Source organism: Xanthomonas sp. CFBP 8445, assembly GCF_025666235.1.
Taxonomy (GTDB): domain Bacteria; phylum Pseudomonadota; class Gammaproteobacteria; order Xanthomonadales; family Xanthomonadaceae; genus Xanthomonas_A; species Xanthomonas_A indica.
The window spans coordinates 3111824-3227166 of record NZ_CP102594.1 but is presented as its reverse complement, the minus strand read 5'-3'; the positions used below and the strand labels follow the sequence as shown (position 1 = coordinate 3227166).

Annotated in this window: 87 protein-coding genes and 3 tRNA genes (2 of these 90 running past the window's edge); 72 read left to right on the top strand and 18 right to left on the bottom strand. The window is 69.5% G+C overall.

The features are described 5' to 3' along the window. From NUG21_RS13720 to NUG21_RS13710, 3 genes are all read left to right on the top strand, one after another. Window positions 1-431 carry the 3' portion of a motility hub landmark protein FimV gene (locus tag NUG21_RS13720; RefSeq protein ID WP_263393087.1) on the top strand. Its footprint begins 1570 nt before the window's first position, so only the last 431 of its 2001 coding nucleotides appear in the window; its start codon lies beyond the left edge, outside the window; its stop codon occupies window positions 429-431. A 235-nt stretch (window positions 432-666) separates the two neighbouring features. Beyond that, window positions 667-1440, top strand: coding sequence for a tRNA pseudouridine(38-40) synthase TruA (truA, locus tag NUG21_RS13715; protein ID WP_242081286.1), 774 nt, complete (start codon window positions 667-669; stop codon window positions 1438-1440). Continuing rightward, window positions 1437-2099: a phosphoribosylanthranilate isomerase gene (locus tag NUG21_RS13710; RefSeq protein ID WP_019798168.1), complete on the top strand. Its 663-nt coding sequence runs from the start codon at window positions 1437-1439 to the stop codon at window positions 2097-2099. The genes truA and NUG21_RS13710 overlap by 4 nt, the downstream gene beginning before the upstream one ends. 66 nt (window positions 2100-2165) lie before the next feature. Here the strand turns inward: NUG21_RS13710 and NUG21_RS13705 are convergent, their stop codons facing one another. Continuing rightward, the gene (locus NUG21_RS13705) at window positions 2166-3059 is read right to left on the bottom strand and encodes a LysR family transcriptional regulator (RefSeq protein ID WP_263391153.1); all 894 of its coding nucleotides are present in this window, start codon (window positions 3057-3059) and stop codon (window positions 2166-2168) included. Window positions 3060-3158: 99 nt separating this feature from the next. Between NUG21_RS13705 and trpB the strand changes: the two genes are divergently transcribed. From trpB to NUG21_RS13660, 9 genes are all read left to right on the top strand, one after another. Next, on the top strand, window positions 3159-4376 hold the full coding sequence (gene trpB, locus NUG21_RS13700; protein WP_263391152.1) for a tryptophan synthase subunit beta: 1218 nt from the start codon (window positions 3159-3161) through the stop codon (window positions 4374-4376). A 146-nt stretch (window positions 4377-4522) separates the two neighbouring features. Then, the gene (gene trpA, locus NUG21_RS13695) at window positions 4523-5326 is read left to right on the top strand and encodes a tryptophan synthase subunit alpha (protein WP_263391151.1); all 804 of its coding nucleotides are present in this window, start codon (window positions 4523-4525) and stop codon (window positions 5324-5326) included. A gap of 335 nt (window positions 5327-5661) precedes the next feature. Next, window positions 5662-6552, top strand: a complete 891-nt coding sequence (gene accD / locus NUG21_RS13690; RefSeq protein ID WP_019797754.1) for an acetyl-CoA carboxylase, carboxyltransferase subunit beta — start codon at window positions 5662-5664, stop codon at window positions 6550-6552. Window positions 6553-6676: 124 nt separating this feature from the next. Continuing rightward, window positions 6677-8020 (top strand): phosphoglucosamine mutase, encoded by a 1344-nt coding sequence (gene glmM, locus NUG21_RS13685; protein ID WP_263391150.1) that lies wholly within the window; start codon window positions 6677-6679, stop codon window positions 8018-8020. A 117-nt stretch (window positions 8021-8137) separates the two neighbouring features. Then, on the top strand, window positions 8138-9076 hold the full coding sequence (locus tag NUG21_RS13680) for an isopenicillin N synthase family dioxygenase (RefSeq protein ID WP_242081282.1): 939 nt from the start codon (window positions 8138-8140) through the stop codon (window positions 9074-9076). A gap of 222 nt (window positions 9077-9298) precedes the next feature. Next, complete coding sequence (locus tag NUG21_RS13675) at window positions 9299-9934, top strand: methylamine utilization protein (RefSeq protein ID WP_263393086.1); 636 nt, start codon at window positions 9299-9301, stop codon at window positions 9932-9934. After that, window positions 9931-12303, top strand: a complete 2373-nt coding sequence (locus NUG21_RS13670) for a putative bifunctional diguanylate cyclase/phosphodiesterase (protein WP_263391149.1) — start codon at window positions 9931-9933, stop codon at window positions 12301-12303. The genes NUG21_RS13675 and NUG21_RS13670 overlap by 4 nt, the downstream gene beginning before the upstream one ends. Next, window positions 12300-13169, top strand: a complete 870-nt coding sequence (locus tag NUG21_RS13665) for a DUF3034 family protein (protein WP_263391148.1) — start codon at window positions 12300-12302, stop codon at window positions 13167-13169. Before NUG21_RS13670 ends, NUG21_RS13665 begins: the two co-directional genes overlap by 4 nt. 1 nt (window position 13170) lies before the next feature. Then, a complete protein-coding gene (locus NUG21_RS13660) occupies window positions 13171-13614 on the top strand; it encodes a group I truncated hemoglobin (protein ID WP_242081279.1) in 444 nt (147 codons plus the stop codon). Between the two features lie 109 nt (window positions 13615-13723). Here NUG21_RS13660 and NUG21_RS13655 read toward each other — a convergent pair whose 3' ends face one another. Continuing rightward, the gene (locus tag NUG21_RS13655) at window positions 13724-14524 is read right to left on the bottom strand and encodes an SDR family NAD(P)-dependent oxidoreductase (protein ID WP_263391147.1); all 801 of its coding nucleotides are present in this window, start codon (window positions 14522-14524) and stop codon (window positions 13724-13726) included. Between the two features lie 118 nt (window positions 14525-14642). Between NUG21_RS13655 and tpiA the strand changes: the two genes are divergently transcribed. The 25 genes from tpiA (at window position 14643) to pnp (ending at window position 40794) form a co-directional block, all read left to right on the top strand. After that, entirely contained in the window at window positions 14643-15404 is a 762-nt protein-coding gene (tpiA, locus tag NUG21_RS13650; protein WP_263391146.1) for a triose-phosphate isomerase, read from the top strand. 62 nt (window positions 15405-15466) lie between these two features. Beyond that, window positions 15467-15892: a preprotein translocase subunit SecG gene (gene secG / locus NUG21_RS13645; RefSeq protein ID WP_160947100.1), complete on the top strand. Its 426-nt coding sequence runs from the start codon at window positions 15467-15469 to the stop codon at window positions 15890-15892. 51 nt (window positions 15893-15943) lie between these two features. Further along, window positions 15944-16028 (top strand) — tRNA-Leu (locus tag NUG21_RS13640). Window positions 16029-16135: 107 nt separating this feature from the next. Further along, a complete protein-coding gene (locus NUG21_RS13635) occupies window positions 16136-16492 on the top strand; it encodes an NADH-quinone oxidoreductase subunit A (RefSeq protein ID WP_010343005.1) in 357 nt (118 codons plus the stop codon). After that, window positions 16483-17037, top strand: coding sequence for a NuoB/complex I 20 kDa subunit family protein (locus NUG21_RS13630; protein WP_010343006.1), 555 nt, complete (start codon window positions 16483-16485; stop codon window positions 17035-17037). Before NUG21_RS13635 ends, NUG21_RS13630 begins: the two co-directional genes overlap by 10 nt. 33 nt (window positions 17038-17070) lie before the next feature. Further along, entirely contained in the window at window positions 17071-17820 is a 750-nt protein-coding gene (locus tag NUG21_RS13625) for an NADH-quinone oxidoreductase subunit C (RefSeq protein ID WP_160947098.1), read from the top strand. Beyond that, on the top strand, window positions 17817-19124 hold the full coding sequence (locus NUG21_RS13620; RefSeq protein WP_160947097.1) for an NADH-quinone oxidoreductase subunit D: 1308 nt from the start codon (window positions 17817-17819) through the stop codon (window positions 19122-19124). The genes NUG21_RS13625 and NUG21_RS13620 overlap by 4 nt, the downstream gene beginning before the upstream one ends. Further along, window positions 19121-19648, top strand: coding sequence for an NADH-quinone oxidoreductase subunit NuoE (nuoE, locus tag NUG21_RS13615; protein WP_010343009.1), 528 nt, complete (start codon window positions 19121-19123; stop codon window positions 19646-19648). The genes NUG21_RS13620 and nuoE overlap by 4 nt, the downstream gene beginning before the upstream one ends. Before the next feature lie 5 nt (window positions 19649-19653). Next, the gene (gene nuoF / locus NUG21_RS13610; RefSeq protein WP_019797068.1) at window positions 19654-20997 is read left to right on the top strand and encodes an NADH-quinone oxidoreductase subunit NuoF; all 1344 of its coding nucleotides are present in this window, start codon (window positions 19654-19656) and stop codon (window positions 20995-20997) included. Next, window positions 20994-23243 (top strand): NADH-quinone oxidoreductase subunit NuoG, encoded by a 2250-nt coding sequence (gene nuoG, locus NUG21_RS13605; RefSeq protein WP_263391145.1) that lies wholly within the window; start codon window positions 20994-20996, stop codon window positions 23241-23243. The genes nuoF and nuoG overlap by 4 nt, the downstream gene beginning before the upstream one ends. Next, the gene (nuoH, locus tag NUG21_RS13600) at window positions 23240-24331 is read left to right on the top strand and encodes an NADH-quinone oxidoreductase subunit NuoH (RefSeq protein WP_160947095.1); all 1092 of its coding nucleotides are present in this window, start codon (window positions 23240-23242) and stop codon (window positions 24329-24331) included. Before nuoG ends, nuoH begins: the two co-directional genes overlap by 4 nt. Before the next feature lie 3 nt (window positions 24332-24334). Then, window positions 24335-24823, top strand: coding sequence for an NADH-quinone oxidoreductase subunit NuoI (nuoI, locus tag NUG21_RS13595; RefSeq protein ID WP_012915532.1), 489 nt, complete (start codon window positions 24335-24337; stop codon window positions 24821-24823). Window positions 24824-24832: 9 nt separating this feature from the next. After that, a complete protein-coding gene (locus tag NUG21_RS13590) occupies window positions 24833-25480 on the top strand; it encodes an NADH-quinone oxidoreductase subunit J (RefSeq protein ID WP_019796545.1) in 648 nt (215 codons plus the stop codon). Beyond that, a complete protein-coding gene (gene nuoK, locus NUG21_RS13585) occupies window positions 25477-25782 on the top strand; it encodes an NADH-quinone oxidoreductase subunit NuoK (protein WP_017908131.1) in 306 nt (101 codons plus the stop codon). Before NUG21_RS13590 ends, nuoK begins: the two co-directional genes overlap by 4 nt. A 7-nt stretch (window positions 25783-25789) precedes the next feature. Then, a complete protein-coding gene (nuoL, locus tag NUG21_RS13580) occupies window positions 25790-27961 on the top strand; it encodes an NADH-quinone oxidoreductase subunit L (RefSeq protein ID WP_019796543.1) in 2172 nt (723 codons plus the stop codon). A gap of 20 nt (window positions 27962-27981) precedes the next feature. Then, the gene (locus NUG21_RS13575; protein ID WP_263391144.1) at window positions 27982-29484 is read left to right on the top strand and encodes an NADH-quinone oxidoreductase subunit M; all 1503 of its coding nucleotides are present in this window, start codon (window positions 27982-27984) and stop codon (window positions 29482-29484) included. 36 nt (window positions 29485-29520) lie between these two features. Beyond that, window positions 29521-30996 carry an NADH-quinone oxidoreductase subunit NuoN gene (nuoN, locus tag NUG21_RS13570; RefSeq protein ID WP_184502609.1) on the top strand — a complete coding sequence of 492 codons (1476 nt, stop codon included), beginning with the start codon at window positions 29521-29523 and terminating at the stop codon, window positions 30994-30996. A 206-nt stretch (window positions 30997-31202) separates the two neighbouring features. Next, window positions 31203-31279: transfer RNA gene (locus tag NUG21_RS13565), tRNA-Met, on the top strand. Window positions 31280-31486: 207 nt separating this feature from the next. Further along, entirely contained in the window at window positions 31487-32092 is a 606-nt protein-coding gene (gene rimP, locus NUG21_RS13560; protein ID WP_019796233.1) for a ribosome maturation factor RimP, read from the top strand. Continuing rightward, the gene (gene nusA, locus NUG21_RS13555; RefSeq protein WP_160947091.1) at window positions 32089-33600 is read left to right on the top strand and encodes a transcription termination factor NusA; all 1512 of its coding nucleotides are present in this window, start codon (window positions 32089-32091) and stop codon (window positions 33598-33600) included. The genes rimP and nusA overlap by 4 nt, the downstream gene beginning before the upstream one ends. Before the next feature lie 95 nt (window positions 33601-33695). After that, the gene (infB, locus tag NUG21_RS13550; protein ID WP_160947090.1) at window positions 33696-36404 is read left to right on the top strand and encodes a translation initiation factor IF-2; all 2709 of its coding nucleotides are present in this window, start codon (window positions 33696-33698) and stop codon (window positions 36402-36404) included. Window positions 36405-36516: 112 nt separating this feature from the next. Next, the gene (rbfA, locus tag NUG21_RS13545; RefSeq protein WP_019796602.1) at window positions 36517-36930 is read left to right on the top strand and encodes a 30S ribosome-binding factor RbfA; all 414 of its coding nucleotides are present in this window, start codon (window positions 36517-36519) and stop codon (window positions 36928-36930) included. 200 nt (window positions 36931-37130) lie between these two features. Continuing rightward, window positions 37131-38057 carry a tRNA pseudouridine(55) synthase TruB gene (truB, locus tag NUG21_RS13540; RefSeq protein ID WP_263391143.1) on the top strand — a complete coding sequence of 309 codons (927 nt, stop codon included), beginning with the start codon at window positions 37131-37133 and terminating at the stop codon, window positions 38055-38057. Between the two features lie 203 nt (window positions 38058-38260). After that, window positions 38261-38521 (top strand): 30S ribosomal protein S15, encoded by a 261-nt coding sequence (rpsO, locus tag NUG21_RS13535; RefSeq protein WP_019797620.1) that lies wholly within the window; start codon window positions 38261-38263, stop codon window positions 38519-38521. 164 nt (window positions 38522-38685) lie between these two features. Beyond that, on the top strand, window positions 38686-40794 hold the full coding sequence (pnp, locus tag NUG21_RS13530) for a polyribonucleotide nucleotidyltransferase (protein WP_242081273.1): 2109 nt from the start codon (window positions 38686-38688) through the stop codon (window positions 40792-40794). A 363-nt stretch (window positions 40795-41157) separates the two neighbouring features. Here the strand turns inward: pnp and NUG21_RS13525 are convergent, their stop codons facing one another. Then, window positions 41158-42501, bottom strand: a complete 1344-nt coding sequence (locus tag NUG21_RS13525; protein WP_263391142.1) for a sensor domain-containing phosphodiesterase — start codon at window positions 42499-42501, stop codon at window positions 41158-41160. Between the two features lie 102 nt (window positions 42502-42603). After that, complete coding sequence (locus NUG21_RS13520) at window positions 42604-42930, bottom strand: DUF3175 domain-containing protein (protein WP_019797593.1); 327 nt, start codon at window positions 42928-42930, stop codon at window positions 42604-42606. 536 nt (window positions 42931-43466) lie between these two features. On the opposite strand from NUG21_RS13520, the gene NUG21_RS13515 reads away from it, so the two are divergent. From NUG21_RS13515 to NUG21_RS13495, 5 genes are all read left to right on the top strand, one after another. Then, window positions 43467-47810, top strand: a complete 4344-nt coding sequence (locus tag NUG21_RS13515) for a DEAD/DEAH box helicase (protein WP_263391141.1) — start codon at window positions 43467-43469, stop codon at window positions 47808-47810. A gap of 432 nt (window positions 47811-48242) precedes the next feature. Beyond that, window positions 48243-49907: a methyl-accepting chemotaxis protein gene (locus NUG21_RS13510; protein ID WP_160947085.1), complete on the top strand. Its 1665-nt coding sequence runs from the start codon at window positions 48243-48245 to the stop codon at window positions 49905-49907. Window positions 49908-49990: 83 nt separating this feature from the next. Next, a complete protein-coding gene (locus tag NUG21_RS13505) occupies window positions 49991-51673 on the top strand; it encodes a methyl-accepting chemotaxis protein (RefSeq protein WP_263391140.1) in 1683 nt (560 codons plus the stop codon). An 11-nt stretch (window positions 51674-51684) separates the two neighbouring features. Continuing rightward, a complete protein-coding gene (locus NUG21_RS13500; protein ID WP_242081269.1) occupies window positions 51685-52206 on the top strand; it encodes a chemotaxis protein CheW in 522 nt (173 codons plus the stop codon). Between the two features lie 84 nt (window positions 52207-52290). After that, the gene (locus NUG21_RS13495) at window positions 52291-52473 is read left to right on the top strand and encodes a hypothetical protein (protein WP_160947082.1); all 183 of its coding nucleotides are present in this window, start codon (window positions 52291-52293) and stop codon (window positions 52471-52473) included. Between the two features lie 225 nt (window positions 52474-52698). Here the strand turns inward: NUG21_RS13495 and NUG21_RS13490 are convergent. Continuing rightward, a tRNA-Ala gene (locus tag NUG21_RS13490) sits at window positions 52699-52774 on the bottom strand. Between the two features lie 234 nt (window positions 52775-53008). Between NUG21_RS13490 and NUG21_RS13485 the strand changes: the two genes are divergently transcribed. Further along, window positions 53009-53416, top strand: a complete 408-nt coding sequence (locus tag NUG21_RS13485; RefSeq protein WP_019796325.1) for an H-NS histone family protein — start codon at window positions 53009-53011, stop codon at window positions 53414-53416. 103 nt (window positions 53417-53519) lie between these two features. Here NUG21_RS13485 and rnd read toward each other — a convergent pair whose 3' ends face one another. Next, window positions 53520-54605 carry a ribonuclease D gene (gene rnd / locus NUG21_RS13480; RefSeq protein ID WP_160947081.1) on the bottom strand — a complete coding sequence of 362 codons (1086 nt, stop codon included), beginning with the start codon at window positions 54603-54605 and terminating at the stop codon, window positions 53520-53522. 152 nt (window positions 54606-54757) lie between these two features. Here rnd and NUG21_RS13475 point away from each other — a divergent pair, with 152 nt between their 5' ends. From NUG21_RS13475 to NUG21_RS13465, 3 genes are all read left to right on the top strand, one after another. After that, on the top strand, window positions 54758-56611 hold the full coding sequence (locus NUG21_RS13475; RefSeq protein WP_263393085.1) for a formylglycine-generating enzyme family protein: 1854 nt from the start codon (window positions 54758-54760) through the stop codon (window positions 56609-56611). Between the two features lie 56 nt (window positions 56612-56667). Continuing rightward, on the top strand, window positions 56668-57579 hold the full coding sequence (locus tag NUG21_RS13470; RefSeq protein WP_242156735.1) for a M48 family metallopeptidase: 912 nt from the start codon (window positions 56668-56670) through the stop codon (window positions 57577-57579). Between the two features lie 114 nt (window positions 57580-57693). Then, window positions 57694-58152 carry a DUF6491 family protein gene (locus NUG21_RS13465; RefSeq protein WP_263391139.1) on the top strand — a complete coding sequence of 153 codons (459 nt, stop codon included), beginning with the start codon at window positions 57694-57696 and terminating at the stop codon, window positions 58150-58152. A gap of 300 nt (window positions 58153-58452) precedes the next feature. Here the strand turns inward: NUG21_RS13465 and NUG21_RS13460 are convergent, their stop codons facing one another. From NUG21_RS13460 to NUG21_RS13445, 4 genes are all read right to left on the bottom strand, one after another. Continuing rightward, window positions 58453-58731: an oxidative damage protection protein gene (locus NUG21_RS13460; RefSeq protein WP_160947078.1), complete on the bottom strand. Its 279-nt coding sequence runs from the start codon at window positions 58729-58731 to the stop codon at window positions 58453-58455. 41 nt (window positions 58732-58772) lie between these two features. Continuing rightward, window positions 58773-59834, bottom strand: coding sequence for an A/G-specific adenine glycosylase (gene mutY / locus NUG21_RS13455; RefSeq protein WP_263391138.1), 1062 nt, complete (start codon window positions 59832-59834; stop codon window positions 58773-58775). A 212-nt stretch (window positions 59835-60046) separates the two neighbouring features. Then, window positions 60047-61417 carry a signal recognition particle-docking protein FtsY gene (gene ftsY / locus NUG21_RS13450; RefSeq protein WP_263391137.1) on the bottom strand — a complete coding sequence of 457 codons (1371 nt, stop codon included), beginning with the start codon at window positions 61415-61417 and terminating at the stop codon, window positions 60047-60049. A 446-nt stretch (window positions 61418-61863) separates the two neighbouring features. Next, a complete protein-coding gene (locus tag NUG21_RS13445; RefSeq protein ID WP_029562152.1) occupies window positions 61864-62571 on the bottom strand; it encodes an AraC family transcriptional regulator in 708 nt (235 codons plus the stop codon). Window positions 62572-62743: 172 nt separating this feature from the next. Here NUG21_RS13445 and NUG21_RS13440 point away from each other — a divergent pair, with 172 nt between their 5' ends. The 19 genes from NUG21_RS13440 (at window position 62744) to NUG21_RS13350 (ending at window position 99039) form a co-directional block, all read left to right on the top strand. Continuing rightward, entirely contained in the window at window positions 62744-63685 is a 942-nt protein-coding gene (locus NUG21_RS13440) for a 4-hydroxyproline epimerase (protein WP_263391136.1), read from the top strand. Next, a complete protein-coding gene (locus NUG21_RS13435; RefSeq protein WP_263391135.1) occupies window positions 63682-64782 on the top strand; it encodes an NAD(P)/FAD-dependent oxidoreductase in 1101 nt (366 codons plus the stop codon). Before NUG21_RS13440 ends, NUG21_RS13435 begins: the two co-directional genes overlap by 4 nt. Beyond that, window positions 64779-65027, top strand: a complete 249-nt coding sequence (locus NUG21_RS13430; RefSeq protein ID WP_010343411.1) for a (2Fe-2S)-binding protein — start codon at window positions 64779-64781, stop codon at window positions 65025-65027. Before NUG21_RS13435 ends, NUG21_RS13430 begins: the two co-directional genes overlap by 4 nt. Then, complete coding sequence (locus tag NUG21_RS13425) at window positions 65020-66390, top strand: NAD(P)/FAD-dependent oxidoreductase (protein WP_242081262.1); 1371 nt, start codon at window positions 65020-65022, stop codon at window positions 66388-66390. The genes NUG21_RS13430 and NUG21_RS13425 overlap by 8 nt, the downstream gene beginning before the upstream one ends. After that, on the top strand, window positions 66387-67292 hold the full coding sequence (locus tag NUG21_RS13420; RefSeq protein ID WP_242081261.1) for a dihydrodipicolinate synthase family protein: 906 nt from the start codon (window positions 66387-66389) through the stop codon (window positions 67290-67292). Before NUG21_RS13425 ends, NUG21_RS13420 begins: the two co-directional genes overlap by 4 nt. Window position 67293: 1 nt before the next feature. Next, entirely contained in the window at window positions 67294-68886 is a 1593-nt protein-coding gene (locus NUG21_RS13415; RefSeq protein ID WP_263391134.1) for an aldehyde dehydrogenase family protein, read from the top strand. Then, window positions 68883-70091 carry a M24 family metallopeptidase gene (locus tag NUG21_RS13410; protein WP_263391133.1) on the top strand — a complete coding sequence of 403 codons (1209 nt, stop codon included), beginning with the start codon at window positions 68883-68885 and terminating at the stop codon, window positions 70089-70091. Before NUG21_RS13415 ends, NUG21_RS13410 begins: the two co-directional genes overlap by 4 nt. A gap of 82 nt (window positions 70092-70173) precedes the next feature. Then, on the top strand, window positions 70174-72006 hold the full coding sequence (locus NUG21_RS13405) for a DUF885 domain-containing protein (RefSeq protein WP_263391132.1): 1833 nt from the start codon (window positions 70174-70176) through the stop codon (window positions 72004-72006). Then, on the top strand, window positions 72003-73841 hold the full coding sequence (locus NUG21_RS13400) for a DUF885 domain-containing protein (protein ID WP_263391131.1): 1839 nt from the start codon (window positions 72003-72005) through the stop codon (window positions 73839-73841). The genes NUG21_RS13405 and NUG21_RS13400 overlap by 4 nt, the downstream gene beginning before the upstream one ends. Before the next feature lie 384 nt (window positions 73842-74225). Next, entirely contained in the window at window positions 74226-75797 is a 1572-nt protein-coding gene (locus tag NUG21_RS13395) for an APC family permease (RefSeq protein WP_263391130.1), read from the top strand. Between the two features lie 144 nt (window positions 75798-75941). Then, on the top strand, window positions 75942-78254 hold the full coding sequence (locus tag NUG21_RS13390) for a S9 family peptidase (RefSeq protein WP_263391129.1): 2313 nt from the start codon (window positions 75942-75944) through the stop codon (window positions 78252-78254). Between the two features lie 458 nt (window positions 78255-78712). After that, entirely contained in the window at window positions 78713-79021 is a 309-nt protein-coding gene (locus tag NUG21_RS13385; protein ID WP_263391128.1) for a flagellar basal body protein, read from the top strand. A 150-nt stretch (window positions 79022-79171) separates the two neighbouring features. Next, window positions 79172-81538, top strand: a complete 2367-nt coding sequence (locus tag NUG21_RS13380) for a Tat pathway signal protein (protein ID WP_263391127.1) — start codon at window positions 79172-79174, stop codon at window positions 81536-81538. A gap of 332 nt (window positions 81539-81870) precedes the next feature. Continuing rightward, on the top strand, window positions 81871-84699 hold the full coding sequence (locus NUG21_RS13375) for a TonB-dependent receptor (RefSeq protein WP_263391126.1): 2829 nt from the start codon (window positions 81871-81873) through the stop codon (window positions 84697-84699). Window positions 84700-84860: 161 nt separating this feature from the next. Next, window positions 84861-89042 carry an Ig-like domain-containing protein gene (locus NUG21_RS13370; RefSeq protein WP_263393084.1) on the top strand — a complete coding sequence of 1394 codons (4182 nt, stop codon included), beginning with the start codon at window positions 84861-84863 and terminating at the stop codon, window positions 89040-89042. Then, window positions 89039-90634 carry a family 43 glycosylhydrolase gene (locus NUG21_RS13365; RefSeq protein WP_263391125.1) on the top strand — a complete coding sequence of 532 codons (1596 nt, stop codon included), beginning with the start codon at window positions 89039-89041 and terminating at the stop codon, window positions 90632-90634. The genes NUG21_RS13370 and NUG21_RS13365 overlap by 4 nt, the downstream gene beginning before the upstream one ends. Window positions 90635-91058: 424 nt before the next feature. Next, a complete protein-coding gene (locus NUG21_RS13360) occupies window positions 91059-92861 on the top strand; it encodes an Svx/AvrXca family virulence/avirulence protein (RefSeq protein WP_263393083.1) in 1803 nt (600 codons plus the stop codon). A gap of 382 nt (window positions 92862-93243) precedes the next feature. Continuing rightward, entirely contained in the window at window positions 93244-95658 is a 2415-nt protein-coding gene (locus tag NUG21_RS13355) for a glycoside hydrolase family 127 protein (protein WP_263391124.1), read from the top strand. Between the two features lie 504 nt (window positions 95659-96162). Continuing rightward, on the top strand, window positions 96163-99039 hold the full coding sequence (locus tag NUG21_RS13350) for a TonB-dependent receptor domain-containing protein (protein ID WP_263391123.1): 2877 nt from the start codon (window positions 96163-96165) through the stop codon (window positions 99037-99039). A gap of 277 nt (window positions 99040-99316) precedes the next feature. On the opposite strand, the gene NUG21_RS13345 is transcribed toward NUG21_RS13350, so the two are convergent. Both NUG21_RS13345 and htpG read right to left on the bottom strand, forming a co-directional pair. Then, window positions 99317-100468, bottom strand: coding sequence for an Ldh family oxidoreductase (locus NUG21_RS13345; protein WP_317852467.1), 1152 nt, complete (start codon window positions 100466-100468; stop codon window positions 99317-99319). A 22-nt stretch (window positions 100469-100490) separates the two neighbouring features. Continuing rightward, window positions 100491-102395 (bottom strand): molecular chaperone HtpG, encoded by a 1905-nt coding sequence (gene htpG, locus NUG21_RS13340; protein ID WP_263391122.1) that lies wholly within the window; start codon window positions 102393-102395, stop codon window positions 100491-100493. A gap of 220 nt (window positions 102396-102615) precedes the next feature. On the opposite strand from htpG, the gene rsmD reads away from it, so the two are divergent. From rsmD to NUG21_RS13305, 7 genes are all read left to right on the top strand, one after another. Continuing rightward, a complete protein-coding gene (rsmD, locus tag NUG21_RS13335; RefSeq protein ID WP_263391121.1) occupies window positions 102616-103221 on the top strand; it encodes a 16S rRNA (guanine(966)-N(2))-methyltransferase RsmD in 606 nt (201 codons plus the stop codon). Beyond that, window positions 103218-103724, top strand: a complete 507-nt coding sequence (gene coaD, locus NUG21_RS13330) for a pantetheine-phosphate adenylyltransferase (protein WP_263391120.1) — start codon at window positions 103218-103220, stop codon at window positions 103722-103724. The genes rsmD and coaD overlap by 4 nt, the downstream gene beginning before the upstream one ends. 40 nt (window positions 103725-103764) lie before the next feature. After that, a complete protein-coding gene (locus NUG21_RS13325; protein WP_160947056.1) occupies window positions 103765-104259 on the top strand; it encodes a hypothetical protein in 495 nt (164 codons plus the stop codon). A 290-nt stretch (window positions 104260-104549) separates the two neighbouring features. Further along, the gene (locus tag NUG21_RS13320) at window positions 104550-104834 is read left to right on the top strand and encodes a YfhL family 4Fe-4S dicluster ferredoxin (RefSeq protein WP_017908325.1); all 285 of its coding nucleotides are present in this window, start codon (window positions 104550-104552) and stop codon (window positions 104832-104834) included. Then, entirely contained in the window at window positions 104831-106588 is a 1758-nt protein-coding gene (gene ggt / locus NUG21_RS13315; protein WP_263391119.1) for a gamma-glutamyltransferase, read from the top strand. Before NUG21_RS13320 ends, ggt begins: the two co-directional genes overlap by 4 nt. A 45-nt stretch (window positions 106589-106633) precedes the next feature. After that, window positions 106634-107527 (top strand): MBL fold metallo-hydrolase, encoded by an 894-nt coding sequence (locus NUG21_RS13310; protein WP_263391118.1) that lies wholly within the window; start codon window positions 106634-106636, stop codon window positions 107525-107527. 84 nt (window positions 107528-107611) lie between these two features. Continuing rightward, the gene (locus NUG21_RS13305) at window positions 107612-109342 is read left to right on the top strand and encodes a glycoside hydrolase family 9 protein (protein ID WP_263391117.1); all 1731 of its coding nucleotides are present in this window, start codon (window positions 107612-107614) and stop codon (window positions 109340-109342) included. A gap of 43 nt (window positions 109343-109385) precedes the next feature. On the opposite strand, the gene upp is transcribed toward NUG21_RS13305, so the two are convergent. The 6 genes from upp to sufD form a co-directional block, all read right to left on the bottom strand. Next, the gene (gene upp, locus NUG21_RS13300) at window positions 109386-110018 is read right to left on the bottom strand and encodes a uracil phosphoribosyltransferase (protein WP_263391116.1); all 633 of its coding nucleotides are present in this window, start codon (window positions 110016-110018) and stop codon (window positions 109386-109388) included. Between the two features lie 123 nt (window positions 110019-110141). Then, window positions 110142-112322: a methyl-accepting chemotaxis protein gene (locus NUG21_RS13295; RefSeq protein WP_263391115.1), complete on the bottom strand. Its 2181-nt coding sequence runs from the start codon at window positions 112320-112322 to the stop codon at window positions 110142-110144. Window positions 112323-112603: 281 nt separating this feature from the next. Further along, window positions 112604-112936: a non-heme iron oxygenase ferredoxin subunit gene (locus tag NUG21_RS13290; RefSeq protein ID WP_017915885.1), complete on the bottom strand. Its 333-nt coding sequence runs from the start codon at window positions 112934-112936 to the stop codon at window positions 112604-112606. Continuing rightward, window positions 112933-113469: a GNAT family N-acetyltransferase gene (locus NUG21_RS13285; RefSeq protein ID WP_263391114.1), complete on the bottom strand. Its 537-nt coding sequence runs from the start codon at window positions 113467-113469 to the stop codon at window positions 112933-112935. Before NUG21_RS13285 ends, NUG21_RS13290 begins: the two co-directional genes overlap by 4 nt. Window positions 113470-113615: 146 nt before the next feature. Beyond that, window positions 113616-114866 (bottom strand): cysteine desulfurase, encoded by a 1251-nt coding sequence (locus NUG21_RS13280; RefSeq protein WP_263391113.1) that lies wholly within the window; start codon window positions 114864-114866, stop codon window positions 113616-113618. Further along, on the bottom strand, window positions 114863-115343 hold the 3' end of the coding sequence (gene sufD / locus NUG21_RS13275) for a Fe-S cluster assembly protein SufD (RefSeq protein WP_160947048.1). 782 nt of this gene lie beyond the right edge of the window; 481 of the gene's 1263 nt are visible here — the last part of the coding sequence; its start codon lies beyond the right edge, outside the window; its stop codon occupies window positions 114863-114865. Before sufD ends, NUG21_RS13280 begins: the two co-directional genes overlap by 4 nt.

The following is a 115343-nucleotide window of genomic DNA, read 5'->3' as shown; positions in this document are numbered from 1 at the left end:
GCGATGCGTCGGCCGATGCGCCGCTGTCCGCGGGCAACGACGACCTGCATTCCGTCGACCCGGCCGACACCCATCCGGAGGCCGCCCCGGCCGTCGAGTCCGCGGCCGAGAGGTCCTGGCGGCAACCGCCGTCGCTGTCCGCGTTGCCGAGCAGCGACCTTCCTGTCGACAGCGACGCCGGCGCCGGCCGGCAGGAGCCGACCTGGCACCAGCCTGTCGCACCGGAGCCTGCCGCACCGGCACCGGCACCGGCACCGGCCGAAGCGCCGTCGCCGTATCCGCCGGTGGGCCGCGAGCGGCTGGAACTGGCGGTGGCGTACATGGACCTGGGCGACAACGAGACCGCTCGTACCTTGCTGACCGAGGTCGCGGCCAGCGGCGACCCGGCCGCGCGCGCCGAGGCGCTGCAATTGTTGGGACGGCTGGACTGATGCGGGCAGGCGGCGCGCGGCGCGCTCGCCGCGGCCGTCCGGCCTGGAGCGGGACGGCGGCGCGGCACCCTGCCCGTCGGCGGTGGGCGAGCACGGGCGTGCGCGCGTGCACGCATCCCGTCTTGTCGGGGCACAGCCGCCACGGCTGCGTAGTGACAGGCGTACTGTGCTGTTCCAGGCGCGAGGCGGCCACGCAGCGGGCCGACGCCCGTGTCCGACTGCAGTGGAGGTCGCCATGCGTTACGCGCTAGGCGTGGAGTACGACGGCAGCGAGTTCCAGGGCTGGCAGCAGCTCGGCGAGAGCGGTGGCCCCAGCGTGCAGGCCACGCTGCAGGCGGCGCTGTCGTCGGTGGCCGACGCGCCGGTGGGCGTGGTCTGCGCCGGCCGCACCGATGCCGGCGTCCACGGCGAATGCCAGGTGGTGCATTTCGATTGCGATGCGCCGCGCCCGGCGCGCGGCTGGATGCTGGGCGCCACCGCGCGGCTGCCGCCCTCGGTGTGCGTGCGCTGGTGCGTACCGGTGGCCGACGACTTCCATGCGCGCTTCTCGGCGCGCGCGCGCCGCTACCGCTACCGCCTGCTCAACCGCCAGGTGCGCCCGGCGCTGTACCGGCAGACCCTGAGCTGGGAGCGGCGCCCGCTGCAGGCCGAGGCCATGCACGCGGCGGCGCAGGCACTGCTGGGCGAGCAGGACTTCAGCGCCTTCCGCAGCGTGCAGTGCCAGGCGCTGCACGCGCGCCGCGAGCTGCAGTCGATCACCGTGAGCCGCAGCGGCGACCTGGTCGAGATCCAGGTCCAGGCCAATGCATTCCTTCATCACATGGTGCGCAATATCGTTGGTTCCCTTGTCATGGTGGGAACGGGCGAAAAGCCGGTGTCCTGGATTGGCGAACTGCTCGCGGGACGCGACCGCCGCGTCGCCGGCCCGACGGCACCGCCGCAGGGCCTGGTGTTCGTCGGTCCCCTCTATCCCGCCCACTGGACGCTTCCGGACGAGGTCACGCTATGAATCGCACGTTGTATCGCACCCGCATCAAGTTCTGCGGCATGACCCGCGCCGGCGACATCCGCCTGGCAGGCGAGTTGGGCGTGGACGCGATCGGGTTCGTGTTCGCCCATGGCAGCCCGCGGCGAGTGGCGCCGGCCGAGGCGCGGGCGATGCGCCAGGCCGCCGCGCCCATGGTCGACGTGGTGGCGCTGTTCCGCGACAACCCCAAGGACGAGGTGCGCGAGGTCCTGCGCACCGTGCGTCCGACCCTGCTGCAGTTCCACGGCGACGAGGACGACGGCTTTTGCCGCAGCTTCAACCTGCCGTACCTGAAGGCGGTGCCGATGGGCGGCGGCGAGGTCAACGCGCGCACCCTGCAACTGCAGTACCCCAACGCCGCCGGCTTCCTGTTCGATAGCCACGCCCCGGGCGAAAGCGGCGGCTCGGGCAAGACCTTCGACTGGTCGCGGCTGCCCACCGGCCTGCACCGGCCGTTCCTGCTCGCCGGCGGCATCAATGGCGACAACGTGTTCGACGCGATCATCGCCACGCTGCCGTGGGGCGTGGACGTGTCCAGCGGCATCGAGAGCCAGCCCGGCATCAAGGACGGCCACAAGATGCGCAAGTTCGTCGAGGAAGTGCGCCGCGCCGACTGCCACGAGTTGAATACGAACTGCTGAGCGCGGCAGCGCGTCGCGGCGGAAGGGCAGGCAGCCGGTCGCGGCGTCGCCTGCGGTCCGTCGAGCTCAGCGCTGCAGCTCCTGCGTTAGCCACTGGGCCAGTGCGTCGACCCGCGGGTCCTGCACCTCGCGGCGCGTGCACAGCGCCCACTGCCCGCCGGTGGCGACGAAGCCCCACGGCGCCAGCAGGCGGCCATTGGCCAGGTCGTCGGCGACCAGCGGCTGTGGCGCGATCGCCACGCCGATTCCGGCCAGCGCCGCCTCCAGCAGGTAGTACAGGTGTTCGAAGCCGGTGCCGTAGCGCAACTGCGCCGGTGCCAGTCCCTGTGCCTCGGCCCAGGCCGGCCACGCCTGCGGGCGCGACACCGTATGCAGCAGCGGCAGGTCCTGCAGCGCCGCCGGCGCGGCCGCGGCCAGTGCCGGCGCCTGCGGCAGGGCAGGGCTGAGCACCGGGCCGATCCGCTCCGGCGCCAGCACGCGGACCTGCCAGTCCGCCGGCCACGGCGCCTGGCCCAGCAGCAGGGCGGCATCCAGGCCGTCCAAGTCGGCGGCGAAGTCGCCCTCGTGCGCGGACAGGTGCAGGGTCAGCGCCGGCAGGTCGTGCTGCAGCGCCTGCAGCCGCGGGATCATCCAGCGGGCCAGGATGCTGCCGGGGCAGCCCAGCACCAGTGCGGCCGGGCGCGCGGGACGGCGCAGCTCCGCCACCGCTTCGTGCAACTGCGCGAAGGCGATGCCGGCGGCCTCGCACAGGCGCGTGCCGGCGGCGGTCGGGCGGATGCCGCGGCCGTCGCGCTGCAGCAGCGGCAGCCCCAGTTCCTGTTCCAGCAGCCGCACCTGGCGGCTGACCGCGCCGTGGGTGACGTGCAGTTCCGCCGCCGCGGCGCCGACGCTGCGCAGCCGCGCGGCGGCCTCGAACGCGCGCAGGGCGTTGAGCGAGGGCAGGCGGCGCGGGCTTGTCATGTGAGTTTTCCTGACGATTTGCGTCAGACTTTATCGGTTTTTGTGCGCCGACGTGTGCGCTAAAGTGCAGGCCTGTCCTGTTGCCCTCCGGTTTGCGCCATGTCCTCTGTCCCCGTCAGCGACTTCCATGCCTATCCCGACGCCGCCGGCCATTTCGGCCGCTACGGCGGCCGTTTCGTCGCCGAGACCCTGATCGGCCCGCTGCAGGAACTGGCCGCCGCCTACGACGCCGCGCGCCAGGATCCGGCCTTCATCGCCGCCTACGACAAGGACCTGACCCACTACGTCGGCCGGCCCAGCCCGATCTACCACGCCGAGCGGCTCAGCCGCGAAGTCGGCGGCGCGCAGATCCTGCTCAAGCGCGAGGACCTGAACCACACCGGCGCGCACAAGATCAACAACACCATCGGCCAGGCGCTGCTGGCCAGCCGCATGGGCAAGACCCGCATCATCGCCGAGACCGGCGCGGGCCAGCACGGCGTGGCCAGCGCCACCGTGGCCGCGCGGCTGGGCCTGGAGTGCGTGGTGTACATGGGCGCCACCGACATCGAGCGGCAGAAGATCAACGTCTACCGGATGAAGCTGCTCGGCGCCACGGTGGTGCCGGTGCACTCCGGCTCGGCCACGCTCAAGGACGCGCTCAACGAGGCGATGCGCGACTGGGTGACCAACGTGCAGGACACCTTCTACATCATCGGCACCGTCGCCGGCCCCGATCCGTATCCGCGCATGGTGCGCGACTTCAACGCCATCGTCGGCCGCGAGGCGCGCGCGCAGATGCTGGCCGACTACGGTCGCCTGCCAGATGCGATCAGCGCCTGCGTCGGCGGCGGCAGCAACGCCATCGGCCTGTTCCATGCCTTCCTCAACGACGCCTCGGTGAAGATCTACGGCGCCGAGGCCGCCGGCGACGGCATCGGCAGCGGCCGCCACGCCGCCTCGATCGCGGCCGGCCGTCCCGGCGTGCTGCACGGCAACCGCACCTATGTGATCTGCGACGACGACGGGCAGATCATCGAAACCCATTCGGTGTCCGCCGGCCTGGACTACCCGGGCGTGGGGCCGGAGCACGCGTTCCTGGCCGACAGCGGCCGCGCCGTCTACCAGGGCATCACCGACGACGAGGCGCTGGCCGCGTTCCACCTGTTGGCGCATACCGAGGGCATCCTCGCCGCGCTGGAGTCCAGCCACGCCGTGGCGCAGTCGATCAAGCTGGCGCGCGAACTGCACAAGGACGCGCTGGTGCTGTGCAACCTGTCCGGCCGCGGCGACAAGGACGTGCACACCATCGCCGCGCGCGAGGGGCTGACGCTGTAACGGCTTTTTCCTTCTCCTTCGGGAGAAGGTGGCGCGAAGCGCCGGATGCGGGTACGGGCGCAGCTCCGTAAACCAAATGCCGCACCGCTTCGCCTCTTACTTTCACCCAACCCTCTCCCGGCGGGAGAGTGGTGTATAGGTCCCACATGAACCGCCTCGCCGACACCTTTGCCCGACTCGATTCCCAACGCCGCAAGGCCCTGATTCCCTTCCTCACCGCTGGCGATCCGTCGCTGGAGGCGACCGTGCCGGCGATGCATGCGCTGGTCGAGGCCGGCGCCGACGTGATCGAACTGGGCGTGCCGTTCTCCGATCCGATGGCCGATGGCCCGACCATCCAGCGCAGTTCCGAGCGCGCGCTGGCGCGTGGCGCCGGCCTGCGTTACGTGCTGGAGACGGTCAGTGCGTTCCGTCGCGACGACGCCAACACCCCGGTGGTGCTGATGGGCTACCTCAACCCGGTGGAGATCCACGGCACGGCGCGCTTCGCCGAAGAAGCGGTGGCGGCCGGCGTGGATGGCGTGCTGCTGGTCGACCTGCCGCCGGAGGAATCGGCCGAGACCCTGGCGATCTTCGCCGACGCCGGCCTAGACCTGATCGTGCTGGCTTCGCCGACCACCAGCGATGCGCGCATCGCCCTGTTGTGCGATGCGGCGCGCGGCTACCTGTACTACGTCAGCTTCGCCGGCGTGACCGGTGCCGACCGGCTGGATACCCGCGCCGCCGGCGATCGCCTGCGCCAGCTGCGCGCGCGCTGCCCGGTGCCGGTGGTGGCCGGTTTCGGCATCAAGGATGCCGCCAGCGCCAAGGCCATGGCTGTCGATGCCGACGGCGTGGTGGTCGGCAGCGCGCTGGTCGCGGCGCTGGCCGAGGCCGCCAGCGCGCAGGCCGCGCGCGAGGCGGCCCTGGCGTTCCTGGTGCCGCTGCGGCAGGCGCTGGACGCCGGCTGAGCCACGCCTGGTTCTAGCCGAACGCCCGCCATGCGCGGGCGTTCGCGTTTGCGGCGATGCCGCATTCGCGGCGCGCGGGTGCGTGCGGCCCACGCCTCGCCGGTCGATGGCGCGCGCAGGCCGTTGGGATGGAACATGGTTGGCTGCCCGGGAGGGCGGAGGCGGCGCCGCAGGTCTCGCAATGGGCGAGCCCCGACAGCTGCCCTGGCAGCGGCCGCGCCGGTGCCGGCCGGCCTGGCCGCTCCATGCGCCACCGTCTGCAGGCCAGCGGGGGACCGAGTTAGACTGTCGCCCCTCTGCGGCTCTCGCGGCCGCCCAATGGATCGTCACATCGCATGAGTTGGCTCAGCAAATTGATGCCTTCGGGCATTCGCACCGACAGCACGCCCAGCAAGAAGCGCAGCGTCCCCGAAGGCTTGTGGGAGAAGTGCCCCAACTGCAGCGCCGTGCTGTACCGGCCGGAGCTGGAAGAGAACCTGGAGGTGTGCCCGAAGTGCGGCCACCACATGGCGATCCGCGCGCGCGCACGCCTGGCCGCGCTGTTCGACGCCGACACCGCGCCGACCGAGATCGGCGCACGTCTGGGCCCGACCGACGCGCTGAAGTTCAAGGACCAGAAGAAATACGGGGAGCGCATCAAGGCTTCGCAGAAGAGCACCGGCGAATACGACGCGCTGGTGGCGATGCAGGGCCTGCTCAAGGGCCAGCCGCTGGTCGCGGCCTCGTTCGATTTCGCCTTCATGGGCGGCTCGATGGGCTCGGTGGTCGGTGAGCGTTTCGCCCTGGCCGCCGAGACCGCGCTGAAGATCGGCGCGCCGTTCGTGTGCTTCTCCGCCAGCGGCGGCGCGCGCATGCAGGAAGGCCTGTTCTCGCTGATGCAGATGGCCAAGACCTCGGCCGCGCTCGGCCGCCTGCGCGAGGCCGGCCTGCCGTACGTATCGGTGCTGACCCATCCCACCACCGGCGGCGTCTCGGCCAGCTTCGCCATGCTCGGCGACATCAACATCGCCGAGCCGTACGCGTTGATCGGCTTCGCCGGCCCGCGCGTGATCGAGCAGACCGTGCGCGAGACCCTGCCGGAAGGCTTCCAGCGTTCGGAGTTCCTGCTCGAGCACGGCGCCATCGACCAGATCTGCGACCGCCGCGAACTGCGCGACCGCCTGTCCGAGCTGTTGGCGATGATGATGCGCCAGCCGGCCCCGGCGAAGAGCGAGGCGCTGGCGTGACCAGCGCCGAGATTCGGGATTCGGGATTCGGGAGTCGTGGCGCCGCGCGTGCCCGGTTCGCCGAGCTTGCTTGGATGCCGTGCGTTGAACGAATCCCGAATCCCGAATCCCGAATCCCGTTCCGATGAGCCAACGCAAATACTTCGGCACCGACGGCATCCGTGGCCGGGTCGGGCAGGGGGCGATTTCCGCCGATTTCGTGATGCGCCTGGGCAACGCGCTGGGCCGCGTGCTGGTCGCCGGCGGCACCGCGCGGCCCACCGTGGTGATCGGCAAGGACACGCGCATCTCCGGCTACATGTTCGAGTCGGCGCTGGAGGCCGGGCTGGTCGCGGCCGGCGCCAACGTGCAGTTGCTCGGGCCGATGCCGACCCCGGCGGTGGCGTTCCTGACCCGCACCCTCGGTGCCGACGCCGGCATCGTCATCAGCGCCTCGCACAACCCGCACTACGACAACGGCATCAAGTTCTTTTCCGCCCACGGCGAGAAGCTCGACGACGCCACCGAGCAGGCGATCGAGGCCGCGCTGGACGCGCCGTTCGCCACGGTCGAATCCGAGCGCCTGGGCAAGGCGATGCGCGCGCGCGAGGCGATCGGCCGCTACATCGAGTTCTGCAAGGCCAGCGTGCCGCGCGGCTTCGACCTGCGCGGACTGAAGCTGGTGCTGGACTGCGCGCACGGCGCGACCTACCACATCGCACCACTGCTGTTCCGCGAGCTGGGCGCGGAGGTGATCGCGATCGGTGCGGCGCCGGACGGGCTCAACATCAATGCCGGCGTCGGCTCGATGCACATCGACAACCTCGCCGCCAACGTGCGCGAGCATGGCGCGCACCTGGGCATCGCCTTCGACGGCGACGGCGACCGCGTGCTGATGGCCGACGACCAGGGCAACCCGGTCGACGGCGACGGCCTGCTGTACGTGCTGGCCTGCGGTTGGCAGGCCAGCGGCCGCCTGCACGGGCCGGTGGTCGGCACGCTGATGACCAACTATGGCCTGGAGCGGGCGCTGGCCGCGCTGCAGGTGCCGTTCCTGCGCGCCAAGGTCGGCGACCGCTACGTGCACCAAGCGCTGGTCGAACACGGCGGCGTGCTCGGCGGCGAGGCCTCCGGGCACATGCTGTGCCTGGATCGCGCCACCACCGGCGACGCCATCGTCAGTGCGTTGCAGGTGCTGGAAGTGCTCAAGCGCTCGCGGCAGACCCTGCGCCAGGCGCTGGCCGGGCTGCAGACGGTGCCGCAGCAGACGGTCAACGTGCGCCTGCAACCGGGCGTGCGCCCGCTCGAGGCCGACACCGTCAAGGCGGCGCTAGCCGCGGCGCAGGCGGCGGTGCAGGGGCGCGGGCGCGCCTTCCTGCGCGCCTCCGGCACCGAGCCGGTGGTGCGGGTCACGGTCGAGGCCGACGATGCCGCGCTGATGCGGCAGACCCTGGACGCGCTGGCCGAGGCGGTCCGTGACGCGGCGTGAGTCGATCGCCATTGCCCTCTTCGTGATCGTCGCCAAGGCGATCACGTTCTACCTGCTGTACCGCCTGCTGCGCTGAGCGCGGCGTTTGTTCCCTCTTACGAGACGATGGTTCCTGCCATGACTGCGCGCATTCCCACCCTCGACATCACCCGTTTCGACACCGACCGCGAGGCGTTCGTCGCCGAGCTGGGCGCGGCCTACCGCGAGTGGGGCTTCGCCGGCATCCGCAACCACGGCATCGCCCAGGCGCAGATCGACGCCGCCTACGACGTGTTCAAGGCGTTCTTCGCCCTGCCCGAGGAGACCAAGCGCAAGTACCACCTGCCGGGCAGCGGCGGCGCGCGCGGCTATACCGCCTTCGGCGTGGAGACCGCCAAGGACTCCAAGCACTTCGACCTGAAGGAGTTCTGGCACATCGGTCGCGAGATCGCCGACGACTCCCCGTACCGCGCCGTGATGCCGCCGAACCTGTGGCCGAGCGAAGTGCCCGGCTTCCGCGCCCACGGCTACGGCCTGTATCAGGCGCTGGACCAGCTCGGCGCGCGCGTGCTGTCGGCGCTGGCCCTGCACATCGGCCTGCCCGAGCACTACTTCGTCGACAAGACCGATTCGGGCAACTCGATCCTGCGCCCCATCCACTACCCGCCGATCACCGCCGACGACATCCCCAACGTGCGCGCCGGTGCCCACGAGGACATCAACCTGATCACCTTGCTGGTCGGCGCCAGCGCCGCCGGCCTGGAAGTGAAGTCCAAGCAGGGCGAGTGGGTGCCGTTCACCTCCGACGCCGACACCATCGTGGTCAACATCGGCGACATGCTGCAGCGCCTGACCAACCACGTGTATCCCTCGACCACCCACCGCGTGGTCAACCCGCCGGGCGAGCAGGCGCGCCAGCCGCGCTACTCGGTACCGTTCTTCCTGCATCCGAACCCGGATTTCGTGATCGACGTACTGCCGTCCTGCGTCAGCGCCGACAACCCCAGCCGCTATCCCGAGCCGATCACCGCGCAGGGCTATCTGGAAGAGCGCTTGCGCGAGATCAAGCTGAAGTAAGCCGCGCCCGCAACGCTGCGTGCCGCCGCCGGGACGCCCGGCGGCAGGGTCGGCCTCAAGCCGGGTCCGTTCACGGCCGATATCGCTTGCAGGTCGCCCTCGACGCGCCGTCCGGGAGGTCCGGGCGCTGCCAGCCGGGCCCGTAGCGAGGGTGCGATGACAAGGCGGACGGAATCGTTCTGGCGGCAGGGCCGCCGCCGCTGGCTTGCAGTGGTGCTGGCCATGGCGGCGCTGCCGGCCGCGGCCACGCCGGTCACGGTGCTGGTGGCCGACGCCGACGGTCCGCTGGCCGATGCCGTGGTCAGCCTGCAGGCGACCGCGCCGGCGCGCCCGGCCGCGCCGGCCTCGGCGACGGCGACGATGGACCAGGTCAACTCGCAGTTCGTGCCTGCGGTGCTGGCGGTGCAGACCGGCAGTTGGGTGCGCTTTCCCAACAGCGACCAGATCCGCCACCAGGTCTATTCCTTCTCGCCGGCCAAGCGCTTCGAACTGCCGCTGTACCAGGGCAGTACCGCCAAGCCGGTGCGCTTCGAGCAGGCGGGTCTGGTCACGGTGGGCTGCAACATCCACGACTGGATGGTCGGCTACGTGGTGGTGCTGGACACCCCGTACTTCGCGGTGACCGGCGCCGACGCGCAGGTGCGGCTGGAGGTGCCGCCCGGCGCCTACGAACTGCGGGTCTGGCATCCGCGCCTGAGCGGCGCCGGCTACGCGCAGCCGCTGCAGGTGGCGCGCGCGCCGCTGCGCCAGGCGGTGCAGTTGGCCACGCACGGACCGGCGCCGGTTGTCCCGGAAGATCCGCGCATTCGCGCGCTGCAGGACAAGTTTCGCCGCAGCCAGACGGCGCCGACGCGATGAAGCCGTGGCGGTTGCACACCCGCATCGCCGCGCTGCTGGTGCTGGTGGTGCTGGCGGCCCAGGCGCTGACGTTCCTGGCCGTGCACGTGGCGACCCAGCGCAGCGTCGCCGCGCAACTGGACGACGAACTACGCACGGGCGAGCGCGTGTGGCAGCGCATCGACCAACGCCGCGACGAGCAGCTGCTGCAGGCCGCCTCGGTGCTCGCCGACGATTTCGGCTTCCGCGCCGCGGTGACCAGCGGCGACGTGCCGACCATGCAATCGGCGCTGCGCAACCACGCCGCGCGCGTGCGCGCGCCCAGCGCCCTGCTGCTGTCGGCCGATGGCCAGTTCCTGGCAGGGCTGTCGGCGCTGCCGCAGGCGCAGCAACTGCGGGCGGTGCAGCCGCTGCTGCGGCAGGCGCAGCGCAACGGCAGCGCGGTCGGCATCGTGCTGCTGGACCGGCGCCTGATGCGCCTGGCGCTGGTGCAGGTGCTGGCGCCGCAACGGGTCGGCTGGGTCGCGATCGGCGGGGAATCCGGCGACGAGCTCGGCCAGGACTTCATCGGGACCACCGGGCTGGACGCGACCTTCTTCACCACCCAGGGCGCGCCGCAGGTGCTGGCCTCGACCCTGGATCCGCTGCGCGCCGCGCAGTTCCAGCAGCAATTGCGGCGCACGCCGCTGGCGCCGGCGGCCGCGCAGCCGCTGCAGCTGGGGCAGGCGCGCTACCTGTTGCGGGTGCGGCCGGCGTCCGACGACGGCCGGGTCATGGTCGCGCTGCAGGCCTCGCTGGACCGCGCCGACGCGCCGTACCGCCTGCTGAAGCTGCGCATCCTGATCCTGGCCGGCGTGGCCACGCTGGCCGCGCTGGTGGTGGCGATCTTCCTGGCGCGCGGGGTCAGCCGTCCGGTCGCGCAACTGGTCGCGGCGACGCGGCGCATCCAGCACGGCGACTACCAGGCGCTGCTGCCGCTGCACGCCGGCGCCGAACTCACCGAACTGGCCAGCAGCTTCGGCGCCATGCAGCGCCGCATCGCCCGCCGCGAGCAGGACATCCTGCATCAGGCACGGCACGATGCGCTGACCGGGCTGCCCAATCGCACGGCGCTGCTGCAGCATCTGCAGGCCGTGGTCGAGGCCTGCCAGGCCGATGCCAGCACCGCCGCGGTGCTGGTGCTGGACCTGGAGCGCTTCAAGGAACTCAACGACAGCTTCGGCCACGATTTCGCCGATCAGGTGCTGGTCCATACCGGGCGCCGGCTGGAACAGGCGGTGCGCGCGCCGGACCGGGTCGGACGGCTCGGCAGCGACGAGTTCATGGTGGTGCTGGCGCACACCGATGCCGCCGCGGTGGAGGCCTATGCCGCCGAACTGCTGGCGCAACTGCGGCACCCGTTGAGCCTGCCGCAGGCGCGGATCCTGGCTGACGCCAGCATCGGCATCGCGCTGATTCCCGCGCATGGCGCCGATGCCGACACCCTGCTGCGCCGCGCCGATATCGCCCGCCAGCAGGCGCGGCAACACGGCGGCGGCGCATCCGTGTACCGCGACGGTCAGGACGAGCAGCACCTGCGCCGCCTGCGCCTGACCGGCGACCTGCGCCAGGCGATCGCGCGCGGCGAGATGTCGCTGCGCTTCCAGCCGAAGATCTGCCTGGCGCGCGGCGCGGTCGAACACGTGGAGGTGTTGCTGCGTTGGCAGCATCCGCTGCTCGGCCCGATCGGGCCGGACGAGTTCATTGCGCTGGCCGAGCACTCCGGCGCGATCCAGCAGCTCACCCAGTTCGTGCTCGACGAGGCGATGCGCCTGCAGGCGCAGTGGCGCGGCCAGGGCCTGGATCTGGGCCTGGCGGTGAACCTGTCGGCATTGGACCTCAACGATCCGGGCCTGCCGGCGTTCGTCAGCGGCTGCCTGGCGCGGCACGGCCTGGCCGCGCCGCGGCTGACCCTGGAACTGACCGAAAGCGCGCTGATGCGCGACGTCGAGCACGCCCTGCACATGCTGCAGCAGCTGCGCCGCTGCGGCGTGCGCCTGTCCATCGACGACTTCGGCACCGGCTATTCGTCGCTGGCGCAGCTCAAGCGCATGCCGGTGCACGAACTGAAGATCGACAAGAGCTTCGTGTTGCAATTGGCTGCGGGCAGCGACGACGCGGTGATCGTGCGCAGTACCATCGACCTGGGCCACCACATGGGCTTGCAGGTGGTCGCCGAGGGCGTCGAGCACGCCGCCGCGGAGGCCTTGCTGCGCAGCTACGGCTGCGACATGGCGCAGGGCTATCTGTACGCGCCGCCGCTGGATGCGCCGGCGCTGCTGGCCTGGTGTGCGCGGCGCGCGGAGGACGGTGCGACCACGCCGGCCCCGATCGAGGAGACGTCCCGATGACCCGACCCCGATCTCCACGACGCGCGCTGTTGGCGGTCGCGGCCTTGCTGCCGGGGCTGGCGTGGGCCGGGCAGGGGCGGCTGCTGGCCACCGGCGGCGCCTCCAGCGTGGAAGGCAGCGGCGGTGGCGGCGTCGTGCCGTGGGCAGCCTTGTCCGGCTACGGCACGCGCGATCAGGACGGCGCGGTGCTGTTCGCCACGCACGTGGACAGCGGCGATTACCGGCTGGACGTGCAGGGGGCGGCGCTGACCCTGGGCAACCGCCTGGAGCTGTCGCTGGCGCGGCAGCGCCTGGACCTGGGCACGTTGCAGCGGCGCCTGGCGCTGCCCTGGCATGCGCTCGGCCAGGACGTGGTCGGCGCCAAGCTGCGGCTGGGCGGCGACCTGGTCTACGGCGCCGCGCCGCAGGTGGCGCTGGGGGTGCAGTACAAGCGGCTGCGCGACGGCAGCTTGCCGTTGGCGGTCGGCGCGCGTGCCGACCATGGCACCGACGTCTATCTCAGCGCCGCCAAGCTGTGGCTGGACGCGGCCGGCGGCTACCAGTTGCTGGTCAACGGCACCCTGCGCGCCACCCGCGCCAACCAGGCCGGACTGCTCGGGTTCGGCGGCGATCGCGGCAATGCCTACCGGCTGGTGGCCGAGGCCAGCGTCGCGGTGGTGCTCGACCCATCGTGGGTGCTGGGCCTGGAATACCGGCAGAAACCGGACAACCTCGGGTTCGCCCGCGAGGACGCCTGGGCGGATGCGTTCGTGGCATGGTTCCCGAACAAGCGCGTGTCCGTGGTCGGCGCCTGGGCCGACCTCGGGGACGTGGCCACCCTGCGCGACCAGCGTGGGCCCTATCTCTCCCTGCAGGTGGCGTTCTGACATGGCCAGGCCGATGCGCGTCCTGATCCCGATCCTGCTGGCGGCGGCCGCGCTGCTGGCCGGCTGCGCCAGCGCTCCGCGGCCGCCGCGCACGCTGTACGCCGACCTGGGCGGCCAGCCCGGCATCGAGGCGCTGGTGGAGACGCTGCTGTCGCGCATCGCCGACGACCCGCGCATCGTCCAGCACTTCGCCCGGGTCAACATCGTGATGCTGGACCAGCGCCTGGTGCAGAAGTTCTGCCACCTCAGCGACGGGCCGTGCGCCGATACCGCCAAGCCGATGAAGCAGGCGCACCAGCATCTGCCGATCCACGAGGCGGACTTCAACGCGCTGGTCGAGGACCTGGTGTGGGCGATGGACCAGCGCGGCATCCCGCGCCGCGTGCAGAACCGGTTGCTGGCCAGGCTGGCGCCACTGCACGGCGATATCGTCAACCAGCCCTAGGGCGTGTCACCCATTCCCGAGAAGATGCCGCGTCGGGTCTGGCAGGCGCGCTGCCGGCGCTGCGCGGCGCGATACCCGGACCGCGCTCGCCGGGCCGGCAGGTCGCGGGCTATTCCACCGACCTGATCCGATGCGAGCCGCGTCCCATCAGGCGCAGCAGCAGGGCATTGGGCAACAGCGCGGTCAGGCCGAGCAGGGCGCGGTAGACCGCACCCGGCACCACCCGCACCTTGCCGCGTTCGGCGCCGTCGATGCCGGCGCGGGCCGCGGCCGCGGTCTGCAGCCAGATCCAGCGCGGCAGGGCGTTCATCTGTTCGCGGGTGCCGGTGACGTCGTGGAACTCGGACCAGGTGAAGCCGGGGCACAGCGCGCACACGCCGACCCCGTGGTCGGCGTTCTCCAGGGCCAGCGATTCGCTGAAGCGCAGCATGAAGCTCTTTGCCGCCGCGTACAGGGTGTGGCCGTCGGCGCCGGGCACCAGGGCAGCGAACGAGGCCACGTTGAGGATGCGGCCGTGGCCGCTGGCGCGCAGCGATGGCAACAGCCGCCAGGTCAGTTCGCACACCGCGCCGACCATCACCTGCAGGAACGCCGCGTGCACCGCCCAGTCCTGGGCGATGTAGCGACCGGGCACGCCGTAGCCGGCATTGTTGACCAGGATCCGCACCGCCAGCCCGCGCCGTTCCAGTTCCGCCACCAGCGCGGCCGGCGCCGCCGGGTCGGCCAGGTCGGCGACCAGCACCTCCACCGGCACCTGCGGCCGCAGCTCGGCGGCCAGCGCCTGCAGCTGTGCCTCGCGGCGCGCGGTCAGGATCAGCGGGACGCCGCGGCGGGCGTATTCGCGGGCGATCTCGCGGCCGATGCCGCTGGAGGCGCCGGTGATCAGGGCGTAGCCGGGAAGCTGGGTCATGGCAGTCTCTGCGCGTGGAGCGGGCGGCGGGGAAGGGACGGGCGGCGGGGCGCGGCGATACCTGCCCTTGGCGGCGCATCGGCTATCCTCTCGGCACTTTTTCGCCGGAGATGCGCCGATGCGACGCAAGATCGTAGCCGGAAACTGGAAATTGCATGGCACCCGCCACTTCGCCGCCGAGCTGGTGCGGGAGATCGTCGCCGGGTTGCACGAGGCCGGTCACGACGTGGAGGTGGTGATCCTCCCGCCGCTGCCGTATCTGGGCGACCTGATCGAAAATTTTGAGGACCGGATGCTGCGCTTCGGCGCGCAGGACGTCAGCAGCAACGAGAAGGGCGCCTATACCGGCGAGGTGTCGGCGGCGATGCTGGTCGACGTGGGCGCCGACTACGGCCTGGTCGGGCATTCGGAGCGCCGCCAGTACCACCAGGAGAGCAGCGAGCTGGTCGCGCGCAAGTTCGCCGCCGCCATGCATGCCGGGCTGGTCCCGATCCTGTGCGTGGGCGAGGCCCTGGAACAGCGCGAGGCCGGGCGCACCGAGGCGGTCATCGCCGCGCAGCTGGCGCCGGTGCTGGACCTGGTCGGCGCCGAGGGCTTCGCCCGGGCGGTGGTGGCCTACGAGCCGGTCTGGGCGATCGGCACCGGCCGCACCGCCAGCCCGGCGCAGGCGCAGGCCGTGCATGCGTTCATCCGTGGCGAAGTGGCGGCGCGCGATGCTAGAATCGCGGATTCGTTGCCGATCCTGTATGGCGGCAGCGTCAAGCCCGACAACGCCGCCGAGCTGTTCGCGCAGCCGGATGTCGATGGCGGGCTGGTGGGCGGCGCCTCGCTGGTCGCCGCGGAATTCCTGGCCATCGTGCGAGCGGCGGCCGCCTGTTGAGCGAATGGCTGCCGATGGCGGCCGTTGGTCCCCCAAGTCGTACTGTCCGGACGGATTTCGAAATGCTGATGGTCATCCTCAATGTGGTCTACGTGCTGGTGGCGATCGCGATGATCGCGCTGATCCTGATGCAGCGCGGCGCCGGTGCGGCGGCGGGTTCCGGGTTCGGCGCCGGCGCGTCCGGCACCGTGTTCGGATCGCGTGGCGCGTCCAACTTCCTGTCCAAGTCGACCAAGTGGCTGGCCGTGGTGTTCTTCGCCATCAGCCTGTTCATGGCCTGGTACGCCGGCCACAGCGCGCGTCCGGCCGACGCCAATCTGGGCGTGATGTCGCAGTCCGCCACCCCGGCCCCGGCCGCGCCGGCCGGTGAGCTGCAGGTCCCGCAGGCGCCGTCGGCGGCCCCTGCGGCGCCCGCCGCCGCCCCGGCCGCCCAGCAGGCGCCGGAAAAAGCACAAGAAAAGTCGCCTGCCCCGTCGCAGAAAGACTGAAGACGGTTACAATATGCTGCGCGGCGGGATTGCCGCGCAGGTTTTACGCAAGCCCAGGTGGCGGAATTGGTAGACGCACTACCTTGAGGTGGTAGCGACTTAGGTCGTAGGGGTTCGAGTCCCCTCTTGGGCACCATTGTTTGGCTACGGTTTCTGCGCAGGGGCATCACGCTCTTGTCCGGAGAATCGTCTATCCCATGCCTGCGCGGCACGCGCGCGGGCACAGGCAAGAGAGAATCGCGAGTGCTGGCCGAATATTTGCCGACCCTGCTGTTTCTGATCGTGGCCACCGGTATCGGCGTCGCGCTGATGCTGGTGGGGCGGTTCCTCGGTCCCCGGCGTCCTGACCTGAAGAAGCTCTCGCCTTACGAGTGCGGCTTCGAGGCCTTCGAGGACGCGCGCATGAAGTTCGACGTGCGCTACTACCTGATCGCCATCCAGTTCATCGTCTTCGATCTGGAAATCATCTTCATCGTGCCGTGGACGCAGGTGTTCATGGACCTGGGCGCTCGCTCCCTGGTCACCATGGGCCTGTTCGTCGGCATGTTGTTCCTCGGTTTTGTCTACGTGTGGAAGAAGGGAGCGCTGGAATGGGAGTGATTCAGACCCTGGATCGCCTGATGACCAACCCGATCCCGGAAGGGCGGGTGGACGACATCCTGCGTCCCGAAGGCGAGAACCCGCTGCTGGAGAAGGGTTACGTCACCACCAGCGTCGATGCGCTGCTGAACTGGGCGCGCACCGGCTCGATGTGGCCGATGACCTTCGGCCTGGCCTGCTGCGCGGTCGAGATGATGCACGCCGGCGCCGCGCGCCTGGACCTGGACCGCTACGGCGTGGTGTTCCGCCCGTCGCCGCGCCAGTCCGACGTGATGATCGTCGCCGGCACCCTGGTCAACAAGATGGCCCCGGCGCTGCGCAAGGTCTACGACCAGATGCCGGACCCGAAGTGGGTCATCTCGATGGGCAGCTGCGCCAACGGCGGCGGCTACTACCATTACTCGTATTCGGTGGTGCGCGGTTGCGACCGCATCGTGCCGGTGGATGTCTACGTCCCCGGCTGCCCGCCGACCGCCGAGGCCCTGGTCTACGGCATCCTGCAGTTGCAGAAGAAGATCTGGCGAACCCAGACCATCGCGCGCTGATTCCTCTTTCCTCAGAGAGCACGCCAAGCCCCCATGGCAGAGCAAGCATCTTCCTTTAGCGACCGACTCGGCGCCCGTTTCCCCGGCAGCCAGGTCTTCGTGGCCCTTCCGCGCGGTGAAGTCACCCTGGAAGTGCCGGCCGACGCCTGGCACGCCACCTGTCTGGCGCTGCGCGACGAGTTCGGCTTCGAACAACTGACCGACCTGTGCGGCGTGGACTATCTGGGCCACGGCAGCGACGAGTGGGATACCTCGGACGTGTCCTCGCACGGCTTCAGCCGTGGCGTCGAAGGCAAGGCCATGGGCCGCTTCGCCTGGGGCGAGTTCCCCAGCGCCGAGACCGCCGCCGGCGTGCAGCCGATGCCGGTCCCGCAGCAGCGCTACGCGGTGCTGGCGCAGCTGATCTCCTACCGCCACAACCAGCGCCTGCGCGTGCGTTGCTACGCGCCGAACGAAGACCTGCCGGTGGTGGCCTCGGTCACCGACATCTGGCCGGGCGCGAACTGGTTCGAGCGCGAGGCGTTCGACCTGTTCGGCGTGGTGTTCTCCGGGCACCCGGACCTGCGCCGCATCCTCACCGACTACGGCTTCGTCGGCCATCCGTTCCGCAAGGATTTCCCGCTGATCGGCAACGTCGAAGTGCGCTACGACGAAGAGAAGAAGCGCGTGATCTACGAGCCGGTGACGTCGGTGGAGCCGCGCGTGGGCGTGCCGCGCGTGATCCGCCACGATGCGCGCTACCAGACCGCGGCGGGCGAAGCACAGAAGGAGTCCGCCAAGTGAGCGAGTACCACCAGGCGCACGACGGGTTCGCCAGCAATCCTGCCGAAGCCAAGCAGGAGATCCGCAACTACACGATGAACTTCGGCCCGCAGCATCCGGCCGCGCACGGCGTGTTGCGCCTGATCCTGGAGATGGACGGCGAGACCGTGGTTCGTGCCGATCCGCACATCGGCCTGCTGCACCGCGGCACCGAAAAGCTGGCCGAGTCCAAGCCGTTCAACCAGTCGGTGCCGTACATGGACCGGCTGGACTACGTGTCGATGATGTGCAACGAGCACGCCTACGTGCGCGCGATCGAGACCCTGATGGGGATCGAGGCGCCGGAGCGCGCGCAGTACATCCGCACCATGTTCGACGAGATCACCCGCATCCTGAACCACCTGATGTGGGTCGGTTCCAATGCGCTCGACCTGGGTGCGATGGCGGTGATGCTGTACGCGTTCCGCGAACGCGAAGAGCTGATGGACGTCTACGAGGCAGTGTCGGGTGCGCGCATGCACGCCGCCTACTACCGTCCAGGCGGCGTGTACCGCGATCTGCCGGATCACATGCCCAAGTACAAGGAGTCGCGCTGGCACAAGGGCGGCGCGCTCAAGCGGCTCAATTCCGCGCGCGAAGGTTCGTTGCTCGACTTCATCGAGTACTTCACCGACGTGTTCCCGGGGCGGGTCGATGAATACGAAACCCTGCTGACCGACAACCGCATCTGGAAGCAGCGCACTGTCGGCATCGGCGTGGTCACCCCGGAGCAGGCCTACGCCTGGGGCATGACCGGCCCCATGCTGCGCGGCTCGGGCATCGCCTGGGACCTGCGCAAGAAGCAGCCGTACGCCAAGTACGACAGCGTCGATTTCGACATCCCGCTCGGCACCAACGGCGACTGCTACGACCGTTACCTGGTGCGCGTGGCCGAGATGCGCGAGTCCAACCGCATCATCAAGCAGTGCGTGAAGTGGCTGAAGGCCAACCCGGGCCCGGTCATGGTCACCAATTTCAAGGTCGCTCCGCCCAGCCGCGAAGGCATGAAGGACGACATGGAAGCGCTGATCCATCACTTCAAGCTGTTCAGCGAAGGCTATTGCGTGCCGGCCGGCGAGACCTATTGCGCGGTCGAGGCGCCGAAGGGCGAGTTCGGCTGCTACCTGATGTCCGACGGCGCCAACAAGCCGTTCCGCGTGCACCTGCGCGCGCCGGGCTTCGCCCATCTGTCGTCGATGGACGCGATCGTGCGCGGCCACATGCTGGCCGACGTGGTGGCGATGATTGGTACCTATGATCTGGTGTTTGGTGAGGTCGACCGATGAAGGCGACAGGTAATTTCGAAGCGGCGCGCGACGTCGATCCGATGGTGGTGCTGAGTGACAAGACGCGCGCGCACATCGATCACTGGCTGAGCAAGTTCCCGCCGGACCGCAAGCGTTCGGCGGTGCTGCAGGGCCTGCACGCGGCGCAGGAACAGAACCAGGGCTGGCTGACCGACGAACTGATCGCCGGCGTGGCCAAGTACCTGGAGTTGCCGCCGGTGTGGGCCTACGAGGTCGCCAGCTTCTACTCGATGTTCGAGACCGAGAAGGTCGGCCGCAACAACGTCGCGTTCTGCACCAACATCAGCTGCTGGCTCAATGGCGCCGAAGACCTGGTCGCGCACGCCGAGAAGAAGCTCGGCTGCAAGCTGGGCCAGTCCACCGCCGACGGCCGCGTCTACCTCAAGCGCGAGGAAGAGTGCCTGGCCGGTTGCGCCGGCGCACCGATGATGGTCATCAACGGCCACTACCATGAGCACCTGACCAAGGACAAGGTCGACGAATTGCTGGACGGGTTGGAGTAACGGCAATGGCACAGCATCCCCACGCCCCCACCGGTCCGGTCGGCCCTGCGCCGCAGCCGCACCAGGTGGTGTACACCACGCTGCACTACGACACCCCGTGGTCCTACGAGAGCTACCTGAAGACCGGTGGCTACGCCGCGCTGCGCAAGATCCTCGAAGAGAAGATCCCGCCGGAGCAGGTGATCGAGATGGTCAAGCAGTCGAACCTGCGCGGCCGTGGCGGCGCCGGCTTCCCGACCGGCCTGAAGTGGTCGTTCATGCCCAAGGGCGCGCCGCAGAAGTACATCCTGTGCAACTCGGACGAGTCCGAGCCCGGCACCTGCAAGGACCGCGACATCCTGCGCTACAACCCGCACTCGGTGGTGGAGGGCATGGCCATCGCCTGCTACGCCACCGGCTCCACCGTGGGCTACAACTACCTGCGCGGCGAGTTCCACCACGAGCCGTTCGAACATTTCGAGCAGGCCCTGGCCGACGCGTACGCCAATGGCTGGCTGGGCAAGGACATCCTCGGCAGCGGCATCGACATCGACATCTACGGCGCGCTGGGCGCCGGCGCCTACATCTGCGGCGAAGAGACCGCGCTGATGGAGTCGCTGGAAGGCAAGAAGGGGCAGCCGCGCTACAAGCCGCCGTTCCCGGCCAATTTCGGCCTGTACGGCAAGCCGTCGACGATCAACAACACCGAGACCTACGCCTCGGTGCCGGCGATCATCCGCAACGGCCCGGAATGGTTCCTGGGCCTGAGCAAGACCAAGAACGGCGGCCCGAAGATCTTCTCGGTCTCCGGCTGCGTGCAGAAGGGCGGCAACTTCGAAGTGCCGCTGGGTACCACCTTCGACGAACTGCTGGAGATGGCCGGCGGGCTGAAGCCGGGCCGCACCCTCAAGGGCGCGATCCCGGGCGGCGTGTCGATGCCGGTGCTGAAGGCCGAGCAGCTTGCGGGCCTGCAGATGGACTACGACACCCTGCGTGCGCTGGGCACCGGCCTGGGCTCGGGCGCGATCGTGGTGCTGGACGACAGCGTGTGCTGCGTGAAGTTCGCCTGCCGCATCTCGCAGTTCTTCCACAAGGAGTCCTGCGGCCAGTGCACCCCGTGCCGCGAAGGCACCGGCTGGATGCACCGCGTGCTGGAGCGCATCGTCGCCGGCAAGGCCACGATGGAAGACCTGCACCAGTTGCGCACCGTCGCCGGGCAGATCGAAGGCCACACCATCTGCGCCTTCGGCGAAGCGGCGGCCTGGCCGATCCAGGGCTTCCTGCGCCAGTTCTGGGACGAATTCGAGTACTACATCGTCAACGGTCATTCGATGGTTGACGGCAAGAAGCTGGAGGCAGCCGCCGCATGAGCGCGCAACCCAACAATCCCGGCGCGACCCCGGCGGTCGTGCCGGAAGGCCATGTGACCGTCGAGATCGACGGCCAGTCGCTGGTCGTGCCGAAGGGCTCGATGATCATCCAGGCGGCCGACAAGGCCGGCATTCCGATCCCGCGCTTCTGCTACCACGAGAAGCTGCCGATCGCGGCCAACTGCCGCATGTGCCTGGTCGATGTCGAGAAGTCGCCCAAGCCGTCGCCGGCCTGCGCCACGCCGGTCATGGATGGCATGAAGGTGCAGACCCGCAGCGACAAGGCGCTGAAGTACCAGCGCAGCGTCATGGAATTCCTGCTGATCAACCACCCGCTGGACTGCCCGATCTGCGATCAGGGCGGCGAGTGCGAACTGCAGGACGTGTCGCTGGGCTATGGCCGCTCGGTCAGCCGCTTCAACGAGCGCAAGCGCGTGGTGCCGGACGAGGACATCGGGCCGCTGGTCGCCACCGAGATGACCCGCTGCATCCAGTGCACCCGCTGCGTGCGCTTCACCGCGGACATCGCCGGCACCTACGAGCTGGGCGGCATGTACCGCGGCGAGAACCTGCAGATCGGCACCTACGACGGCAAGCCGCTGACCACCGAGCTGTCCGGCAACGTGGTCGACGTGTGCCCGGTCGGTGCGCTGACCAACAAGGTGTTCCAGTTCCGCGCGCGCCCCTGGGAACTGGTGGCGCGCGAGTCGCTGGGTTACCACGACGCGATGGGTTCGAATCTGTTCCTGCACGTGCGTCGCGGCGAAGTGCTGCGCACCGTGCCGCGCGACAACGAGGCGGTCAACGAGTGCTGGCTGTCCGACCGCGATCGCTATTCGCACCAGGGCCTGTACGCCGAGGACCGCGCACTGCGGCCGATGCGCAAGGTCGACGGGCAGTGGCGCGAGGTGTCGTGGGCCGAAGCGCTGTCCGCCGCGAGCGAGATCCTCAGGGCCAACCGTGGCGACGCGCTCGGCGTGCTCGCGCATCCGTCCACCTCCAACGAGGAGGGCGCGCTGCTGGCGCGCCTGGCCGAGGGCCTGGACAGCGGCAACCTCGATCACCGCGTGTACAACCGCGACTTCTCCGATGCCGCGCTGGCAGAGCCGTTCGCGCTGCCGCTGGCGGAGATCGAGCAGGCCGACGTGGTGGTGATCCTGGGCAGCAACCTGCGCCACGAGCTGCCGCTGCTGCATGCACGCCTGCGCAAGGCGCGGATGCAGCGCCAGACCAAGGTGTATTCGATCAACCCGGTCGATTTCGACGTGGCCTTCGACCAGGCCGGCCGCCAGATCGTGGCGCCGTCGAAGTTCGCCGAGGCGCTGGCCGACGGCGCGCTGCGCGAGGCGGTGCAGGGCGCCGGCCGTGCGGTGCTGATCGTCGGCGCGCTGGTCGAGAACCATCCGCAGGCCGCGGCGCTGCGCGCGGCCGCGCGCGACTTCGCCGCCGCCACCGGCGCGGCGCTGTGCCGCATCCCGCAGGGCGCCAACGCGCTGGGCCTGTCGCGCTACGGCGTGCTGCCGCGCGGCCGCAACGTCGCGGCGATGCTGGCCGAACCGCGCAGCGCCTACGTGCTGTACGGCCTGGAGCCGGGGCTGGACTTCGCCGACGCCGCTGCCGCGCGCAGCGCGCTGGCCGGTGCCAAGGTGGTGGCGTTCAGCCACTTCGCCTGCGCCTCCACTCGCGACGTGGCCGACGTGATCCTGCCGATCGGCGCGCTGCCGGAAATCGAGGCGACGCTGACCAACCTCAACGGCAGCGACCAGCGCACCCGCGCCGGCGGCAAGCTGCCGGGCGAGGCCCGCGAGGGCTGGCGCGTGCTGCGCGCGCTCGGCGGCGAGCTGGGCCTGCAGGGCTTCGCGTTCATCGACCTGGCCGGGCTGCGCGATGGCCTGCAGCCGCGCGAGGTCGCCGCGGCGAGCTCGGCGCAGCCGGCACGCCAGGACGAGGGCCTGGAACTGGCCGCCAGCCCGGCGATCTACCGCACCGATGCGGTGGTGCGTCGCGCGCAGGCGCTGCAGCAGCATCCGCTGAACCGTGCGCCGGGCGTGGCGTTGCATCCGGACGAAGCGGCGCGGCTGGGCCTGCGCGACGGGCAGATGGTCAAGGTCGGCACCGCGGCGGGTAGCGCCACGTTGCCGCTGGCGACGGACAAGCGGGTCGCGCCGGGCGCGGCCTGGATCGAAACGGGCCACGGCGCGACCGCGCCGCTGGGCGCCGGTCGGGTGACGGTGGTGGCTGCATGAACGAGATGCTGTTGAACGTGGTCGACCCGCTGCACCAGTGGTTCCTCGGCCTGGGCGCCCTCGGCGTGGTCCTGTGGATCGTGCTGAAGATCCTGGTGATCGCCATGCCGGTGATCATCGCGGTGGCGTTCTACGTGGTCTGGGAGCGCAAGCTGATCGGCTGGATGCACGTGCGCCACGGGCCGATGTACGTGGGCATGGGCATCTTCCAGGCCTTCGCCGACGTCTTCAAGCTGCTGTTCAAGGAAATCATCCAGCCCAGCAGCTCGCACAAGGCGATGTTCGTGATCGCGCCGCTGATCACCCTGGCGCCGGCCTTCGCCGCCTGGGCGGTGGTGCCGTTCGACGCCAAGCTGGTGCTGTCCAACGCCAACGCCGGCCTGCTGTATCTGCTGGCGATGACCTCGCTGGGCGTGTACGGCATCATCCTGGCCGGCTGGGCGTCCAACTCCAAGTACGCCTTCCTCGGCGCGATGCGCTCGGCGGCGCAGGTGGTCAGCTACGAGATCGCGATGGGCTTCGCCCTGGTCGGCGTGATGATCGCCGCCGGCAGCCTGAACCTGAGCACGATCGTGCAGGCGCAGGCCGGCAGCTCCGGGTTCTTCGACTGGTTCCTGATCCCGCTGTTCCCGCTGTTCATCGTGTACTGGGTGTCCGGCGTGGCCGAGACCAACCGCGCGCCGTTCGACGTGGTCGAAGGCGAGTCGGAAATCGTCGCCGGCCACATGGTCGAGTATTCGGGCGGTGCGTTCGCGCTGTTCTTCCTGGCCGAATACGCCAACATGATCCTGGTCAGCTTCCTGGTCTCGATCTTCTTCCTGGGCGGCTGGCTGAGCCCGATCCAGGGTTGGGTCACCGCCGACGTGTCGCCGTGGGTCAACTGGATCTGGACCGGCGGCTGGCCGTGGCTGCTGATGAAGGTGCTGTTCTTCGCCAGCGCGTACATCTGGTTCCGCGCCAGCTTCCCGCGCTACCGCTACGACCAGATCATGCGCCTGGGCTGGAAGGTGTTCATCCCGCTGACGATCGTGTGGATCGCGGTGACGGCATTGATGGTGTTCTACGGCGTGATCCAGAAGGGCGTGTAAGCGATGAATAAAATCACCCATTACTTCAAGAGCCTGCTGCTGCTCGAGCTGCTCGGCGGCCTGTGGCTGACCTTGAAGTACACGTTCCGTCCCAAGTACACCGTGCTGTACCCGATGGAGAAGTTCCCGCAGTCGCCGCGTTTCCGCGGCCTGCACGCGCTGCGCCGGTATCCCAACGGCGAAGAGCGCTGCATCGCCTGCAAGCTGTGCGAGGCGGTGTGCCCGGCGCTGGCGATCACCATCGACTCGACCAAGCGCGAGGACGGCACCCGCCGTACCACCCGCTACGACATCGACCTGTTCAAGTGCATCTACTGCGGCTTCTGCGAGGAAAGCTGCCCGGTGGATTCGATCGTGGAGACCCAGGTGCTGGAGTACCACTTCGAGAAGCGCGGCGAGAACATCGTCACCAAGCCGCAGTTGCTGGCGATCGGAGACCGGCTCGAGGCCGAGATCGCCGAGCGCCGCGCTGCCGACGCTCCCTTCCGCTGAGGTTCCGAAATGGATTGGGTAAATATCGCTTTCTGGATCTTCGCCACCATCGCCGCGGTCGCCGCCGGCGCGGTGATCAGCGTGCGCAACCCCGTGTACGCGGTGCTGTGCCTGATCCTGACCTTCTTCTCCATTGCTTGCGTGTGGCTGCTGGTGGGCGCCGAGTTCCTCGGCGTGACCCTGGTGCTGGTCTACGTCGGCGCGGTCATGGTGCTGTTCCTGTTCGTGGTGATGATGCTGGACATCGACACCGCCCGCCTGCGCGAAGGCTGGGTGCGCTACCTGCCGGTCGGCCTGGTGGTGGCGGTGGCGATGCTGGTGCAGATGGTCACCCTGATCGGGGTCAAGGCGCGTAGCGCGGCGCCGTTCCCGGCCGACAACGCCGCGGCCCAGGCCGCCGACACCTCCAACATCACCTGGCTGGCCAAGACCCTGTTCACCCAGTTCCTGCTGCCGTTCGAGTTCGCCGCGATCATCCTGACCGTGGCGGTGGTCGCCGCGGTGATGCTGACCCTGCGCAAGCGCACCGGCATCAAGACCCAGAACCCGGGCGACCAGTCGCGGGTCAAGGCCAGCGACCGTCTGCGCATCGTCAAGATGGACGCCGAGAAGCCCACGCTCCACACTCCGCCGGCATCGCAGGAGGGCCAGCCATGATCTCCCTAGGCCATCTGCTGGCGCTCGGCGCGGTGCTGTTCTGCATCGCCCTGGCCGGCATCTTCCTCAACCGCAAGAACGTCATCGTGCTGCTGATGTCGATCGAGCTGATGCTGCTGTCGGTCAACATCAACTTCGTCGCCTTTTCGCGCGAGCTCGGCGACGCCGCCGGCCAGTTGTTCGTGTTCTTCATCCTGACCGTGGCCGCGGCCGAAGCCGCCATCGGCCTCGCGATCCTGGTGACGCTGTTCCGTACCCGCCACACGATCAACGTGGCCGAAGTCGATTCGCTGAAGGGCTGACCTGCAGATGGAAATTACGCTCTCCAAGAGTCTGCTGATCGCGGTGGTGCTGGCCCCGCTGGTCGGCAGCATCATCGCCGGCCTGTTCGGCCGTCAGGTCGGCCGCAAGGGCGCGCAGTTCGCCACCATCCTCGGCGTCGCGGTCAGCTGCGCGCTGTCGTGCTGGACCCTGTACCAGCTGGTGGGGCAGGGCGCTTCGCCGTTCAACCAGAACCTCTACACCTTCTTCGAGGTCGGCCATTACTCGGCCCACGTCGGCTTCATGGTCGACCGCCTGACCGCGATGATGATGGTGGTGGTGACCTTCGTGTCGCTGCTGGTGCACATCTACACCATCGGCTACATGGCCGATGACCCGGGCTACCAGCGCTTCTTCAGCTACATCTCGCTGTTCACCTTCTCGATGCTGAGCCTGGTGATGAGCAACAACTTCCTGCAGCTGTTCTTCGGCTGGGAAGCGGTGGGCCTGGTGTCGTACCTACTGATCGGCTTCTGGTTCAAGCGCCCGACCGCGGTGTTCGCCAACATGAAGGCGTTCCTGGTCAACCGCGTCGGCGACTTCGGCTTCATCCTCGGCATCGCCGGCGTACTGCTGTGGTTCGGCACGCTGGACTACGCCAGCGTGTTCGCCAACGCCACCGCGGTGCTGGGCAACGAGGCCGCCGGCGGCCTGGCCCAGGTGCAGCTGCTCCCGGGGCAGGCCTGGAACGTCTCCACCATCATCTGCATTTGCTTGTTCATCGGCGCCATGGGCAAGTCGGCGCAGGTGCCGCTGCACGTGTGGCTGCCGGACTCGATGGAAGGCCCGACCCCGATCTCGGCGCTGATCCACGCCGCGACCATGGTCACCGCCGGCATCTTCATGGTGGCGCGCATGTCGCCGCTGTTCGAGCTGTCGCAGACCGCGCTGAACTTCGTGCTGGTCGTCGGCGCCACCACCGCGTTCTTCACCGGCCTGATCGGCATCGTGCAGAACGACATCAAGCGCGTGGTCGCCTACTCGACACTGTCGCAGCTGGGCTACATGACCGTGGCGCTGGGCGTGTCGGCGTACTCGGCGGCGGTGTTCCACCTGATGACCCACGCCTTCTTCAAGGCGCTGCTGTTCCTGGCGGCCGGCTCGGTGATCATCGGCATGCACCACGAGCAGGACATGCGCAAGATGGGCGGCCTGCGCAAGTACATGCCGATCACCTACTGGACCAGCGTGATCGGCACCCTGGCGCTGGTGGGCACCCCGTTCTTCGCCGGCTTCTACTCCAAGGACACCATCATCGAGGCGGCCGCGCATCACGCGCACACCTCGCATAGCTGGATCGCGACCTACGGCTACTGGGCGGTGCTCGGCGGCGTGCTGATCACCAGCTTCTACAGCTTCCGCCTGCTGTTCCTGACCTTCCACGGCCAGGAGCGTTTCCGCGATGCGCATGCGCACGACGTGCACGCCCACCACGACAGCGCCCACACCGACGCCGAGGCGCAGTCCCACGCGCACGATGCGCACGACGCGCATGCGTATGACGACCACCACGGCCACCATGGCGCGCACGAGCCGCACGAGTCGCCGTGGGTGGTGACGGTGCCGCTGATCCTGCTGGCGATCCCGTCGATCGCGATCGGCTTCTTCACCATCGGCCCGATGCTGTTCGGCACCGATTGGGCGGGGCACCATGCCGCGGCGGCGATCAAGGGCCAGGCAGTCAGCTTCTTCACAGGCATCGTCGACTTCTACGACCCGGCGCGCGACACCGTCGGTGCGCTGGCCGAGGAGTTCCATGGCCCGGTCGCGTTCGCCCTGCATGGCCTGACCCAGCCGCCGTTCTTCCTGACCCTGGCCGGTTTCGCCCTGGCCTGGATCCTGTACCTGTGGAAGCCGGAACTGGCGGCGAAGGCGCGCAAGACCTTCTCGGTGCCGGTGTGGATCCTCGAGAACAAGTACGGTTTCGACAAGCTCTGGATCGGCGGTTTCGCCGGCGGCGGCGTACGCCTGGGCAAGGTGTCGCGTGCGGTGGATACGCATGTCGTGGACGGCGTCATGGTCAACGGCACCGCGCGCGTGATCGACCTGGCGGCCAACCTGCTGCGTCGCACGCAATCCGGTTTCCTCTATCACTACGCCTTCGCGATGATCGTCGGTCTCATTGCCCTGCTGGGCGTGCTGATGCATTTCTGGCGTTGACCTGTACGGAATAAGAACACGTGTCGAACTGGCCTCTACTCTCCATCCTGATCTGGCTGCCGATCATCGGCGGCGCCCTGGTCCTCGCCGTGCGCGACGCGCGTGCGGCACGCTGGGCGTCGCTGCTGGTGGCGTTGCTGACCTTCGCGCTCAGCGTGCCGCTGCTCACCGGTTTCGACTACGCCAGCGACGCGCTGCAGTTCGTCGAGACCCACGCCTGGATCCCGGCGTACGACATCGGCTACAACCTCGGCGCCGACGGCATCGCGGTCGCGCTGATCGTGCTGACCACCCTGGTCACGGTGCTGGCGCTGATCGGCGCGTGGACCTCGATCGACAAGCGCGTCAACCAGTACGTGGCCGCGTTCCTGATCCTGGAAGGCGTCACCGTCGGCATCTTCTCCGCCACCGACGCGATGCTGTTCTACGTGTTCTTCGAGGCGATGCTGATCCCGATGTTCCTGATCATCGGCATCTGGGGCGGCCCGCGCCGCATCTATGCCGCGGTCAAGTTCTTCCTGTACACCTTCCTCGGCTCGGTGCTGATGCTGGTCGGGTTGATCTACCTGTACCTGAAGGGCGGCAGCTTCCAGCTCGCCGACCTGTACCAGCTCTCGCTGACCTCGAAGGAACAGACCTGGTTGTTCTTCGCCTTCCTGATCGCCTTCGCGGTCAAGGTGCCGATGTTCCCGGTGCACACCTGGCTGCCGGACGCGCACGTGGAAGCGCCGACCGCCGGTTCGGTGATCCTGGCGGCGATCGCGCTGAAGATCGGCGGCTACGGCTTCCTGCGCTTCAACCTGCCGATCCTGCCCGACGCCAGCAACGAGTGGGCATGGCTGGTGATCGCGCTGTCGCTGATCGCGGTGATCTACGTCGGCCTGGTCGCCCTGGTCCAGGACGACATGAAGAAGCTGATCGCGTACTCGTCGATCGCGCACATGGGCTTCGTCACCCTCGGCACCTTCGTCGCTTTCGCCTTGGTCGGCTTCGGCAGCGTCGACGCCGCGCGGCTGGGCCTGCAGGGCGCGATGGTGCAGATGATCTCGCACGGCTTCGTGTCCGGCGCCATGTTCTCCTGCGTGGGCGTGCTGTACGACCGCATGCATACCCGCCGCATCGCCGACTACGGCGGCGTGGTCAACGTGATGCCGTGGTTCGCCACCTTCGCGATGCTGTTCTTCATGGCCAACGCGGGCCTGCCGGGCACCAGCGGCTTCGTCGGCGAGTTCATGGTCATCATGGCCAGCTTCCAGGCGCATCCGCTGCTGGCCTTCGGTGCGGCGACCACCCTGGTGATCACCGCCGCCTACACCCTGTGGCTGTACCGCCGCGTGTTCTTCGGCGAAGTCGCCAATGCGCACGTGGCCGAGCTGAAGGACATCAACGGCCGCGAGGCGCTGGTGCTGGGCGTGTTCGCGCTCGGCGTGCTGGCCCTGGGCCTGTATCCGAAGCCGTTGACCGACCTGATGGAGCCCTCGATCGCGAAGCTGGCGGCGCAGATCGCCACCAGCAAGCTGTAAGCGGCCGTCGAGCGTATTGATTCCAGAGATTTGATGATGACCACCCCTGCGCTGCTGCCTCTGACCACCGTCGACCTGCCGCCCCTGCTGCCCGAGCTGGTGCTGACCGCCGGTGCCTTCTTCCTGCTGATGCTCGATCTGTTCGTCAGCGAGCGCAACAAGGCCTGGACCCACATCGTGTCGGTGGCGATCCTGGTCGCGGTGTTCGCGATGCTGCTGGCCGGCGTGGGCGGGCAGGGCGAGGTGTTCCAGGGCATGTTCGTGCGCGACGCCGCCGCCGACGTGATGAAGACGGTGATCGTCGGCCTCAGCGCGCTGACCCTGATCTACGGCTGGAGCTACCTGCGCGAGCGCAATCTGTACCAGGGCGAGATCCCGGTGCTGGTGCTGTTCGCCACGGTCGGCATGATGATCCTGGTGTCGGCCGGCAGCCTGCTGATGGTCTACCTGGGCCTGGAACTGCTGGCGCTGTGCTCCTACGCGCTGGTCGCCTCCAACCGCGACAACGGCATGGCCACGGAAGCGGCGATGAAGTACATCGTGCTCGGTTCACTGGCCTCGGGCCTGCTGCTGTACGGCATGTCGCTGATCTACGGCGCCACCGGCACGCTGAGCCTGAGCGGCATCCACGAGGCGATCGGCAACGGCCGCGAGCACATGCTGCTGCTGACCGGCACCGTGTTCATGATCGCCGGCGTCGCCTTCAAGCTCGGCGCCGCGCCGTTCCACATGTGGCTGCCGGACGTCTACCAGGGCGCCCCGGCGCCGATCGCGCTGTTCATCAGCTCGGCCTCCAAGCTGGCCGCGTTCGGCATGGCCTACCGCCTGCTGGAAGTGGGCGTGGGTCCGCTGGCGGCGCAGTGGCACTGGGTGATCGGCGGCCTGGCGGCGCTGTCGCTGGTGGTCGGCAACCTGATGGCGGTGGCGCAGAGCAACCTCAAGCGCATGCTGGCGTACTCCACGGTCTCGCACATCGGCTTCCTGCTGCTGGGCGTGGCCGGTGGCGGCGAGCGCGGCTACGCGGCGGCGCTGTTCTACGCGATCTGCTACGCGGTGATGTCCACCGCGTCGTTCGGCGCGATCATCGCGCTGTCGCGCAAGGGCTTCGAAGCCGAGAACATCGACGACTTCAAGGGCCTGAACGCGCGCAACCCGTGGATGGCGCTGCTGGTGCTGTGCATCATGGCCTCGCTGGCCGGCGTGCCGCCGTTCCTGGGCTTCTGGGCCAAGCTGGCGGTGCTGGGCGCGGTGGTCGCGGTGCCCGACCAGAACCTGTGGTGGACCGGCCTGGCGGTACTGTCGGTGCTGTGCGCGGTGATCGGCGCGTTCTACTATCTGCGCGTGATCAAGGTGATGTATTTCGACGAGCCGGTCGGCTCGCCGCTGCCGGCCAACGACGATCGCGTGCTGGGCGTGGCGCTGGGCGTCAACGCGCTGGGCCTGCTGGCCTTCGGCCTGGCCTGGAGCCCGCTGATGGCATGGTGCCAGCGCGCCTTCGCGCACCTGGCCTGATCGCGAAAGGGCGGTTTTCCCGCTGTTTCCGCCGACGCCGCCGCAAGGCGGCGTCGGCGTTTTTGCATTCGGCGATGCGATTGCTGTTTCGTTTTCCATCGTGTGCGGTTATCATGGCGTCCTTCGCACGGCAGCCTCGCTACCGCGTCGAGATGAAAATCAGGGCTTGCAATCGACGCACTGATTCTTCATAATTCCGCTTCTGCTGCGGGGTGGAGCAGTCTGGCAGCTCGTCGGGCTCATAACCCGAAGGTCGCAGGTTCAAATCCTGCCCCCGCTACCATATTTGTCTGCAGCGGCAACCAGTGCATCGGTTGTCTGCGGCAGGGAAATCTGGGCTTCGCGATGACGCATGTTCCCGTCGTCGCAACCGGAATCCAGCGTGACCGGAGTTTTACCGGACAAGGGGCCCAGAGGGCCCTTTGTCGTTTCCGGGGTCCGGAAAATGCACGCAACCGACTCTTCAACCCTTTCAGATGCAAGGCAGGCTGTGAGCGACAAGGCAAACGAAATCGCGACTCTGCTGGGCCCGACCGTGGACGCGTTGGGCCTGGAACTGCTGGGCGCGGAATATCTGCCGGCCCCCGGCGGCGCCACGCTGCGCCTGTACATCGACGTGCCGCTGGCCGAGCAGCCCGAGCGCGTGGTCAATATCGACGATTGCGAGCGGGTCAGCCGCGAGGTCTCGGCGCAACTGGACGTGGAAGACCCGATCAGCGGCAACTACACGCTGGAAGTGTCCTCGCCGGGCGTGGACCGGCCGCTGTTCAGCGCCGAACAGTTTTCCCGCCATCTGGGCGAATCGGCCAAGGTGGTGCTGAAGCTGCCGCAGCAGGGCCGTCGGCGCCTGCAGGGGCGCATCGTGCAGGCCGACGCCGATGCCGGCCGCATTACCTTCGAGGTCGACGGCGCCGAACTGGCGGTGGACTTCGACAATATCGACAAGGCGCGGATCATGCCCGACTGGGCGGCGCTGGGCCTGGCCCCGACCAAGCCGGGCAAGGGGCCGAAGCCGGCCGGCAAGAACGCAAAATCCAATAAGAAACCATCCAACGAACCGGCGGCCGACGAGGCTGCGCGCGGAGCGAAAGAATGAGCAAGGAACTGTTGCTGGTAGTCGACGCGGTGGCCAACGAAAAGGGCGTGCCGCGCGAAGTGATCTTCGATGCGATCGAGGCCGCGTTGGCGTCGGCGGCGAAGAAGCGCTACCCCGACCAGGACGTGCTGACGCGCGTCACCATCGACCACAAGGACGGCACCTACGAGACCTTCCGGCGTTGGGAAGTGGTGGCCGACGACGTGGTGATGGAGTCGCCCGACCGGCAGATCCGCCTGATGGACGCGGTCGACGAGGCCGAGGGCGTTGAGGTCGGCGACTACATCGAAGAGCAGATCGAGAATCCGGACTTCGGCCGCATCGCCGCGCAGGCCGCCAAGCAGGTGATCGTGCAGCGCGTGCGCGAGGCTGAGCGCCAGCAGGTGGTGGATGCGTGGAAGGATCGCGTCGGCGAGCTGGTCACCGGCGTGGTCAAGCGCGCCGAGCGCGGCAACATCTACGTGGACCTGGGCGGCAACGCCGAGGCCTTCATTCCCAAGGACAAGGGCATTCCGCGCGATGTGCTGCGCGCCGGCGACCGCGTGCGCGGCTACCTGGCCGAAGTGCGTTCGGAGCCGCGCGGCCCGCAGCTGTTCATCAGCCGCGCCGCGCCGGAATTCATGATCGAGCTGTTCAAGCTGGAAGTGCCGGAAGTGGGCCAGGGCCTGGTCGAGATCAAGGCCTGCGCGCGCGATCCGGGCGACCGCGCCAAGATCGCGGTGCTGGCGCACGACACCCGCACCGATCCGATCGGCGCCTGCATCGGCATGCGCGGTTCGCGCGTGCAGGCGGTGTCCAACGAGCTCAACGGCGAGCGCGTGGACATCGTGCTGTGGAACGACAACCCGGCCAACTTCGTCATCAACGCGATGGCGCCGGCCGAGGTGCAGTCGATCATCGTCGACGAAGAAAAGCACTCGATGGACCTGGCGGTGGCGGAAGACCGCCTGGCCCAGGCGATCGGCAAGGGCGGCCAGAACGTGCGCCTGGCCAGCCGCCTGACCGGCTGGCAGCTCAACGTGATGACCGCCGAGCAGGTCGCGGCCAAGTCCGAGGCCGAGCAGGCCGTGGCCCGCCAGCTGTTCATGGACAAGCTGGAAGTGGACGAGGAGATCGCCGCGATCCTGGTCGCCGAGGGCTTCAACTCGGTCGAGGAAATCGCCTACGTGCCGGTCGGCGAGCTGCTGGCGGTCGAAGGCTTCGACGAGGACATCGTCGAGGAACTGCGCGCCCGTGCCCGCGACGCGCTGCTCAACGAGGCGCTGGCCGCCGAGGAGAGCGACGACGACGGCGTGCCGGCGGCGGACCTGCTGTCGCTGCCGGGCATGGACGAAGCCACCGCCTACGCGCTGGCCGGCCATGGCGTACGCACCAGCGAGGACCTGTCGGATCTGGCTGCCGACGAAATCCTCGAGTTCGGCATCGAGGACCTGGACAAGGACCGCGCCGCGGCCCTGATCCTGGCCGCCCGCGCCGAGGAGATCGCCCGCCTGGAGCGCGGCGAATGAGTCAGCGATGAATGCCGCCCTGACCCGATCAGGGCTTAGAATCCGCGCTACCTTCGCACGCGGCGAGGGGGCGCCAACCAGATCATAGGATCCGAATGTCGCAGCAAACCACCATCCGCAAGCTGGCCGAACTGGTGAACACGCCGGTCGAGAAACTGCTGGTTCAACTGGCCGACGCCGGGATGAAGTTCAGCGGTCCCGACCAGGTCGTCACCAGCACCGAAAAGATGAAGCTGCTGGGCTTCCTGCGCCGTACCCACGGCAAGACCGACAAGCCGGTCGAGGAAGAGGCCCAGGCGGCGCCGAAGAAGATCACCCTGAACCGGCGCAAGCTGCAGGAAGTGACGGTCAGCGCCGGGCGCAGCAAGACCACGGTCAACGTCGAGGTCCGGCAGAAGCGCACCTACGTGAAGTCGGCCGAGGACCTGGCCGCCGAGCGTGCGGCGCCGTCCGCGGGCGGACGGGTGGACGACGAGCGGGCCGAGATCCTGCGCAAGCTGGAGGAATCCAAGCAGCGCAACCTGGCCGAGCAGCAGAAGCTCGCCGAGCAGGACCGTGCGCGCGCCGAGGAAATCGAGCGCAAGCGCAAGGCCGAGCAGGAAGCGCGCGAGCGCGCCGAGGCCGAGCAGCGCGCCGCGCAGGCGGCGCTGGAAGCCGAGTCGGCGCCGCCGGCTGCGGCGCCGGCCGCGCCTGCCGCCGACCGCAACGCCGCCGCTGCGCCGCGCGCGCCGCGTCCGGCGGTGGCACCGCGTCCGGCCGGTGCGGCGCATCCGGCCAAGCCGGCGGCCCCGCGCAGCGACGACCGCAACAACGCCAACAACAAGCACAAGACCCGCGGCTCGCACGTGATGGTCGCCGGTGTCGAGGACGACGACAGCACCAGCCGCTTCGCCGGCCAGCTGCACCTGTCCGCGGCCGACCGCGCGCGCCGTTCCAACGTGCGCGGCAAGCCGCGCGGCGGCAGCCACAGCGGCGGCCGTCGCCAGGCCGAACCGTCGCGCAGCGGCGGCGGCGCGCACGGCTTCGAGCGTCCCACCGCACCGGTGGTGCGCGAAGTGGCGATCGGCGACACCATCACCGTGGCCGACCTGGCGCAGAAGCTCGCGCTGAAGGGCGGCGACGTGGTGAAGGCGCTGTTCAAGATGGGCGTGATGGCCACCATCACCCAGACCATCGACCACGACACCGCGGCGCTGGTCACCGAAGAGCTCGGCCACAAGCCGGTGCGTGCGGGCAGTGCCGACGCCGAGGACGCGCTGCTGGCGCACACCGAGGACGCGCAGGGCGAGAAGCTGCCGCGGCCGCCGGTGGTCACCATCATGGGCCACGTCGACCACGGCAAGACCTCGCTGCTGGACTACATCCGCCGCACCAAGGTCGCCTCGGGCGAAGCCGGCGGCATCACCCAGCACATCGGCGCGTACCACGTCGAAACCGACCGCGGCGTCATCAGCTTCCTGGATACCCCGGGCCACGCCGCGTTCACCTCGATGCGCGCCCGCGGCGCCAAGCTCACCGACATCGTGGTGCTGGTGGTCGCCGCCGACGACGGCGTGATGCCGCAGACGGTCGAGGCGGTCAAGCATGCCAAGGCGGCCGGCGTGCCGCTGATCGTGGCGGTCAACAAGATCGACAAGTCCGGCGCCGATCCGCTGCGGGTCAAGAACGAGTTGCTGGCGCAGGACGTGGTCGCCGAAGAGTTCGGCGGCGACACGCAGTTCGTCGAGCTCTCGGCCAAGACCGGCCAGGGCATCGACACGCTGCTGGACGCGATCTCGCTGCAGGCCGAAGTGCTGGAACTGCGCGCGGTGGCCGAAGGCCGCGCCAGCGGCGTGGTGATCGAGTCCTCGCTGGACAAGGGCCGCGGCCCGGTGGCGACGGTGCTGGTGCAGCAGGGCGCGCTGAAGAAGGGCGACTACCTGGTGTGCGGCATCCAGTACGGCCGCGTGCGTGCGCTGTTCGACGAGACCGGCAAGCAGCCGGATTCCGCGGGTCCGTCGATCCCGGTGCAGGTGCTCGGCCTGTCCGGCGTGCCGGATGCCGGCGACGACTTCGTGGTCGTCGACGACGAGCGCCTGGCCAAGGACGTGGCGCAGCAGCGCGAGACCAAGCGCCGTGAATCGCGCCTGGTGTCCACCGCGGGCAGCCGCATGGAAGACATCATGTCGCAGCTCGGCAAGGGCGAGGGCCAGCTGTCGCTGAACCTGGTGATCAAGGCCGACGTGCAGGGTTCGGTGGAAGCGCTGAAGCAGTCGCTGACCGCGCTGTCCAACGAGCAGATCCGCATCAACGTGATTCACTCCGGCGTGGGCGGCATCACCGAGTCCGATGCGAATTCGGCGCTGGCGTCCAAGGCCACGGTGATCGGCTTCAACGTGCGTGCCGACGCCTCGGCGCGGCGCATCATCGAGACCAACGGCATCGACCTGCGTTACTTCTCGATCATCTACGACGTGATCGACCAGGTGAAGCAGGTGGCGTCCGGCCTGCTGGGCGTGGAGATCCGCGAAGAGATCATCGGTATCGCCCAAGTGCGCGACGTGTTCCGCAGCTCCAAGTTCGGCGCCGTCGCCGGCTGCATGGTCGTGGAGGGCGTGGTCAAGCGCAACAAGCCGATCCGCGTGCTGCGCGACAACACCGTGGTGTTCGAGGGCGAGCTGGAATCGCTGCGTCGCTTCAAGGAGAACGTCGACGAAGTGCGCAACGGCACCGAGTGCGGTATCGGCGTGAAGGCCTACAACGACGTCAAGGCCGGCGACCAGATCGAGTGCTTCGAGCGCATCGAAGTGCAGCGTACGCTGTAAGAGCCGGGAGTCGGGAATCGGGATTGGGGATTCGTAAAAGCGGTGCGCTACGTGCGTGTCGCTTCTGCGAGTCTCTCCCGACCCCGTCTTTCCAAAAGAGAGAGCTTCAGTCATGCCCACCAAATCCTTCCACCGTACCGATCGCGTGTCCGCGCAGATCCGTCGCGACCTCGGCACGATCGTGCATGCGGCCGTGCGCGATCACGGCTTGCCGTCGGTGAGCGTGTCCGACGTCGAAGTCACCCGCGACATGGCCCATGCCAAGGTGTTCGTCACCGCGCTGATGCCGGAACGTTCGGTCGAGGCGGTCAAGGGCCTGCGCGAGCTTGCGCCGCAGCTGCGCAGCGAACTGGCGCGGGCGATGAAGCTGCGCCACGTGCCCGAACTGCATTTCCACTACGACGATTCGGTCGATCGCGGCGAGCGCATCGACAACCTGCTGCGCGACATTCCGGAACTGCAGCAGAAGCAGGACGACGACGGCCATGCCGCCGACGACGCCGAAACGGCGCCGCGCAAGGACTGAGTCCGCTGCCGACGCCGCGGCGTCGGCTCCCAGTGTTTGAGTGCGGGCGCCGAAGGCGAGCGCCCGTTTCGCAGTCGCGATCGCGGCGCTCTTTCATCCGCCTGGCGTCACGCTGTTCCATGCGTGCCGTTCGCCCGCGCCATGCCGGGGTCGGATCCGCCAATCCCGAATCCCCAATCCCGAATCCCCGCCCTCACCCCATGCCCGTCTTCGGCCCGCGTCTGCCCCGTATCGTCTTCCGTCGCCTCGACGGCATCGTGCTGCTCGACAAGCCGATCGGCATGAGTTCCAACGCGGCGCTGCAGGCGGCGCGGCGGCTGTTCCGTGCCGAGAAGGGCGGCCACACCGGCAGCCTGGATCCGCTCGCCACCGGGCTGCTGCCGCTGTGCTTCGGCGAGGCGACCAAGCTGGCCGGGCTGTTGCTCGGGTCGGCCAAGGCCTATGAGGCGGAGGTGGTGCTAGGGGTCACCACCGACAGCGACGATGCCGAGGGCGCGGTGCTGCGGACCCGGCCGGTGCCGCCGCTGGACGCGGCGACGCTGGAGGCGGCGCTGGCGCCGCTGCGCGGGCGCATCCGCCAGCGCGCGCCGATCTACTCCGCGCTCAAGCAGGGCGGGGAGCCGCTGTACGTCAAGGCGCGCCGCGGCGAGGCGATCGAGGCGCCGGAGCGCGAGGTCGAGGTGCATGCGATCGACGTGCTCGCCCACGCCGGCGACCGCCTGCGCCTGCATGTGGCCTGCGGGTCCGGCACCTACATCCGCAGCCTGGCCCGCGACCTGGGCGAGGCGCTGGGCTGCGGCGCGCACATCGCCGCGCTGCGACGGCTGTGGGTGGAGCCGTTCCGCACGCCGCAGATGGTGACCCTGGAGCATCTTCAGCAACTGGCCGCGCAGGATCCGGCGGCGTTGGAGGCGCTGGTGCTGCCGCTGGCCGCCGGCCTGGCCGATTTCCCGCCGGTGCGGCTGGAGCATGCTGCGGCGCAGCGTTTCCGCATGGGCCAGCGCCTGCGCGATCCGGCCTGGGCGCCCGGCCTGGCCGCGGTGTTCGACGCCGACGGGGTGCCGCTGGGCCTGGGCCAGGTCGATGGCAGCGGGCTGCTGGCGCCGCAGCGCATGTTCAATCCGTGACCGCAACGGCAGGCGCATCGGCCGCCACCTGACTGTCGTTCAGTCATGACGCTGTCTTAACGCCTTGTTCCTCCGGGCCAGGGCCGGTACAATTTCGCGGCCTTTCCGGCACGCTGCGCTTCGGCGCAATCCTTCGCAATCGGCGAGCCAGGCGGTGCGTCCTTCGCACGTTCCTGCCGGCCCCGCATCTCAGAGAAAACCTCATGTCCATCGACACCCAGAAAGTCATCGAAGAAAACAAGCGCGGCGCTGCCGACACCGGTTCGCCGGAAGTGCAGGTCGCCCTGCTGACCGCCCGCATCGAGCAGCTGACCGGCCACTTCAAGACCCACAAGAAGGACCACCACAGCCGCCGCGGCCTGCTGCAGATGGTCAACCGCCGCCGCAGCCTGCTCGACTACCTGAAGAAGAAGGATGGCGAGCGTTACAAGGCGCTGATCGAGAAGCTCGGCCTGCGTCGCTGAGGCAACGAACCCCACCGCGGCGCAGCGATGCGCCGCGGTTTTGTTTTGGGTAGTACCGTGGCCCGGGGATCGCTCCGCGCCACCGGCCGGATCCTCCCGGCCACCCGCCAGCGGCATGGGCCGTCAGCGGTCCATTTGCAGACAGCATCATCCAAGGAAACCCCGTGGCAAAAATCACCAAAACCTTCCAGTACGGCAAGCACACCGTCACCCTCGAAACCGGCGAGATCGCCCGCCAGGCCGGCGGTGCCGTCATCGTCAAGATGGACGACACCGTACTGCTGGTCACCGCCGTCGCCGCCAAGAGCGCGCGCGAAGGTCAGGACTTCTTCCCGCTGACGGTCGACTATCAGGAGAAGTTCTACGCCGGCGGCCGCATCCCCGGCGGCTTCTTCAAGCGCGAGGGCCGTGCGACCGAGAAGGAGACGCTGATTTCGCGTCTGATCGACCGTCCGATCCGTCCGCTGTTCCCGGAGGATTACAAGAACGAAGTGCAGATCATCGCCACGGTGATGTCGATGAACCCGGACATCGACGGCGACATCGCCGCGCTGATCGGCGCCTCGGCCGCGCTGTCGCTGGCCGGCACCCCGTTCAAGGGCCCGATCGGCGCCGCCAAGGTCGGCTACAAGAACGGCGAGTACATCCTCAACCCGACCGTGTCGGATCTGAAGGAATCGCAGCTGGAGCTGGTCGTCGCCGGTACCGCCAACGCCGTGCTGATGGTCGAGTCCGAAGCCGCGCTGCTGTCCGAAGAAGTGATGCTGGGTGCGGTCACCTTCGGCCACCGCGAGATGCAGAAGGTCATCAACGCGATCAACGAGCTGACCGTCGAAGCCGGCACCAAGCCGTCCGAGTGGGTCGCCCCGGCCAAGAACGAGGCCATGATCGCGGCGCTGAAGGAAGCCGTCGGCGATCAGCTGGCCGCCGCCTTCCAGGTGCGCGACAAGCTGCAGCGCCGCGACGCCATCGCCGCGATCAAGAAGGACGTGCTGGCGCAGCTGGCGCCGCGCGCCACCGCCGAGAACTGGGTCGCCGCCGACCTGGCCAAGGAGTTCGGCGAGCTGGAATACCAGACCATGCGCGGTTCGGTGCTGAGCACCAAGGTGCGCATCGACGGCCGTGCGCTGGACACCGTGCGCCCGATCAGCGTGAAGGCCGGCGTGCTGCCGCGCACCCACGGCTCGGCGCTGTTCACGCGCGGCGAGACCCAGGCGATCGTGGTCACCACCCTGGGCACCGCCCGCGACGGCCAGGTGATCGACGCGGTCTCCGGCGAGTACAAGGAAAACTTCCTGTTCCACTACAACTTCCCCCCGTACTCGGTGGGTGAGTGCGGCCGCTTCGGCGCGCCCAAGCGTCGCGAGATCGGCCACGGCCGCCTCGCCAAGCGCGGCGTGCTGGCGGTGATGCCGACCATGGAAGAGTTCCCGTACACCATCCGCGTGGTGTCGGAAATCACCGAATCCAACGGTTCCTCGTCGATGGCCTCGGTGTGCGGCAGCTCGCTGGCGCTGATGGACGCCGGCGTGCCGGTGAAGGCGCCGGTGGCCGGTATCGCCATGGGCCTGGTGAAGGAAGGCAACGACTTCGTGGTGCTGTCGGACATCCTGGGCGATGAAGATCACCTGGGCGACATGGACTTCAAGGTCGCCGGTACCGCCGAGGGCGTGTCCGCGCTGCAGATGGACATCAAGATCGAAGGCATCACCGAGGAAATCATGAAGCAGGCCCTGGCCCAGGCCAAGGCCGGCCGCCTGCACATCCTCGGCGAGATGGCCAGCGCGCTGACCAGCCCGCGTGCGGAGTTGAGCGACTACGCGCCGCGCCTGCTGACCATCAAGATCCACCCGGACAAGATCCGCGAAGTGATCGGCAAGGGCGGTTCGACCATCCAGGCGATCACCAAGGAAACCGGCACCCAGATCGACATCCAGGACGACGGCACCATCGTCATCGCCTCGGTCAACGCGATCGCGGCGCAGGCCGCCAAGTCGCGCATCGAGCAGATCACCTCGGACGTCGAGCCGGGCCGCATCTACGAAGGCAAGGTCGCCAAGATCATGGACTTCGGCGCGTTCGTGACCATCCTGCCGGGCAAGGACGGCCTGGTGCACGTCTCGCAGATCTCCAGCGAGCGCGTGGAGAAGGTCGGCGACAAGCTGAAGGAAGGCGACGTGGTCAAGGTCAAGGTGCTGGAAGTCGACAAGCAGGGCCGCATCCGCCTGTCGATGAAGGCCGTCGAGGAAGGCGAGGGCGTGTCGGCCGAATAAGCCGCACCCGCCCACTGCCGTTCCAGGAAAAAGCGGGCTTCGGCCCGCTTTTTTCTTGCCTGGCGTTTGCGCCAGCGCGACGGGGCGTCAACGGTGACGCCCCGTCGCGGCTGAGGCCGCCCTGCACAGGATGATGGAGCGCCTGACCCGCGGCTCAGCCGAGGCCGTTGGCGATCGCTGGAGAGCGTCTGCAGATGCGCTGACAGCGGCCCAGGGTCGGCGAGGGTGGGTGTCGCGCCCGTAGCGTACGCTTTCGTAGGAGCGGCTTCAGCCGCGACCAGGCCGGCATGGCGATCTATTGGGAATGCCTGGGGTGGGATGACCCCGAACCGAGGACCAGCGCCGCGCGTGCGGTGGAAGTCCTCAGCCGATGCCGTCGCCGATCGCCGGATAACGCGCCAGGTGCGCCGACAGCGGCCCGGGATGGGCGAGCTGGTAGCCCTGACCGTAGCGCGCGCCCAGCGCCTGTAGCGTCGCCAGTTCGCTCTCGGTCTCGATGCCTTCGACCACCACGTCCGCATTGGTTTCCGCGGCGAAGGACAGGATCGCCATCGCCAGCCGCTGCCGGCGCGGTTCGGCGTCGATGCCGCGGGTCAGGGTCAGGTCCAGCTTGATGATGTCCGGCGCCAGGTGCAGCAGGTGGCGCAGACTGGCGAAGCCGGTGCCGGCATCGTCCAGGGCGATGCGCAGGCCCTGCCGCTGCAGCAGGCCGATGTGTTCGGACAGGCGCGGATAGTCCGGTGCCTGCAGTTGCTCGGTGATCTCCAGCACGATCCGCGACAGGTCGTGGCCGTGCAGCAGCGCCTGCAGTTGCGGATGCAGCAGGGTCTGTGCGGACACGTTGATCGCCAGGTAGACCGGTGTCGGCAACTGCGCCAGCAGGTCCAGCGCCTTGCGCGCGGCAGCCAGTTCCAGCTCCAGCGCCAGCCCGACCCGGCTCGCATCGTCGAACCAGCGCAGCGGCGGCAGCGCCGGATTGGCCGGGAAGCGCGACAGCGCTTCCACGCCGACGATGCGCTGCGATGCCAACGCCAGCACCGGCTGGGTCACGATCTGCAGGCGCCCACCGGCGATGGTTTCGCGGATGCGGGTGGCGATCGCCGCCTTCTCGCGGAACGCGTGTTTCTCCACGTCCTGGCGGCGTGCGATGTCGGTCTGCAGCGCGGCGCGGTCCATCGCCAGCGCCAGCGTCGCCCCGACCAGGGTCGCCAGCAGTTCCAGCGTGCGCACGTCCTGCGCGCTGTAGGCATCGGGTTGCGGCGCCAGCACCTTGAGCACGCCGATGCTGCGGTCGCCATAGCGCAGCGGCACCACCAGCATCGAGCGCAGGCCGATGCGCCGGCAGGCCGCGCGGTCGACGCGTGGGTCGATTTCCGAATCGTCGCAGCGCAACACCTGGCCGCTGCGCATGCACAGGCCGGACAGGCTGCCGTTGCTGGGCAGGCGCAGGCCGAGGTGGCGTTCGGCGACGCCGCTGGCCGACCAGTACAGCATGTCCTTGCCGTCGCACATCTCCACCACGGCGCCGTTGGAGCGGGTCAGCTCCTGCGCGCGGCGGGTGACCACGTCGACCACCTGCAGCGGATCGCCGCCAGCCGCGGCGATCTCGCCCTGCGCCAGGATGATGCGCGACAGCAGCGCCGCGTCGTCTTGCGTCGCGGCGGCAGCGTGCTGGATGAGGTCCGAGATGTCGGATGCCTTGGCCATGTCCGCATCATGTGGCAATGCGTCGGAGGACGGCAATCGGGCGAGATGCACCAGGCTCAGGCAGCGTGCGGAACTGATCGCTCCATCACGCTGCGTGGCCGCTTACGCTCTGTCGCCGGCGTCGCCCTTGCGCGGTTTGCCGTACAGGCTGCGCAACTCGTCCTTGGCCTGCTCCAGGATCTGTCGGCGTTGCGCCGGCAACTGATCGCCGGCGCGATTGATGTAGAAGGTCAGCATCGACATGGCCGAACGATACGGACCGGTGCGGCGGCGTGCGTGCAGGTCGGCCGATTGCTTGAGCGCGCGTGCGATCGCGGCAGGGTCGTTGCCTTCGAACACGTTCGGCGCGACACCGAGCGACTGCGGCGCGTCGCTGCTGCGGCGCTGGCTCAGGTCGTTGCTGGAGAGGTATGGGCTGCTCTGTGCCATTGGTGATGCTCCTTGGCGATGGCGGATGGAGAGGTGCAACGCATGCGCAGTCCGGCAATGCAGGACCCGATGGCGGATGCCGCCGCCATCGCTGCCGCTCGCCACGAGGCGGCGGCAGTTCGACATCGAAGAGAGACGGGAGGCGGAAGGCGAGGCGAACGCGTGCCGCCGCAACCGCGTGCGCGGGTGGTGGAGCGTCCCGCGCGCGTGATGGGCGATAGCAGTGTTCGCTTGTGTTGCCGTGCCGCATTCCGTCCCCGGAAACGAAGCTTGCGCGTCTGCGCAAACGCTAGGCCGAGATACGTGATGCCGTCGACAACATAACCGCGCTCTGCGGAGCGAGTGGTAGACATTATGTCGTTCGATGAATGCTTAATGGAAAACCCCCTAAAAACAGCACTCGCATGCGAATGCGCTTGATTGCCTAGATAACGTCACCATTTTCATTAGCGAGGCGATGACGCGAGACAGTCGCGTGGACAATGCGCAAAACGTGGCATCGCTGCGCGCCGCACCTCGGCGGTACAGGAGATCGCATGTCGTTGGCGCACACGCGCTTTCATCCCGCCGTTGCACGCTGGTTCGAACAGCGTTTCGCTGCGCCCACGCCGGCGCAGGCAGCGGCGTGGCCGGCGATCCAGGCCGGACGGCACACGTTGGTCGCCGCGCCGACCGGCTCCGGCAAGACCCTCACCGCGTTCCTCGCCGCGCTGGATGCGCTGGTGCGTGAAGGCCTGCGCGACGGCGGCCTGCAGGACCGCACCCAGGTGCTGTACGTGTCGCCACTGAAAGCGCTTTCAAACGATATCCAGCTCAATCTCGAGGCGCCGCTGCAGGGCATCCGCGCCGAGTTGGCGGCACTGGGCCTGCCGGATGTGCAGATCCGCACCGCGGTGCGCACCGGCGATACGCCGCAGCGCGAGCGCGCGCAGGCGCGGCGGCGTCCGCCGCACGTGCTGGTGACCACGCCGGAGTCGCTGTACGTGCTGCTCGGCTCGGTGTCCGGGCGCGAGACGCTGCGCCATGTGCGCACGGTGATCGTCGACGAGATCCATGCGCTGGCGGCCAACAAGCGCGGCAGCCATCTGGCGCTGTCGCTGCAGCGCCTGCAGCATCTGTGCGGAGTGCCGCCGCTGCGCATCGGCCTGTCGGCGACGCAGAAGCCGATCGATGCGGTCGCGCGCTTTCTGGTGGGCAGCGCGGCGGTGCACGACGGCGAGGCGGACTGCGCCATCGTCGACATCGGCTATGCGCGCGCCCGCGACCTGGCGCTGGAGGTGCCGCCGACGCCGCTCAGCGTGACGATGTCCGCCGATCAGTGGCAGCAGGTGTATACGCGCCTGGCCGAACTGGTGCGCTCGCACCGCACCACCCTGGTGTTCGTCAACACCCGGCGCATGGCCGAGCGCACCGCCCGGCATCTCGGCGAACTGCTCGGCGCGCAGGCGGTGGCGGCGCATCACGGCAGTCTGGCGCGCGAGACCCGGTTGCTCGCCGAGCGCCGGCTCAAGGCCGGCGAACTGCAGGTGCTGGTGGCGACCGCGTCGCTGGAACTGGGCCTGGATATTGGCGACGTCGACCTGGTCTGCCAGCTCGGCTCGCCGCGGTCGATCGCCGTATTCCTGCAGCGCGCCGGCCGCTCCGGGCATGCGGTGGGCGGCACGCCGAAGGCGCGGCTGTTCCCGCAGTCGCGCGACGACCTGGTCGAGTGCGCGGCCTTGCTGGATTGCGTGCGCCGCGGCGAACTGGATGCGCTGCGCATGCTCGATGCGCCGCTGGACGTGCTCGCCCAGCAGCTCGTCGCCGAGGTGGCCTGCCAGGAGTGGGACGAAGACGCGCTGTATGCGCTGGTGCGTGGCGCCTGGCCGTATGCGGCGTTGCCGCGCGCACAGTTCGACGCGGTGCTGCGCATGCTCAGCGAAGGCTTCAGCACGCGGCTGGGGCCGCGCGCCGGCTACCTGCATCGCGATGCGGTGCATCGCCGCGTACGCCAGCGCCGCGGCGCGCGGATGGCGGCGCTCACCTCCGGCGGCACCATCCCCGAGACCGGCGACTACAGCGTGGTGCTGGAGCCGCAGGCGCAGACCATCGGCACGGTCAACGAGGATTTCGCGGTGGAAAGCCTGGGCGGCGACGTGTTCCAGCTCGGCAACGCCAGCTACCGCATCCTGCGCGTGGAAGCCGGGCGGGTGCGGGTGGAGGACGCGCGCGGTGCGCCGCCCAACATCCCGTTCTGGATCGGCGAAGCGCCGGGGCGCAGCGACGCGCTGTCGCTGGGCGTGTCACGGCTGCGGGCGGAGGTCGAGCAGGCGCTGGCGCAGGGCGGGGCGGCGCAGGCGCTGCAGTGGTTGTGCGGGCCGCTGGCGCTGGATGCGGCCGCCGCGCAGCAGATCGTCGACTATCTGGGCCGCGCGCATGCGGCGCTGGGCGTCTTGCCGACCCAGCAGTGCATCGTGCTGGAACGCTTCTTCGACGCCACCGGCGGCACCCAGTTGGTGATCCACAGCGTCTACGGCAGCCGCATCAACCGTGCCTGGGGCCTGGCCCTGCGCAAGCGCTTCTGCCGCACCTTCAATTTCGAGCTGCAGGCGGCGGCGACCGAGGATGCGATCGTGCTGTCGCTGTCGACCCGGCACAGCTTCGCCCTGGACGAGGTGGCGCGCTACCTGCGCGCCGCCTCGGCGCTGGACGTGCTGGTACAGGCGTTGCTGGACGCGCCGCTGTTCGGCGTGCGCTGGCGCTGGAACGCCACCAACGCGCTGGCGTTGCCGCGCTTCACCGGCGGGCGCAAGGTCGCGCCGCAATTGCAGCGGATGAAGTCCGAGGATCTGCTGGCCACGGTGTTTCCCGACCAGGTGGCGTGCGCGGAGAATCTTGTCGGCGAGCGCGAGATTCCCGAGCACCCGCTGGTGGCGCAGACCCTGCGCGACTGCCTGGACGAGGCGATGGACAGCGCCGGCTGGCTGCAACTGCTGCGCCATCTCGAGGCCGGCGACGTGCGCGTACTGGCGCGCGAACTGACCGCGCCGTCGCCGCTGGCGGCCGAGGCGCTGGATGCGCGGCCGTATGCCTTTCTCGACGACGCCCCGCTGGAGGAACGGCGGACCCAGGCGGTGCACAGCCGTCGCTACCAGGATCCGGACAACGCCGACGATCTCGGCCAGTTGGATCCGCAGGCGATCGCCGCGGTGCGCGAGGAGGCCTGGCCGCAGCCGCGCAGCCGCGACGAGATGCACGAGGCGCTGCTCACGCTCGGCGCGGTGAGCGCGGACGAGGTCGCCGCACAGCCGCAGTGGCGGCAGTGGTTGGGTGAACTGGCGGAAGACGCGCGGGCCACCTGCCTGCGTGGCGTCGACGGCGCCGCGGCGGCGTTGTGGGTGGCGGCCGAGGCGCTGGCGGCGGTGGCGCCGCTGTATCCGCAGGCCGGCGCGCAACCGGTCATCGCCGTACCCGATGGCTACGCGGTCGCCGACTGGGAGCGCGACAGCGCGTTGCGCGAACTGCTGCGCTGGCGCCTGGCCGGGCTGGGGCCGGTCACCGCCGAGGCGCTGGCGGCGCCGCTGCACCTGCCGCTGCGCGAAGTGCAGGCCGGGTTGCTGGCGCTGCAGCAGGACGGCTATGTGCTGGGCGGGCGGTTCAGCGCCGACGCCACTGCCGAGGAATGGTGCGAGCGGCATCTGCTGGCGCGCATCCACCGCTACACCCTCGGCAGCCTGCGCCGCGAGATCGAGCCGGTGGCGCCGCGCGACTACGCGCGCTTCCTGTTCCGTTGGCAGCATCTGGATGCGCAGGGTCAGGTGGAGGGCGCCGAGGCGCTGGGCGCGGTGCTGTCGCAACTGGAGGGCGTGGAGGCGGCGGCGCCGCTGTGGGAGGCGGAACTGCTGCCGGCACGGGTGCGCGACTACCGCCCGGCATGGCTGGACGAGGCCTGCAGCGCCGGGCGTACGCTGTGGACGCGATTGCGCCCCGGCGCCGGCGGCGCCGCGCCGACGCTGCGCAGCACGCCGATCCTGCTGCTGCCGCGGCGCAGCGCCGGACAGTGGTCGCGGCTGTCGCCAGCGCCGGAAGCCGGCGCGCTGGGGTCGCGCGCGCGCAAGGTGGCCGACCATCTCGAGGCGCACGGCGCCTCGTTCTTCGACGAGATCGCCGAGGCCACGCGCCTGCTGTCCACCGAGCTGGAGGCGGCACTGGCCGAACTGGTCGCTGCCGGCCGGGTCCATTGCGACAGCTATGCCGGCTTGCGCGCCTTGCTGGTGCCGGCATCGAAGCGGCCCTCGGCGCTGTCGCGGCGGCGGCCGCGCATGGCGCTGTACGGCGGCATCCAGGATGCCGGGCGCTGGGCGGTGCTGCGCGCCGGTGCCGAGGCCGACGACCCGGCCGCGCGCAGCGAGGCGGTCGAGCACGTCGCGCGCACCCTGCTGCGCCGCTACGGCGTGGTCTGCTGGCGCCTGCTCGAGCGCGAGGCGGCGTGGCTGCCGCCGTGGCGCGAGCTGCTGCGGGTCTACCAGCGCCTGGAGGCGCGTGGCGAGATCCGCGGTGGGCGCTTCATCGACGGCCTGTCCGGCGAACAGTTCGCCCTGCCGGAGGCGATCGGCCTGCTGCGGCAGGTGCGCCGCCAGCCCGGCGACGGCAGCTGGGTGTGCGTGGCCGCCGCCGATCCGGCCAATCTGCTCGGCAGCGTGTTGCCCGGCGCGCGCGTGCCGCGGGTGGCGGGCGCGCGCGTGCTGTACCGGGATGGCGTGCCGATGGCGAGTTGGGTCGGCGAGCGCTTCGAACCGCTGCAGGACATGGAGGCCGAGGAGCATGCGCACGCGCAGCGGCTGTTGCGCGGTGGCAGTGCGTCGGAACGGCGAACGGTCGTGGCGCTGCCGATGGTGTGAAGGCGCTGCGCCCCGCGCGGCCGCGCATCGCGATGCGGGTATATCGGCGCTGCTTTCACATTCTGTCTACAAATTAAAGGGGTTGGTATCCCACTTTGGCCTCGGTGCAAAACCGGGGGAATCTGCCATTGCAGAACAAGTGCGGCATCGGCGACGAGCGGGCCTCGTGTTCTCTTTTCTGTGTCGAGTGCCGTGGCGCAAGGATCGTTGCGCATTCACGAATGTCGCGAAAACACCTGCGTTATGCGGGATTCCGCAGTTTTCACGCGATTTAAAGGCGTCCTCAATTGCGCCGATAGCCCTCACGCATGACGTTGCAGCGCAGCGTTCCCCTCGCGACCTGGCGAGCGGGACTGCTCCGCGAGGCGCCGCGGAACGCAGCCGGATGCATCGCCCGGCGCATGCGGACACACACAAATCGGGGTACACACCATGTTGGGCAATATGAAAATCGGGGTCAGGTTGACGGCGGCGTTCCTGATCGTGGCGGCGATCGGCGCCTGCATCGGCTGGGTCGGCATCCGCAACTCGGGCCGCATCAACGACTACGCCACGGTGCTGTACGAACGCGAGTTGCTCGGCCTGTCGCACCTGAAAGAGGCCAACATCAACCTGATCAACGCCGGCCGTTCGCGCGCCAACCTGCAGTTGGCCAGCACGGCGGAAGACCGTGCCAAGCACGTCGCCAGCCTCGACAAGTACACCACCAAGGTGGTCGAGCACATGGACAAGGCCAGGGCCTCGTTCGACGACCCGGACACGCTGGCCAAGCTGGCCCGCTTCGACCAGGTGTGGAAGACCTATCTGGAGCGACGCGGCCAGTTCGTCGACTCGGTGATGCGCGAGCCGCTGCCGGAAGGTAATCCGCAGCTGGCCGCACTGTCCAAGAGCGTGCGCAGCAGCTCCGACGAACTGGATGCGCTGATGTCCGAGCTGAGCGAGATCAAAGAAGCGAATGCGTCCAAGGCCAACGACGCCACCGACGAGATCTACGCCAGCAGCACCCGCACCATGCTCGCCATCGTGATCGGCGGCGTGCTGCTCGGCGTGGGCCTGGGCGTGTTCATTAGTCGCAGCGTGACCCGGCCGATCGGCAAGGCGGTCAGCGTGGCCAATGCGCTGTCCGAGGGCGACCTGAGCATGTCGATCGACGTACGCGGCCGCGACGAGACCGCGCAGTTGCTGTTGGCGATGCAGCGCATGGTCGGCAAGCTGCAGCAGGTGGTCGGCGAGGTCAACGCCAGTGCGCAGAGCCTGGCTGGCGCCTCGGAAGAAGTCAGCGCCACCGCGCAGTCGTTGAGCCAGGCCTCGACCGAGCAGGCCGCCGGCGTGGAGGAGACCAGCGCGTCGCTGGAGCAGATGACCGCGTCCATCGCGCAGAACACCGACAACGCCAAGATCACCGACGGCATGGCCGCGCAGGCGGCCCGCGAGACCCTGGAGGGCGGCGAGGCGGTGGTGGCCACGGTGGCGGCGATGAAGCAGATCGCGCACAAGATCGGCATCATCGACGACATCGCCTACCAGACCAACCTGCTGGCCTTGAACGCGGCGATCGAGGCCGCGCGTGCCGGCGAGCATGGCAAGGGCTTCGCGGTGGTGGCCGCGGAGGTGCGCAAGCTGGCCGAGCGCAGCCAGGTGGCCGCGCAGGAGATCGGCGAGGTCGCCGGTTCCAGCGTGGAACTGGCCGAACGCGCCGGACAACTGCTGGAAACCATCGTGCCCAGCATCAAGAAGACCTCGGACCTGGTGCAGGAGATCACCGCCGCCTCGCAGGAGCAGTCCTCCGGCGTCACCCAGATCAATGCGGCGGTGGTGCAGCTGAGCCAGATCACCCAGCAGAACGCCACCGCCTCCGAAGAGCTGGCGGCCACCGCCGAATCGATGAGCACGCAGGCCGTGCAGTTGCAGGAGAGCATGGCCTTCTTCCAGCTGTCCGCCGCCACGCGCCGCGCCACGCACGTGCTGGACGAAAGCGAGGCGGCGCCGCTGCGTGCGGCCGGCGCGCGCTGGTCGGCGCGCGCGCCATCTGCGGCCGCGCGCCGCCCAGGCGCAGGCAATCGCGACCGCAGTGAAGCGCTGCTGGGCCACGCCTGATCCATTTCCCTGGCGGCGCGTGTCGCGCCGCCAGTTCCGTGTCGCCGTCGTTGTCACAACTGCCCCATCGTCGGGAGAGTGCCGTGCTGAAGAATCTCAAAATCGCAACCAAACTCTACGGCGGTTTCGCCGTGGTCCTGTGCATCCTGCTGGCCCTGGCCGGCGTGGCCTACTTCAACGTGTCCGCGTTGTCGCAGGCCAATTACTGGAATACCCACACCTACAAGGTGATCGCCGAAGTCGATGCCGCGCTCAGCAGCCTGATCAACATCGAGACCGGTACGCGCGGCTTCTCGCTGACGGGCGAGGACGCCTTCCTGCAGCCTTACCGCGACGGCGTCGCCAGCTTCGACAGCCACCTGCGCACGGCGCAGGAACTGACCGCGGACAATCCCAAGCAGCAGGAGCGCCTGAACGCGCTGAAGCAGACCCAGGCGCAATGGCTCAGCCAGGCGGTGCATCCGCAGATCGCGCTGCGCAAGAACGTCAACGGGGGCCAGGCGACGATGGAAGCGCTAGCCGCCTCGGTACGCGCCTCCAAGGGCAAGGCCTACATGGATGCGATGCGCGACCGCATGGCCGAAGTGCGCCGCGCCGAGAGCGACTTGCTGGCGGTGCGCGCCGCCGAGGCCGAGCAGCTGCAGCAGCGCACCAACCTCACCCTGATCGTCGGCAGCCTGGTCGCGGCGCTGTGCGCGTCGGTGATCGGGTTCCTGATCGCGCGTTCGCTGATGAGCGAACTCGGCGGCGAGCCGAGCACGGTGATGGAAGTCGCTTCGCGGATCGCGCGTGGCGATCTCACCGTGCAGGTGCCGACCCGTCCCAACGACAGCACCAGCGCGATGGTGGCGCTGCAGGCGATGGTCGAGCGGCTGGCGGAGGTGGTGGGCGAGGTCAACGCCAGCGCGCAGTCGCTGGCCGGTTCGTCCGAGGAAGTCAGCGCCACCGCGCAGTCGCTGAGCCAGGCCGCCACCGAACAGGCCTCCGGCGTGGAGGAGACCAGCGCCTCGCTGGAGCAGATGACCGCGTCCATCGCGCAGAACACCGACAACGCCAAGGTCACCGAAGGCATGTCGGCGCAGGCGGCCAAGGAAGCGGTGGAGGGCGGCGAAGCGGTACTGGCTTCGACCCACGCGATGAAGCAGATCGCACAGAAGATCGGCATCATCGACGACATCGCCTACCAGACCAACCTGTTGGCGCTGAATGCGGCGATCGAGGCCGCGCGTGCCGGCGAGCACGGCAAGGGCTTCGCCGTGGTGGCGGCGGAAGTGCGCAAGCTGGCCGAGCGCAGCCAGGTGGCGGCGCAGGAGATCGGCGAGGTCGCCGCCAGCAGCGTCGGCCTGGCCGATCGCGCCGGCAACCTGCTCGGCACCATCGTGCCCAGCATCAAGAAGACCTCGGATCTGGTGCAGGAGATCGCATCGGCCTCGCAGGAGCAGTCCTCCGGCGTCACCCAGATCAACCTGGCGGTGGCCCAGCTCAGCCAGGCCACGCAGCAGAACGCGGCGGCCTCCGAGCAACTGGCGGCCACCGCCGAGCAGATGAGCACCCAGGCCGAATCGCTGCAACAGGCGATGGGCTTCTTCCGCCTCAACCGCGAACAGGAACTGGGCGCGCCACGCCGCGCCGCACCGGTGGCGCCGAGGCCGGCGGCCACGCGGCCCGTGCGCAGCGCCGGCAAGGGCCTGCGCCCGCGGGCACGCCAGGTTCCGGCCTACGCGCTGGCGGATGCGCCGGACGAAGGCCAGTTCGTCAACTTTTGAAGGGGAAGATCATGCACAACGATCGCTACGAGACCGCGGCCGGAGACACACCGCATAGCGGCTGGCAGTTCCTGACCTTCCAGCTGGATCGCGAACTGTTCGGGCTCAACATCGCCGGCATCCACGAGATCATCGAGTACCGCGCGCCCACCCCGGTGCCGACCATGCCGGCCTGCGTGCGCGGGGTGATCAACCTGCGCGGTGCGGTGGTGCCGGTGGTGGACCTGCAGTCGCGGCTCGGCCGCGCGCCCAGCCAGGTCACCCGGCGCAGCTGCATCGTCATCGCCACCGCCGCCACCGACGAGGGCGGCGGCGCGCAGTCCTTCGGCCTGCTGGTGGACGCGGTCAACGAGGTGCTGGAACTGCCGCCGCAACAGATCGAGGCGCCGCCGGCCTTCGGCAGCGATATCCGCCGCGACCTGCTGCAAGGCATGGGCAAGCTGGAGGATCGGCTGGTGATCCTGCTGGACCGCGCGCGGCTGCTGCGCAGCGACGACATCGCCGAGGCCGGCGCGCCGGCGCTGGCGGCGTGACGCCCGGCACGCCGTGATCGGTGCATCACGGCGGTCTCGCTAGGGTGGCAGCGGAGGGGCATCCGCCCCAGCGAGGTGCAGACCATGGCAAAAGACGAGACCACCCAGTCCGGCAAGCAGCAGGGCATCCACGAGGGCCAGCAGGACCGTGCCCAGGACGACACCGCCAAGCAGCGGCCCGGCCTGGAGGACCAGAAGCTGCGCGAGGCGCACGAGCGCGGCCCGCGCTCCGGCCAGGACCAGGCCGCGCAGGACGACAACGGCTGATCGGGCAAGCGGCGGGGGCGCGCAGCGCGTCGGCATCCCGCCGCTTTGCTTTAGTGAGAAGGCCGAGGGCCCGGGGCGCGCCATCGCCGGTCGCGCCTCGCATGAAGGATCGGCGTGAGCGAGCGCGGTCAGCGCCAGGATCGGCAGACAGCCAATAACGGCCAACAAAAAGGCCAGAGAGCCTGGTGGCTGTCTGGCCTTGTTGCACCGTCGAAGACGGAAAGATGGTGGAGCGGAAGGGGATCGAACCCTCGACCTTCGCATTGCGAACGCGACGCTCTCCCAGCTGAGCTACCGCCCCACATCAGACGCGTAGTGTAACTGGGCATGGGGCCGCATGCCAAGGGGGCAATGCAACATCCGCGGCGCCGGGGCGGGGGCCGCTCGGGACCCGCGCAAACGCACTCAGCATGCTGTCTACAGCGCGCGCATGGAGTGGATATACTCGGCGGCCGAAATCTCCCGCGGTGATTTCGTTCCGGACGAAATAATGCCGTCCGCTCCACACCTTTTACTAAAGACGGGTCTTTTACACATGACGGAAGTTCGCAACTTGCAACAGATCGCCGAAGCCAAGGCCAAGCTGCAGGAAGAAATGCGCAAGCTGGAAGAGCAGGAGCGGCAGGCGCGCGAGGGCGAAACCAATGCGGCGCATGCCAACGTGCTGTCGCTGCTGGAACAGTTCGCCGAGTTCTTCAGCGCCAAGCAGCGCAACGAGATCGCCGCCTACGTGACCAGCGCGGCGTCCAAGCCGGCCAGCAGCAAGTCCGCCGCCGGCGGCCGCAGCGAGGTCAAGCCGAAGTACCAGTTGCCGCATACCGGCGAAACCTGGTCCGGCCGCGGCCGCACGCCGAAGGCGTTCGCCGCCTGGGAAGGCACCGCCGCCTACAACGAATGGAAGGCGCGCCATCCGGATCTGAAGTTCCCGCTCTTCAAGTATTGAGCTGACGAAAAAAGGCCAGGATCTCCTGGCCTTTTTTTATGCCCGATGCGCCGGGCGACGTGGCACGTGATGGCGCGATCGCGGCCGGGCTCGGCCGCACCGCTCAACGCGTGCCGGCCAGCAGCGGCTGCAGCCGCGGTTCCAGTTCGCGCCGGCGCCAGCCCGCCAATGGCTGTGGCCATTGCGCGCTTTCCAGCAGCGCTTCCAGGTGCTTGCGCGAGGCCAGCAGGCCGTCGGGCAGGCCGAGTTCGGCGCTGCGTGCGGCCACCGCGTCCTGCAGCCGCTTCAGCGCCGCCTTGTTGTCGTCGCTGGCGGCCAGCGCCTGCGGCGCGTCGGCCTCGTCGGCCAGCGGCGTGGTCAGCGCCTGCCACAGCGCATCGCTGAGCTTGCGCGGCGCCTTGGGGTGCTTGTCGAACAGGGCCAGCATGGCCGGCGGGTCCTGCGGCGGGAACCGCGCCAGGGTGGCGGCCAGTTCGTTGTCCAGGATCCAGCTGCGCGGCTTGTCGCTGTGCCGGGCCTGCGCGTCGCGCCAGCGCAACAGGCGCAGCAGGCGCAGTTGCGCGGGGCGGTCCATGAATTGCGCCGCGCGCATACCCAGGTGCGGCCAGCGTTCGCCGTCGTCGTGCTCAACGGTGCCGAGCAGGCGTTCACCGTCCTCGTGCAGCCAGTCGCTGCGCTCCAGGGTCTGCAAGCGCGCCTGCAGCGCGTCGTGCAGCGCGAACAGATGACGCACGTCGTCGGCGGCGTACTCCAGTTGCGCCGGCGACAGCGGGCGGCGCAGCCAGTCCGAGCGGGTTTCGCCCTTGGCCAGGTGCACGCCGGTGATTTCCAGCACCAGCTTCTGGTAGCCCATGCCGGCGCCCAGACCGGCCAGGCCGGCGGCGATCTGGGTGTCGAACAGTGGCCGCGGCAGGGTGCCGCAGGCGCACTTGAAGGCGACCAGGTCTTCGCTGGCGCTGTGCATGATCTTGAGGATGCCCGGGTCGCTCAGCCACGGCGCCAGCGCCTGCGGCATGCCCGGGATCAGCGGGTCGATCAGCAGGATTTCGTCGCCTACCGCCATCTGCACCAGCGCCAGTTGCGGCCAGTAAGTCCGCTCGCGGACGAATTCGGTATCCAGGCCGATGCGGGCCGGCCGCTGCGCCAGCCGTTCGCTCAGCTCGGCGGGTTGCTTGATCCAATAAGGCACGTGATTTCCGTTGACTGCAGGGTTTGCTCAGGCAGGCGAGAATAGCCTAACGTCGCTCCGCCGGCCGCACGGCGCGCCGGGCGGGACGGCGTCGCCCTAGGGCCATGTTCGGAGGAAAGGTGCGCAGCAGCGGCGTTGTGATGGTCTGGAGCATGCTTGCGGCGGCGCTGGTCGGCTGTGCGCGGCAGCCGCCGGCGCCGGCCGCCGATCCCGCGCCTGCGCGCGCCGCGGCGGCCGCGCCGGCGCGGTCGCCGCCGGCCCGGCCGGTGCAGGCGCCCAGCGTGACCATCGGCGGCGAGGACGCGGCCGAGACCGTGGCGCACTGGCAGCCGCCGTTGCCGACCTTGACCCGCAGCGGCCTGCCGCAGGCACGGCGCGAGGCGGCGCGCGCGCTGGCCGAGGATCGCCTGTTCGAGGACGCGCAGTCGGCGATTCCGCTGTACCTGGCGATCCGCAGCCTGGCACCCAACGATCGCATCGCCCAGGACGGCCTGCGCAAGGCGCGGCGGCGTCTGCTGCAGCTCGGCGCGCAGGCGCTGCGCGACCCGGATCTTTCCGAGCGCACGCTCGAACAGGCTGCGCGCATCGCGATGGTGGCGTTGTGGCTGGATGCCGAGGACCCGGGGGTGCGGCGCCTGCAGCAGCGGGTGGAGACCGCCTCGCGGGTGCTGGCTTACAACCGCGCCGGCGAGGACGACCTGCGTGGTGGCCGCCTGGGCGAGGACGGCAACGGCGCCCTGGCCAGTTTCCGCGAGGCGCTGCTGCTGGATGCCGACGATGCGCGCGCGCGGCAGGGCGTGGCGGCGGTGGAGAGCGCGCTGATCCGCCGCGCCGAGGCGGCTGCGGCGGCCTCGGATTTCGCCGCCGCCGGCAGCTGGCTGGCGCGCGCGGCGCGGGTGCGCGAGGACGCGGCCACGGTGCGCGACGCGCGCGTGCGCGTGGAGCAGGTGCGGGTGGCGCGCATCGCCGCCTTGCGCGATGCCGGCCTGCGCGATCTGGCCACGCCGGCCGGATTGAAGTCGGCGCGCGAACGCCTGGGCGACGTGCTGCGCATCGCCGATCCCGGCGATCCGGTGGCGGCGATGCTGCGCGAACGCATCGACCTGGCAACGCACTATGGCAGTTTCCGCCCCGGCCAGGTGTTCACCGACGGCATGCGCGACGGCGGGCGCGGCCCGCAGATGATCGTGGTGCCGCATGGCGGCTTCCGCATGGGCGCGGCCGAGAGCGAACCCGGCGCCTCGCCGGCGGAGATGCCGCAGCACTACGTGCGCTTCGACCGCGGCTTCGCGATGTCGATCACCGAGGTCACCGTGGCCGAGTTCCGCCGCTTCGTGGAGGCCACCAATGCGCGTCCGCGCGCCACCCGGCGCGGCCATTCCACCGTCTACGACGAGCGCAGCGGCAACTTCGTGCGCCGCAACGGCGTGGACTGGCAGTCCGATTACCAGGGCGCGCGCGCGGCGCCCAACAGCCCGGTGATGCACGTCAGCGTGCGCGACGCCGAAGCCTATGCGGCCTGGCTGTCGCAGCAGACCGGGCGGCACTACCGGCTGCCCAGCGAGGCCGAGTTCGAATATGCCCTGCGCGCCGGCAGCCGCGGCCGCTACCCCTGGGGCAACGCCGGCACGCCGCCGCGCGGCAGCGGCAACTTCACCGGCGGCGGCGACGTCTCGCCCAGCGGCCGGCACTGGCGCAACGCCTTCGTCGGCTACACCGACGGATTCTGGGGTCCGGCCCCGGTCGCCAGTTTTTCCGCCAACGCCTGGGGCCTGCACGACATGGCCGGCAACCTCAGCGAGTGGGTTGCCGACTGCTGGCATGCCAGCTACCGCCGCGCGCCGGCCGATGGCGCGGCCTGGTACAACCCGGGCTGCCGTTCGCGGGTGGTGCGCGGCGGCAACTGGGCCAATGCGCCCGAGCAGACCCGCGCGGCCTGGCGGCTGATGCAGGATTCGGACAGCACCAGCGCCCGCATCGGGTTCCGCCTGGTGCGCGGCATTTGACGCGGCCTGGTCGGCGCCGGTTCTACATTGCGTCACCAATCAGCGAGGGGAGCGGGATGAACGAGGTCTTCGGCCGCCAGGGCGGCGAACCGGGCGGCGGCCGCCGTGGGCCGCTGGGCGGGGTGCGCTGGCTGGTGCTGCTCGGCTTCGCGGTCTATGCCGGGTACTACTGGTTCTCCAACCGCAGCGAGGATCCGTATACCGGCGAGCAGGTGCTGATCGACCGCTCGTTGAACGTGGAGGACGAAAAGGCGCTGGGCCTGCAGGCCTACCGCGAGATCCTGGCGCAGGAACGGCCGCTGGACCCGCAGGCGCCGCAGGCGCAGCAGGTGCGCGCGATCGCGCAGCGGCTGATCGCCAAGGTCGACGTGGTCGAGGACGCGCTGGCCGCCGAACACGGCATGCAGGCGCGCCACGACGCGCGCAGCTTCGACTGGGACGTCAACGTGATTCCGTCCGAGCAGGCCAACGCGTTCTGCCTGCCCGGCGGCAAGATGGCGGTCTACACCGGCCTGTTCCCGGTCGCCGGCAATGCCGACGCGATGGCGGTGGTGATGGGCCACGAGATCGCGCATGCGCTGCTGCGGCATGGCGCGCAGCGCATGGCCCAGCAGAAGCTGACCCAGATCGGGCAGATGGCCGGCGCCGCCGGCGGCCTGGATCCGCAACAGCAGCAGATGGCGATGGCGGCGATGGGCTACGGCTACCTGCTGCCGTACGCGCGCAGCCACGAGACCCAGGCCGACGAGGTGGGCCTGATGCTGGCCGCCGCGGCCTGTTTCGACCCGCGCGAAGCGGTGCCGCTGTGGCAGCGGATGAGCGCCAGCAGCGGCGGCCAGGCGCCGCCGGAGTTCGCCTCCACCCATCCCAATCCGGGCACCCGCATCCAGAACCTGCAGGCACTGATGCCGAAGGCGCTGGAGTATCGGCAACGCTTCTGCGAATCGGCGCGCGGCACCGCGCAGTGACGGTGCGCGCCTGCCGGCGCGTGACTGCCTTGTCGCTGAACGCCGCGCGCGGCTCCACGCGCGCGTGCACGGCGGCGGGCGCATGATGCGCTCCACACCATCAGGAGCATTGCCATGAAACGCCTGCTGCTGTCTTCTCTCCTCGCCACCGCGGTGCTGGCCGGCTGCGCCACCAATCGGCTCAGCGACGACGAGCGCCTGACCCTGTACCGGGCCCACGCCGGCGCGCCGGTGCGCGACTTCCAGTACTTCAACCAGCTCAGCGGCTGGACCGCGCTCGGCGACAGCGCGCTGGCGGTGTGGACGCGTCCGAACCAGGCCTACCTGCTGGAATTCGCCGGCCCCTGCCAGGACCTGGATTTCGCCCCCAGCATCGCCATCACCCATTTCGGCAGCCAGGTCTCGGCGAAGTTCGACGACGTGCTGGTGCTCGGCGGCGGCCCCGGCGCGATTCGCCTGCCGTGCCGCATCGACAGCATCCGGCCGCTCGACGTCAAGGCGCTGCGCAACTCGGAGAAGGAATTGCGCGAGGCCAAGGTGCAGGAGCGGGCGCAGCAGGTGCCTGGGGGCTGATGCAGTGCCGGGATTTGGGATTCGGGATTCGGGAGGCGGCGGCTGGGCGAGTGCGATGTTGCACCGCCTCTCCCTGACGTTACAGGGTGTAGCCGTTTGCGTTAGGTGCGCTGCAATCCAGCGTGCGGGAATCCCTAATAGCCCAGTGCGCACGCGTAGGAGCGGCTTCAGCCGCGACGGCTTTCCACGGGAAGCCTCGTCGCGGCTGAAGCCGCTCCTACGCGATGGCGTGATGCGTGACGAAGCGCGTGATTGGCGGTGTCCACGCGACGGTGCGTGCGCGTGACGCCGCGGCGCCGCTCAGGGCGCCTGGTCGGGCGCCACGTAGCCTTCGGGCTTGTCGGCACCGCCCTGGAACAGGAACTTCTCCAGTTCGGTTTCCAGGAACGCGCGGTGCTTGGGGTCGCGCGGCGACAACCGGTTCTCGTTGATCAGCATGGTCTGGTGCGCCAGCCACGCCTGCCAGCCGGCCTTGCCGATGTGCGCGAACACGCGCTTGCCGAGCTCGCCGGGATACGGCACGTAATCGAGCCCTTCGGCGTCGCGTTGCTGGTATTGGCAGAAGACGGTGCGGGACATGGCAATTCCTGGCGATGCGCGCGACGCCGCGCGCGTGCGCGCTAGAGGCCGTCGAGCAGTTTGCGGATCGGTGCGGGCAGGCCCAGCGTCGACAGGTCGGCGCGCGCCACCCAGCGCAGGTCGTCATTGTCGCCCAGCGCATCGCCCATGGCGACCTTGCGCAGGCGCAGCGGCTGCAGATGCAGGCGGTAATGGCTGAAGGTGTGCACGATCGGCGGCAAGGCTTCGGCATCTTCGTAGTCGCGCCCGCGCATCCAGCGCGCGTACCAGGCGCGCAGCTCGCTGTCGGTGTCGGCCTGCGGCAAGGTCCACAGCGAGGCCCAGATGCCGGTCGGCGGACGCCGCTGCAGCAGCAACTCGCCGGCCGCGTTCTCCAGCAACAGCGCCAGCGCTTCGCGCTCGGGCAGGGTCTTGCCCGGCTTGGGCGTGGGCAGCGCCTCGACCAGGCCGTCGCGGCGTGCCACGCAGTCGTCCTGCAACGGGCACAGCACGCAGGCCGGGTTGGCGCGGGTGCACAGGGTGGCGCCGAAATCCATCTGCGCCTGGGTGTAGTCGGCCATGCGTCCGTCGGGCACCACGTCCACGTGCGAATGCGCAAGTGCCCACAGCGGCTTTTCCACTGCCGGCAGGCCGGGGTAGCCGGCGATGCCGTGGTAGCGGGTCAGCACGCGTTTGACGTTGCCGTCGAGGATCGGGAAGCGGTCGTTCCAGGCCTGGCTGAGGATCGCGCCGGCGGTGCTGCGGCCGATGCCGGGCAGTGCATGCAGGGCCTCGAAATCGCGCGGCAGCTCGCCGCCGTGCAGTTCCACGCAGCGCTTGGCGGCGGCATGCAGGTTGCGCGCGCGGGCGTAGTAGCCCAGCCCGGCCCATTGCGCCATGACCGCGTCGTTGTCGGCGGCGGCCAGGTCGGGCAGGGTCGGGAAGTGCTGCAGGAAGCGCAGGAAGTAGGGGATGACCACCGCCACCTGGGTCTGCTGCAGCATGATTTCCGACAGCCACACCCGGTACGGACTGCGCGGATGCTGCCAGGGCAGGTCGTGGCGCCCGTGGCGATCGAACCAGGCGAGCAGGCGGGCGGGGAAGGTGTCGGAGGGCTGGCGCATGCTGGCTTCAGTGTCCTTCTCGCCGGAGAAGGAGCGGGAGGGGGCGGATGAGCGGCTCTGCTGTTCCTTCTCCCGCCGGGAGAAGGTGCCCCGCAGGGGCGGATGAGGGTGCGGGCGAAGCCTGGTGCGGTTGGAGTACCGCCAGTGCCGGCCTGGCGGGCTCCGCCGCATCCTCACCCCAACTCCTCTCCCGGAGGAGAGGGGCTTAGGCGTTACGCGCCCAGGGCGTCGGGCAGCAACGCGTCGACGAAGGCCTCGGCATCGAACAGGCGCAGGTCTTCGGGGCGTTCGCCGATGCCGGCGAAGCGGATCGGGATGCCGAACTCGCGGGCCAGGGCGAACACCACGCCACCCTTGGCGGTGCCGTCGAGCTTGGTCACCACCAGGCCGGTGACGCCGACCGCGGCGTGGAACTGGCGCAGCTGCGACAGCGCGTTCTGGCCGGTGGTGCCGTCGATGACCATCAGCACTTCGTGCGGGGCGCTGGGGTCGAGCTTGCCGAGCACGCGGCGGATCTTGCCCAGTTCGTTCATCAGCCCGGTCTGGGTGTGCAGGCGGCCGGCGGTGTCGGCGATCAGCACCTCGGTGCCGCGCGCCTTGCCGGCCTGCAGCGCATCGAACGCCACCGAGGCGGCGTCGGCGTTCTGGCCCTGCGCGATCACGCTCACCCCGTTGCGTTCGCCCCAGGCCTGCAACTGCGCCACCGCTGCGGCGCGGAACGTGTCGCCGGCGGCCAGCATCAGGCTGTGGCCCTCGTCCTTGAAGCGCTTGGCCAGCTTGCCGATGGTGGTGGTCTTGCCGACGCCGTTGACGCCGACGGTCAGCACCACGAAGGGCTTGGCGTTGCGGTCGATCTGCAGCGGCTTGGCCACCGGTTGCAGGATCGCCAGCAGGTCGGCGCGCAGCGCCTGCTGCAGCGCCCTGGCGTCGGCGAACTCGCGCGCCTTCATGCGCTTGCGCAGGCTCTCGATCAGCGCGGTGGTGGCGGGAATGCCGACGTCGGCGGTGATCAGCGCGGTCTCGATCTCGTCGAGCAGGTCGTCGTCGAGCTTGGGATTGCGCGAGAACAGGCTGCCGACGCTGCGCGCGAAGCTGCTGTTGCGCAGGCGCTCGCGCCAGCCGGGCTTGCCCGCCGGGGCGGCAGGCAGCGCGTCGCTGCGCACCAGGTCGGCGTCGGTTGCGGGCACGGACGCGGTGGACGGCGCCGGGGCGGCCGGGGCGGGCGTTGGCGTCGGCACGCTCGGTGCCGGCGCGGCGGCCGGGGCCGGCACATAGGCCTGCGGTGGCGGCGTGGGCGCTGCGGGCGGCAGCGGCGTCGCTTGTGGCTGCGGCACAGCGACCGGGGCCGGCGCCTGCACGGGGTGTTCGGCGACCGGCGCGGGCGTCGGCTCCGCGGGGGCGGCGGGTGCTGGAGCGGCGGCAGGCGCAGCCTCAGCGGCAGGCGGCGCTGAAGGCGCAGGCGCAGCGGGCTCGGCGCTTGCCGGCTTCGGGAAGGCGGCGGCCAGTTCCTCGATGCTGTAGCGCTGCGTGCGGCTCTCGCCGGCGTTGTCCTGGGGCTTGTTGCGGCGGAATAGGCTGACCATGGATGACGCGTGGACCGGAAACGAAGAATGCTACCACTTGCGACCTGAGCGGCCGGTGCAGCGGGGGGCGAGCTGGGATGGTTGGCGGGTTGGACTTCGGGCGTCGCGACTGCGTATGCGTGTATCGCGCTAGGCGCGGTTCCTGGCCCTTTGCGGGATCAGCCGCGACAGGAGGATTCCCGCTGAATCACAGTCGCAGGTTCCAGGTGTGGAATTGCCATGGTTTTTCGACGTGATGGCTCCGCCGGACCCTCACCCCAACCCCCGCTCCGCGCCCCGGCCCGCGCTTGCGGCGCGGGCGCTCAAGGGCACGCGCGCCCGTGGCGCGAAAGCCGTGCCCTTTCGCCCCGGAGGGAGAGGGGCTCTTGTGTCCGTAGCGCCGCGATCTCAACGCCCGCATTCAGCCAAAAACGAATCCCCAATCCCGAATCCCCAATCCCGGCCTTTCACAGCTTGCCCTTCATCGACCGGTAGTCGCGCGGGGTCATGCCGACGGTGGCCTTGAACTGGCGGGCGAAGGCGCTCTGGTCGGCGAAGCCGCACAGTTGGCCGATGCTGGCGATGCTGTCGTCGCCGTGCAGCAGGCGCATTGCCGCTTCGATGCGCATCTTGGTCAGCAACTGCTGCGGGGTCAGCTGGAACACGCGGCGGAAGTGCCGTTCCAGTTGCGCCACCGACAACTCGGCCAGGTCGGCCAGGGTCTGCACGCGCAGGTTGTCGCCGTAGTGCGCCTGCATGTGCTCCATGGCGCGGCTGATGCGCTCGTAGGCGGAGTGGCGGCTGTCCGGCTGGCCCAGGTCGCGGGAGATGCCGACCACGCCGATCACGTCCTCGCCCTCGCACAGCGGGCGCTTGAAGGTCAGGCACCAGCCCGGGGTGCGGTTCGGGAACAGGTGCACTTCCAGCTGGTTCTCGATCACCTCGCCGCACAGCACGCGGCGGTCCTGCATCAGGTAGCTGCCGCCCAGCGGCAGCGGGAACACGTCCGCGGCGGACTTGCCGATCAGGTCGGCGCGGTACTTCTTGCCCAGCCGCCGCACCAGGGTCAGGTTGACGTGGGTGTAGCGGCCGTCGCGGTCCTTCACGAAGAACACCACGTCCGGCAAGGCGTCGAACAGCGTCTGCAGTTCCAGTGCCGAAATGAGAGTGTCCATGGCGTTCACCTGCGGGAGTGGGCGGCGGTGCGGGCGCGCCGCCGCGCGTCCCCTGAATGCCGATGCTAGCCTAAGTCGGCGCCGCCGGGCGTCGCCGGGTTGTGCGAATTTCCGCATTTGCGACAGGCAAACGCTGCTAGCCGGCGGCGGTGTCGAATGTGAGCATGGCGCCATGCATACACTCGATGTCATCGACTCGCACAGCGCCGGCGAACCGACCCGTGTCGTCGTCTCCGGCTTCCCCGATCTGGGAACCGGTTCCCTGGCCGAGCGCCGCGAACTGTTCCGCACGCGCTTCGACCGCTGGCGCAGCGCCATCGCCTGCGAGCCGCGCGGCTCGGACACCATGGTCGGCGCGCTGCTGCTGCCGCCGGTGGCCGCCGATGCCTGTGCGGCGGTGATCTTCTTCAACAACGTCGGCTACCTGGGCATGTGCGGCCACGGCACCATCGGCTTGGTGCGCACGCTGGCCGAACTGGGCCGGCTGAGCGCGGGCACGCACCGCATCGAGACGCCGGTGGGCACGGTCGGCGTGGAGCTGCATGCCGACGGCCGCGTCTCGGTCGACAACGTCGAGAGCTACCGCCAGGCCACCGGCGTCGAAGTGCAGGTGCCCGAGTATGGGCGCGTGCGCGGCGACGTGGCCTGGGGCGGCAACTGGTTCTTCATCACCGAACAGACGCCGTGCGCGCTGGAACTGCGCCACCAGCGCGCGCTGACCGCCTACACCGAGGCGGTGCGGCTGGCGCTGGAGGCGGCGGGCATCCGCGGCGCCGACGGCGGCGAGATCGACCACATCGAGATCAACGGGCCGGCGCCGGACGCCAGCGCCGATGCACGCAACTTCGTGCTGTGCCCGGGCCTGGCCTACGACCGTTCGCCCTGCGGCACCGGCACCAGCGCCAAGCTGGCGTGCCTGGCCGCCGACGGCAAGCTGGCGCCGGGCCAGGTGTGGCGCCAGCAGGGCATCCTCGGCAGCATGTTCGAAGGCCGCTATGCGGCCGGCACCCGCGGCGTGATGCCGCGCATCACCGGGCAGGCCTTCATCACCGCGCGCGCGCATCTGCTGATCGATCCGCAGGATCCGTTCGCCTGGGGCATCGGCGCCGCATGAGCGGTTTCGACCTGATCGTCGTCGGCGCCGGCATCGTCGGTGCGGCCTGCGCCGATGCGGCGGCGGCCGCCGGCCTGCGCGTGGCGATCGTCGAGTCGGGAAGTATCGGCGGCGGCAGCACGGCCGCGGCGATGGGGCACCTGGTGGCGATGGACGACGATCCGGCGGAACTGGCGCTGTCGGCGTATTCGCTGCGCCTGTGGGAAGAATTCGCGCCGCTGCCGGAGGCCGAGTTCAGCCGCTGCGGCACGCTGTGGGTGGCGCGCGAGGCGCGCGAACTGGACGGGATTCCGGCCAAGATCCAGCGCCTGGCCGCGGCCGGCGTGCACGCCGAAGCGCTCGATGCGCAGCGGTTGTATCAACTGGAACCCGCGCTGGTCCCCGGCCTGGCCGGTGGCATGCGCGTGGCTGCCGAGGCGGTGGTGTATCCGCCGCGGATGGCGCGCTACCTGGTCGAGCGCGCCTGCGCCGCCGGCGCGCAGCTGTACGCCGGCCGCCGCGCCACCGCGCTGGCCGATGCCGGCGTGCGCCTGGACGACGGCAGCGCGCTGCATGGCCCGGTGCTGGTCGCCACCGGCTGCGCCCTGCCGGAATTGCTGCCGGAACTGCCGATGCGCGCGCGCAAGGGCCAGTTGGTGATCACCGACCGTTATCCGGGCTTCGTCGCCCATCAATTGCTGGAACTGGGCTATGCCGACAGCGCGCACGGCAGCGACGGCAGCAGCGTGGCGTTCAACGTGCAGCCGCGGCCGACCGGGCAGATCCTGATCGGCTCCTCGCGCGAATTCGATGCCACCGACCGCACGGTGTCGATGCCGATGCTGCAGCGGATGCTGGAGCGCGCCTTCGCGTTCCTGCCGGGCCTGCGGCAACTGCAGGCGATCCGGGTGTGGACCGGCTTGCGTCCGGCCACGCCGGACGGGCGCCCATATCTGGGCGCGGTGCCGGAGCGGCGCGACGTGTGGGTCGCGGCCGGCCACGAGGGCCTGGGCGTGACCACCGCGCTGGGCAGTGCGCGCCTGCTGCTGGACCAACTGCTGCAGCGGCCCGCGGCCATCGACCCGGCGCCGTACGGGCCGGCGCGGGCGCTGGCATGAGCGCGCGGATGCTGCGCCTGCAGGTCGACGGCCGCGACGTCGAAGTGCTCGACGGCAGCAGCGTGGCCGCGGCGGTGGCGCAGGTGGCCACGCATTTCCGCCGCTCGCGCAGCGGCCAGCCGCGCGCGCCGCTGTGCGGCATGGGCGTGTGCGCCGAGTGCCGGGTGCGCATCGACCGCGTCGGCCAGTTGCGCGCCTGCATCACCCCGGCGCGCGATGGCATGCAGGTGTGGACCGATGGCTGAGCCGTCCGCCCACTACGAGGTCCTGGTGATCGGCGCCGGCCCGGCCGGGCTGGCGGCGGCGCTGGCGGCGGCCGGGCATGGCCGCCGCGTCGGCCTGGTCGATCTGCAGGCGCGTGCCGGCGGGCAGATCTGGCGCCATGACGTGGCGCAGCCGCCGCCGCGCCTGGCCGCGCGCGCGCTGGCGCAACTGGCGGCCAGTGCGGTGACCTTCCTGCCGCAGACCCAGGTGCTGCTGGCGCAGGACCGGCGGTTGCTCACCGACGGTCCCGATGGCCCGCGCTGGCTGGGCTATGACGCGCTGGTGCTGGCCACCGGCGCGCGCGAATTGCTGTTGCCGTTCCCCGGCTGGACCCTGCCCGGGGTGACCGGCGCCGGCGGCGCGCAGGCGCTGGCCAAGCAGGGCTGGCCGCTGGCCGGGCGGCGCGTGCTGGTCGCTGGCAGCGGACCGCTGCTGCTGGCCTCGGCGGCGACGCTGCAGCGCCATGGCGCGCAGGTGCTGGGCATCGTCGAACAGGCGCCTTGGCGCGCGCTGGCCGCGTTCGCCGCGCAGTTGCCGCTGCGCTGGCCGGACAAGGCGCTGCAGGCGCTGGCGCTGCGCACGCAACTGGCCGGGGTCGGCTACCACGCCGGCAGCGTGGTGCTGGCCGCGTACGGCGAGGGCCGCGTGCAGGAGGTGGAGATCGACGGCCCGCGCGGCCGCCGCCGTCTCGCCTGCGATCAATTGTCCGTGGGCTACGGCCTGGTGCCGAACGTGGAACTGGCGCAATTGCTGGGCTGCCGCCTGGGCCGCAGCGGCGCGCATCCGTGCGTGGCGGTGGACGCGCAGCTGCGCACCAGCGTCGACGGTGTGTATGCCGCCGGCGAGGCGCTGGGCATCGGCGGGCGCGACTGCGCGCGGGTGGAAGGCGCCATCGCCGGCCATCTGGCTGCCGGACAGGACGCAGATGCGCAGGCGCTGCAGCCGCAGCGACGCCGCGCGCGCGCCTTCGCCGCGCTGTTGCAGCGGCAGTTCGCGCTGGACCCCCGCATCCACGCGCTGGCCGCGCCGGACACGCTGGTGTGCCGCTGCGAGGACGTGCCGCTGGCTGCGCTGCAAGGCCATGCCGACCTGCGCGACGCCAAGCTGGCCTCGCGCTGCGGCATGGGGGCGTGCCAGGGCCGCATCTGCGGCAGCGCGCTCACCGAACTGGGCCTGGCCGCGCGTCCCGCCGATTTCTCCGACGACGGCCGCCGGCCGCCGCTGTTCCCGGCGCGTCTGGACGCGCTGGCCCATCCCTGTCCGGACCCGGGTCCGGACGCCGCTTGCGCCGCGCCTTCGCGCGCGGCATCCCTTCGCAACTCTCCACAAGGTGTACTTCCATGAGCAAGGCTTCCTTCTGGTACGGCGTGCTGCCGGCCATCACCACTCCGTTCAACGCCGACGGCAGCATCGACCACGCGTTCCTGGCCAAGCATGCGCAGCTCATGGTCGACGCCGGCTGCACCGCGATCGTGCCGCTGGGTTCGCTGGGCGAGGCGGCCACGCTGAGCTTCGACGACAAGCTGGCGATCCTCAAGACCCTGGTGCAGGCGGTCGACGGCCGCATCCCGGTGGTGCCGGGCATCGCCGCGCTGTCCACCGACGAAGCGGTGCGGCTGGTGCAGGCGGCCAAGCAGGTCGGCTGCGGCGGCGCGATGGTGCTGCCGCCGTACGTGTACTCCACCGACTGGCGCGAGATGGGCGCGCACGTGCGCGCGGTGATCGGCGCCACCGACCTGCCGGTGATCCTGTACAACAACCCGATCGCCTACAAGACCGATTTCAGCGCGGCGCAGATCGCCGAGCTGGCGGCCGAGTTCCCGAACCTGCAGGCGGTGAAGGAGTCCTCTGGCGACGTGCGCCGCTTCGCTGCGCTGGGCGAACTGCTCGGCGACCGCCTGGTGCTGCTGGTGGGCATGGACGATGCGATCGTCGAAGGCCTGAGCATGGGCGCCAAGGGCTGGATCGCCGGCCTGGTCAACGCCTACCCGAAGGAGTCGGTGAAGCTGTTCGAGTTGGCCCGCGACGGCGGCTACCCGGCGGCCAAGGCGCTGTACGACTGGTTCCTGCCGCTGCTGCGCCTGGACACCGTGCCCAAGTTCGTGCAGCTGATCAAGCTGGTGCAGGCGAAGGTCGGCCTGGGCAGCGAGCGCGTGCGCGCGCCGCGGCTGGTGCTGGAAGGCGCCGAGCGCGAAGCTGCGTTGAAGGTCATCGACCACGCCATCGCCACCCATCCCGGGCACTGAGATGAGCATGCAACCGCTGTTGCTGGCCGGCCACTGGCAGGCCTCGCTGGAGGAGCGCGGCAGCTTCCGTGCCGAGGACCCGCGCGACGGGAGCGAGTTCGGTCCGTCGTTCCCGGTCAGCGGCGCCGCCGACCTGGAAGCGGCGCTGAGCGCGGCGGCGCTGAGCGCCGATGCGCTGGCCGCGGCCGCGCCGGAACGCATCGCTGCGTTCCTGGACGCGTACGCGGATGCGATCGACGCCGACGTCGAGCAGCTGGTGGCGCTGGCGCATGCCGAGACCGGCCTGCCGGTGGAGCCGCGCCTGGCCAAGGTGGAACTGCCGCGCGCCAGCGGGCAGTTGCGCCAGGCCGCGCAGGCGGCACGCAGCCACAGCTGGACGCAGCCGGTGATCGATACCGCGGCCGGCCTGCGCGCGCAACTGGGGCCGCTGCACAAGCCGGTGCTGGTGTTCGGGCCGAACAATTTCCCGTTCGCGTTCAACGCGGTGGCCGGCAGCGATTTCGCCTCGGCCATCGTCGCGCGCAATCCGGTGATCGCCAAGGCGCATCCCTCGCATCCGGCCACCAGCCAGCGTCTGGCGCAACTCGCGCACCAGGCGCTGCTGGCCCATGACCTGCCGGCGGCAACGGTGCAGTTGCTGTACCACTTCGACAGCACGCTGGGCCTGGAACTGGCCGGCGATCCGCGGCTGGGCGCGATCGGCTTCACCGGCAGCCGTGCCGGCGGGCTGGCGCTGAAGGCCGCCGCCGACCGTGCCGGGGTGCCGGCCTATGTCGAGCTGTCCAGCGTCAATCCGGTGTTCCTGCTGCCGGGCGCGCTGGCCGAGCGCGGCGCGGCGCTGGTGCAGGAGTTCTTCGCCTCCTGCACCATGGGCAGTGGCCAGTTCTGCACCAATCCGGGCATCGTGGTGGTGCCGGAGGGCGAGACCGGCGATGCCTTCGTCGCCGCGGCCGCCGCGCATTTCGCTGCGGCGGCGCCTTCGCTGCTGTTCTCGCGCGGCGTGCTGGAGCATCTGCAGCGCAGCCTGGGCACGCTGCGCGACGCCGGTGCCACGGTGCTGGCCGGCGGCGAGGCCGATGCCGGCCCCGGCTATCGGCATGCGCCGACCCTGCTGGAGGTGTCGGCCGAGGCGTTCCTGCAGCAGCCCGAGGCGCTGCAGACCGAAGCGTTCGGCCCGGTCAGCCTGATCGTGCGCGGCGGTGGCATGGGGCAGTTGACCGCCCTGGCGCGCAGCTTCGAGGGCAATCTCACCGGCACGCTCTATCGCGCCGCCGACGGCAGCGACGACATGGACTTCGCCGCGCTGGCCGCGGCGTTGCGCCCGCGGGTCGGCCGCCTGATCTGCAACAAGATGCCGACCGGCGTGGCGGTGAGCCCTGCCATGAACCATGGCGGCCCGTATCCGAGCACCGGCCATCCGGGCTTCACCGCCGTCGGCATGCCCGCGGCGATCCGCCGCTTCGCCGCGCTGCACAGCTACGACGGCGTGCCCGACGCGCTGCTGCCGCCGTTGCTGCGCGATCGCAATCCCGGCGGCGTGCAGCGGCTGATCGACGGCTGCTGGAGCACCGCTGACGTGGAGCGCAGCGCATGAGCGAGCAGGCCCAGATCGGCGGGTTGACCCTGGAGCAGGCGCAGGCACAGTTGGCGCCGTGGCCGCAGCGGGCGCCCGCGATCCAGGAGCAGGAGTACCGGCAACGCCTGGCCAATGCGCGCGCGCTGATGCGCGCGCACGGCGCCGACGCGTTGCTGATCGGCGCCGGCGCGTCGCTGCGCTACTTCACCGGCGTGCCGTGGGGCGCCAGCGAGCGCCTGGTGGCGATGCTGCTCACCGCCGAAGGCGATCCGCTGCTGATCTGCCCGGCGTTCGAGGAAGGCTCGCTGGACGCGGTGCTGTGCCTGCCGGTGCGCAAGCGCCTGTGGCAGGAACACGAGGATCCGCACGCGCTGGTCGCCGAGGCCTTGCTGGAACTGGACGCGCAGAGCCTGGCGCTGGACCCGGGCGTGGCCTTCGCGGTGCACACCGGCCTGGCCGCGGTGCTGGGGCGGATCGCGATCCGCGATGCGGCGACCATCGTCGACGGCTGCCGCATGCGCAAGTCCCCGGCGGAACTGGCGCTGATGCAGCAGGCCTGCGACATGACCCTGCACGTGCAGCGGCTGGCCGCCGGACTGATGCGCGAAGGCATCACCACCGCGGAACTGACCCGCTTCATCGACCAGGCGCACCGCGCGCTCGGCGCCGACAACGGCTCGACCTTCTGCATCGTGCAGTTCGGCCACGCCACCGCGTATCCGCACGGCATTCCCGGCGTGCAGGCGCTGCGGCCGGGCGAACTGGTGCTGATCGATACCGGCTGCACCGTGCAGGGCTACCACTCCGACATCACCCGCACCTACATCTTCGGCGAGCCCAGCGAGAAGCAGCGGCGCATCTGGCAACTGGAGCACGAGGCGCAGGCGGCGGCGTTCGCCGCGGTGCGGCCGGGCGTGGCCTGCGCGGTGGTGGACGAGGCCGCGCGCAAGGTGCTGCAGCGTGCCGGGCTCGGCCCGGACTATCAGTTGCCGGGGCTGCCGCACCGCACCGGCCACGGTTGCGGCATGAGCATCCACGAGGCGCCGTACCTGGTGCGCGGCAACGCGCTGGCGCTGGCCCCGGGCATGTGCTGCAGCAACGAGCCGATGATCGTGGTGCCGGGCGAGTTCGGCGTGCGCCTGGAGGATCATTTCTACGTCACCGACGACGGCGCGCAGTGGTTCACGCCCCCGTCGCCGGCGATCGACCGGCCGTTCGCCTGATGCGGGCGACGGCCGCCGCGGCACGCTGCACGGCCGCACCCGCGCCGTGCAGCGGCTGCGGCGCATCCCAAGGAGTCTCGCGATGAACTGCATGCGGTTGTCTGCCGTCGGCGCACTGGCCCTGGGTCTGCTGGCGGCCTGCCAGCCGTCTGCAGCGCCGACCTCCTCCGCACCGGCCACGCCGGCAGCAGCGAAGGCCGCAGTGCCGCCGGGGCAGGCCTTCGCCGCGCTGCTCGATGCGCAGTGGCAGTATCAGCTCGCCCACCATCCCGAGTTCGCCAGCATCATCGGCGACAGCCGCTACAACGATCGCTGGACCGACTATTCGCCGGCCGCGCTGGAGGCCGAGCGCCAGGCCACCGCCGGGTTCCTGGCGCGCTTCGATGCGGTCGATGCCAAGGCGCTGTCGGCGCAGGAGCGGTTGAGCCTGCAGATGATGCAGCGGCAGTTGCGCGACCGGCTGGAGGCGATCGCGCTGAAGAACGACGAGATGCCGCTGGAGCCGGTCGGCGGCATCCAGGTGGCGCTGCCGGGCTACGCACAGGCGTTTCCGTTCGCCAGCGTCAAGGACTACGAGGACTACATCACGCGCCTGCAGGCGATCCCGGCGCTGCTCGACCAGGTGGTGGCGCTGTCGCGCGCCGGCGCCAGGGACGGGCTGGTGCAGCCGAAGTACCTGCTCGAGCGCATTCCCGCGCAGGTGCGCGAGATCGCCGCGCCGGCCGGCGCCGACAGCCCGTTCGCGGCGCCGCTGCAGCAGTTCCCGGCGGCGGTGCCGGAGGCCGAGCGGCCGCGCCTGCGCGCGGCGATGATCGCGGCGATCGACCAGCAGGTGCGGCCGGCCTATCGAAAGCTGGCCGATTTCGTCGCCAACGAATACGCGCCGCAGGGCCGCGCCCACGAAGGCCTGTGGTCGCTGCCCGATGGAGAGCGCCGCTACCGCTTTGCGATCCACACCCAGACCACCACCGATCAGTCGCCCGAGCAGATCCACCAGACCGGCCTGGCCGAGGTCGCGCGCATCGAGGGCGAGATGGGCGCCATCGCCAGGCAACTCGGCTATGCCGACCTGGCGGCGCTACGCAAGGCGGTGGCCCATGACCGCAAGTTCTTCGCCAGCTCACCCGAGCAGATCCTGCAGCGCTACCGCGACGCCATCGCGCAGATGCAGCCGAAGCTGCCGACGTTGTTCGGTACGCTGCCGAAGACGCTGCTGGAGGTGCGCGCGATGCCCGCGTTCCGCGCCACCGCGCCCGGTGCCGAGTACTGGCAGAGCGATGCGCAGGGCAGCAAGCCGGGGCTGGTGATGGTCAATACCGGCGACTACGCGCATCGCACCCTGGTCAACATCGAAGCCACCGCGTATCACGAGGGCGTGCCCGGCCATCATCTGCAGATCTCGCTTGCGCAGACCCTGCCGTTGCCGCCGTTCCGCCAGCAGTCCAGTTACAACGCCTACGTGGAAGGCTGGGCGCTGTACGCCGAGCGGCTGGGCAAGGAAGTCGGCTTCTACCGCGATCCATACAGCGACTACGGCCGCCTGGCCGGCGAACTGCTGCGCGCCAACCGGCTGGTGCTGGATACCGGCGTGCACCACAAGCGCTGGACCCGGCAGCAGATGATCGACTTCTTCCACGCGCATCCGTCCGACGACGAACCCAGCATCCAGTCCGAGACCGACCGTTACATCGTCTGGCCGGGCCAGGCGCTGGGCTACAAGCTCGGCGAACTGGACATCCTGGCGCTGCGCGAGAAGGCCAGGCGCGCGCTGGGCGAGCGCTTCGACATCCGCGCCTTCCACGATGCCGTCCTCGGCGGCGGCGCGATGCCGCTGGACCTGCTGGACGCGCGCATCGACGCCTGGATCGCCCAGGTCCAGGCCGGCGCCCCCGCCACTCCGGAGACCCCACGATGACCTCCCGTTCCCGACTGCGCACCGCGCTGGCCCTGGCCATTGCCTGCACCCTGGCCTGGCAGGGCGCCGCCGGCGCTGCGCCGGCAAAGGCCTCCGCGCCGGCCGCCGCGGCTCCCGCCGGCGATGCGAGTGCGCGCTTCAAGGCGCTGTACCAGCGCGAGTGGAAATGGCGCCAGGAGCAGTTTGCCGGCGCCGACGACGAAGACGCGCAGGGCCAGGCCGCCGATCACCTGCCCAAGGTGGATCCGGCCACCCAGGCGCAGCGCACCGCGTATTGGCAGCAGGCGCTGCACGACCTGGACGCGATCGACCCGACGCAACTGTCGGCACAGGACCAGGTGAACTACCAGGTCTATCGCCAGCAGCTGCAGGTGCTGCTCGACCAGCAGCACTTCCGCGCCTGGGAAATGCCGTTCAACAGCGACACCGCGTTCTGGAGCGACCTGGGCTTCACCGCGCGCGCCACCCTGCGCAGCCGCGAGGACTACCAGCGCTACCTCGGGCAGCTCGCCGACATCCCGCGCTACTTCGACGAGCAGATCGCCAACATGCGTGCCGGCCTGGCGCGCGGCTTCGCCCAGCCGGCGGTGACGCTGCAGGGCCGCGATCAGTCGATCGCCGAGGTCGCGCAGGCGACCGGCGAGACCAATCTGTTCTACACCCCGTTCCAGCAGATGCCGGCGACGATCCCGGCGCCGCTGCAGGCGCAGTTGCGCGCGCAGGCGCGCACGGCGATCGCCCAGCAGGTGGTGCCGGCCTACGCCAAGCTGCTGCGTTTCATGCGCGAGGAATACCTGCCCAAGGCGCGCCCGGCGCTGGCCGCCGAATCGCTGCCCGACGGCGTGGCGTATTACCGCGCGCAGATCCGCGAATACACCACGCTCGACCTCAGCCCACAGCAGATCCACGCTGTGGGGCTGAAGGAAGTGGCGCGGCTGCGCAAGGAGATGGACCAGGCGATCGCCGACAGCGGCTTCAAGACCCCGCCCGGGCAGCAGACGTTCCCGGCGTTCCTGCACTACCTGCGCACCGATCCGAAGTTCTACGCCAAGACCCCAGAGGAACTGCTCAAGGACGCGGCGTGGATCGCCAAGCGCGTGGACGGCAAGATCGGCGACTACATCGGCCGGCTGCCGCGGCAGCGCTTCGCGATCGAGCCGGTGCCGGCGGACCTGGCGCCGTTCTACACCGGCGGCCGCGGTGGCCCCGGCATCTATCTGGTCAACACCTACGACCTGCCGTCGCGGCCGCTGTACAACCTCACCGCGCTGACCCTGCACGAGTCCTCGCCCGGGCACGCGCTGCAGATGCCGTTGGCGGCCGAGCAGGGCAACCTGCCGGATTTCCGCCGCTACACCTTCATTTCCGCGTATGGCGAGGGCTGGGCGGTGTACTCGGAATACCTGGGGCAGGAGATGGGGATGTACGACACCCCGTACGACCGCTTCGGCTACCTGACCTACCAGATGTGGCGCGCGTGCCGGCTGGTGATCGACACCGGCATCCACCACGACGGCTGGACGCGCGAGCAGGCGCAGGCGTTCCTGCGCGACAACACTGCGTTGAGCGAGCACGAGGTGACCACCGAGGTCGATCGCTACATCGCCTGGCCCGGACAGGCGCTGTCGTACTACCTGGGCGAACTGAAGATCCTGGAGCTGCGGCGCAAGGCGGAACAGGCGCTGGGCGAGAAGTTCGACATCCGCGCCTTCCACGATGCGGTGCTGGAGACCGGCTCGGTGCCGCTGCCGGTGCTGGAGCAGCGTATCGATCGGTTCATTGCCGAGGGTGGGAAGTCGCCTTGGGGCGCAGGAGAGGAAGCAGTAGAGCATTGAGGAGTTGAGAGTTGAGCCCCTCTCCCCCCGGGAGAGGGGTTGGGGTGAGGGTCGGCGCGAAGCGCATGTGGTGTTTCAGCTGCGCGGGGCTTCGCCCGTACCCTCATCCGCCCCTTCGGGGCACCTTCTCCCGGAGGGAGAAGGGACGTACAAGCCCCTCTCCCCCCGGGAGAGGGGTTGGGGTGAGGGTCGGCGCGAAGCGCATGTGGCGTTTCAGCTGCACGAGGCTGTGCCCGTACCCTCATCCGCCCCTGCGGGGCACCTTCTCCCGGTGGGAGAAGGGAAAAGCCGAGCCCCTCTCCCACCGGGAGAGGGGGTGGGGTGAGGGTAGGAAGCGCCGCAGATCGTTGAATCGCCAGTGACACCAACCCAGCGGGAGACGCCATGGCCGCACAAGGCAAGTTCCACAAACGCTTGAGCCTGACCGATCTGACCTTCATCGGGTTGGGCTCGATCTTCGGCTCTGGTTGGTTGTTCTCGGCCAGCCACGTCTCGGCGATCGCCGGGCCGGCCGGCATCGTCTCGTGGATCGCCGGCGGCGTGGCGGTGCTGCTGTTGGGCCTGGTGTACTGCGAACTGGGTGCGGCACTGCCGCGCGCCGGCGGCGTGGTGCGCTACCCGGAGTACTCGCACGGCGTGCTGCTGGGCTGGCTGATGGGCTTCATTACTCTGATCGCCTTCTCCAGCCTGATCGCGATCGAGGTGGAGGCGGCGCGGCAGTACGCGGCGGCGTGGTTCCCGTGGCTCAACCAGGCCGGCAGCACCCATCCCAGCGTCGCCGGCTGGCTGCTGCAGCTTGCCTTGCTGGTCGCGTTCTTCCTGCTCAACTACTACAGCGTCAAGACCTTCGCCACCGCCAACAACATCGTCAGCGTGTTCAAGTTCCTGGTGCCCGTGCTGGTGATCGTGCTGCTGATGGCGCACTTCGATGCGCGCAACCTGCATGTACAGGGCTTTGCGCCGTTCGGTGCGGCCGGAGTGGAGGCGGCGATTTCCGCCGGCGGCATCATCTTCGCCTACCTCGGGCTGACCCCGATCGTGTCGGTGGCCAGCGAAGTACGCGATCCGCAGCGCAACATTCCGATCGCGTTGATCCTGTCGGTGGCGCTGTCGACGGTGATCTACGTGCTGCTGCAGCTCGCCTTCCTCGGCGGGGTGCCCGCGCAGCATTTGGCCAATGGCTGGGGCGGCATCGACAAGGCGTTCTCGCTGCCGTACCACGATATCGCCCTGGCGCTGGGCATGGGCTGGCTGGCCGCGCTGGTGATCTGCGACGCGATGATCTCGCCCAGCGGTACCGGCAACATCTACATGAACGCCACGCCGCGGGTGGTGTACGGCTGGGCGCGCAGCGGCGGCTTCCTGCCGGTGTTGACCAAGGTGGACGCCGCCTCCGGCATCCCGCGCCGGGCGCTGTGGCTGAGCCTGGGCCTGTCGGTGTTCTGGACCCTGCCGTTTCCCTCGTGGGAGGCGCTGATCAACGTGGTGTCGGCGGCGCTGGTGTTGAGCTATGCGGTGGCGCCGGTGACCGTGGCCGCCTTACGGCGCAGCGCGCCGGACTTGCCGCGGCCGTTTCGGCTGCGCGGCATGGCGCTGCTCGGCCCGCTGTCGTTCATCGTCGCGGGCCTGATCGTGTATTGGTCGACCTGGAAGACGCTGTCGTGGCTGCTCGGCCTGCAGATCGCGATGTTCGCGCTGTACGTGCTGTATCGCCTGCCCAACGCCGCCGGTCGCGCGCGGCTGGCGCGGCAGGTGCGCGGCGTGCTGTGGCTGATCGTGTTCTTCGCGCTGGTGCTGGTGGTGTCGCGGCTGGGCACCTTCGGTGGCAGCGGCTGGATCGCGCATCCCTGGGACACGCTGTGCGTGGCGGCGATCGCGCTGGGCTGCTATCACTGGGGCGCGCGCAGCGGCCTGCGCCCGGAGGAACTGGCGCTGGAAGAGGACGACGGGGAATAGCCGTCGCGTGTGTGGATGGACGTAGGAGCGGCGCTTGTCCCCGTTGGTGGGAGCAGGCGCGATGGGCTTTCCTGGTAGAGCCTGGTCGCGGCTGAAGCCGCTCCTACGAGGAATAAACGTGCCATCGAAACTCTCGGATACCGCATGAACAAGTTCGTCGTCTCTCTCCTCGTCGCCCTTGCATGCTGCGCGAGCGCAGCACAGGCCGCACCCAGCGTCGCCGACTACCAGCGCTCGCTGGGCCTGCGCGAGGCCTGGATCGGCCTGACCGAGAACGTGACCTGGCCGGCGCAGTGGCGCGACGACGGCGCGTTCTACTATCGCAAGACCGTGCCGGGCGGCTTCGCCTTCGTGGTCGAGGACGTGGCCAGCCAGCGCAAGCAGCCGGCGTTCGACCAGCAGCGGCTGGCGCGCGGGCTGAGCGCAGCGACCGGCAGCGCCTATCCGGCGCTGCGCCTGCCGTTCACGCGTTTCGCCTACATCGCCGAGGGTGGTCAGCCGCAGGCGGCGATTGCCTTCGCGCTCGATGAGACGCCGTGGCGCTGCACGCTCACCACCTACGTCTGCGCGCGCGCCGACAGCGGCCCGCAGCCGCGTCCGCGCGGCTTCGGCGTGGTGCGCGATCTCAGCGTGCCGGCCGACGCCACCCCGCGGCGCTCGCCGGACGGTCGCTGGGACGCCTATGTCGAGGGCAACGCGGTGCTGCTGCGCGCGGTGGCCGACGGGCGCACGCTGCGCCTGGCCGACGATGGCCGCAGCGACGATTTCTACGATCCGGAAACCATCGCCTGGTCGCCGGATTCGCAGCGGCTGGCGCTGTACCGGGTGAAGCCCGGCTTTCCCCGCCGCGTCACCCGGGTGGAGGCGGCGCCGCCCGGCGGCGGCCAGCCGATGGTGCGCACCCAGTTGTATCCCAAGCCCGGCGATGCGGTGGACATCGAACGCCCGGTGCTGTTCGACCTCGGCGCGTTGGCGCGCGGCGGGGCGCCCAAGCGCCTGCCCATCGACGACGCCTTGTTCGCCAACCCATACCAGCTCTCGCCGATCCAGTGGCGCCGCGACAGCGCCAGCTTCGTGTTCGATTACGTGCAGCGCGGCTTCCAGCGCATGCGCGTGATCGCGGTGGACGCGGCCACGGGCCAGGCGCACGTGGCGGTGGGCGAGGACGCGAAGACCTTCGTCTATGCCGACCGCAGTTACCACCACGATGTCGATGGCCTGGGCCAGGAGATCCTGTGGATCTCCGAGCGCGACGGCTGGCGCCATCTGTACCTGTTCGACGGCGTCAGCGGCCGGATCAAGACGCAGATCACCAAGGGCGAGTGGATCGTGCGCGACGTGCTGCGCGTGGACGATGCGCAGCGGCGCATCTGGTTCACCGCCAGCGGCATGGATGCGGGCAAGGATCCCTATTACCGGCAACTGTTCGCGGTGGATTTCGACGGCGGCCACCTGACCCGGCTGACTCAGGCCGATGCCGACCACGACGTGGCCATCGCCGACGACGGCCGTCACTACGTGGACGTGTACTCGCGTCCGGACATGGCGCCGGTGATGGAACTGCATGCCATCGACGGGCGCCTGCTGCAGGTGGTGGAGCGCGGCGACATCCGCAAGCTGCAGGCCGCAGGCTGGCGCGCGCCGCAGACCTTCGTCGCCAAGGGCCGCGACGGCAAGACCGACATCTGGGGCATGGTGGTGCGGCCGCGCGACTACGACCCGCGCAAGAAGTACCCGGTGATCGAGAACATCTACGCCGGCCCGCACGATTCCTTCGTGCCCAAGACCTTCTGGCCGTTCGGCTACCACTCCGGCGGCGACAAGCAGATCGGCATGCAGGCCCAGGCCGACCTGGGCTTCATCGTGGTGATGATCGACGGCATGGGCACCGCCAACCGTTCCAAGGCCTTCCACGACGTGGCCTGGAAGAACCTCGGCGATTCCGGTTTCCCAGACCGCATCGCCTGGCACAAGGCACTGGCTGCGCAGGATCCGTCCTACGACATCGGCCGTGTCGGCATCTACGGCGCGTCGGCCGGCGGGCAGAGCACGCTGGGCGCGCTGGAGCGGCATCCGGATTTCTACAAGGTGGGCGTGGCCTACGCGGGCTGTTACGACAATCGCATGGACAAGATCAGCTGGAACGAGCAATGGATGGGCTGGCCGGTGGACGCCAGCTATGCGCGCGCCTCCGGCGTGGACAATGCGGCCAAGCTGCGTGGCGACCTGCTGCTGATCGTCGGCGAGCAGGACAGCAACGTCGACCCGGCCTCGACCGCGCAAGTGGTGGACGCGCTGATCAAGGCCGGCAAGGACTTCGACGTGCTCGCCGTCCCCGGCGGCGAACACACCGTCGGCCGCTCCACCGGTCCCATCGACTACGTGCAGCGTCGCCAGTACGACTTCTTCGTGCGGCATCTGTTGGGGGAGCCGACGCCGGCGTGGAACAGGCTGTAGGTGGGGCCGGGATTTGAGATTGGGGATTCGTAAAGGCGCGGTGGTTCCTGTTCCTCGGGCTCGCGTTTTTCCTTCTCCCTCCGCGAGAAGGTGCCCCGTAGGGGCGGATGAGGGTACGGGTAGGCACTGGCGTTTCGGGCGCATCGCGGCGCCCGTACCCTCACCCCAACCCCTCTCCCGAGGGGAGAGGGGCTTTGGTTTTTCCCTTCTTCCCTCGGGAGAAGGTGCCCCGCAGGGGCGGATGAGGGTGCGGGGGATGCACCAGGTTCTGGGGTATCGCGGGGGCTCCGAACCCTCACTCCAACTCCTCTCCCGATGGGAGAGGGGCTTCAGATCATCGCGCCGACGCGCCCGCTCTTGCCAATCCCCAATCCCCAATCCCGACTCCCCAATCCCACCCTCAAGCCACCGCCAACTCCGCCGATAACCCGGCAAGTCTCCCTGCGCCCCGACCCGCCATGACCGCCATCGCTCCCAGTTCCTCGATCGCGCTGTCCGGCATGCGCGCTGCCGCGTCGGGGCTGCAGGTGCGCGCCAACAACATCGCCAATCTCGCAACCGACGGCTTCCAGCGCTCGGTGCCGGTGAACCAGGCCACCGCCGGTGGCGGCGTGGTCGGCCAGGTGCAGCAGGCCGACGGGCAGGGCAGCGATCTGGTCGACGACATGGTTGGCACGCTGACCGAGCGCACCGCGTTCCAGGCCAATGCGCGGGTGCTGCGCGCGGCCGACGACAGCATCGGCAGTCTGCTCGACGTGCTCGCCTGAGCCGTCACCACCGCGCTGCACTCCCGCAACGCAGCACCGCCGCGACCACGCGGCTATGCGGTTTTCCGCATCCATCCTCGGCACAGCGCACAAGACGCTGCGACGCGCGCAGCGCACGATGCGACGATCGCATTGCATCGGGGACGGTAGATGGATCGGAGAGATTTCCTGCGGCAGGGCCTGGCGGTCGGCGCGGTTGCCGGCGTGGAAGCGCTGGCCGGGCGTGCCGCTGCGGCACCGACAGCAGCCAGCGCCGCGCGGGCGCCGGCACCGCCGCACCTGCGGCCGCTGGCGGCCGACGCGCTCGCCGGGCATACGCTGCAATGCCGTTTCGTCGAGGCCGGTGCGAAATGGGAGGTCTACGAAGACCTGCGCCAGCCCGACGGCGATCTGACCTTGCGCGGGCCGGGCGGGGCGCTGGTGCTGGGCAAGCGCACCGAAGCGGTGTTCCCGGCGGCGCAGGCGCCGTACTTCGGCATGGCCCTGGCCGAAGTGGCGATGGCCGATGCCGATCTGCTCGCCGATCGCTTGCTGCGCGATGGCGACCCGCGCGCCGACGAGGTGCGCGACGTGGCGCCGCCGCCGGCCTCGCAACTGGATCCCAAGGACTACAACGGGCGCCTGCCGTGGACCACCTTCGTCGGCACCCGCGAATGCGCCGACACCATGCCGGTGTACCCGGACGGGCGTACCCGCTGCTACCGCGCCATCCAGGCGTTCCCGGAACTGGGCAAGGACGAGCTGGTGCGGCGCCGCAGCGAAGGCCTGCTCGGCGGCTGGATGCCGGCGGTGCGCAAGGTGGTGCCGGCCGGCGAGGGCCGCTACTACGACATCCTGCTGTTCGCCGACGTGCTGGCCGAGGACCGCTTCGTGGTGCAGACCTGGCACCGCAGCGCGCTGGTCGAGCACGGCAAGGTCAGCAAGGTGGTGTACGGCTACAGCTATCCCGACTACCCGCCAAGGCGCGGCCCGCGCAGTGCCGAGGACTTTTATCGCGGCCTGCTCGCCTTCGCCGGCTACTGGCAGGCGCAGCTGGGCGACACCGTGCAGGCGCAGACCCCTGACCCGAGCTGGCGCGACATGGCCCGCTTCGCCTTCGCCCGCGAGCTGGTGGTGCGTCCGGGCGGCACCTATCCCAAGTACGGCGCGGTGGACCGCGACTACTACGGCAACGAGTACGACGGCTTCCAGGACACCTTCACCAGTTCGCTGTACGCCAACCTGGAGTGGGGCCGTTTCGGCCAGGCGGCGGCGGTGCTGGACGGCTACTTCAACGACTTCGTGCAGGCCGACGGCATGGTCAACATGCGCGGTCCGGAGACCGGCCAGTTCGGGCTGACCCTGTCGCTGCTGGCGCGCTACTTGCGCTACACCGGCGATGCCGCGCTGCTGCGCAAGCACCGCGACAAGATCGCCGCCACCGCGCAGATACTGGCCGAGTTGCACGACGCCAGCCTGCGCCTGCCGGCCTCGGCACCGGGGCACGGCCTGCTGCACGGCTGGAACGAATCCGATGCCTGCCTGTTCCCCGACCCGCAGGTGTGGTGGAAGCCGTACTACGCCAACAGCGCGCTGGCGGTGCGTGGCTGGCAGGACCTGGCGGCGGTGTGGAGCGGCATCGCCGGGCCGAGCGGGCAGGCTGCCGCGGCGCAATGGCAGCGCCGCGCGCAGCAGTTGTCCGCGCAATTGCTGCGCACCCTGCGCGGCAATATCCGCCGCGACCTGCAGCCGCCGTACATCGGTCCGCTGCCGGGGGTGAAGCTCACCTTCCGCCAGTCACTGCAGCAGGAACACCCCAGCGAGCAGGGCTGGCCGCACCGCGCCTATGCCGAACTGCTGCAGGCCGACGTGCTGCCCGACGAGCTGGCGCACCTGGTCATCGATTGCGTGCGCGGCCACGGCGGCACCAGCCTCGGCGTGGTCGGCAACATCACCGCGCCGACGCCGGAGGGGCGCGACCTGCTCGGCTTCATCTCCTACGGCTACGCGCAGCAGTTGTTGCGCCTGGACCGCATCGAGGAATACCTGCTGTTCCTGTACGCGCACCGCTACCACGTGCATACCCGCGGCAGTTGGACGGCGGGCGAGGTCAGCGGCATCACCGGCGGCATGCCGCTGTTCTGCATTCCCGCGCAGATGACCATCCCGCTGCTGCTGCGCTGGATGCTGGTGTTCGAGGACAGCGCCGGCGAGGAACTGTTCCTGGCGCGGGCGCTGCCGCGCGACTGGCTGGGCAGCGGCGAGACGATCGCGATCGAGGCGGCGCCGACGCGCTGGGGCAGGGTGTCGCTGACGCTGCAGGGGGACCCAGTGCGCAAGCGCATCGCCGGCAGCGTGACGCTGCCGGCGCAGCGGCCGGCGCGGACCTGGCTGACCCTGCGCGTGCCGGCCGGCACCCGCCTGCAGGAGGTGCGGCTGGACGGGCAGCCGGCGGCGCTGTCGGGGCCGCGCAACGAGCGTGTGCTGGTTCCGGCCGGCAGCGCGGCGACGGTGGCGATTTCGGCCGTCTACGGCTGAGTGGCGAAAAAGTCGGAAACGTCCCGCCAGGCGGCGGGGCAGTGCGGTATTCCGCACGTTTTCCCGATAAATACGACAAGACGCCGCGCGCATCCTACGCGCACATTGTGGCCGTGCAGTGACTGTCCAGGGGGAGAGTCCTGCGCATGACCGGGGACGCAGCGCATGGGTCGTGCGCGTCGCCGTGCAGACGGCGTCGGGATCGTCCCATCCGGTGGCGCCTGCGTGGACACGTCCGTTTTCGTATCCGCCACACGCGCTGGCGACGGGGCGGCCGCCTGGGGAAGGGCGGCGCTCCAGCGATCGCCAGGCCGCCGCTCAGGAGATTTCCGATGCCGTCTTTGCTCGAACGCGTTGTGCCGCTGCTCCCGTGTTCCTGGCGTGCCGCGCCGCAACCCGGTCCACTGGCTGCGGCCATCTGCACCGCGCTGGCCCTGCTCGCGCCAGCGGTGCAGGCGCAGGATGCACAGACGCAGGACACCCAGGCGACCACGCTGGAACGGGTCAGCGTCACCGGCAGCCATCTGCGCCGGGTCGATGCCGAGACCGCCAGCCCGGTCATCACCATCGACCGCCAGCGCATCGAGGACAGCGGCCAGAACACGCTCGGCCAGTTGCTGCAGCAGCTGCCGGCGATGGCCGGCAACATGCCCAACGTGGCGCTCAATTCCGGCTTCAGCCACGGCCGTGCGCTGGTCTCGCTGCGCAATCTCGGCCCCGAGCGCACCCTGGTGCTGGTCAACGGCCACCGCATGGCCGGGCCGGCCAGCAGCGTCGCCGCCGCGCCCGGCGTGGACGTCAACGCGATTCCGGCGGCGATGGTCGAGCGCATCGAGGTGCTCACCGACGGCGCCTCGTCGGTGTACGGCTCCGACGCCATCGCCGGCGTGGTCAACATCATCCTCAAGGACAAGTACGACGGCTTCGCCGCCACCGCCGACTACGGCCTGAGCACCCACGGCGATGGCAACCGCCGTTCGCTTGGCCTGGAGTGGGGCAAGACCTGGGACCGCGGCGGGCTGATCCTGGGCGTGAGCCGCAGTTCCATGAACGCGCTGTACGACAGCGACCGCGACTATGCGCGCACCGCGCAGAGCTATCTCAACGGCGACGTGGTGGAGCGCCGCGGCAACGGCACCCGCGCCTTCCTCGGCAATGGCAGCGTGCTGACCCCCAACGCGAACCTGGCACCCGGCCAGGTGACCGCGGGCGATTTCCACACCTACAGCCAGGCAGTCGAAGGCTACGACGCGTACACCGGCCAGTACCTGATCACCCCGGTGCAGCGCACCAACGCCTCGGCGCACGCCAGTTTCGACTTCACCCCGAACGTGCAGGGCTACCTGGACATGTTCTGGACCCGCAGCGAGACCACCTCGCAGCTCACCGCCTACGGCCTGGAACTGCCCAACGCCGCGCAGAACTACTACAACCCCTTCGGCGCCCAGCTCAGCCGCTACCTGCTGCGCTCGGTGCCGGCCAACACCCGCGTCTACACCTCGACGATGTACCAGACCAACATCGTCGCCGGCCTGCGCGGCAAGTTCGGCGACAGCAGCTGGCAGTGGGACGCGGCGGCCGGCTACGCGCACTACAAGGACACCCTGGTGCGCAACGGCTTCTCCATCACCTCGGCGCTGAACAACGCGGTGGGCGCCTCGTTCCGCGACAGCGACGGCACCATCAAGTGCGGCACGCCCGGCAACGTCATCGCCGGCTGTACCCCGATCAACGTGTTCAACCCGGACGATCCGGCCACCATCGCCGGCATCAAGGCCACCCAGAGCGCGGTCGACCTAATCGACGAGAGCACCATGAAGTTCGCCGAGGCCAGCGTCAACGGCGACCTGTTCGCGATGCCGGCCGGGGCGGTGCAGGCCGCGTTCGGCCTGTCGTTCCGCAAGAACGGCTTCTCGCAGGGCACCAGCAATCCGGTGGCGGCCGCCGATGCGGAAGGCAACTGCGACTACAACGACGGCTGCATCATGAACCAGGGCCACGACGAGACCATCAAGGAGGCCTACGCCGAAGTGCTGGTGCCGCTGATCAAGGGCGTGACCGGCGCGCAGGCGCTGAACCTCAACCTGGGCACGCGCTACTCGCGCTACGACTACTGGGGCAGCACCACCAACAGCAAAGTCGCGCTGGAATGGCGGCCGATCGACAACCTGCTGATCCGCGCCACCGGCTCGCAGGTGTTCCGCGCGCCGGCGTTGGGCGACCTGTACGGCTCGCCGTACAACGGCGTGGTCGACGACGTCGCCGACTACACGGATCCGTGCAACGGCTACACCGGCGGCGGCAATCCCGCAGCCTGCGCCAACGTGCCGACCGATGGCCGTTTCGTCAACACCTCCACCTTCACCGTGCTCACCACCGGCTCGGCCAACGCCGGTTTCGCGATCAAGCCCGAGCAGGGCCGTTCCTACAACATCGGCGCGGTGTACGACCCGGGCTGGGCCGAGGGGCTGTCGCTGAACCTGGATAGCTGGCGCGTCACTCTCGACGACATGATCAACGGCGTCGGTCTGAATCAGGTGCTGCAGTACTGCTACGACGGTCAGAGTGCCTACTGCCCGTTGATCGAGCGCGGCCCCACCGGGCAACTGGTCAGCGTGACCGTGCCGTTCGCGATCAACAGCGGCAAGGTCGACATCCGCGGCGACGACGTCGGCATCAAGTACGCCTTGCCCGAGACCGCCTGGGGCCGCTTCCGCGTCGGCGTCGATGCCACCTACCTGTCCAGCTACAAATTCAGCGGCGATCCGCACAACTACGTGGGCGAACAATCCAGCTACGGCAATCTTCCACGCTGGCGCGCGAACTTCACGCTCGACTGGGACAACGGTCCCTGGCACGCGAGCTGGAACACCCGCCTGATCGGCCGTACCACGGTCGGTAGCGCCTACGAGGACTTCTGCGTCAACACCGCCGCCGACGGCAGTTGCGTATATTTCCCGGTCGGTGCGGTGACCTACCACGACGCCAGCGTGAGCCGGAAGTTCGAGCGCCTGCACAGCACCCTGGCGCTGGGCGTGAACAACCTCGGCAATCGCACGCCGCCGCGCTACTACGGCTACGCCAGTGCGGCCAACACCGACGCGTTCACCTACGACACGCTTGGGCGTTATTTCTGGGCGCGGATCAGGACCGAGTTTTGAGTCGCCTGTCTGCACTCGGTGGCGTCGCGTCGCGCGTGCGGCGCGGCGCCGCCCTTCTAGGTTGCCTGCTGTTCGCGGTGGCGGTTTCAGCGTCGGCCACCAGCGGCGATCTGCTCGACCGCGATGGCGAAGGTCTGCAGCCCAGCAATGCCGCGATCGGCATGCCGCGTTTTACCGGCGATGCGCATCCGCTGCCGGACAGCGGCGTGGCGTTCGCGCCGGGGCGGGGGCAGGGCCAGTTGCAGCGGGTGTTCGCCGCCGACCTGGCGGCGGGGGCAGGCAGCGCGCCCGGCCGCGATTTCTGGATCGACCGCCTGCTGGCGCGGCAGGGCACCGGCGGCGGCTTCGGCGACAGCAACAACTGGCTGTTCACCCGTGGCCGCGCCGCCTACCTGTACACGCACAAGCCGGAGGAGCCCGGCTTCGTCGGCGACGTGGCCTATGTGCACAAGACCGGCCACGACGCGCTGTTCCGCCTGCAACTGGAGCGCGATGGCGTGCCGATCGCGCTGGTCGAGGACAGTGCGCAGCGGCGACAGACGCCGAGCTATTTCAGCAGCGTCTACGCCGGTGCCGGCGTGCGCCTGCAATTGATCAAGTTCATCACCGAGCAGAACGTGGCGGTGGCCGAGGTCACGGTGTCCAGTGCCGACGGCGTCGCTCACACGTTGACCCTGCGCGCGGCCTCACCGATGGCCACCCATCCCGACGGTGCCGAATTGACCGGCGCCTTCGTCACCCATAACGCCATCACCACACTGTTTCCGCGCCTGTCCGGCGATGGCTTCGCGGTCGATGGTGCGAGCATCGCGCGGCCATTGGCCGTGCCGGCGCACGGGCCGGCGTCGACCTTGAAAGTACAGCTGGGGCTGATCGCCCACGAGTTGCCGGCGTCGCTCCAGGAATACCGGCACATCGTCGCGCAGTCGCCGCAGCAGGCCTACCGTGACCACGTCGTCGCCTACAACCGCTGGTGGGCCGACAACCTGCCGTACCTGGACACGCCCGAGGACAATCTCGACAAGACCCTGTTCTACCGCTGGTGGCTGCTGCGCTTCAATTTCCTGGATGCGGCGGTGCCCGGCAACGACTACCAATTTCCGGTGGCGATCGAAGGCGTGCTCGGCTACGACAACGCCATCGTGCTCACTACCGGCATGTTCATCGACGACCTCAAGTACCTGCGCGATCCGCTGTACGCGTACGGCTCCTGGCTCGGCGCCGGCGAGACCGCCGGCGGCGGCAAGTACGTGGACAACCCCGGTGCGCCGGAGAACTGGTCCAACTCCTACGCGCAATATCTCAGTGCCGCCGCCTGGCGCGCCTACCAGGTGCACGGCGGGCCACCGGCGATCGCAGGACAACTGGCGCGCTACGCCAGCGCCGACGTGGAAGCGCTGCTGCGCGCCTACGACCGCAACGGCAATGGCCTGATCGAATACGACTGGGCGGCGATGACCGGCAACGACGCCGACGCGGTGTCCTTCGACTGGGCCAAGCGCCATGGCGCCCCGCGCATGGACCGCAGCGAGAGCGCGTATGTGTACGCCAATGCGCTGGCCGCCGCGCAGGCCGCGCAGGTGGCCGGCGACACCGCCACCGCCACGCGCATGCAGACGCTGGCGGCGAAGATCCGCCGCGCCGTGCTCGATGTGCTGTGGCAGGACCACAGCGCAAAGGCCGACGGCATGGGCCTGCACGGCGACCTGCTCAAGCAGCGCCAGGCCGACGGGCCGCAGCTGCCGGTGGATTGGAAGGAGACCAACAACTACTACCCCTTCAGCGTCGGCCTGATGCCCAAGCACGGCGATGCCGACGACGACCCCAAGTACGTGCGCGCGCTGCGCCTGTTCGCCGACGCGCGGCAGTTCCCGCTGTTCCCGTTCTACACCGCCAACCAGGCCGATGCACAGGCGCGCGGCGCCGGCGGCAGCAACAATTTCTCGGTGATCAATTCCACCGTGGCGTTCCGCCTGCTCGGCAGCGTGTTGCGCGATTACCCCAGCCCGTACCTGGACGCGTCCAGCTACCGCACACTGCTGTACTGGAACGCGTGGGCGCACTACATCGACGGCGACAACCGCTATCCGGACCAGAACGAGTTCTGGGCGCAGGGCAGCGCCGCCGATGGCGGCCGCATCGGCTACCGTTCGTGGATCCACCACACCCAGCTCGGCGCCACCAACTTCACCGTGATCGAGGACGCGATGGGCCTGCGCCCGCGCAGCGATGCCCTGATCGAGCTGTATCCGATCGACATCGGCTGGGACCATTTCGCCGCCGACCGGCTGCGCTACCGCGACCGCGACCTGAGCATCGTCTGGGACCGCGACGGTCGCCGCTATGGCGGCGCCGCGCCGAAAGGCTATTCGCTGTACCTGGACGGGCGTCTGGCCTTCACCGTCGACCGCCTGGCACACCTGCTGTACGACCCGGCCAGCGGCCGCGTGCAGGCCTTGCCGGATGTGGTCAATGCCGATGCCGCGCAGATGCAGGTGCTGGCCGTGCATCGGCTGGCGCTGCAGGCGCCGCAGCAGGTGCGGTTTCCCGGCGCGGCGCGGATCGGTGCGGTGTTGGCCGATGCCGGGCTCGATACCGCGCTGCCGCCGGGCGCGCGCAACCTGGCGCAGGGCGCGGCGGTCAGCGCCAGCTACGCGACCGACGGATTTCCGGCCACTGCGGCGGTCGACGGCAGCACCGCCAACGAACCGTTCTGGGGCACCGCCGGTTCGAGCAGCACCAGCGACTGGCTGGAACTGGATCTGGGCCGGCCGCAGACCCTGGACGACGTGCGGGTGTACTTCTATCGCAGCTCCTCGCCCGCAGGCGAACAGCACGGTTTTCCGTCGGGTACGCGTGCCGGCTATGCGCCGCCGTGGCTGTACGTGCTGCAGTATCTTGATGAGGACGTGTGGAAGACCGTGCCGGGCCAGGTGCGCGATACGCCGATCGCACAGGGCAACCGCAACCGCGTCCGTTTCCCGCCGCTGCGCGCGCAGCGCTGGCGCGTGCATGTGACCCATGCAGGTGCGCTGCGCACCGGGATCAAGGAGATCCAGGCCTATGCCAGCGGTGCCGCGGCGCCGGCGGTGCAGGGCAACCAGGCGCCGCAGGTCGAGGCCTGGCAGGAAGACGGCAGCAGTGCCGGCGGCGTGGTGCGCCTGGCCGGGCGGGTCGGCGACGACGCACTGCCGAACGGCACGCTTTCCCTACACTGGCGCATGCTGCAGGCACCCCCCGGTGGTGCGGCGCTGTTCGAGCAGCCGCAGGCGGCCACGACCGAGGTGCGCTTCACTGCGCCCGGCGCCTACACCCTGCAGTTGCAGGCCGACGATGGCGCGTTGCAGGGGCACGCCGAGGTGCCGGTGATCGCGGCAGCGACCCCGGCCGGGCAGGCCCTGCAGGTGCAAGGCGAGGCCACGCCGAGCGCGCAATTCACCGCCGGCCATCACCGCCTGCAGGCGCTCAACGATGGACTGCTGCCGGCGCCGGACCAGGAGCCCGCCGCCGACCGCCGCTGGGGCAGCTGGGGGCGCGCGCAGCCCGCCTCGGTGTGGGTGCAGTACCAGTGGCCGCAAGCGCAGCGGTTGAGCGCGGCGGCGCTGTACTTCTGGGACGACCAGCCGCAGGGCGGGGTGGCGTTGCCGCGCGCGTGGACGCTGCAATACCTCGACGGCACGCAGTGGCGTGACATCGCCGTGCGCGGCGGTTATCCGGTGCATGGCAATGGTGCGCCGAGTCGCGTGGCATTCGCGCCGGTGGTCACCACGGCCTTGCGCGCGGTGCTGCAGACCGCGGTGCAGGGCGAAGGCCACTACGCGGTCGGCGTGGACGAATGGAAGGTGTTCGCCGAGCGTGCGGTGGCGACCGAAGCGGTGGACGTGCGTATCGCGCCCGGGCAGGCGCCGACGTTGCCGGCACGCGTCGCCGGCTACTTCGCCGACGGCAGCTGGGGTTGGCTGGGCGTGCGCTGGTCGCAAGTCGATGTGGCGGCGCTGGCCGGCGAGGGCCGCGTGCAGGTGCAGGGCCTGGCCGACGGCGGCGTGCCGGTGACTGCCAGCGTCTGGGTCCGCGCGACCGCACCGGGCCAGCTCACCACCGTGCAGGCGCCGCCGCCGTTGCACGTGCCTGCAGGGCAGGTGCCGGCGCTGCCGGAGCTGGTCTCCGTGCAGTACAACGACGGTTCGCGCGAGCGCGTGCCGGTGCGTTGGTCGCCGCTGGCGTCGGCCGCCTATGCGAAGCCAGGGCGCCTGAGCGTGGTCGGGCAGGCGCAGGGGCGCGAGGGCAGCGGCGAGTTGCCGGTGCGGCTGGAACTGGTGATCGAGCCGGAGGCGGGGCCATGAGCCGCCAGTCTGTGCGCAGTGCAGTCGCCTGCTTGCTGATGACCTACGCTGCTTGCATCGGCGTTGCCACGGCCGCCGCGCCGGCAACGCCGCGGTCGCGGCCGGTGCAGGCGCCGGGCAACCCGATCCTGGCCGACGGCCGCGACTATGCGGCCGACCCGGCACCACTGGTCGCCGATGGCAAGCTCTACATCATCGCAGGCCGCGACGACGCGCCGCCGGAGGTCAACGACTTCGTCATGGACCGCTGGCAACTGCTGGTTACCGACGACGTCGGCAGTGGCCGCTGGACCTACTATCCGGCACTGCTGCGACCGCACCAGGTCTTCGCCTGGGCCGCCCCCGGTCATGCCTACGGCGCGCAGATCGTGCAGGGCCCGGACCGGCGCTACTACCTGTATGCGCCGGTGCAGGAAGCGCACTCGCGCAATGCCGATCCGTTCGCGATCGGGGTGGCGGTGGCCGACAGCCCATTGGGGCCGTGGCGCGACGCGCATCCGCAGGGGCCGATCCTGTCGCAATCGCTGCCGGCGCCCAACGCGATCCAGAACATCGACCCGACCGTGCTGGTCGACGACGACGGCCGCGTGTACCTGTATTGGGGCACCTTCGGCAAGCTGTTCGGCATCGAGCTGGAACGCGACATGGTCACGCCGAAAGGGCAGGCGGTGGCGGTGACCACGCTGGACGGCTACTTCGAGGCGCCGTGGCTGTTCAAGCGCAACGGCACCTACTACCTGGCCTATGCCGGCAACCGTGCCGGGCCGGCGTCGGACTGCACGCCGACGCTGTACCACGCCTGCATCGCCTACGGCAGCGCGTCGTCGCCGCTGGGGCCGTGGACCTACCGCGGGGTGCTGCTGCCGCCGGTCTCCTCGACCACCTCGCACTCGGGCATCGTCGAATTCAACGGCCAGTGGTACCTGGTCTATCACACCGCCGACGCCAAGGGCGGCGGGCATTTCCGCCGCAGCGTGGCCATCGACCGATTGCAGTGGGACGACACCCGGCAGCCGGCGCGGATCCTGCCGGTGGTGGCCACGCGCCGACCGCAGCCGCCGTTGCCACCGCAGCGCAACGTCGCCCGCTATGCGCAGGCCAGCGCGTCCAACGGCCCGGACATCCCGCACCAGTACTGGATCGCGGCGCTCAACGACGGGCGGGTCAAGCGCAATCCCCTGCCGCCGCAGCTATGGGGCAGCTGGACACCGCACAACCCGCCGCAGCAGTGGCTGCAGTACAGCTGGGCGCAACCGGTGACGCTGCAGCGCAGCCGCATCCTGTTCTGGGCCGACCATCCGCCGGGTGCGGACAGCGGCGTGGCGCCGCCGGCACGCTGGCGGCTGGAGTACCGCCACGATGGCCGCTGGTGGCCGCTGGCGCAGAGCACGCACGCGCCTGTCGCCGGTCGCTGGCAGACGCTGCGCTTCGACCCGGTGACCACGCGCTGCGTGCGCGCGGTACTGGATGCCGCCGGCGGTAGCGAGCGTTACGCCGCGCTGGCGGTGCAGGAGTGGGAGATGCTCGCGCCGCAGGCGCAGCGCCTGCCGCAGGCCACCGTCGCGGATGCGCAACGCTGCGACACGCCTTGAGGCCAGGCGCGCATGCCGACTGAGCAAACGTCGCCGAGCTTCGCGCGTTCCAGTGGCGAGACCTGCCGCCGACGTCGGCCGCCGTTGCCGTCCGCATCATGTTCCTGTCGTGACGCCAGTTCGATTTTCGACATGTGTGCGGAATTAGCCCGATTCCGTGGGGATAACCGTAAGGTGCATTGCGTCTGACTGCATTAGGCTGGCGACGGGTTGCCGATGTGCGACTGGCTGAAGCGCCGTCTGTTGTCGGCGTTGCGCCGGCCGCGTTTTTAACGGCACGCCGTGGGGGGCGGCGGATTCATCCAGCACTGCCTGCTGTTGCGGCGGATCGCGTCGATCGTCCAATCCATCCAATCTCATCGGGCAAGAGGAGGGTAGGGTCGTGAAAATTGCTGCTTCTCGATTCGTGCGTAGGGTGTCCGCAGTGTGCCTGTCGGCCCTTTTGGCCCTGGCTGCGCAGCATGCGCATGCCGCGTCCGTCTGCACCGCCGGTCAATGGATCGCCAATCCCGACGACACCGACATGCCGTCCGTCCGCTACGAAACCGAACACTTCGCTTTCCGCTGGCAGGGCGGGCAAGCCGTTTCCCAGGACGACGTCGCCTCGGCAGCCAAGGAGCTGGAGCTGATCTGGGACGACTACATGGCGCGCGTCGGTTTTCCCGAGCCTTACTGCAACACCGCGAAGAAGTACAAGGTCAGCGTCTACCTGGACCACAGCTTCGGCCTGAACGGCGGTACCTCCGCCAGTGGCGGCATGGGCATGTGGATCAATCCGGACCAGTTGGGATATCACTGGGGCCTGGCGCATGAACTGACCCATGGGTTGCAGGGCAGTACCGGCGGCTTGCGCGATTCGCCGTATGTCGGCTGGATCTGGGAATCGCATGCCAACTGGATGGCCCATCAGTATTTCCACGACGATGTGCAGTGCTCGGAGATGTTGGTGAACTACCCGCATCTCTATCTTGGCTCGACCCGCGACCGCTACTGCAACTGGCAGTTCATGGAGTACCTCAAGGATCGCTTCGGCTACGCGATCATCAACGATCTCTGGGCCAAGGCGCCCAAGCCCGGCGATTCCCGCCAGGCCGATGCCGACCCGTTCTCGATCATTCGCGACAACATGGGCTGGAGCCAGTCGCAACTCAACGACGTGCTCGGCGACTGGGCCATGCATAACGTGCACTGGGACTACATCGACCCGGATGGTCGCGATCATGGCGCGGTGATGCGCCGGGAATATGGCAGCAATACCGCGTTCGATCCGGAAAACCCGTCCGATGAGACCAATCGGGATCGCGCCCTGCGCCTGACCCAGCTGGATCCGGTGCAGGGCCAGGCGGGCGTCTACCAAGTGCCGTTCGACTGGGCGCCGCAGCGCTGGGGCTACAACCTGGTCCGGCTGATTCCCGCCGAGAATGCGACTGCGGTGGTGGTGAAGTTCCATGGCAACGTACAGCAGCGGTCGGCGGTCGACACCTTGCCGGGTCTGGCGAACGATCCCGAGACGATCGGCTCACCCGACTCGGATTGGCGCTGGGGCTTGGTCGCCATCGATGCCAACGGCAAGCCGCGCTACAGCGCGTTGCAGCATGGCGCCGCTGCCTCGCTGTCGTTCCAGCTCCGCAGCGGTGACAGCGACCTGTATCTGGTGGTCATGGGCACGCCGAGCACGATGCAGAAGATCAAGTGGGATCAGTCCTACTACTCGGTCTACCGCTATCCGTGGAGCGTCACGTTGGAGAAGGCCTATCCGTCGGGTCAGCAGCCCGGTGCGCCGACGCCGACGCGCGTCGGCAGTCGCCACCCCAACGGCGGCGGCTGGGCCGCGCAGAACGCGTATGTCGCGTCGACGGCCTATGTCGGCCCGCAGGCGCGGGTGCTCGGGGGCAAGGTGCTCGGCGATGCGCGGATCGAGGATCACGCCACGATCCTGGGCGGGCAGGTGCAGGACAGCGCGGTGGTCGGCGGATTGAGCCTGCTGCAGGACGGGGTGACGATCAAGGATCGCGCCCAGCTGCATACGGTGTTCAAGCCGGCGGGGGCGTTCGGTGGATTCACGCTGTCCGGCACCGCGCAGTTGCGTGGCGACGTCGAGCAGCGCGGCGCTTCGGCGAGCAAGGGCGTGTTCTACGGATACGTGGATGCGGACACGGTGACCAGTCCCGACTATGGCGCCGACCTCTCCGAGGCGGTGCCAGAGGTCACGGCGAAGCCACACTGATCGACCGGCAATGACCGACCGGCGCTGTCGTGGCGGATGCCGGTGCATGCGCTGCGACACTGCCGCAGTTTTCCCGATGCATGCAGATGCGACGTGTCGTGCAGGCGGCGCATGAGCCGACGGGCCAATGTTGTATCGGCCGCGTTCGCCTGCGGTGAGCGGACAGGGCTTGGTCGCCTGCGGTAGGTCGATGCGGCGTTTCGGCAGAAATCCGCATCTGCAGGCATCAGTGGGGACAAGACGCGCTGTCACCCGGGTGACACAGTGACACCGGATCCGCCGGTCATTGCCCGCGGAGTCGGCGCCGACACCCCACACAGGAGCAGTCCATGCCTCGATGCGTTTCTTTCCCGCATGCCACCTCGCGCGCGGGAGTCCGGCGATGAGCGGGCAGGGGACGCATCGGCACGCTGCCGCCTGCGTGCACGCATCCGCCGATGCGGCCGGCGCCGCGCTGGATCCTTCGCGCCGCCGCTTCCTGCAATGGAGCGCACTGGCGGTGGCGGCCGGGATGCTGCGCTTTCCGCTGGACGCCGCCGCGTCCACGCCCGGGCGCGTGCAGGCGCTGCCCTTGCAGCAGGTCACGCTGAAACCGTCGCTGTTCCTGGAGTCGCTGCAGACCAACCGCCGCTACCTGCTGGAACTGGAGCCGGACCGCCTGCTGCACAACTTCCTGCACTACGCCGGCCTGCCGCCGAAGGGCGCGGTGTACGGTGGCTGGGAGGGCGATACCATCGCGGGCCACACGCTGGGCCACTACCTCAGCGCACTGGCCAAGATGCACGCGCAGACCCGCGACCCCGCGCTGCGCGAACGCATCGACTACATCGTCGCCGAGCTGGCGCGCGCGCAGGCCAAGGATGCGGACGGTTACGTGGGCGGGCTCACCCGCAAGAACGACCAAGGCGTCATCGACAGCGGCAAGATGGTGTTCGAGGAAGTGCGCCGCGGCATCATCAAGGGCAGCAAGTTCAATCTCAACGGCAGCTGGTCGCCGCTGTACACCCAGCACAAGCTGTTCGCCGGCCTGCTCGACGCGCATGCGCTGGGCGGCAGCAAGCAGGCGCTGGAGGTGCTCCTGCCGCTGGCCGCCTACACCGCCGGCGTGTTCGATGCGCTCGACCACGCGCAGATGCAGACCCTGCTGGACACCGAGTTCGGCGGCCTCAACGAGTCCTATATCGAGTTGGGCGCCCGCACCGGCGATGCACGCTGGATCGCGATCGGCAAGCGCCTGCGCCACGAAAAGGTGATCGACCCGGCCGCGGCCGGGCGTGACGAACTGCCGCACATCCATGCCAATACCCAGGTGCCCAAGTTCATCGGCGAGGCGCGCCAGTTCGAGGTCGCCGGCGACGCCGACGCGGCCGCGGCGGCCCGCTTCTTCTGGGAGACGGTCACCACGCACTACAGCTACGTGATCGGCGGCAATGCCGACCGCGAGTACTTCCAGGAGCCCGATACCATCGCCGCGTTCCTGACCGAGCAGACCTGCGAGCATTGCAACAGCTACAACATGCTCAAGCTGACCCGGCATCTGTACCAGTGGACGCCGCAGGCGCGTTACTTCGACTACTACGAGCGCACGCTGCACAACCACACCATGGCCGCGCAGCATCCGGGTACCGGCATGTTCACTTACATGACGCCGATGATCAGCGGCGGCGAGCGCGGCTTCTCCGACAAGTTCGACTCGTTCTGGTGCTGCGTCGGCAGCGGCATGGAAGCGCATGCACAGTTCGGCGATGCCATCTACTGGCAGGACGACACCTCGCTGTACGTGAATCTCTACATCCCCTCGCGGCTGGACTGGAGCGAGCGCGACCTGGCGCTGGAACTGGACAGCGGCGTGCCCGACAACGGCAAGGTGCGCCTGCAGGTGCTGCGCGCTGGTGCACGCACACCGCGGCGCCTGCTGTTGCGGGTGCCGGCCTGGTGCCAGGGCCGCTACACCTTGCGCGTGAACGGCAAGCCCGCACGCGCGGCGCTGGCCGACGGCTATCTGACGCTGGAGCGCGACTGGCGCGCCGGCGACGTGATCGACCTGGACCTGGCCACGCCGCTGCGGCTGGAACATGCCGCCGGCGATACGGACACGGTGGTGGTGATGCGCGGGCCGCTGGCGCTGGCGGCCGACCTGGGGCCGGTGAGCACCCCCTACGATGCGCCGGACCCGGCGTTGGTGGCCGCGGCCGATCCGCTGCGCGGCTTTGCCGAGCTGCCGCAGCCCGGCCATTTCCAGGCCAGCAGCACGCAGCCGCCGGGCCTGACCTTCGTGCCGTTCTACGCGCAGTACGAGCGCCGCAGTGCGCTGTATTTCAAGCGCATGGACCCCGCCCAGTGGGCGGAGGAGGCGCAGCGGCGGGCGCGCCGCCAGGCCGAGCAGGACAAGCTGCGCGCGATCGCGGTGGACATGATCCAGTTCGGCGACGAGGCCTCCGAGCAGGCGCACCAGCTGCGCAGCGACACCTCCTTCGGTGGCGCCTACCGTCGCCAGCAGTGCCGCGACGTGCGCGGCAAGGGCTTCGTCGAGTTCCGCATGCGCGGTAGTGCGCAACCGCTGGCGCTGCGCCTGCGCTTCTGGGGCAGCGACAAGGGTCGCTTCAACATCCTGGTCAATGGCAAGCTGGCCGTGGAGGTGGCGGTGGAGCGCGGCCAGGTGATCGATTTCGTCGACCGCGACTACCCGTTGCCGCCGGCGCTGACCCGCGATGCGCAGCCGCTGACCGTGCGCATCGAGCCGCAGCACGGCGACACTGCCGGCCCGCTGTTCGGCGGCTGGCTGATCCCGGCGTGACGCCGCGTGGCGGTACCGTCCGCATCGCCCCGCACGGCCGATGGCAGCGCGTGCCTGTCGTGATCGTCACTATGCGACACGGCGCCACGCCGCGGCACGCTCGCCACGTGCAGCGCGGTGCCACGCACGACCATGCATGATTCCGCACGCGAAACCGCGAATCGCGACAAGACGCGGCCGTGCATCCACGTCACAGTGTGACCGCGTGATGAAAATCTGATCGCATCGTCGTACCGGCCGTGGCGCCGGCGCGCGCTACCGGAGCGCCGCCGGCGTCGTCGGACGTCATCGCAGTAGCGGGAGAGCCGCGCACGGCCGTGCGCGCAGGACATCGGCCTCCCCCGCGGTGCGCCAGGCTGCCATGGCCGGGCGCAGGCATGCCACCGCAGGCGCCGCGCAGGCGCCGCCATCCAGCAGGTCCGTCCGTCGGCATGGCGCCGGCACGGCGTCGTTCGGCCTGCGTTTGTCCACTGTCCCGTCTCGCCATCCTCCAGGAGCTCGCCAATGTCGTTTTCGCCGCCACGCCCTTCCTTCCGTCATGCCGCGACGCCGCTGGCGCTGGCGGTCGCCACCGCCTTGTCGCTGAGCAGCGCAGCGACGGCGCAGGCGCAGGAGGCGAGCGCCGACAGCGCTCCCCAGACCCTGGACAGCATCGTGGTCACCGGCTCGCGCCTGCGCCGCGTCGACACCGAGACCGCCAACCCGGTGGTGACCATCAGCCGCGCGCAGATCGAAGCCACCGGCAAGGCCACGCTCGGTGACCTGGTGCAGGAGCTGCCGTCGATCGCCGGCAACGCCACCAACCCCAACACCAACAACGGTGGCGGCACCGGTGCCTCGGTGATCTCGCTGCGCGGTCTCGGCGACAAGCGCACCCTGGTGCTGGTCAACGGCACGCGCCTGGCCAGCAACGACGTCAACGCGATCCCGGCGACCATGATCGAACGGGTGGAAGTGCTCAGCGACGGCGCCTCGGCGGTGTACGGCTCCGACGCCATCGGCGGCGTGGTCAACTTCATCCTGCGCAAGGGCTTCGACGGCATCGAGGCCAGCGCCGATTTCGGCACCAGCTCGCGCAGCGACGGCAACCGCCGCAATTTCTCGCTGACCGCCGGCAAGACCGGCGAGCGCGGCAACATCGTCGCCGGCCTGTCCTACCACGACATCGATCCGGTCTCGGCCGGCGCGCGCGCCTATTCCAGGGACGCGCTGTCGCTGATCGACGGCGTGGGCGTGAAGCAGGGCTCCTCGGCCACGCCGACCGGCAGCATCAGCTTCAACGACGGCTCGGCCGCGGCCAAGGCACTGGCGGCCAGCAACGGCTGTTCGCGGGTGACCTTCAACGGCGGCAGCAGCAGCCCGACCAACGCCAGCCAGTACCACTGCTACGTCGCCTCGACCGATTCCTACAACTACCAGCCGTACAACCTGCTGCAGACCCCGCAGGAGCGCACCAACGCCTTCGTGCTCGGCAGCTACCGCTTCAACGATCACCTGGAAGGCTACGTCAACACCTATTTCAGCAAGACCACCTCGTCCTCGATCATCGCGCCGATCCCGATCTTCGCCAACGGCGACAACTTCCTGGTCTCCTCGGCCAGCTACTACAACCCGTTCGGCGTCAACTTCGGCACCGACCGCAGCACCGGCACCTCGTACAACAACTTCAACACCCGCGCCACCGTGCTCGGCAATCGGCAATACCAGTACAACACCTACAATTTCCAGATCAATCCGGGCCTGCGCGGCAGTGTCGGCGACAGTTCCTGGCAGTGGGATGCCAGCCTCAACTACGGCAAGGTCAAGCAGAAGTCGATCAACCAGGGCTTCCTCGACTACGCCGGCTTCAATGCCGCGGTGGGGCCGTCGTTCCTGGCCGCCGACGGTACGGTCAAGTGCGGCAGCCCCGGCGCGGTGATCGCCGGCTGCACCCCGATCGACGTGTTCAACCTCAACGCGGCCAGCAACAAGGCCGCGCTGGAAGCGCTGGTGGTCAATCCGATCGTCACCAACGTCTACACGGTCAAGCAGTTCGAGGCCAATGCCAACGGCGAGCTGTTCGCGCTGCCGGCCGGCACCGCCAGCCTGGCAGTGGGGGTCTCCTATCGCAAGGAGAGCACCAGCACTGCGGCCGATCCGCTGTGGACCGGCGACGAGAACGGCATGTGCGGCGTGCTCGAGTACTGCGCCTCGGTGCTCGGCGGCAGCTTCAGCGTCAAGGAAGCCTATGCCGAAGCGCTGTTCCCCTTGCTGGCCGGGCTGCCCGGCGTGCACTCGCTCAACCTGACCGTGGGCAGCCGCTTCTCCGACTACGACACCGTCGGCAGCAAGACCAACAGCAAGGTCTCGCTGGAGTACCGCCCGATCGAGAACCTGCTGCTGCGCGGCACCGCCTCGCAGGTGTTCCGCGCGCCCAACATCGGCGAGCTGTACGCCGGCGTGGCCGGCGATTCGCCGTCGGTCACCGATCCGTGCAATGGCTATACCGGCGGCCATGCCGCGGCCTGCGCCAACGTGCCCACCGACGGTAGCTACCAGCAGGCCGACAACCAGGTCGGCGCCAAGGCTTCCGGCGCGGCGGTGGCCGGCTACCAGCTCAAGCCGGAGACTGGCATGTCCTACGATTTCGGCGTGGTCTACGACCCGGGCTGGGTCGAGGGCCTGTCGATGAGCGCGGACCTGTGGAAGATCAACCTCAAGGACACCATCACCCAGGTGTCGGCGCAGACCGTGCTCAACCAGTGCTACGCCAACGACGCCAGCGCGTTCTGCGCGCTGATCCATCGCAACGACAACGGCACCGTCAACTACATCGCCGAGCCCACCGTGAACCTGGGCAAGCTGTGGGCCAGCGGCGCGGACTTCAGCCTCACCTACCGGCTGCCGGATACCGCCTGGGGCAGCTTCAGCGCCGGCCTCAACGGCACCTACGTGATCCGCTACGACATCAACCCAGACACCACCGACCCCAGCACCGTCACCATCCACAACGCCGGCAAGTACACCTACGCCTACGGCAACTTCCCGCGCTGGCGCGCGCTGGGCACGCTGAACTGGAACCTGGGCGACTGGAGCGCGTCGTGGCGCGTCCGCTACATCGGCCGCACCGAGATCGGCAGTGCCGACACCCGCCAGAGCCTGTCGGCCGACGCCGACCAGCCCGCCGTGGTTCGCGGCATCGGCGCCTACGTCTACCACAGCGTGCAGGTGGGCTATCAGGTCAAACCGTGGAACACGCGTTTCGAAGTCGGCGTGGACAACCTGGCCGACCGCCAGCCGCCGCTGTACTACGCCAACAACGTCACCAACGCCAACACCGACGTAGCCACCTACGATCTGCTCGGCCGCTACTACTGGGCGCGGGCGACGGTGAAGTTCTGAGGCGGAGCCTGGTGGCGTAGGCGATCGGGTCGCCGGTGCCGTGGCGGGCGGGAAGCCCGCCGCGGTAAGCACGGCCGGCCCGGTTCTACGTGGGCGGTAATGAACCGGTACGGCGCATCACACCATCGGGCCGCCTGCCAGTGAACATGAAAGGCCATCCGTAGGAGCGGCTTCAGCCGCGACGCGATAGCGGTAATGCCGTCGCGGCTGAAGCCGCTCCTACGCCATCACTACATGTCCCCCGCGACTGCGGCAACCCGCATTAGGCGAGGTGCCTTCAATCGAGCAAGGCCACCAGGTCCTGATACAGGGCCTGCGGAATCCGCACGCCTTCACTGCGACTACGTTCCCGCGCCTGGTAGCGGCGTTGCGAAGGCAGGCGTGCCCCGGTGGCCTCGTAGGCGGCAAAGAACGCTTCCGCACGGGCCAGGTGCGCGGCGCGGTCGACGCCGAGGAAGCGCGCCGGATCCAACGCCAAAATCAATTCGCCGTGGTAGGGCGCTGCGCCGGCACCGGCGTCGTGGGCCAGCGATTCGGCGCTGGTGAGGTCGCCGATCAAGGGGCCGGCGATCAGTTCGATCATCGCCGACAGCGCCGAGCCTTTGTGCCCGCCGAAGGTCAGCATCGCACCGCCGTCGGCGACCGCCGCCGGATCGGTAGTCGGCGCGCCTGCGGCGTCCACGCCCCAGCCCTCGGGAATCGACTGGCCGGCACGGCGGCGCAGCTCGATCTCGCCGCGGGCCACCGCGCTGGTGGCGAAGTCGAACACGAACGGCGGCGCGTCCACGCGCGGCCAGCCGAACGCCAGCGGGTTAGTGCCCAGCAGCGGCGTGCGTCCGCCGGCCGGCGTGACCCAGGCATGGCTGGGATTGCAGATCAGCGCGACCAGCCCGGCATCGGTGATGCGCTCGACTTCCGGCCACAGCGCAGAGAAGTGCACGCAACGGTTGATCGCCAGTGCCGCCAGGCCATTGGCACGGGTCTTCTCGATCAACAGCGGCAGCCCACGCTCGAACGCCAGCAGCGAGAACCCGCCGCGCGCATCGACCCGCACGATGCCGGGTGCATGGTCGTGCACGACAGGCTCGGCGTCGCCCACCACCTTGCCGTTGCGCAATGTCGCCACGCAGCCGAGCGTCCGGTACAACCCATGCGAGGCACAGCCGTCGCGCTCGCCGGCGACGATGGTGCGGGTGAGGGCATGCACATGCTCCGGGCTGAAGCCGGCATGGGACAGGATGCGGTCGACCAGGGTGGTGGCCTGGTCCAGGGACAGCGTAATGGTGTCGCTGGAAGTCATCGGGTGGGGCGTGGGGGAAGTCAGGGCGCATCTTCGCCCGCGCCGCTCGTTCGGAAAACCCCTGTTGTCCGCTGCCAGCGTGGCGCGCCCTGTTACGACGACCGCCATGCCGCCGTCGGGCGACGGCATGGCGGAGACGCCTGCGGCGTGGTTACACCGACAGTTCCAACAACAGCTTGTTGAGCCGCCGCACATACGCCGCCGGGTCCTTGAGGCTGTCGCCCGCCGCCAGCGCCGCCTGATCGAACAGCACCTTCGCCAGGTCGCCGAAGCGCTCGCCATCGGCTTCTGCGTCCAGCTTCTCGATCAGCGGGTGCGCGGGGTTGAACTCGAACACCGGCTTGCTCTCCGGCAGCTTCTGGCCGCTGGCTTCCAGGATCTGCCGCATCTGCAGGCCCAGGTCGCCCTGGCCGATGGCTAGGATCGCCGGCGAGTCGGTCAGGCGGTGCGAGACGCGCACCTCGGAGACGTCGTCCTTGAGCACGTTCTGGATGCGCTCGACCAGGCCCTGCTTGGCCTTGGCGGCTTCTTCCTTGGCCTGCTTCTCTTCCTCGCTGTCGAGCTTGCCCAGGTCCAGGTCGCCGCGCGCCACGTCGACGAAGGACTTGCCGTCGAATTCGGTGAGGTAGCTCATCAGCCACTCGTCGATGCGGTCAGTGAGCAGCAGCACTTCGATGCCCTTCTTGCGGAACACTTCCAGGTGCGGGCTGTCCTTGATCTGCGCGTAGCTCTCGCCGGTCAGGTAGTACAGCTTGTCCTGGCCGTCCTGCATCCGCGCCACGTAGTCGGCCAGCGACACGTCTTGCGTGCCGTCGCTGCCATGGGTGGAGGCGAAACGCAGCAGGCCGGCGATCTTCTCGCGGTTGCCGAAGTCCTCGGCCGGGCCTTCCTTCAGCACCTGGCCGAAGTTCTTCCACACGCCCTGGTAGCGCTCGGCGTCGTCCTTGGCCAGCTTCTCCAGCATGTCCAGGGCGCGCTTGGTCAGCGCCGACTTCATCGAGTCGATCACCGGGCCGGACTGCAGGATTTCGCGCGAGACGTTCAGCGGCAGGTCGCTGGAATCGACGATGCCCTTGATGAAGCGCAGGTACAGCGGCAGGAACTGCTCGGCCTGGTCCATGATGAAGACGCGCTGCACGTACAGCTTGAGCCCGCGCGAGGCGTCGCGCTGGTACAGGTCGAACGGGGCGCGGCCGGGCACGTACAGCAGCGAGGTGTACTCCAGCTTGCCTTCGACCTTGTTGTGGCTCCACGCCACCGGGTTCTCGTGGTCGTGGGCGATGTGCTTGTACAGTTCCTGGTATTCCTCGTCCTTGATCTCGGTGCGCGGCCGCGTCCACAGCGCGCTGGCGCGGTTGACGGTTTCCCACTCGGGGGTTTCCGGCGTGTCCTTGTCCTCGCCGTAATGTTCCTTGGGCAGTTCGATCGGCAGGGCGATGTGGTCGGAATACTTGCGCACGATGCCGCGCAGCTTCCAGCCGTCGGCAAAGCCCTTCTCGTCGTCCTTCAGGTGCAGCACGATGCGGGTGCCGCGCTCAGCCTTCTCGATGGTGGCGACCTCGAACTCGCCTTCGCCGCGCGAGGACCAGTGCACGCCCTCGCTCGCGGGCAGCCCGGCGCGGCGGCTGTACACGTCGACCTGGTCGGCGACGATGAAGGCGCTGTAGAAACCCACGCCGAACTGGCCGATCAGGTGCGAATCCTTCTTCTGATCGCCGGACAGGTGCTTGAGGAACTCGGAGGTGCCGGACTTGGCGATGGTGCCCAGGTGCGCGACGATTTCCTCGCGGCTCATGCCGATGCCGTTGTCGTCGATGGTGACGGTGCCGGCGTCCTTGTCGAAGCCGATGCGGATGCGCAGCTGCGCATCGCCGTCCAGCAACTCCGGCTTGACCAGGGCCTCGAAGCGCAGCTTGTCGGCGGCATCGGAGGCATTGGAGATCAGCTCGCGCAGGAAGATCTCCTTGTTGGAATACAGCGAATGGATCATCAGCTGCAGCAGCTGCTTGACCTCGGTCTGAAAGCCCAGGGTTTCTTTTTGGGTTTCCACGCTCATCGGTAGGTGCTCCATGAAGGATGGGCGGCCGCGCGGAGGAGGGCGCGGCTCTGCCGGCCGACATGGTGGCGGCCGCAGCCGGCTTCAAGCGCCGCGCTGCGCATACGCGCGACACCGCGCTGGTCTATGATCCGGACCCCGTTCCGCGCCGCCACCGCCTGCCGCCGATGCCGCACCTGCGTTCCCCGTCCTGCCTGTCCCGGCCCCTGCGAGGCCGCCGATGAGCCGTCTCGGCGGCGGCCAGGTGCGGATCATCGGCGGGCGCTGGCGCAATACGCGGCTGCCGGTGCCGGACCTGGCCGGGCTGCGTCCGACCTCCGACCGGGTCCGCGAGACCCTGTTCAACTGGCTGCAGCCGGTGCTGCCCGGGGCGCGGGTGCTGGACCTGTTCGCCGGCAGCGGCGCACTGGGCCTGGAGGCGGTGTCGCGTGGCGCAGCCGGCGCGGTGCTGGTCGAGCGCGATCCAGGGCAGGTTGCGCAACTGCGCGCCACCGTCGCGCGGCTGCAGGCCCAGGACCAGGTGCAGGTGGTGCAGGGCGATGCGCTGCGCTGGCTGGCCGAAGCCCGGGCCGATGCGCCGGCGGACATCGCCTTCGTCGACCCGCCGTTCGCCTCCGGGCTGTGGGACGCGGTGCTGCAATGCCTGCCGGACAGGCTGGCGGCCGACGCCTGGCTGTACCTGGAGTCGCCGGCCGGGCAGGGGCCGGCGCCGCCGGCACCCTGGGCGCTGTACCGCGAGGGCGGCACCCGCGAGGTGCGCGCTGCCCTGTACCGGCGCACCGCTGCTACACTTCCCGGCGACCTTCACGCGGTACCCGACGCATGACCGTGGCCCATAGCCGCATCGCCGTCTATCCCGGCACCTTCGATCCGATCACCAACGGCCATATCGATCTGGTCAACCGTGCCGCGCCGCTGTTCGAGCAGGTGATCGTGGGCGTGGCGCAGAGCCCGTCCAAGGGGCCGACCCTGCCGCTGGAACTGCGCGTGTCGCTGGCCCGCGAGGCCCTGGCCGGGCACCGCAACGTGGAAGTGCTGGGCTTCGATACCCTGCTGGCGCATTTCGTGCGGTCGGTCGGCGGCGGCGTGCTGCTGCGCGGCCTGCGCGCGGTGTCCGATTTCGAATACGAGTTCCAGATGGCGAGCATGAACCGGCATCTGATCCCGGAGGTGGAGACGCTGTTCCTCACCCCGGCCGAGCAACACAGCTTCATTTCGTCCTCGTTGGTGCGCGAGATCGCGCGCCTGGGCGGGGACGTCTCCGGCTTCGTGCCGCTGTCGGTGGTGCAGGCGCTGGTCCAGGCCCGCCAGGCCGCCGCGCAGCGCTGAGCCGTCCACCATTCACTGACGACACAGAGGGAGCCGTTCCATGAACACCACCGCACGCGCGTTGCTGATCGCTTCGCTGGCCCTGGGCTTCACCGCCTGCAAGAAGGAAGAGGCCGCCAAGCCGGCCGCCGACGCGCAGCCCGCGCTGACCGCCCCGGCCAAGGACGACGACGCCGGCTGGAAGAAGTACCTGCAGGAAGTGGCGATCCAGAACATGGGCACCGTCACCAACAGCCCGTTCCTGTACTACTTGCCGCCGGAATCGGATCCGGAGTTCCAGGCCAAGTACGATCGCCAGGTCGAAAGCGCCACCACCGCCATCGGCCGCGGCATCCAGCCGGGCAACATGCTGGCGTTCGGCTCCTCGGCCTCGGCCAAGATGGCCGACCTGATCGCCGCGGCGTTCGCCAAGGTCGAGCCGAACAGCATGAAGGGCGTGCGCGTGGTCTACATCGGCGCTCCGGCCGACAACGCCCGCGTCGAAGCCGTGGTCAAGCCGACCGGCGCCGACTACATCTTCGTCGAAGCCAAGTAAGCCCGCAGGGCCGGCGCGCCGACGCGCGCCGGCCCCGCCATGGCGCGCCGGCACGGCGCGAGCAATGCCTCTCCGCCATCGTGGAGAAGAGCCCGGCCTGGCGTGACCAGGCAGCCATGTTCGACATGACCTCGCCAGGCGCAGCCGACACCGGCGTCAGACGCCGCGGGCAGTCGACTCCGCCGCTTCGAGGCCGCGGCGATACAGCGTTCCGCGCCGTGGCGCCGCCTTCGCGGGGCCGTCCCGCCCCGATCCGGTAAACTGCACCGGTCAGTGCCGAATTGCGCCACATGTCCCTCAAGATCAACGAGCTCTGCGTCAACTGCGACGTCTGCGAGCCGGCCTGCCCGAACCAGGCCATCGCCATGGGCGAGACGATCTACGTGATCGACCCGGCCCGCTGTACCGAATGCGTCGGCCATTTCGACGAGCCGCAGTGCGTGGTGGTGTGCCCGGTGGAATGCATCGACCCGGACCCGGCGATCCCGGAGACCCACGCGCAGTTGCTGGCCAAGCTGCAGCGCCTGCAGCGCGACCACCCCGAGTTGTACCCACAGGAGCCCCCCGCCGCATGAGAAGCCTCGTCCGCCGTGTCCTGCTGCTCGCCCTGGTCCTGACGCCGTCGGCGTGGGCCGAGGCGCCGGTCGCCGAGGCGACTGCTACCGCCCCGGCCGCGCATCCGCCCGGCGCCGCCATCGCCAGCGGCCACCGCCTGGCCACCGAGGCCGGCCTGCAGATCCTGCGCGAGGGCGGCAATGCCTTCGACGCCGCGGTGGCGGTGTCCTCGACGCTGTCGGTGGTCGAACCGATCAGCTCCGGCCTCGGCGGCGGCGGGTTCTTCCTGCTGCACGACGCCAAGACCGGCAAGGACGTGATGCTGGACGCGCGCGAGACCGCGCCGGAATCGGCGACGCCGGCCGCGTTCCTGGATGCCAAGGGCGAGCTGGACCGCGACCGCTCGATCAACGGGCCGTGGTCGGCCGGCATCCCCGGGCTGCCGGCGGCGCTGGTGGAACTGGCGACCAAGCACGGCCGACTGCCGCTGCGGCAGTCGCTGGCGCCGGCGATCCGCATCGCCCGCGACGGCTTCCCGGTGTACGCGCGCATGGCCGAGGGCTACCAGTCGCGGCGCAAGGTGATGGAGCGTTATCCCGGCACCCGCCAGGTCTACCTGCGCAACGGTCGCCCGATCGCCGTGGGCGACGTGTTCAAGCAGCCGGAGCTGGCCAACACGCTGCAGCTGCTGGCCGACAAGGGCTTCGACGGCTTCTACCGCGGCGCCACCGCCAAGAAGCTGCTGGCCGGCGTGAAGCAGGCCGGCGGGCGCTGGACCGCGGAGGAGCTGGCCGGCTACACGGTCAAGGAGCGCACGCCGATCCGCTTCGACTACAAGGGCTGGACCATCACCACCGCGCCGCCACCGTCTTCCGGCGGCATCGCCCTGGCCAGCATGCTGCAGATCCTGGAGGGCTACGACCTCAAGACCATGGACCCGGTGCACCGCGTGCACCTGACCGTGGAAGCGATGCGCCGCGCCTACCGCGACCGTACTTTCTTCCTGGGCGATCCGGATTTCACCCACGTGCCGCAGCGCATCCTGCTCAGCAAGGATTACGCGGTGGGCCTGCGCTCGACGATCAACCCGGAGAAGGCCACGCCCAGCGACCTGTTGTCGGGCCAGCCGACCCCGCTGGAAGACGACGAGACCACGCATTTCTCCATCATCGACGGCGAAGGCAACCGCGTCGGCGCGACCCAGACGGTCAACCTGCTGTACGGCTCCGGGTTGATTCCGAAGGGTACCGGCGTGCTGCTCAACAACGAGATGGACGATTTCGCGCTGCGTCCGGGCACGCCCAACGCCTTCGGCGTGATGGGCTACGCGGCCAACGCGACCAAGCCGGGCAAGCGCCCGCTCAGCTCGATGTCGCCCACCTTCATGGAGAACGCGGACAAGGCCATCGTGCTCGGCACCCCGGGCGGCAGCCGCATCATCACCATGGTGCTGCTCGGCATCCTCGGCTACGACGACGGCCTCACCGCGCAGCAGGTCGCCGCGCTGCCGCGCTACCACCACCAATGGCTGCCGGACGTGATCGAAGCCGAGACCGGCACCTTCGATGCGGCCACGGCCAAGGGCCTGGAGGCGATGGGGCATACGCTCAAGCTCCCCGGCGACACCGCCGAGGACGGCCACGGGTCCAGCCACGTCTGGGGCAACCTGCAGACCGTGGAATGGGACAAGCGCCGCAACGTACTCAGCGGCGGCAGCGACCCGCGCAATGAGGTCGGCAGTGCCGAAGTGCTGCAGACCGCGCCGGCGCCCTGACGCCCGCTTTTGCGACTCCCCAATCCCCAATCCCGAGTCCCCGCCATGAAGCTCTGGTCCATCCAAGGCAACTCGCAGAAACTCGACGGCGGCGCCATGTTCGGCAACGCGCCCAAGGCGATGTGGCAGCACTGGGCCGTGCCCGACGACGGCAATCGCATCGCGCTTGCCTGCCGCGCGCTGCTGGCCAGTCCGCTGGGCGGCAAGACGGTGCTGTTCGAGACCGGCATCGGCGCGTTCTTCCCGCCGGCGCTGCGCGAGCGCTACGGCGTGCAGGAGGCGCGGCACGTGCTGCTGGATTCGTTGCAGGATGCCGGCTTCGCCCACACCGACATCGACGTGGTGGTGCTGAGCCACCTGCATTTCGATCATGCCGGCGGCCTGTTGGCGCCGTATCAGGAGGGCGCTGCGCCGGCACTGCTGTTCCCCAATGCGCAGTTCCTGGTCGGTGCGGCGCACTGGCAGCGCGCGCTGCAGCCGCATCCGCGCGACCGCGCCAGCTTCATCCCGGAACTGCCCGGCCTGCTCGAGGCCAGCGGCCGCCTGGAACTGGTCGACGGCGAATATTCGCGCGCGCTCGGCGAGGCGGTGCGGTTCCGTTTCAGCGACGGCCACACGCCGGGGCTGATGCTGGCCGAGATCGTCGGCCCCCGCCATGGCGAGGACGGCCAGGCGCACGGCGGGGTGGCGTTCTGCGCCGACCTGATCGCGGGCCGCTCCTGGGTGCACGTGCCGATCACCATGGGCTACGACCGCAATGCGGAGCTGCTGATCGACGAGAAGCGTGCGTTCCTGGAGGACGCGCTGGCGCGCGAGGTGCGCCTGTTCTTCACCCACGATCCGGACTGCGCGCTGGCGCAACTGCAGCGCGATGCCAAGGGCCGCTTCGTCACCGCGCACGAGGTGGCTGCACTGCAGGCGCGGCCGCTGGCGGCCTGAGCGCCGCGCGACGCAACTGCGTGCGGCGTGCCGGCGCCTGCCGTCGCGCTTGCAGCCGTCATCCATGCCGGCGAATATCGGCGCATGAAGCTGCCCCACGCCCTGTCCTGCCTGTTCCTCGCCTGCCTGCTGCTGGGCGGTTGCACCTCCCGTGCCGATACCACCCTGCCGTCGCCAATCCGCCTGAACCAGGTCGGTTTCCTGCCCGCGGCGAGCAAGCTGGCGGTGGTGCCGGACGGCCACGGCGATGCCTTTTCGATCACGCGCGCCGACAGCGACGAGGTCGTGCTGCGCGGTACCCTCGGCGCCGCCGCGGTGTGGCCGCCGGCGCAGCAGGCGGTGCGCGTCGCCGATTTCTCCGCGCTGCGCACGCCCGGCCGCTATCGCCTGCAGGTCGATGGCCTGCCGCCGTCGGACAGCTTCGCCATCGGTGAAGACGCCTACAACGCGCTGTCGCGCGCTGCGCTCAAGGCCTACTACTACAACCGCGCCAGCACTGCGCTGGACGGCACCTACGCCGGCCGCCACGCGCGCGCCGCCGGCCATCCCGACGACCACGTGCTGGTGCATGCCTCGGCGGCTTCGCCGGAGCGCCCGGCCGGTACCGTGATCGCCGCGCCCAAGGGCTGGTACGACGCCGGCGACTACAACAAGTACGTGGTCAACTCCGGCATCACCGTCTATACCCTGCTGGCCGCCTACGAGCAGTTCCCCACCTACTTCACCACGCACCACGAAGGCATTCCCAACAGCGGCGGCGACGTGCCGGACATCCTGCGCGAGGTCGACTGGAACCTGCAGTGGCTGCTGGCGATGCAGGATCCGCACGACGGCGGCGTGTACCACAAGCTGACCAACCTGGACTTCGCCGGCATGCAGATGCCGGACCAGGCGCGCGCGCCGCGCTACGTGGTGCAGAAGAGCACCGCGGCCACGCTCGACTTCGCCGCGGTGATGGCCCAGGCCAGTCGCATCTACGCGCCGTACGACGCCCAGTTCGGCGGCATCTCCACGCGCATGCTGGAGGCCTCGCGGCGCGCCTGGGCGTGGGCGCAGGCGCATCCGGACGTGGCCTACCGGCAGCCGGAAGACGTGCACACCGGCACCTACGGCGATAGCCAGTTCGACGACGAATTCGCCTGGGCTGCCACCGAGCTGTATCTGGCCACCGCCGACGACGCGTTCTACGACGCGGCGATGGCGCGCAAGGTGCCGGCCAGCGTGCCCGACTGGCGCCAGGTCGGCGGGCTGGCCTGGATGTCGCTGGCGCAGCACCGCGCGCGGCTGACCCCGCACGCCGACCAGACGCGCATCGCCGACGAGATCGAGGGCCTGGCCGATCATCTGGTGCAGGTGTGGCAGGGCTCGGCCTGGCGGGTGACGATGCGCGACGCCGATTTCCATTGGGGCAGCAACGCCACTGCGATGAACCAGGCGATGATGTTGCTGCAGGCCTACCAGTTGCAGCACAAGCCGGAGTACCTGCAGGCCGCGCAGTCGCAACTGGACTACGTGCTCGGCCGCAACCCGCTGGGTATGTCCTTCGTGACCGGCATCGGCACGCGCTCGCCGATGCACATCCACCATCGCATCTCCATCGCCGACGGCGTGGCCACGCCGGTGCCGGGATGGCTGGTCGGCGGTCCGCAGCCGGGGCAACAGGACGCCGACGCGTGCAAGCACGCCTACGTGTCGACGCTGCCAGCGCTGTCGTACCTGGACAAGGAATGCAGCTACGCCACCAACGAAGTGGCGATCAACTGGAACGCGCCGCTGGTGTACGTGAGCGCCGCGCTGCAGGTGCTGCAGCGCTGATCCGCAACCGCGGCGCGGCATGCTCGGGGATTGATGGCACGCCCTAGCCCAGGCGGGTGCCGAAGATGCGGTCGCCGGCATCGCCCAGGCCCGGCAGGATGTAGCCCTTGTCGTTGAGCTGGTCGTCGATGGCGGCGGTGTACACCTCCACGTCCGGATGCGCCGCTTCCAGCGCCTGCAGGCCTTCCGGCGCGGCGACCAGGAAAATGCCCTTGATCCGCCGTGCACCGGCGCGCTTGAGCATGTCCACGGTGGCGATCAGGGTGCCGCCGGTGGCCAGCATCGGGTCCAGGATCAGCGCGTCGCGCTCCTCCAGGCGGCCGGTCAGGCGTTCGAAGTAGGGCACCGGTTGCAGCGTCTCCTCGTCGCGCTGCAGGCCCACCACGCTGACCCGCGCCGCGGGAATCAACGCCAGCACGCCGGGCAGCATGCCCAGCCCCGCGCGCAGGATCGGCACCAGGGTGATCTTGGCGCCGGCGATGCGCTGCACCTGGGTCGGGCCGGCCCAGCCGTCCATGGTGTGGGTCTCGGTCTCCAGGTCGGCGGTGGCCTCGTAGCCGAGCAGGGTGCCCAGCTCGGTGACCAGTTCGCGGAAGCCCTTGGTGCTCAGCGCCGCGTCGCGCAAGAGGCCGATCTTGTGTTGCACCAGCGGGTGGCGGACTTCGACGATCTTCATGGGCGCGCTCGCAAGGGGGAGGCGCACAGTGTGCCGCAGCCGGCTCCGGCGCCGCCAGCTGCCGGCGCCGGCGCATGGCACGGGATGCGCCGCGAGGACGCATCCAGGTCATGCCGGAGTGGCTCAGGCCGCGGGATCGAGTGCCTCGGCGGTGTGCGCCTGCGCACGCTGCGCAGCCACGTTGCGCGCGCTGCCGGAGGCCGCGGCATGGCGCGTGTCGATCTTGAACAGCGCCACCGCCTGGGTCAGCTGGCCGGCCTGCTCTTCCATCGAGCGCGCCGCCGCCGTGGCTTCCTCCACCAGCGCCGCATTCTGCTGGGTGGCCTCGTCCATCTGGGTGACGGTCTGGTTGACCTGCTCGATGCCGGCCGACTGCTCCTGCGAGGCGGCGGAAATCTCGCCCATGATGTCGGTGACGCGCTGCACCGACGACACGATCTCGTGCATGGTCTTGCCGGCCTGGTCGACCAAGGCCGAGCCGGTGGCGACGCGGCCGACTGAATCGTCGATCAAGGTCTTGATCTCCTTGGCCGCATTGGCCGAACGCTGCGCCAGCGTCCGCACTTCGCTGGCCACCACGGCGAAGCCACGGCCCTGTTCGCCGGCACGGGCGGCTTCCACCGCGGCGTTGAGCGCCAGGATGTTGGTCTGGAACGCGATGCCGTCGATGACGCTGATGATGTCGGCGATCTTCTTCGAAGAGGCCTCGATCCCGCTCATGGTCTCGACGACCTGACCAACCACCGCGCCGCCCTGCGAGGCGACCGACGCCGCGCCCACCGCCAACTGATTGGCCTGGCGGGCGTGCTCGGCGTTCTGCTTCACCGTGGAGGTCAGCTCCTCCATCGAGGCGGCGGTTTCCTCCAGGCTGGCGGCCTGCTGCTCGGTACGGCGCGACAGGTCGTCGTTGCCGGCGGCGATCTCGGTCGCCGCGGCATTGATGCTGACCGCGGCGGTCTGGATGCGGCCTACGATGCCGGTCAGCTGGTCGGCGGTGGCGTTGGCGTCGTCGCGCATCCGCGCGAACACGCCGTGGAACTCGCCGTCCATGCGTGCGGTCAGGTCACCGGCGGCGATGGCTTGCAGCAGCGCCGACAGCTTGCCCAGGTTGCGGTCGCTGACCTCCATCATCGCGTTGAGGTCCTGCACCATCAGCCGGAAGTCGTGCTGGAAGTGCGCAGCATCGCCGCGGGCACTGAAATCGCCCGCGGCGGCGGCCGCGGCCAGGCGCTTGATCTCGGTGTTGATCGCCAGCAGGCTGGCCTTGGCCGCATCCATCGATTCGTGCAGCACCGCGCGGCTGCCGGGCAGGCGACGTGCATCGCGGCGTAGGTCGCCATTGGCGTATTCGTTGAGCACGCCGATGGCGTCGACGATGGCATCCAGATGCTCGAACATCATGGTGTTGATGCCCTTGCTCAGTTCGCCGTACACGCCGGGGAAATCCTGCGGCATGCGGTGGCTGATGTCCTTGTCGGCATGCAGCTCGATCATCAACGCGGTCTCGCCGGAGAAACGCTGCAACTGGGTCTGCATGCGGTCCATCGCGCTCAGCAAACGGCCGGGTTCGTCGCGCGCGTCGGTGCTCACGTCGTTGTCCAGGCGGCCGTCGGCGATGGCCTCGGCGGCGCGGGTGGCGCGGCTCAGCGGCACGGTGAGACTACGGGTGATCAGCCAGGCCAGCAGGCTGCTGGCCAGGACGGCCGCGATGCCTCCGCCGATCAGCATCGCCCGGCCGCGTGAGAGGTGGCTCACCGCGGCGTCATAAGCCTCGGCGCTAAGCCGGTGCTGCAGGGCTACGTTCTCGCGGATCTTGGCCTGCCATGCCAGCGTGGCAGGGCGCGACTGTTCACGCAGCAGGGTCTGCGCGCGCTGGTAGTCCCCCGCGGCGGCCGCTTCCATCACGGCGTTGTTCAACGGCCGCGCGATCTTCTGCAGACGATCGATCTCCGTGCGCAGGGCCTGGCCAGCCGGGGTGGTCGGCATTGCGTAGAGCCTCTTTCGCTCCTCGTCGTAATGCGCGCGCTCGCGCTGGATCAGCGCCAGCGAACTGGCGGTGTCGTCCGCGCTCGAATGATTGGCGTACGCGCCCAGTGCGATCAGGATGGCCGAGTTCGCATCCAGCATGCCGCTGGACAGTTCGATCTTCTTGACGTTGCCGTGCACGATGATGTCCAGCTGCTTGCGCGCGCCGGTCATGGTGATCAGCCCGGCAATCACCAGGAGGCCGGAGATGAGGATCAGGATGCCGAAGGCGGCGGACAGGCGCTGGCTGACGTTGAAACGCTGCAGGAAGGCGGTCATGGGAATTCCTCGTGAGAATGCGGTCCAGAAGCGGTGTGTGGCGGCCTTCGATTAAATAAATTTTCTTTTGCAATAAACTTCAATGACAATTGAGACGCAGAACGTAATTTGTCTACAGACATAGCGGCACGCTGCCGCTAGATCTTTAGCGACGCCAAGTGCTTAAAGGGGCTTGAGTCTGGTGGGCGCGCAGGAGCAATGAGGCGACAGGCGCATGCTGTCCGGCGGCGAAACACGCCGCGGCACAACCGTATTGGGATAGGGGCGCGCGCGGCGCGCGCTCAGCCGCGGTCGTCGCGGGTCCACAGCCCGCCGTGTTCGGACTTCACCGGAAACTTCGGCACCGGGCCGTAGGCCGGCGCGCACAGGGCGCGGCCGTCGCGCACGTCGAAGCGGGCACCGTGCAGCACGCACTCGATGCTGCCGGCAGCAGGGTCGAAGGTGCCGGGGGACAGCTCGTAGTCCTCGTGGCTGCAGCGGTCTTCCAGCGCATAGAACTGGCCGTCGAAGTTGAACACCACGATCGGCGTGTCGGTCACCTCGTCCCACACCGTCTTCATTTCGCCCGGCAGCAGTTCGCCGTCGGCGCAGACGAAGGTCCAGGTCTCGCTCATGCAGCACCGCCCAGCGGCTTTTCCAGCACCTCGAAGCGCAGGTCTTCGCGCTTGGGCAGGCCGAAGCGCGCATCGCCGTAGGGAAAGGGCTTCTTGATGCCGGTGCGGCGATAGCCGCGGCGCTCGTAGAAGGCGATGAGTTCTTCGCGCAGGTCGATCACCGACATCCGCATCAGCGGCAACCGCCACTCCTGCCAGGCGATGCGCTCGGCCTCGGCCAGCACGGTCTTGCCCAGACCGCCGCCCTGCGCCTGCGGCTGCACCGAGAACATGCCGAAATAGCCGGCGCCGTCGTCGTCGGCGACATGCGCGCAGGCGATCAGTTCGCCGTCGCGTTCGGCCAGCAGCACCAGGCTGCGCGGGCGCAGGATGTCGGCGCGCAGCACCTCGCGGTCGATACGGTTGCCGTCGAGCAGGTCGGCTTCGGTGGTCCAGCCGACGCGGCTGCTGTCGCCGCGATAGGCCGAGGTGACCAAGGCGGCGATGGCGTCGAGATCGTCGACAGTGGCGGTGCGGAAGGTGAGGGTGTGCATGCGGGGATTATGCCGGAGAGAAGCCGGGACCCGGGACCCGGGACCCGGAAAAGCAAAAGCGTTGCCATTTCGTACAGAGACGGATCTGGCCTGAAGTGTCGCTTTTGATTTTTCGGGTCCCGGGTCCCGAGTCCCGGGTCCTGGCTTTACCCCAATAGCTTGCGTACCTTCAACAACGCCGCCACGAAGCGCTCGATCTCCTCGTGCGTGTTGTAGAACGCCAGCGAGGCGCGGCAGGTCGCGGCGACGCCGTAGAACTGCAGCAGCGGGTGCGCGCAGTGCTGGCCGGAACGCACCGCCACGCCTTCCAGGTCGAGCAGGGTCGCCAGGTCGTGGGCGTGGGCGCCCTCGATCAGGAACGAGACCACCGCGGCCTTGCCGGGTGCGGTGCCGAACAGGCGCAGGCCGTCGATCCGCTGCAGTTCCTCGGTGAGGTGTGCGAGCAGTTCGCTCTCGCGCGCTTCCACATGCTGCAGTCCGATCGCCTGCAGATAGTCCACCGCCGCGCCGAGGCCGAAGAAGCCGGCGATGTTCGGGGTGCCGGCCTCGAACTTGTGCGGCGGGTCGTTGAACACGGTGCCGTCGAAGCTGACTTCCTTGATCATCTCGCCGCCGCCTAGGAACGGCGGCATCGCCTGCAGGTGCTCGCGCCGCGCCCACAGCGCGCCGGTGCCGGTCGGGCCGCACATCTTGTGGCCGGTGATGGCGTAGAAGTCGCAGCCGATCGCGGCCACGTCCAGCGGCCGGTGCGGCGCCGCCTGCGAGCCGTCGATGACGCTGACGATGCCGCGCTTGCGCGCCTCGCGGCAGATCTCGCGGACCGGGTTGACCGTGCCCAGCACGTTGGAGACGTGGGCCAGGGCCAGCAGCTTGACGTCGGCGGTCATCGCCGCGCGCAACGCGTCCAGATCGAGCGCGCCGTCGGCGGTGATTTCGGCGACCTTGACCGTGGCACCGGTGCGCTGCGCGACCAGTTGCCAGGGCACGATGTTGGCGTGGTGCTCCATGCGCGACACCAGGATGGTGTCGCCGGCGCGCAGCCGCGGCAGTGCCCACGAGTACGCCACCAGGTTCAGCGCGAAGGTGGCGCCGCTGCACAGCACCAGTTCGTCGGCGCGCACGTTAAGAAACCGCGCCAGCCGGGTTCGTGCGCCTTCGTAGGCCTCGGTGGCCTCGCTGCCGAGCGCGTGCACGGCGCGGCTGACGTTGGCGTTGTGGCGGCGGTAGAAAGCGTCGGTTGCCGCGATCACCTGCAGCGGCTTCTGCCCGGTGTTGGCGTTGTCGAAGTACACAAGCGGCTTGCCGTGCACTTCCCGCATCAGCAGCGGAAAGTCGCGCCGGACCGCGTCCCAGTCCGGCGCCTGCGGCGTGGCGGTGTGCGCGGCGGGCCCGTTCATGCCACGCCTGCGGCGCTGAGCGCCCGCTCCAGCCGCGCCAGCAAGCCTTCGCTCAGTGCCGGCTCCAGCGCGCCCAGCGGCTCGCGGCAGAACGCGGCGGTCAGCAGTTGCTGCGCGCGCTCCTGCGGCAGGCCGCGCGAGCGCAGGTAGAACAATGCATTGGTATCGAGCTGGCCGACGGTGGCGCCGTGCGCGGCCTTGACCTCGTCGGCGTCGATCACCAGCACCGGCTGGGTATCGATCTCGGCGTCGGCGGACAGCAGCAGGTTCTTGTTCGACAGCGCCGCGTCGGTGCCGTCGGCGCCGTGGCGGATCTGGATGCCGCCATGGAAGGCCACGCGGCTGCGCCCGGTGGCGACGCCGCGCCACAGCAGCTCGCAGGCGGTGTCGCGGGCGATGTGCTCGATGCCCAGGCGGGTGTCGAGCTGGCGCCGGCCATTGCCGAGCAGCACGCCGTTGGCGACCAGCCGGGCGTTG

What these genes read in the sequence shown, in the direction of transcription:
- truA (WP_242081286.1), top strand. Translation starts at nt 667, where the DNA reads ATGCGTTACGCGCTAGGCGTGGAGTACGACGGCAGCGAGTTCCAGGGC.
- NUG21_RS13710 (WP_019798168.1), top strand. Translation starts at nt 1,437, where the DNA reads ATGAATCGCACGTTGTATCGCACCCGCATCAAGTTCTGCGGCATGACC.
- NUG21_RS13705 (WP_263391153.1), bottom strand. Translation starts at nt 3,059, where the DNA reads ATGACAAGCCCGCGCCGCCTGCCCTCGCTCAACGCCCTGCGCGCGTTC.
- trpB (WP_263391152.1), top strand. Translation starts at nt 3,159, where the DNA reads ATGTCCTCTGTCCCCGTCAGCGACTTCCATGCCTATCCCGACGCCGCC.
- trpA (WP_263391151.1), top strand. Translation starts at nt 4,523, where the DNA reads ATGAACCGCCTCGCCGACACCTTTGCCCGACTCGATTCCCAACGCCGC.
- accD (WP_019797754.1), top strand. Translation starts at nt 5,662, where the DNA reads ATGAGTTGGCTCAGCAAATTGATGCCTTCGGGCATTCGCACCGACAGC.
- glmM (WP_263391150.1), top strand. Translation starts at nt 6,677, where the DNA reads ATGAGCCAACGCAAATACTTCGGCACCGACGGCATCCGTGGCCGGGTC.
- NUG21_RS13680 (WP_242081282.1), top strand. Translation starts at nt 8,138, where the DNA reads ATGACTGCGCGCATTCCCACCCTCGACATCACCCGTTTCGACACCGAC.
- NUG21_RS13675 (WP_263393086.1), top strand. Translation starts at nt 9,299, where the DNA reads ATGGCGGCGCTGCCGGCCGCGGCCACGCCGGTCACGGTGCTGGTGGCC.
- NUG21_RS13670 (WP_263391149.1), top strand. Translation starts at nt 9,931, where the DNA reads ATGAAGCCGTGGCGGTTGCACACCCGCATCGCCGCGCTGCTGGTGCTG.
- NUG21_RS13665 (WP_263391148.1), top strand. Translation starts at nt 12,300, where the DNA reads ATGACCCGACCCCGATCTCCACGACGCGCGCTGTTGGCGGTCGCGGCC.
- NUG21_RS13660 (WP_242081279.1), top strand. Translation starts at nt 13,171, where the DNA reads ATGGCCAGGCCGATGCGCGTCCTGATCCCGATCCTGCTGGCGGCGGCC.
- NUG21_RS13655 (WP_263391147.1), bottom strand. Translation starts at nt 14,524, where the DNA reads ATGACCCAGCTTCCCGGCTACGCCCTGATCACCGGCGCCTCCAGCGGC.
- tpiA (WP_263391146.1), top strand. Translation starts at nt 14,643, where the DNA reads ATGCGACGCAAGATCGTAGCCGGAAACTGGAAATTGCATGGCACCCGC.
- secG (WP_160947100.1), top strand. Translation starts at nt 15,467, where the DNA reads ATGCTGATGGTCATCCTCAATGTGGTCTACGTGCTGGTGGCGATCGCG.
- NUG21_RS13630 (WP_010343006.1), top strand. Translation starts at nt 16,483, where the DNA reads ATGGGAGTGATTCAGACCCTGGATCGCCTGATGACCAACCCGATCCCG.
- NUG21_RS13625 (WP_160947098.1), top strand. Translation starts at nt 17,071, where the DNA reads ATGGCAGAGCAAGCATCTTCCTTTAGCGACCGACTCGGCGCCCGTTTC.
- nuoE (WP_010343009.1), top strand. Translation starts at nt 19,121, where the DNA reads ATGAAGGCGACAGGTAATTTCGAAGCGGCGCGCGACGTCGATCCGATG.
- nuoF (WP_019797068.1), top strand. Translation starts at nt 19,654, where the DNA reads ATGGCACAGCATCCCCACGCCCCCACCGGTCCGGTCGGCCCTGCGCCG.
- nuoG (WP_263391145.1), top strand. Translation starts at nt 20,994, where the DNA reads ATGAGCGCGCAACCCAACAATCCCGGCGCGACCCCGGCGGTCGTGCCG.
- nuoH (WP_160947095.1), top strand. Translation starts at nt 23,240, where the DNA reads ATGAACGAGATGCTGTTGAACGTGGTCGACCCGCTGCACCAGTGGTTC.
- nuoI (WP_012915532.1), top strand. Translation starts at nt 24,335, where the DNA reads ATGAATAAAATCACCCATTACTTCAAGAGCCTGCTGCTGCTCGAGCTG.
- NUG21_RS13590 (WP_019796545.1), top strand. Translation starts at nt 24,833, where the DNA reads ATGGATTGGGTAAATATCGCTTTCTGGATCTTCGCCACCATCGCCGCG.
- nuoK (WP_017908131.1), top strand. Translation starts at nt 25,477, where the DNA reads ATGATCTCCCTAGGCCATCTGCTGGCGCTCGGCGCGGTGCTGTTCTGC.
- nuoL (WP_019796543.1), top strand. Translation starts at nt 25,790, where the DNA reads ATGGAAATTACGCTCTCCAAGAGTCTGCTGATCGCGGTGGTGCTGGCC.
- nuoN (WP_184502609.1), top strand. Translation starts at nt 29,521, where the DNA reads ATGACCACCCCTGCGCTGCTGCCTCTGACCACCGTCGACCTGCCGCCC.
- nusA (WP_160947091.1), top strand. Translation starts at nt 32,089, where the DNA reads ATGAGCAAGGAACTGTTGCTGGTAGTCGACGCGGTGGCCAACGAAAAG.
- infB (WP_160947090.1), top strand. Translation starts at nt 33,696, where the DNA reads ATGTCGCAGCAAACCACCATCCGCAAGCTGGCCGAACTGGTGAACACG.
- rbfA (WP_019796602.1), top strand. Translation starts at nt 36,517, where the DNA reads ATGCCCACCAAATCCTTCCACCGTACCGATCGCGTGTCCGCGCAGATC.
- truB (WP_263391143.1), top strand. Translation starts at nt 37,131, where the DNA reads ATGCCCGTCTTCGGCCCGCGTCTGCCCCGTATCGTCTTCCGTCGCCTC.
- rpsO (WP_019797620.1), top strand. Translation starts at nt 38,261, where the DNA reads ATGTCCATCGACACCCAGAAAGTCATCGAAGAAAACAAGCGCGGCGCT.
- NUG21_RS13525 (WP_263391142.1), bottom strand. Translation starts at nt 42,501, where the DNA reads ATGGCCAAGGCATCCGACATCTCGGACCTCATCCAGCACGCTGCCGCC.
- NUG21_RS13520 (WP_019797593.1), bottom strand. Translation starts at nt 42,930, where the DNA reads ATGGCACAGAGCAGCCCATACCTCTCCAGCAACGACCTGAGCCAGCGC.
- NUG21_RS13515 (WP_263391141.1), top strand. Translation starts at nt 43,467, where the DNA reads ATGTCGTTGGCGCACACGCGCTTTCATCCCGCCGTTGCACGCTGGTTC.
- NUG21_RS13510 (WP_160947085.1), top strand. Translation starts at nt 48,243, where the DNA reads ATGTTGGGCAATATGAAAATCGGGGTCAGGTTGACGGCGGCGTTCCTG.
- NUG21_RS13500 (WP_242081269.1), top strand. Translation starts at nt 51,685, where the DNA reads ATGCACAACGATCGCTACGAGACCGCGGCCGGAGACACACCGCATAGC.
- NUG21_RS13495 (WP_160947082.1), top strand. Translation starts at nt 52,291, where the DNA reads ATGGCAAAAGACGAGACCACCCAGTCCGGCAAGCAGCAGGGCATCCAC.
- NUG21_RS13485 (WP_019796325.1), top strand. Translation starts at nt 53,009, where the DNA reads ATGACGGAAGTTCGCAACTTGCAACAGATCGCCGAAGCCAAGGCCAAG.
- NUG21_RS13475 (WP_263393085.1), top strand. Translation starts at nt 54,758, where the DNA reads ATGCTTGCGGCGGCGCTGGTCGGCTGTGCGCGGCAGCCGCCGGCGCCG.
- NUG21_RS13470 (WP_242156735.1), top strand. Translation starts at nt 56,668, where the DNA reads ATGAACGAGGTCTTCGGCCGCCAGGGCGGCGAACCGGGCGGCGGCCGC.
- NUG21_RS13465 (WP_263391139.1), top strand. Translation starts at nt 57,694, where the DNA reads ATGAAACGCCTGCTGCTGTCTTCTCTCCTCGCCACCGCGGTGCTGGCC.
- NUG21_RS13460 (WP_160947078.1), bottom strand. Translation starts at nt 58,731, where the DNA reads ATGTCCCGCACCGTCTTCTGCCAATACCAGCAACGCGACGCCGAAGGG.
- mutY (WP_263391138.1), bottom strand. Translation starts at nt 59,834, where the DNA reads ATGCGCCAGCCCTCCGACACCTTCCCCGCCCGCCTGCTCGCCTGGTTC.
- ftsY (WP_263391137.1), bottom strand. Translation starts at nt 61,417, where the DNA reads ATGGTCAGCCTATTCCGCCGCAACAAGCCCCAGGACAACGCCGGCGAG.
- NUG21_RS13445 (WP_029562152.1), bottom strand. Translation starts at nt 62,571, where the DNA reads ATGGACACTCTCATTTCGGCACTGGAACTGCAGACGCTGTTCGACGCC.
- NUG21_RS13440 (WP_263391136.1), top strand. Translation starts at nt 62,744, where the DNA reads ATGCATACACTCGATGTCATCGACTCGCACAGCGCCGGCGAACCGACC.
- NUG21_RS13435 (WP_263391135.1), top strand. Translation starts at nt 63,682, where the DNA reads ATGAGCGGTTTCGACCTGATCGTCGTCGGCGCCGGCATCGTCGGTGCG.
- NUG21_RS13430 (WP_010343411.1), top strand. Translation starts at nt 64,779, where the DNA reads ATGAGCGCGCGGATGCTGCGCCTGCAGGTCGACGGCCGCGACGTCGAA.
- NUG21_RS13425 (WP_242081262.1), top strand. Translation starts at nt 65,020, where the DNA reads ATGGCTGAGCCGTCCGCCCACTACGAGGTCCTGGTGATCGGCGCCGGC.
- NUG21_RS13420 (WP_242081261.1), top strand. Translation starts at nt 66,387, where the DNA reads ATGAGCAAGGCTTCCTTCTGGTACGGCGTGCTGCCGGCCATCACCACT.
- NUG21_RS13415 (WP_263391134.1), top strand. Translation starts at nt 67,294, where the DNA reads ATGAGCATGCAACCGCTGTTGCTGGCCGGCCACTGGCAGGCCTCGCTG.
- NUG21_RS13410 (WP_263391133.1), top strand. Translation starts at nt 68,883, where the DNA reads ATGAGCGAGCAGGCCCAGATCGGCGGGTTGACCCTGGAGCAGGCGCAG.
- NUG21_RS13405 (WP_263391132.1), top strand. Translation starts at nt 70,174, where the DNA reads ATGAACTGCATGCGGTTGTCTGCCGTCGGCGCACTGGCCCTGGGTCTG.
- NUG21_RS13400 (WP_263391131.1), top strand. Translation starts at nt 72,003, where the DNA reads ATGACCTCCCGTTCCCGACTGCGCACCGCGCTGGCCCTGGCCATTGCC.
- NUG21_RS13395 (WP_263391130.1), top strand. Translation starts at nt 74,226, where the DNA reads ATGGCCGCACAAGGCAAGTTCCACAAACGCTTGAGCCTGACCGATCTG.
- NUG21_RS13390 (WP_263391129.1), top strand. Translation starts at nt 75,942, where the DNA reads ATGAACAAGTTCGTCGTCTCTCTCCTCGTCGCCCTTGCATGCTGCGCG.
- NUG21_RS13385 (WP_263391128.1), top strand. Translation starts at nt 78,713, where the DNA reads ATGACCGCCATCGCTCCCAGTTCCTCGATCGCGCTGTCCGGCATGCGC.
- NUG21_RS13380 (WP_263391127.1), top strand. Translation starts at nt 79,172, where the DNA reads ATGGATCGGAGAGATTTCCTGCGGCAGGGCCTGGCGGTCGGCGCGGTT.
- NUG21_RS13375 (WP_263391126.1), top strand. Translation starts at nt 81,871, where the DNA reads ATGCCGTCTTTGCTCGAACGCGTTGTGCCGCTGCTCCCGTGTTCCTGG.
- NUG21_RS13370 (WP_263393084.1), top strand. Translation starts at nt 84,861, where the DNA reads ATGCCGCGTTTTACCGGCGATGCGCATCCGCTGCCGGACAGCGGCGTG.
- NUG21_RS13365 (WP_263391125.1), top strand. Translation starts at nt 89,039, where the DNA reads ATGAGCCGCCAGTCTGTGCGCAGTGCAGTCGCCTGCTTGCTGATGACC.
- NUG21_RS13355 (WP_263391124.1), top strand. Translation starts at nt 93,244, where the DNA reads ATGAGCGGGCAGGGGACGCATCGGCACGCTGCCGCCTGCGTGCACGCA.
- NUG21_RS13350 (WP_263391123.1), top strand. Translation starts at nt 96,163, where the DNA reads ATGTCGTTTTCGCCGCCACGCCCTTCCTTCCGTCATGCCGCGACGCCG.
- NUG21_RS13345 (WP_317852467.1), bottom strand. Translation starts at nt 100,468, where the DNA reads ATGCCGTCGCCCGACGGCGGCATGGCGGTCGTCGTAACAGGGCGCGCC.
- htpG (WP_263391122.1), bottom strand. Translation starts at nt 102,395, where the DNA reads ATGAGCGTGGAAACCCAAAAAGAAACCCTGGGCTTTCAGACCGAGGTC.
- rsmD (WP_263391121.1), top strand. Translation starts at nt 102,616, where the DNA reads ATGAGCCGTCTCGGCGGCGGCCAGGTGCGGATCATCGGCGGGCGCTGG.
- coaD (WP_263391120.1), top strand. Translation starts at nt 103,218, where the DNA reads ATGACCGTGGCCCATAGCCGCATCGCCGTCTATCCCGGCACCTTCGAT.
- NUG21_RS13325 (WP_160947056.1), top strand. Translation starts at nt 103,765, where the DNA reads ATGAACACCACCGCACGCGCGTTGCTGATCGCTTCGCTGGCCCTGGGC.
- NUG21_RS13320 (WP_017908325.1), top strand. Translation starts at nt 104,550, where the DNA reads ATGTCCCTCAAGATCAACGAGCTCTGCGTCAACTGCGACGTCTGCGAG.
- ggt (WP_263391119.1), top strand. Translation starts at nt 104,831, where the DNA reads ATGAGAAGCCTCGTCCGCCGTGTCCTGCTGCTCGCCCTGGTCCTGACG.
- NUG21_RS13310 (WP_263391118.1), top strand. Translation starts at nt 106,634, where the DNA reads ATGAAGCTCTGGTCCATCCAAGGCAACTCGCAGAAACTCGACGGCGGC.
- NUG21_RS13305 (WP_263391117.1), top strand. Translation starts at nt 107,612, where the DNA reads ATGAAGCTGCCCCACGCCCTGTCCTGCCTGTTCCTCGCCTGCCTGCTG.
- upp (WP_263391116.1), bottom strand. Translation starts at nt 110,018, where the DNA reads ATGAAGATCGTCGAAGTCCGCCACCCGCTGGTGCAACACAAGATCGGC.
- NUG21_RS13295 (WP_263391115.1), bottom strand. Translation starts at nt 112,322, where the DNA reads ATGACCGCCTTCCTGCAGCGTTTCAACGTCAGCCAGCGCCTGTCCGCC.
- NUG21_RS13290 (WP_017915885.1), bottom strand. Translation starts at nt 112,936, where the DNA reads ATGAGCGAGACCTGGACCTTCGTCTGCGCCGACGGCGAACTGCTGCCG.
- NUG21_RS13285 (WP_263391114.1), bottom strand. Translation starts at nt 113,469, where the DNA reads ATGCACACCCTCACCTTCCGCACCGCCACTGTCGACGATCTCGACGCC.
- NUG21_RS13280 (WP_263391113.1), bottom strand. Translation starts at nt 114,866, where the DNA reads ATGAACGGGCCCGCCGCGCACACCGCCACGCCGCAGGCGCCGGACTGG.